Here is a 113,817-nt window from a genome sequence, read left to right as displayed (position 1 = left end):
TCCCGGGCGCCGGAGCGACGGACGAGCCCCTGCCGGGCCGCCCGGGCCCCGGCGGTACGGGCCACGGGCCGGGGCGCCCCCTGCCCGTACACCCCGGGCACCGGTCCGTCTCCGTGTCCGTACGGTCCGGTGCTCGTACGCCTCCGGTGTCCGTACTGTCCGTACGCCCCCGGTGTCCGTACGCCCCCGGGTGCGCCCGCCGGTACGCCCCCGGGCCCCGGGCCCACCCGGAGCGCCCCGGGACGGCCGGTGCGGGGTGCGCCGGGCCCCGCCGTCGCCAGGCGCCGGGTTACCTCCCGGTAGAGGTGACGTTTACGACCCGGGGGTACACGATGGGGGCGGCGCGACCGTACTGGTGACACCCCGAACAACGCCCCGGTGAGGACCCGGGGCACCTCCCGTAAGGCACCACCGAACAGCGAAGGAACAGCGTGGCTTCCGGATCCGATCGCAACCCGATCATCATTGGCGGCCTTCCCAGCCAGGTCCCGGATTTCGATCCCGAGGAGACCCAGGAGTGGCTCGACTCGCTCGACGCCGCCGTGGACCAGCGGGGCCGTGAGCGGGCCCGCTATCTGATGCTCCGCCTCATCGAGCGCGCCCGCGAGAAGCGTGTGGCCGTGCCCGAGATGCGCAGTACGGACTACGTCAACACCATCGCCACCAAGGACGAGCCGTTCTTCCCGGGCAATGAGGAGATCGAGCGCAAGATCCTCAACGCCACCCGCTGGAACGCCGCCGTGATGGTCTCGCGCGCCCAGCGCCCCGGCATCGGCGTCGGCGGCCACATCGCCACCTTCGCCTCCTCGGCGTCCCTCTACGACGTGGGCTTCAACCACTTCTTCCGGGGCAAGGACGACGGCGACGGCGGCGACCAGATCTTCTTCCAGGGCCATGCCTCGCCCGGCATCTACGCCCGCGCCTTTCTGCTCGACCGGCTCAGCGAGGCGCAGCTCGACGCCTTCCGCCAGGAGAAGTCGAAGTCCCCGAACGGTCTGTCGTCCTACCCGCACCCCCGGCTGATGCCGGACTTCTGGGAGTTCCCGACCGTCTCCATGGGCCTCGGTCCGCTCGGCGCCATCTACCAGGCGCGGATGAACCGCTACCTGGAGGCGCGGGGCATCGCGGACACCTCGAACTCCCATGTCTGGGCCTACCTCGGCGACGGCGAGATGGACGAGCCGGAGTCGCTCGGCCAGCTCTCCATCGCCGCGCGCGAGGGCCTGGACAATCTGACCTTCGTGGTCAACTGCAACCTCCAGCGGCTCGACGGCCCGGTGCGCGGCAACGGCAAGATCATCCAGGAGCTGGAGTCGCAGTTCCGGGGCGCCGGCTGGAATGTGATCAAGCTGGTCTGGGACCGCACCTGGGACCCGCTGCTCGCGCAGGACCGGGACGGGCTGCTGGTCAACCGGCTGAACACCACGCCGGACGGGCAGTTCCAGACGTACGCCACGGAGACCGGCGCGTACATCAGGGACCACTTCTTCGGCGACGACCAGCGGCTGCGGGCCATGGTCGAGAACATGTCCGACCAGCAGATCCAGCACCTCGGGCGCGGCGGCCACGACCACCGGAAGGTGTACGCGGCGTACGCGGCGGCCAAGGCGCACAAGGGCCAGCCGACGGTCATCCTGGCGCAGACGGTCAAGGGCTGGACGCTCGGCCCGAACTTCGAGGGCCGCAACGCCACCCACCAGATGAAGAAGCTGACGGTCGACGACCTGAAGCACTTCCGGGACCGGCTGCACCTGCCGATCGCCGACAAGGAGCTGGAGGGCGGCGCCCCGCCGTACTACCACCCGGGGCGCGACTCCGAGGAGATCCAGTACATGCACGACCGCCGCAAGGCGCTGGGCGGCTATGTGCCGACCCGGGTCGTGCGCGCGAAGCCGCTGGCGCTGCCGGAGGAGAAGACCTACGCGGCGGTGAAGAAGGGCTCGGGACAGCAGTCGATCGCCACCACCATGGCGTTCGTCCGGCTGCTCAAGGACCTGATGCGGGACAAGGAGATCGGCAAGCGGTTCGTGCTGATCGCGCCGGACGAGTACCGCACCTTCGGCATGGACTCGTTCTTCCCGAGCGCCAAGATCTACAACCCGCTGGGCCAGCAGTACGAGGCGGTCGACCGGGAGCTGCTGCTCGCCTACAAGGAGTCCCCGACCGGCCAGATGCTGCACGACGGCATCTCGGAGGCCGGCTGCACCGCCTCGCTGATCGCGGCGGGCTCGGCGTACGCCACCCACGGCGAGCCGCTGATCCCGGTGTACGTCTTCTACTCGATGTTCGGTTTCCAGCGGACCGGCGACCAGTTCTGGCAGATGGCCGACCAGCTCGCGCGCGGTTTCGTGCTGGGCGCGACCGCCGGGCGCACCACGCTGACCGGTGAGGGCCTCCAGCACGCGGACGGTCACTCCCAGCTGCTCGCCTCCACCAACCCGGGGTGTGTCGCCTACGACCCGGCGTACGGCTTCGAGATCGCGCACATCGTCAAGGACGGTCTGCGGCGGATGTACGGGGAGGAGGCGGAGGACGTCTTCTACTACCTGACCGTCTACAACGAGCCCATCCAGCACCCGGCCGAGCCGGAGAACGTGGACGCGGAGGGCATCGTCAAGGGCATCCACCTCTTCCGGAAGGGCGAGGCGGGACAGATCCCGGCCCAGATCATGGCGTCCGGTGTCGCGGTGCCGTGGGCGATCGAGGCCCAGCGGATCCTGGCCGAGGAGTGGAACGTCCGGGCGGACGTCTGGTCGGCCACCTCCTGGAACGAGCTGCGCCGCGAGGCGGTGGACGTGGACCGGCACAACCTGCTCCACCCGGAGGAGGAGCAGCGCGTCCCGTACGTCACCCGGAAGCTCTCCGGCGCCGAGGGGCCGTTCGTGGCCGTCTCGGACTGGATGCGCGCGGTGCCGGACCAGATCTCCCGCTGGGTGCCGGGCCCGTACACCTCGCTGGGCGCGGACGGCTTCGGCTTCGCGGACACCCGGGGCGCGGCGCGGCGGTACTTCCACATCGACGCCCAGTCGATCGTGCTGGCGGTGCTGACCGAGCTGGCCCGGGACGGCAAGGTGGACCGCTCGGTGCTGAAGCAGGCGGTGGACCGCTACCAGCTGCTGGACGTCACGGCCGCCGAGCCGGGCGCCGCCGGCGGCGACGCCTGACGGTCCGCCCGACGGGCCGGACGAGCGCACGACGGTAACGGCAGTACGGCAGTACGGCAGTACGGCAGTACGGCAGTAACGGAGAGGTGCCCGGGACGGTGGACGTCCCGGGCACCTCTCCGTCTGTTTCTCTGTCTGTTCCGCTGCGCCTGGCCGTGTGCGGGGGCGGCGTGTCCGACTGTGCGCGGGTCTCAAGCCCCGTGCGTACGTCTCAAGGGGACGCGGGGCGGAGGACGGGGAGCCGCCGGGGTGCGGGCCCGGCGGGCGGCCCGTTCCAGAACGGTCGGGGGGCGCCGCCGGGCACCGGCGGCGTCTCGACGGTACCGGGGGTCGCGGCGTCCGGCCCGGTCCGCGACCACGTCCGGCCGCGTGAGCGGGGGCTCCTCCGCGACCGCGAGAGGTACCCGAATCCGTTCATGGAGCCCGGGTGCCCGGTGTCAGTTCTCCCACACCTTGAAGGCCCGCACCTGGTACGGGGATTGGGGCGCCCAGGTACCGCTGCCCGGGTATGTCTCGAACTCGCCGGTCTCCGCGCACTTCGCGGACTGGTAGGTGGTGACCGGCCGTCCGGTGCGGTTGGCGAGGGCCACGGCGGTGGTGCCGGCGGGGAGCGGGACGCAGCTCTCGATGTCGAGTCCGGCCAGCTCATGAGTGCCCCGGGTGCCCTTGAAGTCCGCCTGCGGCCAGAGGCACAGCTGCCCGGTGGCGCAGTCCCCCAGGCGGGGCGCGGCGGCGGGTCGGACGGCCCCGGCCGGGGTCGCGCCGTTCCCGGCGGCCGGGGCGGTGGCGCCGGTGGCGGAGAGGACGGTGAGCAGGCCGAGCAGGGCGAACGCCCGGGCCGTACGCGGACGGCGGGACATACCCGGTCGGCGGGCCGTACGGAAGGACCGGGACGTACGGAAGGACATGGAAACCCCCTGGTGGTCGGTGCTGGGTGCGCCTGGTCATCGGCACGGGCCGGCGACGGCCGGGGCGGACGGCCGGTTCGGCGGCGCGTCGCCGGGCGGCCGTCGCCGGTCCCGCTGCCCGCACCCTGTCGTCCGGCCGGGCGGCGGGGAAGAGGGCCCGGCGGGGAACACCCGGATAGGTGGCGTGATCGCGGCGGTGCCGGAAACGCCCGGGCATCACCCGTTCTCCGTACGGCTCCGACCCCGGTCCCCCCGGGGCTCCCGTACGGCCTCCGCCCCGTTCTCCGTACGGCTCCGGTGCCGCTCCCGGCACGCCGAAGGCCCCGGCAGCGGGTGCTGCCGGGGCCCGGGGGTTCACCCGAAGGTGGGAGGCCTGCGGGCCGGGAGGTCAGATGTGCCCGACCCCCGCGCCGGCCTCCGCGTTGACGCCCCGCTTGGTGAGCAGGGCCACCAGCGCGGCGACCACGGCCACTCCGCCCGCGACGGCGAAGACCACGACCAGGCCCGACATGAAGGTGTCGTGGATGACCCGGCCGATCACGGCGGTCAGCTCCGGGGTCATGCCCGGCGCCTTGGCCAGTTCCTCCGGCACGGTGCCGAACTCGGCGGCCTGCTCCAGCCGGGGGTCCGGCGGGACCGGGATGCCGGCGGCCTTCCAGTTGCCGGCGAACTCGGACTGGACCTTGGCCGACATCACCGCGCCCAGCACCGCCGTGCCGAGCGCGCCGCCGACCTGCATCGCGGCCTGCTGGAGCCCGCCGGCCACTCCGGAGAGCTCCAGCGGCGCGTTGCCGACGATGACCTCGGTGGCGCCGACCATGACGGGGGCGAGGCCGAAGCCGAGCAGGGCGAACCAGAGCGACATGGCGAGGGTGGAGGTGTTCTCGGTGAGGCCGAGCAGGCCGAACATCGCGGTCGCGGTGCAGACCATGCCGCCCACCAGCGGCACCCGGGGTCCGACCTTGGTGATCAGGAAGCCGGCCAGCGGCGAGGAGACGATCATCATCCCGGTCAGCGGCAACAGGTGCAGTCCGCTGTCGACCGGGCTCAGCCCCCGGACGCCCTGGAGGTAGAAGGTCACGAAGAACAGCCCGCCCATGAAGGCGAAGGCCATGAGCACCATGAGGACCGTGCCCGCCGAGAGCGGGACGGAGCGGAACATGCCCAGGGGGATGAGCGGTTCGCGGGCCCTGGTCTCCCAGAAGGCGAAGAGCGCGAAGAGCACCAGCGCGCCGCCGATGAAGGCCCAGGTGCTGACGGAGTCGAAACCCCAGGAGTCACCGGCCTTGATGATGCCCCAGACCAGTGCGGCCATGGCGGTCGAGAGCAGCGCGATGCCGGGGAAATCGAAGGAGCGCGGGGCGTTGGCGGCCCGGTGGTCCAGGAGGATCAACAGACCGAAGACCAGGGCGATCGCGCCGACCGGCACATTGATGAAGAACACCGACTGCCAGCTGGCGTGCTCCACCAGCACCCCGCCGAGGATCGGGCCGCCGGCCGTGGAGGCGCCGATCACCATGCCCCAGATGCCGATCGCCATGTTCAGCCGCTCGGCCGGGAAGGTGGCGCGGAGCAGACCGAGCGCGGCGGGCATCAGCAGGGCGCCGAACAGGCCCTGGAGCACCCGGAAGGTGACGACCAGGCTGATGGAGCCGGAGAAGCCGATGATCGCGGAGGCGGCGGCGAAGCCGGTGACCCCGATGAGAAAGGTCTGGCGGTGGCCGAACCGGTCACCGAGCTTGCCCGCCGTGATCAGCGCGACGGCCAGCGCCAGCAGATAGCCGTTGGTGATCCACTGGACGTCCGCGAGCGAGGCGCCCAGGTCCTTCTGGATGGCGGGGTTGGCGATGGCCACGATCGTGCTGTCGAGCGCGACCATCATCACGCCGATGGCCACGGCGAAGAGGGTCAGCCAGGGATGGCCGCGCAGCCCGGTGGCGGGTGCGGGCCCGGCGTCGCCACCCGAGGACGCCTCTTTGATGGTGGTCTGACTAGTCATACTGTGAGGCTAGTGTCAGCCACTGACACTTGACAAAGGAATACGGCGGCCGCGACTTGTCTCGTCGCTCACATCCACCGCCTCCGCCGGTACCCTGAACAGGCAAAAGGGCCGGTGGAAGGCCCGGCGCGGACGACGGCGGACGAGTCGGGCGGGCCGAGCGGGCCGGCCGAACAACACACACAAGACAGACGGGCCGGACCGGCCGAACAAGACGGACGGACAGGCCGGACCGGATGAACGAGACGGACAGACCGGACCGGATGGACGAGACGGACGGGCCGGGCCGGGCCGGATGAACGAGACGGACGAAGGGACGCCCAGGACGTGACGGTTGAGCGGCCGGCCGCCGGGGGCCTGCGCGAGCGCAAGAAACGACGCACCCGCGACGCCCTGCTGCGCGCCGCCCTGGAGCTCTTCGCGACCCAGGGGTACGAACGGACGACGGTCGACGAGATCGCCGCGGCCGTCGATGTCTCGCAGCGCACCTTCTTCCGGTACTACGCGAGCAAGGAGGAGGCCGCCTTCGCCGTCCAGGACATGGTGGAGGCGCACTTCATGGCCGCGCTGCGGACCCGCCCGGCCGGGGAGACGCCGTTCGACGCCCTGCGCCGCGCGGTGTTCACCGTCTGGGACACCATCGGCGAGACCGTGACGGAGCTGGTCCCGGTCGAGCTGTATCTGCGGACCTTCCAGGTGATCGAGACCACGCCGTCGCTGCTCGCCGCCCATCTCCGCCGCTCCATCGGGATGGAGGAGGAGATGGCCCGGCTGATCGCCGCCCGTGAGGGGGTGGACGTGGACGCCGACCCCCGCCCCCGGGTCGCCGTGGCCGCCTTCGGCGGGGTGATGCGGATCACCGGCCAGCTCTGGGGACGGGACGGGGACTGGTCGATGGAGGCGATGCGCGGCCTCATGGAGACCTATCTCGGCCAGCTGGCCCCGGCCCTGGCCGGCGACTGGGCCGCCCGGCCCTGAGCCCCGGCACCCGCCCCGGGCGCCCGCCCGCGGCACCCTCGGACCCGGCGCCGACCGCCCCCGCGCCCGGCAGCCCCGGCGCCCGGCCGTCGGACCGCCCGGCCCCGGCGCCCGCCTGTCACGACCCCGGTCCACCCCGGATCTGACGGTACGCCACGCCTCCGACATGCGTACGGAGGGTGACGAAGCCCTGGCCCCTTCCCCTCATTCCCGTGATTACGCGTGATACCGGTCACGGATTTCGCGGTGGCCCCCGGGTGTCTCCTAGGGTGTCCGGCAGTGACTTCCTCCGGCCCCACCCCCACGCTCACCGTCTGGCGCACCCTGCTCGCTCTCGCGGTCGTCTTCGTGCTCCTCTCCACCACCGGCTGGACCACGCTGCGGCATCATCGCGGGCCGGACGGGGTGCGGGAGGCCGCGCTCGCCGCCTGGGCGCACGGCACGATAGGGGGCAGAGCGCTTCCCGACCCGGCCTCCCCGCCGGCCGCGACGGCGGCGTTCTTCCGGTCGCTGACCCCCCGGGAGCGCGGCCGGCTGGCCGCCCGCTACCCGCTCGTCGTCGGCAACCTCGACGGAGCACCGGTCACGCTCCGCTACCGGGCCAACCGCCTCGCGCTGGGCGACGCGCTCACGGCGGAGCGGGCCAGGATGGCCGGCGGGCGGCTGTCGCCGGACGGCCGGCAGGAGGCGCTGCGCCGCAGCCACCGGTTCACCGCCCTGATGCGCGACGACCGGCAGATCCTGGCGTTCGACCCGGAGGGCAAGGGCAGGGTGGCCGAGGTCATCGGCGATCTGGACCGGGCCCAGCGGGTCTCGGTGATCGTGCCGGGTGTCGACACCAATCTGCTCACCTTCCAGCGGTCCGCCCGCAAGTACACCGCGCCCGTCGGCATGGCCCAGTCGCTGTACGCCGCCGAGCGCGGTGCCGCGCCCGCGACCCGTACCGCCGTCATCGCCTGGGCCGACTACACCGCCCCGTCCGGGATCGGCGTGGACGCGGCGGCCGGGCGGCTGGCCGGGGACGGCTCGGTGCGGCTGCTCGGCCTGGTGCGGGCGCTGCCGGGCGACTCCCGGGTCTCGCTCTTCTGCCACAGCTACGGCTCCGTGGTCTGCGGGGTCGCCGCGCGGAACCTGCCCGGCCGGGTGGGGGACGTGGCGGTGGCGGGCAGCCCCGGGATGCGGGCCGAGACCGTCGCCGGCCTGCGCACCGGGGCCCGGGTCTGGGCGATGCGGGACGCCGACGACTGGATCGCGGACGTGCCCTATCTGGAGGTCGGTGGACTCGGGCACGGGGCCGATCCGGTCACCCCCGAGTTCGGCGCCCGGCTGTTGTCGGCGGACGGCGCGGTCGGGCACGCCGGGTACTTCGAACCGGGGACGGAGAGCCTGCGCAACTTCGCCGGAATAGGTGTCGGCGCCTACCGCGACCTGAGCTGCGCGAACGGCGCCCGGGACGGCTGCCGCGGCGGAATCTCCGGCACGGAACGGGTCTGACGCGCGTAGAGATCCGTCCCGGGGCGGCCGATCCGGCAACTCTCCGGCCGGTGTTCGGGGCTCTGCGAGGGGCGACGCCGGGGCCACCGGCGCATACGATGAGGCGCATGGGTGATGTGCTGGCCGGAATTCATGCCACCTGGGAGTTCACACCGGACGCCGTGCTCATCCGCTTCGAACGGGGGATACGCGCGCCCAGGCTGTACCAGACGCTGCGCGAACGACGGGTTCCCTACGAGGCGTTGACGTCGGTGAACCTGGCCCCGGGAAGACGCGGCACGGTGGTGCTGCACGCGGTGCCGCGCGCGGGCGCCGATCCGTTGATGGAGGCCGCCGCGGGGCAGCTCAAGGAGGGCAGCGACCCGTACCGGCTGGTGCTCCCGGCCGACCGGGAGACGCTCGCCGAGTACTACGCCGACGAACTGCGCGCCCTGCTGGGGCCGGAGACCGGGGAGCCCGCCGACAGCTTCCTGGTCGAGCCGCCCGGGGGGCCGCTGCACTTCAAGGCGTACGACGGAAAGGCGTCGTTCGAGGACGGCCGGGTCTCCTTCCGCTGGTTCTGGACCGGTGCCTCCTCGGCCAAGTGGAAGGCGGGCGACCAGTCGTTCGCGGTGCGGGAGCTGAGCGGCGTCGAATGGCGCTCGCCCGATGTCTTCGACGGCTATCTGCGGCTGCTGCCCCGGGCCCGGGACGGCGAGCCCCGCCCGGCCCAGCCGGACCAGGACCCGGCGTCGGTGGTCTTCGGCCTCGGCTACGGGCCGGTGCACGAGTCCCTGCCGTTCGCCGCCGCCGTGCTGGCGGCCGTACGGAACGGGGGCGGGGCGCCGGTGCCGGTCGCCGTGCCGGTGGGCGCGGGGCGGCGGGACCCGGCGGACATCGCGGACCGCATCCGGCACCTGGGCGAACTGCACCAGGCGGGGCTGGTCACGGACGAGGAGTTCACCGCCAAGAAGGCCGAGCTGCTGGCCGAGTTGTGACGGCGGGCGGCCGGGTTGGGACCCGTCCGGGATTGGACCCCGTACCGGACTCGGCCCCGTACCGGGACTCGGCGCCGTACCGGACTCCGGGCCGGGGTGTGTCCCGGTGGCCCGCCCGGTGCGGGGTCATACCCCGGTACGGGGCGGGCCCCCGGGGCCGTACCGGGGTATGACGCGCCGGGGCGTCCAGGCTGCCTACGCTGGCCGGATCATGAGTACCGCACCCCCCGTACCGCCCCCGCCGTGGCAGCGGCTGCTCGACTCGGCACGGGAGTCGCTCCGTGCCCTGGGCGACGCCGTCACCTCCCCCACCCCGGGCGAACCGCCGTTCACCCGCGCGGAATCACGCTGGCTGCGGGGACTCCCCTACGCTGTCGCCGCCGTCCTGGTCGCCGCGCTGCTCCCGGTCACCGTCACCGTGCTCGCCCAGGACTACCGGGTCAACGGGGGGATCGCCGGGGCGCTGGCGACCGCCCAGACCGCGCCGCTGCTGCTCGCCGTGGCCCGGCCGCTGCAGGCGTGGTGGATCGTGCTGACCGGCCATGTGGCGGGCGCGGTGGTGCTGCTCGGCGCCGACGGGGTGGCCGGCCGGTCCTGGCCGTGGACCCCGATGGCGGTGGTCGGCTATCTGGCCCTGATGATCGCGGTCGGGCTGCGTGAGCCGCGCCGTACGCTGCTGGGCGTCTGGCTGGTCACCGGCGCCTTCGGCTTCGCCTTCGAGCTGGTCTCCCCGGCGCGCGGCGACGGGATCGGCACGCTGCTCTTCGTGCTGTGCGGCATGGTGCTGCTGGTCAGCGGCGCCCTGCGGGAACGCCGGGAGGCCCAGCGGCGGCTGGCGGAGCAGGAGACCATCAGCGAGGCGGAACGGGCCCGCCGCACCCTGCTGGAGGAACGGGCGCGCATCGCCCGGGAGTTGCACGATGTGGTGGCGCACCACATGTCGGTGATCACCGTGCAGGCGGACTCGGCGCCGTACCGGATTCCGGGGCTGCCGGAGGCGGCGTGCGAGGAGTTCACCACCATCGCCGCCTCGGCGCGCGAGTCGCTGGCCGAGATGCGGCGGCTGCTCTCGGTGCTGCGCAGCGAGGGCAGCGAGGGCGAACGGGGCCCACAGCCCGGACTCGACCGGCTTCAGCAGCTGGTGGAGGCCACCGTACGGGCGGGGGTGCCGGCCGAGCTGTCGCTGCCGGCCGGGCTCGGCGCCGTCGCCTCGGCGGTGGACCTCTCGGCGTACCGGATCACGCAGGAGGCGCTGGCCAATGTGGTGCGGCACGCGCCGGGCGCGCCGACCCGGGTCTCGGTGACGGCGGCCGGCGGGCGGCTGACCGTGCTGGTGGTCAACGGCCCGCCCACCGAGCCGGTCTCGCCGCTGGAGACCTCCGGCACGGGCCACGGCCTGGTCGGGATGCGGGAGCGCGTACGGTTGACCGGCGGCACCCTGGACGCCGGACCGCTGCCGGACGGCGGCTTCCGGATCGCCGCCCGGCTGCCGCTGGGCGAGCCGCCGGACTCCCCCGGCACCGACCCGGCCCCCGCCCGGGAAAAGAAGCCCGGCCCCGGCCCCGCCGTCCGGAAGACCCCCGATCCCGCCTTCGACAAGAAGTCCGACCCCGCCCCGGAGGACCCCGCGTGACGATCCGCGTGATCATCGTCGACGACCAGGCCATGGTGCGCGCGGGGTTCGCCGCGCTGCTCTCGGCGCAGCCGGACATCGACGTGGTGGGCGAGGCCGCCGACGGCCGGGCCGGGGTGGCGGTGAGCCGCTCCACCCATCCGGACGTGGTGCTGATGGACGTACGGATGCCGGAGCTGGACGGTCTGGCGGCGGCGCGGGAGCTGCTCACCCCGCCCAGGGGGGTCGAGCACCGCCCCAAGGTGCTGATGCTGACCACCTTCGACGTGGACGACTACGTGTACGAGGCGCTGCGCGCCGGGGCGTCCGGCTTTCTGCTGAAGGACGCGCCGCCGGCCGATCTGATCGCGGCGGTACGGGTGGTGGCGGCCGGCGAGGCGCTGCTCGCCCCGTCGGTGACCCGGCGGCTGATCGCCGACTTCGCCGCCTCCCGGCCGGCCCTCCGCCGCGACCGCTCGCCGCGCCTCAACGGGCTGACGCCCCGGGAGACCGAGGTGCTCGAACTGATCGCCCGGGGCCTGTCCAACCAGGAGATCGCCCGCCACCTGGTGCTGGCCGAGCAGACGGTGAAGACCCACATCGGCCGGGTGCTGGCCAAGCTGGACCTGCGCGACCGGGCGCAGGCGGTGGTCTTCGCGTACGAGTCGGGGCTGGTCACCCCGGGCGAGGCGGCCTAGCACCACGCCGGTTCCGAGTGGCGCCCCGACCGGGCCGCCGCCCGGGACCGGTTCTGGCCCTCCCCCTCCCCCTACCCCGGTACGACCTCCGGGTTGGCTCCCCGGTGTGACGCCCGGCGGGGCGTCCGCTCCCTACCTTCCTGCCCTCCGCACCGAACGAGGCAGGAAGAGGGAGGGCGTCGATGCGCCGCAGCGTCCGTCACAACCGTTACCGGAGGACCCTGGTGGCCGCCGCGCTGGCGACCACGGTGGTGACCGGGACCGCCGGCTGGGCCACCGGAAGCGCCCAGCGGCCGGTGACCGGCCCGCCGCCGGGGACGGCCGGGTGGCGGGCGGACCGGTCGCTGGGCCGGGAGCTGCCCGACCCGGAGACCACCTCGCCCGCCCGGGTGGCGGCGTTCTTCCGGGGCCTGACGCCCGCTCAGCGGGAGGCGCTGGTACGCCGCCACCCGGGGGTCACCGGCAATCTGGACGGCGTCCCGGTGGAGCTGCGCTACCGGGCCAACGAGTTGGCGGTCCGGCGCGACGCCCGGTACGCCCGGCTGGCCGGCCGGCAGTTGCTGGCCTTCGATCCGCGCGGCCGGGGCCAGGTGGCGGAGGTCTTCGGGGACCTGGCGCGCAGCCGGAGCGTGGCCGTGGTGGTGCCGGGCTCGGACATCGACGCGGGCAGTTACGACCGGGCCCGCGACCCCTATGGCACCCCCGCCGGCATGGCCGCCGGGCTGCGCGCCGCCACCCGGGGCGCCACCGCCGTGATCGCCTGGGCCGGCTACACCACCCCGGTCGGCGTCGGAGTGGACGCGGCGACCGGCCGGCTGGCCGAGGCGGGCGCGGAGCGGCTGACCCGGTTCACCGACGGGTTGGCCACCACCGGGGCTCCCGCGCCGGCCGTGTTCTGCCACAGCTACGGCTCGGTGGTCTGCGGGCTGGCCGCGCACCGGCTGAAGGCCAAGGACCTGGTGGTGTTCGGCTCGCCCGGGATGCGCGCGGACAACGCCGCGGGGCTCGGCACCGGCGCCCGGGTCTGGGCGGCCAAGGACCCGGCCGACTGGATCGGCAAGGTGCCGAACGTCTCGCTCCTCGGGCTCGGCCACGGCACCGATCCGGCCTCCGAGGAGTTCGGCGCCCGCCGGGTGCCGGCCGAGGACGCCCCGGGCCACACCGGCTACTTCGCCCCGGGCACCCGCTCGCTCCGCGCCTTCGCCGCCATCGCGGCCCTTCCGGCGGGGGCCGGCCGATGAGCGCCCGGGCCAGGACCCCGGAGACCGGCGGCCGGCCGGTGAGCGCCGCCGGCACCGGCGGAAGGTCGACGGGCGCCCGGGAGGGGGCCCGCGTGTCCGGTGTCGCCGCGCTGGTGCGCCGGATCGAGACCGGCACACCGGCCCACCGGGACCGGGCGGTGGACGGGCTGCGGGCCCTGGCGCTGCTCGCCGTGCCGGCCGGCCACTGGCTGCTCGGCGGCCTCACCCTCGACCCGGCCGGCGGTCTGCACAACGCCAGCCCGCTCACCGCCTTCGGCTACTTCGTGCCGGTGAGCTGGGTGCTCCAGATGCTGGGCGTCTTCTTCCTGGTCGGCGGGTACGCCTCGGTGCTCTCCTACCGCCGCCGCCCCGGCACCACCGGCGGCTGGCTGCGCGGCCGGCTCGCCCGGCTGGGCCGACCGGTGCTGGGGGTGGCCGCCGTCTGGGCGCTGCTCGTCCCCCTGCTGTCGGCCCTCGGGGTGCCCCGGGCCACCCTGCGCACCGGGGCGACGCTGGTGGTGCAGCCGCTCTGGTTCGTCGGGGTCTACGCGGTGGTCACCGCGCTCACCCCGTACTGCGTCCGGGCCGCCCGGCTGCTCGGCGGCTGGGCGGCGGCCCCGCTGCTCGGCGCGGTCGCGGTGGTGGACTTCCTGCGCTACGGGCCGTACGCGGACGGGCTGCCGTCCTGGCTGGGGCTGCTGACGATCCTGCCCGGCTGGCTCTTCGCGTACCAGCTGGGGGTCTCCTGGGGCGAGGGCCGGATCGGCCGGCGGGGTGCCTGGCTGCTGCTGGCGGGTGGTACGGCGCTGTTCGCGGCGCTGCTGCTGGGCTGCGGCTATCCGGCCTCGATGGTCGGCGTCCCCGGCGAGGCGCGCACCAACTCGCACCCGCCGTCGCTGCTGGTCCTGGCGCTGGCGGCGGCGCAGAGCGGGGCGGCGATCCTGCTGCACGGCCGGATCGGGGCGCTGCTGCGGCGGCCGGGGCGCTGGGCGCCGGTGGTGGTGGTCAATCTGTCCGCGATGACGATTCTCTGCTGGCACCAGACGGCGATGCTGGCGGCCGCGGTGCCGGTCTCGCTCACCGCCGGGTCGGTGCCCGGGCTGACCACCGCCCCGGACACCCTCGGCTGGATCGCCGCCCGGGTGGCCTGGCTGCCGCTCTTCGCCGGGCTGCTGGCGCTGATCGCCCGGTACGCCCGGGGCTTCGAGTCCCCGTGGACCCGCACCGGCCCGACCCTCCGGACGGCCGCCGCCCTGCTCGCGGCCGGCTTCGGCGCCTTCGCCCTGGACCTGGCGTGAGCCCTGCCGCCCGGGCCCGGACGGCGGGGCGCCGACCCGGGGCCCGGAGGCGCGGGGGCGGGGCGCCGGAACCGCTCCCGGCACCCCGTCCCCGTACGCCTGAGGTACGGCCGTACGGCTCCGGGTACGGCAGTACGGCAGTACGGCTCCGGCTCAGACGTCCCGGGCGGCCGAGGTGGAGGACATGTCCGGGTAGCGGTCGCCCGCCACCCGGGCGGCGATCGGCTCCAGCTCCGCCAGTTCCCCGGCGGTGAGGGTGATCCGGGTCGCCGCCGTGTTCTCCAGCAGCCGGGAGCGCTTGCGGGTGCCCGGGATCGGGACGACCGGCAGGCCGTGCGCCTCCGCCCGCTGCTGCACCCAGGCCAGCGCGATCTGCGCCAGGGTGGCGTCATGGGCCTCGGCGATCTTCCGTACCGGCTCCAGCAGTGCGGCGTTGGCCCGGGCGTTGTCGCCGGAGAAGCGCGGCTGGTGCTTGCGGAAGTCGCTGCTCGACAGGTCCCGGGCCGCGTCCGCGAAGGCGCCGGTCAGGAAGCCCCGGCCGAGCGGCGAGTAGGGCACGAAGGCGACGCCCAGCTCGGCCGCCGCGCCCACCGCGCTGCGCTCCACGTCCCGGGAGAAGAGCGACCACTCGGACTGGAGGGCGGCGATCGGGTGCACCTGATGCGCCTCGCGCAGCTCGGGCCCGGTCACCTCGCTCAGCCCCAGGTGCCGCACCTTGCCCTCGCGGACCAGTTCGGCCATGGCGCCGACCGAGTCGGCCAGCGGGATCGCCGGGTCGCGGCGGTGCATGTAGTAGAGGTCGATGGTCTCGACGCCGAGCCGCCGGAGGCTGCCCTCCACGGCCGACTTGATGTAGGCGGGCTCGTTGCGGATCCGGCGGGTGGTGTCGTCGACGCGCTCGATGGCGAACTTGGTCGCCAGGGTGATCTCGTCCCGGTGCGCGGCGACGAACGGCGCGAGGAACCGCTCGTTGGCCCCGTTGCCGTACATGTCGGCGGTGTCGATCAGGGTGACGCCCGCCTCCAGCGCCGCGTCCAGGGTGTCCCGGGCCGCCGCCTCGTCGGTGTCCCCGTAGAACTCGCTGATGCCCATGGCCCCGAAGCCCTGGACGCCGACCGGCGGGCCGTCGCTGCCGAGGCGTACGGTGGCGATCTTCCCGGCGTTCCGGGCGTTCTGGGTGTTCTGGGTGTGCTCGTCGCTCATGCGGTGGTCAGTCCCTCTCCGGCGCCCCGAGGGCGCATCCGTAGTAGTCGATCTTGCGGTCCAGTACGGCGAGCGTGTCCTGGAGCTCCGCGATCCGGTCGCGTACGTTCCGGCGGGTGTCCTCCAGCAGGGCGCGCCGCTCCTCGAAGGTGCCGGCGCCCGCCCGCGCCAGCTCGGCGTACCGCACCATGTCGGCCACCGGCATCCCGGTCAGCCGCAGCTTGCCGACGAAGGTGAGCCAGTCCAGGTCGCGGTTGGTGAACCGGCGCTGGCCGGTGTGCGAGCGGTCCACGTGCGGCATCAGGCCGATCCGCTCGTACCAGCGCAGGGTGTGGGCGCTCAGTCCGGTCCAGGCGGCCACCTCGCTGATGGTGTAACGGTCCTGGCCGTCCGGGCGCGGGGGCGGGGGCGGTTCGGCGCAGAGGTCCGTACGCCGGGTCGGAGCAAAGGGGGGCACGGTCGCCGTGATGTCCGCCGTCATGACCTCCACGCTAGAACCTTGGAGCGCACTCCAGGCAAGCGGAAATCGGGGTGCGCCGTCCGGGGGATAGGCTCGGCCCATGCAGAGCCTCGCGACGATCGACAACTGGCCGGTGCCGCACGCGGCGGCGGCCGTGGTGCGCGCGGACGGCACCGTGGCGGGGGCGCACGGCCCGACCGGGCGGCCGTTCCCGCTGGCCTCCGTGACCAAGCCGCTGGCCGCGTACGCCGCGCTGATCGCGTACGAGGAGGGGGCGGTCGAGCTGGACGAGCCGGCCGGTCCGGAGGGCTCGACCGTACGGCATCTGCTGGCGCACACCTCGGGCCTGGCCTTCGACGAGCACCGGGCGACGGCCGGGCCGGGCACCCGGCGGCTCTACTCCAACGCCGGGTTCGAGGTGCTGGGCGACCACATCGCCAAGGCCACCGACATCCCGTTCGGCGAGTATCTGCGCCAGGCGGTGCTGGAGCCGCTGGGCATGACCGCCACCTCGCTGACCGGTTCGCCCGCCAAGGACGCCGTCTCGACCGTGGACGACCTGGCGCGCTTCGCCGCCGAGGTGCAGGCGCCCCGGCTGCTGGACCCGCGCACGGTGCTGGAGGCCATGTCGGTGGTGCACCCGGGGCTGAGCGGGGTGCTGCCCGGCTACGGCCACCGCAAGCCCAACGACTGGGGCCTCGGCTTCGAGATCCGGGACGGCAAGTCCCCGCACTGGACCGGCACCGGCTCCTCGCCGCGTACCTTCGGCCACTTCGGGCAGTCGGGGACGTTCCTCTGGATCGACCCGGACGCGGGCGCGGCCTGTGTGGCGCTCACCGACCGGGCCTTCGGGCCGTGGGCGATCGAGGCCTGGCCGCCCTTCACCGACGCGGTCCTGGCCGAGTTGCGGGGCTGAGCTCGCGGTCCCGGCCGAGTGCATCGTCCTACGGGCGGTGCCCCCGCCCGCTTACCCGGGCGGCCCGGTGAGCCGGCCGGCCGAGCGGGGTCCGGCACAGGCCGGGCGGCCGGACCCTGGCCCGGTGCGCGCGGCCGGGCCCGGGACCGGCGCCGCTCAGTCGAGGACCGCCGTGGCCTCCACCTCCACCAGGTGCTCGGGCACGTCCAGCGCCGCCACGCCCAGCAGGGTGGCCGGCGGGACCGGGGTGACGCCCAGCCGCTCCGCCGCCCGGGCGATGCCCGCCAGCAGGACGGGCATCTGGTCGGGGGTCCAGTCCACGACATGGACGTTGAGCTTGGCCACGTCCGCGAAGGAGGCCCCGGCCGCGGCCAGCGCGGTGGCGACATTGAGGTAGCACCGCTCGACCTGCGCGGCCAGGTCGCCCACGCCGACCGGGTTCCCCCCGGCGTCCACGGCGACCTGTCCGGCGACGAAGACCAGCTTCGATCCCGACGCGACCGACACCTGCCGGTAGACGTCGACGACGGGCAGTCCTTCGGGATTCAGCAGGGTGATGGCCATGGGTGACGCCTCCTCGTCCGGAGCGCCGCCCGGGGACGGGCAGCCGTGCTCCGGCGCCCGCCGGGGCGGACGCCCGTCGGTCTCTTGTGGTTACTGGGGAACCGTAAGAGACCTGCCGCTGACCTGGAAGAACGCACTTTTGAGTGACTCGGTCACCCCAAGGTGACCGAGCACTCCGACGGCCCGGCTCGGCTACCCGGCCGCGTCCATCGCCCAGACCAGCGCCTCGGCCGGCGCGGGGGCGGTCAGGCGCAGGCCCGTCTCACCGGTGAGGCGGGCCGCGTCGCCGGGGGCCAGGGCGTGCCCGGCCAGTTCGGCCCGGCCGCGCACCAGCTGGAGGTGGACGAAGGGGGCAGCCGGCAGCGGGACCGGGGCGCCGGGGGCCGGGCGGAGGACGTGCAGGACGGCGCCGGCGGCGGGCACCGGGAAGGGCGTCCCGTCCGGAAGCCCGCGCACCACCGCGTACGACGGTTCACCGCCGGGGGCCAGGGGCGCCAGCCACATCTGCGCGAAGACCAGCGGGGCGGCGCCGTCGTTGCGCTCCGCGTGCCGCACCCCGCCGGCCGCGCTGAGGTGCTGGACGTCCCCGGGGCGGACCACGGTGGAGCGGCCGGTGGAGTCGCGGTGGGTCAGCTCGCCCGAGATCACCCAGGTGACGATCTCGGTGTGGCTGTGCGGGTGCTCGTCGAATCCGGCGCCGGGCGCGAGCCGTTCCTCGTTGCAGGCGATCAGCGCCCCGAAGCGGAGGTTGTCGGGGTCGTAGTGCGGCCCGAAGGAGAACCCGTGCCGGGTGGTGATGCCGGCCGCCGGGTCACCGCCCGGGTAGCGGTCGCCGGAACGCCGTACGGAAATCACACCGCCCACCCTAACCAGCCCACGGAACCGCCCAGGGTCTCGCCGGGTCCCGCCGGAGGCGCCCCGGCCGCCGGCCCCGCCCTCGTCCGGAAGCCCCGCACCCCCGGCGCTCCCCGCTCTTCCCTGTCGTTCCCTGCCGGTTCCCCGCTGTCCCCGCCGTTCCCTGCCAATCCCCGCTCTTCCCCGCCGGTCCTGCCGTTCCCCACCGCTCCTGCCGTCCCCGGCGTTCCCGGCGTCCCCGGCGTCCCCGGCGTTCCCGCAGGGTACGGAGGGGTGCGGAACCGGGACGGAGAGGCCCGGTGGGGCGGGGCGCCGTCCCGATGAGGCAGTCTTGTTCCCGTGCCTGAACCCGCAGCGAACGACGCCCACTCCCATGCCGCCACCCTGAAGCGCCTGGAACAGTCATCGGGGCGGCTCGCGGCGAGCGCCATCGCCCGCATGGACGAGACGCTGCCCTGGTACCGGGCGATGCCCCCGGAGAACCGTTCCTGGATCGGTCTGGTGGCCCAGGCGGGCATCGCCGCGTTCACCGAGTGGTTCCGCCACCCGGAGACCCCGCAGGCGATCTCCACCGATGTCTTCGGCACCGCGCCCCGGGAGCTGACCCGGGCGATCACCCTGCGGCAGACCGTGGAGATGGTGCGGACCACCATCGAGGTCATGGAGTCGGCCATTGAGGAGGTGGCCGCCCCCGGCGACGAGGCGGTGCTCCGCGAGGCGCTGCTGGTGTACGCGCGGGAGATCGCCTTCGCCACCGCCCAGGTGTACGCGCAGGCGGCCGAGGCGCGCGGCGCCTGGGACGCCCGGCTGGAGTCGCTGGTGGTCAACGCGGTGCTCTCCGGCGAGGCGGACGAGGGCGCCGTCTCCCGGGCCGCCGCGCTCGGCTGGAACTCCCCCGACCATGTCTGCGTCATCCTGGGCACCGCGCCGGACGGCGACAGCGAGCTGACCGTGGAGGCGATCCGCCGGGCGGCCCGGGGCGCCAAGCTCCAGGTGCTCACCGGGGTGCTGGGCAGCCGGCTGGTGGTGATCGCGGGCGGCCGGGACAATCCGCTCCAGGTGGCGAAGGCGCTGATCGGCCCGTTCGCGGCGGGTCCGGTGGTGGCCGGCCCGGTGGTGCCGGACCTGCTGGCGGCGACCCGCTCCGCGCAGGCGGCGGCGGCCGGGCTGAAGGCCTGCTCGGCGTGGCAGGACGCGCCCCGGCCGGTCCTGGCGGACGATCTGCTGCCGGAGCGGGCCATCGCCTCCGATCCGGCCGCGCGCGAGCAGTTGGTGGAGGAGATCTACAGACCGCTGGAGGAGGTCGGTTCCGCGCTGCTGGAGACGCTGAGCGTCTATCTGGAACAGGCCAGCAGCCTGGAGGGCGCGGCCCGGATGCTTTTTGTGCATCCCAACACCGTGCGCTACCGGCTTCGACGTGTGACCGACGTCACCGGATGGTCGCCCTCCGACGTGCGCTCGGCGTTCACTCTGCGGATCGCGCTCATCCTGGGGCGCCTGGCCGACGCGGACGCCCAGCCGTAGGCTTTTGTCGGACATCAACAATTCCCCCGGCGGTTCTTCGTCCCTGTCCTCACGGGCGTCCCGAGCCGTCCACAAGAGAGAGTGTGAGGGTGCTCGTACTCGTCGCTCCCGGCCAAGGCGCTCAGACGCCCGGCTTCCTGACCCCCTGGCTCGACCTTCCCGGCGCCGCCGAGCGCGTCGCCGCCTGGTCCGAGGCCATCGGTCTCGACCTCGCCCACTACGGCACACACGCGGACGCCGACGCCATCCGTGACACGGCGGTGGCCCAGCCGCTGCTGGTCGCGGCCGGACTGCTCGCCGCGTCCGCGCTCGGAGACGTCACCCCCGGCGCGGTGGCCGGTCACAGCGTCGGCGAGTTCACCGCCGCCGCGTTCGCCGGCGTCCTGGACGACACCGCCGCCCTCCGGCTCGTACGGGCCCGGGGCCTGGCGATGGCCGAGGCCGCCGCCGTCACCGGCACCGGGATGTCGGCGCTGCTCGGCGGCGACCCCGAGGTGACCGTCCCGCACCTGGAGAAGCTCGGTCTGACCGCCGCCAATGTGAACGGCGCCGGACAGATCGTCGCGGCCGGGACCCTGGAGCAGCTCGCCGCGCTGGCGGACGACAAGCCCGAGGGCGTGCGCCGGGTGGTGCCGCTGAAGGTGGCCGGGGCGTTCCACACCCACCACATGGCGCCCGCCGTCGACGCGCTCCGCCGGGCCGCCGACGGCCTGGCGCCGGCCGATCCGGCCGTGCCGTACGTCTCCAACAAGGACGGCGCCGTCGTCACCTCGGGCGCCGAGGTCGTCGCCCGGCTGGTGGGCCAGGTGGCCAGCCCGGTCCGCTGGGACCTGTGCATGGAAACGTTCCAGCGGCTCGGCGCGACCGCGCTGGTGGAGGTGTGCCCCGGCGGCACCCTGACCGGCATCGCCAAGCGCGCCCTGCCGGGTGTGCGCACGGTCGCCCTGAAGACCCCCGACGACCTGGACGCGGCCCGCGCCCTGATCGCCGAGACCGCCGCGTCCGCCGCCGGGACCGCCTCGTCCGCCGCCGATGCCGCCGGCACCGCCCCGTCCGCCGCCGACGCGGCCGGCGCCCGCTGACAAGGAGCCGCAGCGCATGTCGAAGATCAAGCCCAGCCAGGGTGCCCCGTACGCCCGCATCATGGGCGTCGGCGGCTACCGCCCCACCCGGGTCGTGCCCAATGACGTGATCCTGGAGAAGATCGACTCCTCCGACGAGTGGATCCGCACCCGCTCCGGGATCGCCACCCGGCACTGGGCCTCCCCGGAGGAGACCGTCACGGCCATGTCGGTCGAGGCGGCGGGCAAGGCCATCGCGGACGCCGGGATCACCCCGGCGCACATCGGCGCGGTCGTCGTCTCCACCGTCTCGCACTTCAAGCAGACCCCGGCCGTCGCCACCGAGATCGCGGACAAGCTGGGCGCCGGCAAGCCGGCCGCGTTCGACATCTCGGCGGGCTGCGCGGGCTTCGGCTACGGACTGACGCTCGCCAAGGGCATGGTCGTGGAGGGCTCCGCCGAGTATGTGCTGGTCATCGGCGTGGAGCGGCTGAGCGACCTCACCGACCTGGAGGACCGGGCCACCGCCTTCCTCTTCGGTGACGGCGCCGGCGCGGTCGTCGTGGGCCCCGCCGAGGAGCCGGCCATCGGCCCGACCGTCTGGGGCTCCGAGGGCGACAAGTCCGAGACCATCAAGCAGACCGTGCCGTGGACCGACTACCGGGACGGCACCGTCGAGAAGTTCCCCGCCATCACCCAGGAGGGCCAGGCGGTGTTCCGCTGGGCCGTCTTCGAGATGGCGAAGGTCGCCCAGCAGGCCCTGGACGCCGCCGGCGTCGACGTGGCCGACCTGGACGTCTTCATCCCGCACCAGGCGAACATGCGGATCATCGACTCGATGGTGAAGACGCTGAAGCTCCCCGAGCACGTCACGGTCGCCCGGGACGTGGAGACCACCGGCAACACCTCGGCCGCCTCGATTCCGCTCGCCATGGAGCGGCTGCTGGCGACCGGTCAGGCGAAGAGCGGTGACACCGCGCTCGTCATCGGCTTCGGGGCGGGTCTCGCGTACGCCGCCACGGTCGTTACCCTCCCCTAGTGCGCCGTACGGTCCCACCGGACGGACGCCACCTCATCCTCTGAGCGGGGCCGCGGGCACTGTCCCCGGCACCGCCTCCGAGAAACACCTTTCGAGAAACACACGAAGGAGCGCCACATGGCCGCCACGCAGGAAGAAATCGTCGCGGGTCTCGCGGAGATCGTGAACGAGATCGCCGGTATCCCGGTCGAGGACGTCCAGCTGGACAAGTCCTTCACCGACGACCTGGACGTCGACTCGCTCTCCATGGTCGAGGTCGTCGTCGCCGCCGAGGAGCGCTTCGACGTCAAGATCCCCGACGAGGACGTCAAGAACCTCAAGACCGTCGGCGACGCCGTCGACTACATCGCCAAGCACCAGGGCTGAGCCGGCGCGCGCCGGACCTGGTGCGAACCACCAGGTCCGCGTGCGGATCGCCAGGTCCGCGGACGGATCACCGGTCCGCGTGCGGCCCCGGGACCGTGACCGGACCACCAGGTCCGCGTACGGGACACCGGGTCCGCGTGCGGCCCCCGGGTTCCGGCCGGGATCGCCGCCCGGCGGTGGCGCCGCAGTCCGTATACCTCATACACGTGGAGAAAGAATTCCTGTGAACTCGACCAATCGCACCGTGGTCGTCACCGGTATCGGAGCGACCACACCGCTGGGCGGCGACGCCGCCACGACCTGGGAGGGTCTGCTGGCGGGCCGCTCGGGCGCCAGGCGCCTGGAGGACGAGCGCTTCGCCGAGCTGCCCGTGCGGATCGCGGCCACGGCGGCCGTGGACCCGCTCGACGTGCTGCCCCGGCCGCTCGCCCGCAAGCTGGACCGCTCGGCGCAGTTCGCCGTGATCGCGGCCCGTGAGGCGTGGGCGGACGCGGGTTACTCCGGTCCGGCCGGTGAGGACGAGGCCGTCGCCCCGGAGCGCCTCGGTTCGGTCATCGCCTCCGGCATCGGCGGTGTGATCACCCTGCTCGACCAGTACGACGTGCTCAAGGAGAAGGGCGCCCGCCGCGTCTCCCCGCACACCGTGCCCATGCTCATGCCCAACAGCCCCTCCGCCAACGTCGGCCTGGAGGTCAACGCGCGGGCGGGCGTGCACACCCCGGTCTCGGCCTGCGCCTCCGGCGCCGAGGCGATCGGCTACGCGGTCGAGATGATCCGTACCGGCCGCGCCGACGTGGTGGTGGCCGGCGGCACCGAGGCGGCGATCCACCCGCTGCCGGTGGTGGCGTTCGCCAACATGATGGCGATGTCCAAGAACAACGACGAGCCCGAGAAGGCGTCGCGCCCGTACGACAAGGGCCGGGACGGCTTCGTGCTGGGCGAGGGCGCCGGTGTCGTGGTGCTGGAGTCGGCCGAGCACGCCGCCGCGCGGGGCGCCCGGGTCTACTGCGAGGTGCTGGGCCAGGGCCTGTCGGCCGACAGCCACCACATCGCGCAGCCCGAGCCGACCGGCCGGGGCATCGCCGCCGCGCTCCAGAACCTGCTGGACTCCACGGACCTCAAGCCGTCCGAGGTGGCCCACCTCAACGCCCACGCCACGTCCACCCCGCAGGGTGATGTCGCCGAGGTGAAGGCGCTGCGCAAGGTGCTCGGGGACGACCTGGACCATGTGGCGATCTCCGCCACCAAGTCGATGACGGGTCATCTGCTGGGCGGCGCGGGCGGTGTCGAGACCGTGGCCACGGTCCTGGCGCTGCACCACCGTACGGCCCCGCCGACCATCAACGTCACCGAGCTGGACGAGGAGGTCGACGCGGACGTGGTCCGCGACGAGCCGCGCGCGCTGCCCGAGGGCACGATCGCCGCGATCAACAACTCGTTCGGCTTCGGCGGCCACAACGTGGTGCTGGCCTTCCGCACCGTCTGAGGCACCCGAGCGGTCGGGAACCCGCCGGTCCGGTCCCTCCGGGCCCGCCGTACGGCCGCGGCCGGTCACCCTCCCGGTGGCCGGCCGCCGCGCTTCTCCGGCGGCGGCTGCTCCGTGGCCTCTTTCCGGCCGTTTCGCCGTCGTACGGGTACGGGCCCGCCTCCGCACCGGGAGGCGGGCCCGTACGCGTACCGCGGGACGGTCGGCCGGCGGCGGGACGGCCGGACGACGGATGACCGGACGACGGACGACCGGACAAACGGGTGACCGATGACCGGACGACCGGATGTTCGGGCGACCGGATGACCTGGTGACGATCAGACGACCTGGTGCAGCCAGCGGACCGGGGCGCCCTCGCCCGCGTACCGGAAGGGCTCCAGTTCGTCGTCCCAGGGCTTGCCCAGCAGGGTGGCGACCTCGGTGGCCAGATCGGTCTCGCCGCGCGCGGACCGGGCCAGCGCGGCACGCAGCCGGTCCTCGGGAATCAGGATGTCGCCGTGGATCCCGGTGACGGCGTGATAGATGCCGAGCGCGGGGGTGGCGCTGTACCGCTCGCCCTCGGCGGCGGCGGACGGCTCGGCGGTGACCTCGAAGCGGAGCATCTCCCAGCCCCGGAGCGCGGAGGCCAGTTTGGAGGCGGTGCCCGACTGCGCCTGCCAGGAGAACTCGGCTCTCCAGGTGCCCGGCGAGGCCGGTTGCCTGATCCAGTCCAGCTGGACCCGCACCCCGAGCACTCCCGCCACCGCCCATTCGACGTGCGGGCACAGCGCGCGCGGGGCTGAGTGTACGTACAGGACTCCACGTGTCGTCACCGGACCTCCAGTGTGGGACGAGGTTCGCCTTGTCCAGCGGCCTCAGTAAACAGCATCGGGAGTGAAACTCCACAAAAGGGACAGCATGTGACGTGATGTAATTTACCGGAGCCGACCGGCGCGGGCGCCTCTGGTTCGACGGGGAAAAGCTACCGTGCGCACGGGTGCTTGGGATGACGTACGGTCTGCCCGGGTGACCTCGACACCAAGCTTTCACCCGCGAGGACGCCTTGACCGTCACGATTCCGGGAAAGAGTCACCCCTTGCCTCGCCTCCGCGACCTTCCCACCCGCATATGCCGCCGCCCGGGCCCCGTCCCGGGCCGGGTCCGGACCCGGTTCCGGGCCACCGCCGTCCGCCCGGCGGTGGCCGCGCTGCTCTGCGGAACGGTGCTCGCGGGGTGCGCCGGGCCACCCGAACGGGGGCCGGAGCGGGACCGGTCGGCGTCCTCCGCCCCGTCCCCGGTCCCCGATCCGCTCTGGGACCGCAGCCCGTCCTCGCTCGCCGCCGTGGGTGACTCGATCACCCGGGGTTACGACGCCTGCGGGCTGCTGGCGGACTGCCCGGAGGTCTCCTGGGCCACCGGCAGCGACCCGGCGGTGGACAGCCTGGCGGTACGGCTCCTCGGCGCGAAGGGCGCGGCCGCGCGCAGCTGGAACCTGGCCCGGTCGGGGGCGCGGATGGCGGAGCTGCCCGCCCAGATGGAGCGGGCAGCGGCCCGGAAGCCGGCGCTGGTGACGGTCATGGCGGGCGCCAACGACGCCTGCCGGAGCAGTACGGCGGCGATGACCCCGGTGGCGGAGTTCCGGACCGGGTTCGCGGAGGCGCTGCGACGGCTGCGGGCGACGGCGCCGACCGCCCAGGTGTACGTGGCGAGCGTGCCGGACCTGAAGCGGCTGTGGTCCGAGGGCCGGGAGAATCCGGTCGGCAAGCAGGTCTGGAAGCTGGGCCTGTGCGCCTCCATGCTGGGCGACGCCGACGACCTGGGCCCCGCCGCCGAGCGCCGGCGGGCCCTGGTGGACGCGCGGGTGCGGGCGTACAACGCGGCGCTGCGGGAGGTCTGCGCGGCGGACGAGCGGTGCCGGTACGACGACGGGGCGGTGTTCGCCTACCGGTTCACCGGCGAGCAGCTGAGCCCCTGGGACTGGTTCCATCCCGGGCGGGACGGCCAGGGCCGGCTGGCGGCGCTCGCCCACCGGATCGTGACGGACGCCAGGCCGGCCCCGCCGGGTCGGCGCTGAGCGGTCCCGCCGGGCGGGACGGGAAGCTCCGGGGCAGTGGTCAGGTACCGCCCCGGAGCGGCTGATGAGGGCCGGGGCGCCGGTCGGCCGGCTCCGGCCGCCGGCCCGCTCCCTCCGCACGTTACCCGATGAACGGCTGGTACTCATAAGGCAGTTCGGGGCGCTCCGGAGTGGGCCGGGGACGGCGATCCGGTGGCGGTGGACGGCGGCATGGTGGCGGCCGGGGGGCCGCGCCGGAATACTGCGGGCACCCGACGGAAGGATCACCTCCTGTGTCACCCATGCCACGGATACCTCGCCCGTCTCACCCGACTCGCACGTCCCGGACGCCCCGGGCGCGTCTCGGCGTGTTCATCGGCTCTCTCGCCGCCCTGACCGCCCTGGGCGCCGCGCCGCCGGGAGCCGCCGCCGTACCGTCCGGTGCCGGTGGGCCCGTCGCCGTACCGTCCGGTGCCGGCGGGCCCGTCGCCTCCGGTCCCGCCGCGTCCGGCGCCCGGGAGGCCGGTGCCGGTGTCACCGCGCCCACCGTGGAGGAGGCCCGGCTCGACCGGGCTGCGCCCCAGGAGATCCTGCGGCGCGGCGGCTTCGACTCGGCCGGGCCCGGGCTCGCCGCCGCGCTGGCCGGGGCGCGGTCGTACGCCGCCGCCGAGCGGGCCGTCACCCGTCAGGGATCCGCGCTCTGGCGCCGGGCCGTGGACCGGGTGCAGGGGCGGGGGCCCGCGGCCCGCGCGGGCGACCTCAGCCGGGACGACGACCGGCCGCTCTACTGGGCCCGGCTGGCGATGACCCGGGAACTGCGTGCCTGGCAGCCCCGGTTCGCCCTCTCCGACCCGGACCGGGCCCGGCTGCTCGACCGGCTCGAGGTCACCTCCCGGGGCCAAAACACCGTCCGCTACCCGGCCGGCCGGGGCGTGAAGCGGGTGCTGCTGACCGGCTTCGACCCGTTCACGCTCGACCGTGACGTCCGGATCAGCAATCCCTCGGGCGCCGCCGCGCTGGCGCTGGACGGCACCCTGATCCGGACCGCCGACGGGGGCCGGGCCCGGGTGGAGACCGTCGTCTTCCCGGTGCGCTGGCAGGACTTCGCGGACGGCACGGTGGAGCGCACGCTCCGCCCGCACCTGCCGCAGGTGGACCTGTTCACCACGGTGAGCCAGGGCCGGGTGGGCCGCTTCGACGTGGAGCGCACCAACGGCGCCTGGCGGGGCGGCTTCGGGGACAACCTGAACGTCTCCGAGACCGGCCTCGTGCCGGTGACGGACCCGGGCTCGCAGCCGCAGTGGACGCGTACCACCCTGCCGTCCGCCCGGATCACGGCGGCGGACACCGGCCCCTTCCCGGTGTACGACAACACCACGGTGACCGAGATCCCGGCGGGCGGTACGGCTCCGGTGACCCGGCCGGACGGGCCCACGCCCGGCTCGGCGGCCCGGGCGGGCGGCGGCGGGGACTACCTCTCCAACGAGATCGCCTACCGCGCCACCCTGCTGCGGGACCGGCTGGGTCTGACCGGGCTGCCGGGCGGCCATCTGCACACCCCGGTGCTCCAGTTCGGCCCCGGGAACACCGATCCCGGCGGCGCGGTGACCGACCCGTCCTTCCTCCGGGACCGCGCGGCGATCACCGCCCAGGTGCGGTCCGTCGTCGCGGTGGCGGCGGCCCGCCGCTGAAGCCCGCGCCCGCCCCGCGAGCCGTACGGGGCGGGCGCGGGGAACCCGTACAGGGACGGGGTCCGGGGGCCCGTACAGGGGGCGGGGCCCCCGGAACGGACGCGTCCGGAGTGTCCCGTACGGCCCGGCCTCGTTCACGCGGTGTCGGAACCCCGTCACACACGACTGGAGCCCCCATGTCTCCGCACCGCATGACCCGCCGCCGGCGGATCGCCGTCGCCGCGATGGCCGCCGCCGGTCTGCTGGCCCTCTCCGCCACCGAGGCGAGCGCCGCCCCGGCATCCGCTCCCCTGTCCGTCACCGACGACCCGCTGGGCGCGGCCGTCGACCCGCTGGGCACGGCCGCCGGCGTCCTGTACACCTTCGGCGAGCCGGTGGGCCAGGTCGTCGGCACGGCGGCCCTGCTGCTCTGGTCGACCATCAGCCAGGCCTCGGAGGACGCCAGCGCGACGGCCACCGCCGCACCCGCCACCCCCTAGCCGGCCGTACGGGCGGGGCGAGGGCCGGAGCCCCCGGTCAGCGGGGCAGATCCTCGCCCCACCCCGGCCCGGGCGCCGGAGTCGTACCCGCCCCGGGCGCCCCGGACCCGGTGTCCGGGGTCTTCCCTGGTCCGGCGTCCGCCGGGTCCGCGCCCGCCCGGTCCAGGTCGCGGACGAGCAGGGTGGCACCCGCCACCGCGCCCGGCATCAGGAAGACAGCGACGAACGGCACCAGGAAGGCCAGGGCCAGCGGGACGCCGAAGCCCAGCGCCAGCATCCGCCGGCTCCGCAGCAGGGCGAGCCGCTCCTTGAACTCCACGTCCCGGCGCTGGAGCGCCACCGCCGTCAGCTCCTCGGCCAGGAAGAAGCCGGAGACGCAGAAGCCGAGCACCGGCACCACGGTCTGCCCGACCACCGGCAGAAAACCGAGCGCGAAGAGCAGCACCCCGTAGAGCGCCACCCGCAGCAGCACCCGGACGCTGTCCCGGGCCGAGACCCACAGCTCCCGCCAGAGCGGCAGCCCCGACTCGGGCACCGCGCCGCCCTCGCTCCGGTCGACCGCCTCGGAGAGTGACTCGTAGAAGGGCTGGCCGATCAGCAGGGTGACGGCGGTGAAGGTGACGACCGCCAGGAACAGGCCGAGGACGAAGAGCAGGGCGGTGAGGAAGCCCCGGAAGGCGCCCAGCCAGGGCGAGGACCAGTCGTCGGCGAACGGCGTCGCCCAGCCGGCCAGGTCGTCCGCCCCGTACGCCAGCCCCACCAGGGCGCCCGCGTACAGCACCAGGGTGATCAGCCCGGGCAGCAGCCCGATCCCCAGCTGACGGCCGTGCCGGCCCACCCACCGCTGGCCCTTCAGCAGATACCCGAACCCCGCCCCGAAATCGCGCATGGGGGCACCTTATCGGCCGTGTACACGGCAAAGGCGGTCCCGGCCGACCGCGTCCGTCGGCTCCGGTCCGGGGAATATCCCCGGTCCGCCGCCGTGCTGGACTGATCACTACAAGATCATCCATGCGACGGGGAGAGTGCGGTCATGGCGGAACAGCGGACGGCCGGGACGGCGGGCGCGGCCGGGGCAGTCGGGGCGACTGAGGCAGTGGGCGCGGCGGGGGACGGGCGGCGGCGGGTGCGGGGCACCGTGGCCGCGGGCTTCGAGGCGGTACGGGAGGAGTTCGCCGCCGTGGTGCGGGAGGAGCGCCCGGACTACGCGGGCCAGCTCGCCGCGTATGTCCGGGGCCGGAAGGTGGTCGATCTGTGGGCGGGCCCGGCGACCGGCCCCGACACGCTGTTCGCCGTCTACTCCTCCACCAAGGGCGCCGCCCATCTGGCCGTGGCGCTGCTGGTCCAGGAACGGGCGCTGGAGCTGGACCGCCCGGTGGCCGGCTACTGGCCCGAGTTCGCGGCGCGCGGCAAGGGTGCGATCACCCTGCGGCAGTTGCTGGCCCACCAGGCCGGAGTGGTGGGCGTGGACGGCGGGTTCACGCCCGCGGAGCTGGCCGATGACCGGGCGGTCGCCGCGCGGCTGGCGGACCAGCGACCGTTCTGGCGGCCGGGCGCCGGCTTCGGTTACCACGCCTTCGTGATCGGTGCCCTCACCGGCGAGGTGGTGTTCCGGGTGACAGGCCGGACGCTCCAGGAGGTGTACGAGGAGCGGATCCGGGCCCCGTACGGCCTCGACTTCTTCCTGGGGCTGCCCGAGGAGCACGAGCCGCGCTACCGGTCGGTGCTGCCGATGGAGCCGACCCCGGAGCAGCGGGCCGAGCTGGCGGCGGTCCCGGACGGTCCGGCGACCCTGGCCGCGATCACCTACAACCGGAACGCGGTACCGCCCACCGACATCGAGGCACTGCTCAACTCCCGTGCGGTGCGCGCCCGGGGCTCGGCCTCGTTCGGCGGGGTGGCCTCGGCGCGCGGGCTCGCCGGGCTGTACGCGGCGGCGACCGGGGTGCTCGGCGACCGGGAGGCGCTGCTGCGACCGGAGACGGCCGCCGAGTTCGCGCAGCCGCACTCGATCGGTCCGGACCTGGTCCACGGCGAGCAGGACGTGTTCGCGCTCGGCTTCCGGAGCAGCTCGCACGACTACCCCTGGCTGGGCGCCGGCTCGTTCGGGCACGGCGGCGCGGCGGGGTCGCAGGCGCTGGCCGACCCCCGGGCGGGGCTGGCGTACGGCTACACCCGCCGCCGGTACGCCTACCCGGGCGGCGCGGCGCCGGAGAACGAGCGGCTGCTGCGGGCGGTGCACTCGGCGGCGCTCGCGGGCTGACCCCGCCTGCCCGGCGGCCTGAGGGCCTCGCGAGGAAGGCGGGGAGGGCGCACCGGGCGCCCGGAGGGCGCAGGCGCCCGGTGCGCACGACGGGCCGAGGGGCCGCACCCCGGAGTACGGGATGCGGCCCCTCGGCCGTATGTGGCGGAGGCCGGTCGGTGCCGGAGGCCCGGGTGCGGCCTTCGGCCCTGCGTGCCGGGGACCGGAGGACCGGTCGTACCGGGCGCCGGGCGGTCGTACGGGCCGGGCGCCGGGCCGACCGGGCACACGACAGGCGTGCGGCCCGGTCAACCGGGCGGCGGTCAGGCCGTACGTGGCACGTGCCGGGCGTGCGACCCGGCCGGCCGGGCGGCGGTCAGGCCGTCGGGGCGGCCAGCTCGACCGTGATGTTCCCCCGGGTCGCCCGGGAGTACGGGCAGACCTGGTGGGCCTTCTCGATCAGCTCCCGGGCGGTGGCGGGGTCGACGTTCGGGAGCTTGGCGGAGATGCGGACGAGGAGGCCGAAGCCCTCGTCGTTCTTGCCTATCCCGACCTCGGCGGTGACCGTCGAGCCGGTGATGTCGGCGTTCTCCTGGCGGGCGACCACGGCGAGCGCGCCCTGGAAGCAGGCGCTGTAGCCGGCCGCGAAGAGCTGCTCGGGGTTGGTCCCGGCACCGGAACCGCCCATCTCCTTCGGCGGGTTGACGACGACATCGAGCCTGCCGTCGTCCGTGGCGACCCGGCCGTCCCGGCCGTTCTCGGCGGTGGCGACGGCGGTGTAGAGGACATCGGACTGCTGGATGGACATGGAGTGCTGCCTCCTCGGTGGCGCCGCGACTCGCGCCCGTGATCGCGGCGGACTGGGGCGAGCCTAGCGGCGCCCCGCCCGCCGGCCCACCCCCTGCTCCGGTCCGCAGGCCGCTCCGGCACCTCACACTCCGGTCCGCCGGCCGCCCGGTCACCCGTTGACCGCCGGTTACTCGCCGGCCGCGCCGTCGAGCGAGACGAGCATCTTTCCGGTGTTGTCGCCGCGCAGCAGGCCGAGGAAGGCGTCCACGCCGCGCTCCACGCCCTCCACCACGGTCTCCTGGTACTTCAGCTCGCCGGACCGCAGCCAGCCGGACACCTCGCGGACGAACTCCGGCCGGAGCGCGTTGTGGTCGGCGACCAGCATGCCCTGGAGCCGCAGCCGCTTGCCGATGACCAGCGCCAGATTGCGCGGGGCGGGGGTCGGCTCGGTGGCGTTGTACTGGGCGATCATGCCGCAGATGGTGGCGCGGCCATGGACGTTGAAGGAGGAGATCGCGGCCTCCAGGTGGTCGCCGCCGACGTTGTCGAAGTAGACGTCGATGCCGTCCGGCGCCGCCTCCTTCAGCTGCTCGGCGACCGGGCCCTTCTTGTAGTTGAAGGCGGCGTCGAAGCCGTACTCCTCGGTGAGCAGCCGGACCTTCTCGTCGGAGCCCGCCGAGCCGATGACCCGGGAGGCGCCCCGGAGCCGGGCCATCTGGCCGACCTGGCTGCCGACCGCGCCGGCCGCGCCGGAGACGAAGACGGCGTCGCCCTCCTTGAAGGAGGCGACCTCGAAGAGCCCGGCGTAGGCGGTGAGCCCCGGCATCCCGAGGACGCCGAGGTACGTGGTGAGCGGGGCGACCGACGAGTCCACCTTGGCGGCATGGGCGGCCTCCACCTCGGCGTACTCCCGCCAGCCGAGCCGGTGCAGCACCTCGTCACCGACGGCGAAGCCCTCGGCGTTGGAGGCGACCACCTCACCGACCGCGCCGCCGTCCATGGGCCGGTCGAGCTCGAACGGGGGAGCGTAGGACTTGACGTCGTTCATCCGGCCGCGCATGTACGGGTCGACCGAGAAGTACCGGTTGCGGACGAGGATCCGGCCCTCGCCCGGCTCCGCCACCGGCACCTCGCGCAGGGCGAAGTCCTCGGGCTTCGGCCAGCCCTGCGGACGGGCGATCAGGTGCCACTCCCGGGCGGACTGGGGAAGAGCGGACATGGTGCGGGCCTCCTCGGCGTAGGAACGGGCGTCCGGCAGCTCCCGGGGTACCCGCGGCACACCGGACACATGCGTCGGACGCTCATGTGATGCAGGACGCAGAATATTCAGCATCTGTAAGTTCAGCGTCTGCAACCACCATGCAGCTGGATATTTCATGATGTCAAGCAACTGGGTACCCTGGTGCCATGTCGTCTTCAGCGGGCCCGGGCCCGTCCCCGCGCAGCAGGCGCGCCGATCCGCTCACCCGCGAGGTGATCGCGCTCATCGGCGATGTGGTGGTCCGCTACCACCAGGAGTACGAGGAGGCCGCCGCCCGGCACTCCCTGACCGGCGCCCAGGCCCGGGTGCTGGGGCTGCTGGCGCTGGACCCGCTGCCCATGCGGCGGCTGGCCGGGGCGCTGCGCTGCGAGCCGTCGAACGTCACCGGGATCGTGGACCGGCTGGAGGCCCGGGGCCTGGTGGAGCGCCGCCCGGACCCGGGCGACCGCCGGGTGAAGCTGGCGGCCGTGACCGACGAGGGCCGGGCCACCGCCGCCCGGCTGCGGGAGGCGCTGGACTTCGCCCGTGAGCCGCTGGCCACCCTCTCGGACGCCGACCGGACCACCCTGCGGGACCTGCTGCGGCGGATGCTGGGCGCGGAGCTCTGACCCGCCCGGTCCGGTGTCCCCCTGCTGTGCGCCGTCCCGGTACGCCACCCCGGGACGCGGTCCGGTAGGCCGTTCCCGTACGCCGACCCGCCGCGCCGTCCCCGCGGACCACCCCTCAGAGGCACATCCAGAGGAACCAGTCGCAGGTCTCGGACGGGGCGGGTTCCGGCGCCGGCCGGCCGGGGGGCGAGGAGGCGGCCGGGGGCGTGGTGGGCCGGGTGGGGGCGTCCTCGTCGCCGGGCGCGCCGGGTCCGCCGGGCGTGCCCGGGCCGCCGGAGTCGCCGGGGGCCGGCGCCTCCGGGTCCGGCCGGGCGTCCGTGGGGCGCGGGGCCGGGGCGGAGAGCCCGCCGCCCGGCCGGTCGCCGGGGGGCCCGTCCGCCGGGCCGCCCCCGGGACCGTCCGGTGCCGCGCCCGGTCCGTCCGCCGCGTCGCTCGGCCCGGCACCGGCGGAGGCGCCGTCATCGGGGCCGCTCCCGTCCTCCGGGCGCTCCCCCGCCGGGACGCGGGAGGTGATGGCGATCGGCCGGTCCACCGGGGCGGGCACGGCCGCCCGGTCCAGATCGGCCGTGGGCTCGGGGGCCGGTCCGGGCGGGGCGGCGTCCTCCTGCTGTACGGCGACGGCCGCACCGTCCTCGCCCGGGTGCTCCCACGCCAGCTCGGCCAGGCCCAGCAGCCCGGCCGCCAGGACCAGCGCGGCCACCCCGGTGACCGCCCGGCGGCCCCGGCGGCTGCGGGCGCGGCGACCGGACGACCGGGACGCACCCCGCCGGGCGGCCGCCCGACCGGTGCCCCTGCCGGGCCGGGCCGGCTCGGCGCCCCGGCCCAGCGGCCGGTCCAGCTCGTAGACCGGATGCCGGTCGTCCGGCCGGTCGCCCGGTTCACGGGCCGGATGCCGGTCCGGCTCGTGGGCGGAGTGCCGGCGGTCCTCATGGGCCGGGTGCCGGTGGTCCGGCCGGTCCGGTACGCCGGGGCCGCCGGGTCCCCGGGGGCCGGGCTCGGAGCCGTACGACCGCACGGAATCCACGGGGCTCGCCGGGCTCACGAGGCTCGTCGGGCCGGGCTCGGGCACCGGTCCGTACGGGTGCGGGGCACCCTGGCGCAGCACCTCGGCGGGCGTACCGCAGCCGGCGCAGGCGAGGGCTCCGTTGAGGTGCCGCCGGCACCGGTGGCAGTAGTCCATGGCGCCCGAAGAGTATGCGGCCCTGTGACTCCTGGGACAGATGTGGCTGTGGAGATCTTGTGTGAACCGCCGTCCGGCTCGGCGCGCCCGCTCGCACCCGCCTCCTCAGGACCGGACCCGGCGCGCCCGCGCGCGCCGGGCGGTGGTGCACCCGGACGGGACCCGGTGCGCCCGCTCGTACCGGGCAGCAGGACAGGATGTCCCCCATGAACGCCGTACCGCCACCCCCCGGCCGGTCCGCCGGCGGGCCCCCGGCGCCCTTCGGGGTGCGTGACTTCCAGCTGGTGCTGCTGCGCCGGATGGCCGACTTCCAGCCCGGACTGGTCGAGGACGCCCGCCGGGAGCTCGATGCCCCGCTCGCGGAGATGCGCGAGGCCAACCGCCGCTGGCAGGCGATGGTCCGCTCGCCGCGCGGGCGCGGTGCCCTGGCCCGGTACCGCTCGGTGCTGGGCGAGCCCGAGTCCCGTACCCCCCGGACCATCGGCGATCTGGAGTGCGACGCGCTGCTGTGGCCCGTACCGCTCTGGCCCGACCTGCGCTTCGAGGTGCTGGCCGGGCCCGGCGGCGCGGTCTGGAACGAGTGGCTGGTCCGGGCGCCCGGGGCGGCCGGACCCGCGCTGCGGACGGCGGCCGATCTGCGCCCCTGGGCCTGCACCGTGGACGAGGTCGCCCGCGCCTTTCCGCCCGCCCGGCCACTGGAGGGCAGTGCGCCCACCCGCCGGCGGCTCGCCTTCACCCCGCCCGGCGAGGAGCCCCGGGTGGCGGAGTTCACCTGGGGACTCCTCCAGCGCCTGGACTGACGGGGCATCAGGCTCCTAGCACGGCAGGGGCCGTTCCGCCCGGTGCGGCACGCCCGGCGGGACGCTGTCACCCCGACGCCTCCCGGGTCACCCCGACCGGCTCAGCCCAGCGCGCGGGGCGCGGACACCGCCCGGACGATGCGAAGCACGTATCGCTCTCGGGAGGACCGCACCGTGACCGTCAGTCTCGACCAGTTGCGCCGCTGCCATGTCGCCGTCGACCTGGGCGCCGCCAGGACCCGGGTGTTCATCAAGGGGTCCGGCCTCGTCGTGGACGAGCCGAGCGTCGTCGCCGTCAATACGCGTACCGGCTCGCTCATCGCCGTCGGGGAGTTCGCGGAGAAGATGACCGGCCGCACCCCCGAATACATCCGGGTGGCGCGCCCGGTGACCGGCGGCACCGTCGTCGACGTGGAGCTGGCCCAGCGGATGCTGCGCGGCCTGCTCGGCGAGAAGCTCCGCCGCCAGCTGCGCCGCAAGCCGCTGCTGCGGGCCGCCGCCTGCACCCCGCACGACAGCGACCCGCTGGCGCAGCGCGCCACCGTGGAGACCATGGTCGGGCTCGGCGCCCGCCGGGTGGAGCTGGTGGACACGCTGATCGCGGCGGCCGTGGGCTGCGGGCTGCCGGTGGAGCAGCCGACCGCGTCCATGATCATGGTCTGCGGCGCCGCCACCACCCAGATCGCGGTGCTCTCGCTGGGCTCCATCGTGACCGCCGAGCGCATTCCGGTGGGCGGCAACGCCATCGACCACGCGGTCATCCAGTACCTCCGCCACCAGCACGAGCTGATGCTGCCGAGCCAGGCGGTACGGCCGCTCCAGCTGGCCCTGCACGGGACGGGCCTGGAGCCGACCGGGCCGACCGCCACCGAGATCCACGGCCGGGACGTGGCGACCGGGCTGGCGCGTTCGGTGCTGGTGGACACCGCCGCCATCCGCCAGGCCATCCACACCCCGCTCACCGCCGTGCTCGACGGCATCGGCAAGGTGCTGCGCGACTGCCCGCCCGACCTGGTGGCCGATCTGGCCGACGGCGGCATCACCATGGTCGGCGGCTTCGCCCGGCTGCCCGGCCTGGACCAGCTGCTGCGGAACGCCACCACGATGCCGGTGCGGATCGCGGAACGGCCGGAGTACTGCGCCGTGCTGGGGCTCGGCGAGATGCTGGAGGGCCACGTCCAGCCGCTGACGCTGAACCCGCTGGCCGAGGCGGAGTAGCGGCCCCGGAGGGCCGTTCACCGGAGGCGGTTCCCAGGGCGGGCCGGTGCGCGGTCGGCCCGGGGACTCCGGCGGCCCGGTGCGCGACCGGCCGGGCGTGCAGGGGCGTGCCGGGCGTGCCACACCTGCCAGGCGTGCCGGACGTCTCCGGACGTGATCGACGTCCTTGTATCCCCCACGGGGAGTACGGAAAGAATGGCGGGGCCCGGCGTCACGGCGTCCGGGCCCCGCACGGTTCCGTGCGGCGGCGACGCGCTTCGAGGAGGACCACGAGTGAGCTCCCTCTTTCCGGCCCTGGCGGCCGGATCCGACCGGCCCGCGCTGACCTTCGGCGCGTACACCCTGACCCACCGCGAACTGCGTGACGCGGCGGCCGGTCTGGCGGGCCGGCTGGACGGGGCCGGGCGGGTGGCGGTCTGGGCGACGCCCTCGCCGCACACGGCGGTCGCGGTGGTGGCCGCGCTGCTCGCGGGCGTGCCCGCCGTACCGCTCAACCCGAGGACCGGGGAACGGGAGCTGGCGCACATCCTCGGGGACAGCGCCCCCGGGCTGCTGCTCGCCGCCCCGGACGCCGAACTCCCCGCCGCCCTGGCCGCCCTGCCCCGGGTGGACGTGCCGCTGCGCGGCAGCCCGGCGGTGGAGCTGCCGGCGGAACCGGACGGCGAGGCGCCCGCCCTGGTCGTCTACACCTCGGGCACCACCGGGCCGCCGAAGGGCGCGGTGCTGCCCCGCCGGGCGATCGCCGCCTCGCTGGACGCGCTGGCGGACGCCTGGGAGTGGACCGAGCGGGACGTGCTGGTGCACGCGCTGCCGCTGTTCCATGTGCACGGGCTGATCCTGGGCGTGCTGGGCCCGCTGCGGCGCGGCGGGAGCCTGCGCCATCTGGGGCGGTTCTCCCCCGAGGCGGTGGCCGGGGCGCTGGCGGACGGCGGGACGATGCTGTTCGGGGTGCCCACGATGTACCACCGGCTGGCGGACGCCACCGAGAGCGACCCGGCGGTGGTACGGGCGCTCTCCGACGCCCGGCTGCTGGTCTCCGGCTCGGCCGCGCTGCCGCTGCACGACCACGCCAGGATCGCGGCCCGGACCGGGCGGCGGGTGGTGGAGCGGTACGGGATGACCGAGACGCTCATGATCGCCGGCGTCCGGACGGACGACCCGGACCCGCGCCCCGGCACGGTCGGGAGGCCGCTGGCCGGGGTGGACCTCCGGCTGGTGGAGGAGGACGGCTCCGAGCTGACCGCCCGGGACGGCGAGAGCGCCGGGGAGGCCGTCGGGGAGATCCAGGTGCGCGGCCCGGCCCTGTTCACCGGCTATCTCAACCGGCCGGACGCCACCGCCGCCGCCTTCGACGGCCCCTGGTTCCGTACCGGCGACATGGCGGTACGGGAGGAGGACGGGGCCGTACGGCTGGTGGGCCGGAAGGCGACCGACCTGATCAAGAGCGGTGGCTACAAGATCGGCGCCGGGGAGATCGAGAACGTCCTGCTGGAGCACCCGGGGGTGCGGGAGGCGGCGGTGACCGGGGAGCCCGACCCGGACCTGGGCGAGCGGATCGTGGCCTGGGTCGTTCCGGCCGACCCGGCCGACCCGCCGGGCGAGGCGGAGCTGGCCGGTCAGGTGGCGGACCAACTGGCCCCGCACAAGCGACCCCGGAGCGTCCGGTACCTCGACGCCCTGCCCCGGAACGACATGGGCAAGGTCATGAAGCGCGCGCTCGGTGACCCAGGCGGCACCGGTGGTCCTGCCGGGCCCGGCGGCACTGGCGGGCCCGGTGCCCTTGCCGGTCCCGGCGGTCCCGGCGATCTCAGGGGCCCCGGCGGCACTGGCGACCTCAGGGACCCCGGCGATCTCGGTGGTCCCGGCGACCTCGGCGGTCCCGGTGTCTGAGCCGGACCGCCTCCCGGCCCGTACCGTACTGGCCCTGGTGGCCGACGACTTCACCGAGCACCGGCCGCCCGAGCGGACCACCGCGCCGGACGGTCCGCTCGGCTGGACCGGGTACGACACGGCCCGGGCCCGCGCCGCCGAACGCACCGGGGAGACCGAGTCGGTGGTGTACGGCACCGCTCGGATCGGCGAACTGCCGTGCGTGGTGGTGGCGTTCGAGTTCGGCTTTCTGGGCGGTTCGCTGGGCGAGCGGACCGGCGACCGGCTGGAGGCCGCCTTCGGCCTGGCCAGGTCCCGGCGGCTGCCGCTGGTCTCGCTGGTGGCGACCGGGGGCAGCCGGATGCAGGAGGGCATGGTGGCGCTCACCCAGCTCCAGCGGGTGGCGCGCGGTTCGGTGCTGCTGCGGGAGGCGGGCCTGCCGCATCTCGCGGTGCTGCGCGACCCGGCGACCGGCGGCGGCTGGGCCACCCTGGGCGCGGGCGCCGATGTGATCCTGGCGCTGCCCGGGGCGCAGGTGGGCTTCGCCGGCTCCCGGGTACGGCCGCCGGACGCCGACCCGGCCGCGTACACGGCGGAGGGCCAGCTGGCGGCCGGTCACATCGACGCGGTGGTACGGCCCGGGGAGCTGCGCGCGACCCTGGCCCGCTGGGTGGCCGCGCTGTCGGGGCCGGGCGGGCGCATGCCGGGGGACGGCCTTACCGGCGGGTCCGTCGTGTCCGGCGGGTCCGGGTCCGGCCCGGCGCCCGCGCCGGTGCCGGAGGGACTCTCGGCCGAGCCCCCGGCGGCCACCGGCTGGGCGGCGGTGGAGCGGGCCCGGAGCGCCGGGCGCCCGCGCGCGCAGGCGTATCTGGACCGGTACTTCGCCCACCGGCTGCCGCTCTCCGGCGACCGCTGCGGGGGCGTGGACCCGGGGCTGCTGTGCGGGATCGGGGTGCGCCCCGGTACGGGACCGGAGGCCGGGCGGGCGGTGGTGTACGCCGCGCAGTGCGGTACGGCGACCCGGCCGGCCGGGTACCGCACGGCGGCCCGGGTGATCCGGCTGGCCGACCGGCTGGGGCTGCCGGTGCTGACCCTCATCGACACCCCGGGCGCCGCCAACGACGCGACGGCCGAGCGGGCGGGCGCGGGCGCGGCGATCGCGGAGGTGTTCGCGGCCGTGGCGGGCGCGCGGGTGCCGGTGACCAGTCTGCTGATCGGCGAGGGCGGCTCGGGCGGGGCGCTGGCGCTGGCCGCCCCTGGCAACACCTGGACCACCCGGGACGCCTACTTCTCGGTGATCGCCCCGGAACTGGCGGCCGCCATCCTCAAGCGGCCGCAGGACCAGGTCGCCCGGACCGCCGGCCAACTGCGGCTGCGCCCGCAGGACCTGGTCGGGCTCGGCGTCGTACGCGGCATCGTCTGACGCCCGGGCTGCCCGAGCGTCCGTCCGAGATCTCCGGTCGCGACCACGAACGCTCCCGAAGCGCTCCGGAGCGGACCTGACCGGGCACGGCCGGCCGGGCCGGGACCGATGAGTTCTGCCGGGCCGGGAGGTCTGCCCTTCGACCCGGAAGGACACGAAACGACACGGAACGACCCGGAACGACGCGGAACGACCCGGCCCGAACCGAGGAGCACCTGATGTTGTACATGATCCAGATCAATGTGGAAGCCGACGGCTGGGACGGTGTCATGGCGGGCTATGACGAGGACGACACGAAGGCGATGTTCGCCCACATGGGGGCGCTGAACGACGAGCTGACCGCGGCGGGCGAGATGGTCGAGGCCCGTGGGCTCGGCGGGCCCGGCCTGGCGAAGACCGTACGGGCGAGCGCGGAGGGAGCGCCGCGGGTCACGGACGGGCCCTCGCTCAAGGGCGGGATCCTCGCCGGGTACTGGGTCGTCGACGTCGCGAGCGAGGAGCGGGCGATCGAGATCGCCGCACGGGCTTCGGCGTGTCCCGGGCCGGGCGGGACGCCGTGCAACGATCCCGTCGAGATCCACGCGATCCCCGCCGACCCCACCGCCTGACCCCCGCACGCCACCGGAGGGTCGCGGGGCCGGCCCTCACCGGCCGCGACCATCCGGGGCTTCGGCGGCCACCCCCACGCCGGAAGGCGCTCCGGCAGGCGCTCCGGCAGGCCGAGGGGCCCGAAGCGATCGTCCTGAAGCGGCTTGGAGGAGCTCGGGCGTCACCGTGATCGTCGGCCTTCCGGGCGAAGCTCCCCCTCCGGAAGCGTGAGCCGTTCCGAACCGCCGCCACCATGACGCCTTTTCCGGACGGCGTCTTCCGCCCCCATGCGTCACCCTGCGGCCCTGACCTGCACTTCCGAGGTGCCCCGACAGGCTCTGACGCCCGGACCCCCGGTGCATGGGCCGTCCGGCGACCGGGCGGGTGCGGCGGATCCGGAGCGCCCGGGCCCGGCTCACTCCGCTCCGGCGGCGCACTCCCCCGGTCCCTGCCCGGGCCCAGGGCGCCCGACCGCCGGGGCGGGCCCGTCCGTGGATTCCGGCCCGAGTCCCGGCGCGGACTCCGGCCCGTCCGCCGTCCCGGTGCCGGCCCGGTCCAGGGCGGCGGTGAGCCGGTCGAGCCGGCCGCGCAGCTCCCGTACCTCGTCCAGCGACAGCCCGGTGGCGGCGGCGATCCGCCGGGGCACCCCGAGCGCCCGCTCCCGCAGCTCCGCCCCGGCGGCGGTGGGCCGGACGGTGACCGAGCGCTCGTCCTCCGGGTCGCGCCGCCGTTCCACCTGCCCGGCCGCCTCCAGTCGCTTGAGCAGCGGCGAGAGGGTGCCGGAGTCGAGCCGCAGCCGCTCCCCGATCCGCTTGACCGGCAGTTCGCCGTGCTCCCAGAGCACCAGCATCACCAGGTACTGCGGATAGGTGAGGCCCAGGTCCTTGAGGGCAGTGCGATACACCCCGTTGAAGGCGCGGGCGGCGGCGTGCAGCGAGAAGCAGATCTGGTGGTCGAGACGGAGGAAGTCCTCGTCCCGCACGGTCCCGGACAGGTCCATGGCGTCCATGGGGCCAGATTACCGCCACACCCGGAGGCCAATTAAGTTGCACACAACTCAATCGCGCGCTACTAATGGAGACACGCACCGTCGCACCGGTTCGCCGGACCGCCAACGAAGGGACAAGAGGCATGGACGCCCTGTACACCGCCGTCGCCACCGCCAACGGACGCGAGGGCCGTGCCGTCAGCTCCGACGGCACCCTCGACCTGCCCCTCGGCTTCCCGAAGTCCATGGGCGGAAACGGCGAGGGCACCAACCCGGAGCAGCTCTTCGCCGCCGGTTACGCCGCCTGCTTCGCCAGCGCGCTGGGCGCCGTCGGCCGCCAGGAGAAGATCGACGTCAAGGACGCCTCGGTCACCGCCGAGGTGAGCATCGGCAAGGACGCCGGCGACGGCGGCTTCGCGCTCTCGGTCGCGCTGCGGGTGGAGCTGCCGGACCACCTCCAGGGCGAGGCGGGCCAGGCGCTGCTGGAGAAGGCGCACGCGTTCTGCCCGTACTCGAAGGCCACCCGCGGCAACATCCCGGTGGAACTGGTCGTCGAGTAGTCTCCGCCGCCCCGACGCCGGACGCGCGAGGGCCCCGGTGCTCCCCCCTCGGAGCACCGGGGCCCTCGTTCATGGCGCCCGGCCGGCAGCGCCGGACGCCCGTCACCGCCCGGCACGCACCGCCGGGCGTCCGCCACCGGACCCGTCACCGTCCGGTCGGCGGCCCGCCCCACCGGGCCGCTCCCGGCAGGGCCGTCTCATCAGCCCTCAACAGCTCAGCCCCCATCAGCCCGTTCCGTCGGGCCTGTTCCCGCAGGGCCGCGCTGTCGGCCCCGGCTCACCAGTGGCTGGCCAGGTGGTCCCGGTACCAGCCGGCCGAGGAGTCGAGCCGGGCCAGGACCCCGGGGCCGGGCTCGCAGCCCGCCGCCCGCCAGATCCGGTCGTCCCGGTACCAGTTGTCCTGGGCCAGCAGGGCGAGCTGGCGTTCGCTCGGGCCGCCCCGGGTCGCCGCCAGCCGGGCGAGGCACTCCGGCCAGTCCAGGTCCCGGTCCGGCACCGGGGGCAGCACCCCCACGTCGACCAGCCGGTCCAGCAGGTCGCCGACGCGTACCGGCTCGGGGTGACTGGCGTGGTAGACACCGGGCGCCACCGGCTCCGGCGACACCGCCAGCGCCGCGATCAGCCGGGCCAGATCCTTCACCTCGACCACCGAGAGACGCGCCTTCCCGCCGTCCCAGCGCCCGGGCACCCGCGCCAGCAGCTCCGCGACGACCGGGACGACCCAGCGGTCCCCGCCGCCGAGCACCAGGCCAGGCCGCAGCACCACGGCACCCGCGTCGAGGGCGTACCGCTCACCGGCCAGCCGGGTGCGGCTCGCCGGTGAGACCGGTTGCGGGACGAGCCCGGCCGGATCCGCGCCCCGGTGCGGGCCCGGGCCGTGCACGGCGGCGGTGGAGAGGTGGACGATCCGCCCGACCCCGTGCCGTACCGCGTCGGCCATCAGCGCCTCGGTGCCGGTCACATTGACCGCCGCGCAGCTCTCCTCGTCGCCGCCGATCCGGCTGGCCAGATGGACCAGCGCGGTCGCGTCCCGGCAGACGTCGCGCAGGGTGTCCGGAGTCGCGAGGTCCGCCACCACCCACTCGCCGCCGGCCTCACTCCACCACTCGGGTGCGGGACTGCGCCCCACTCCGCGCAGCACGAGCGGCGCCCCGGCGGCCCGCGCCCGCGCCAGGGCGGCCGCCGCCCGTCCGCCGATGAAGCCGGTGACCCCGGTGAGCACGATCCGCCGTGTGTCCTGCCGGCTCATCCGCGCACCGCCTCCGGCAGATCGGCAGCGGCGCCGGCCCCGGCGCCGGTACCGGCAGACGCATCGGCGCGGGCATCGGCACCGGCATCGGCACCGGTGGACGCGTCGGCGGGAGCTCCCCCGGAGGTGGAGGGATCGACCGGAACGTCCGGCACGGCCGAGGCATCCGAGACAGCCGGCACAGCCGGCACAGCCGGCACATCGAGGTCTGCGAGAACGACCCGGGAGAGCCCCTCGGGGGTCGCGATACCCGGCAGCAGATAACGCCAGAGCCCCACGATCCGGCGCGGAAGGTCGGCCCGCCCGGAGGTCATCTGGGACAGTATCTGCGTCCCGGTGAAGGCCCCCACCAGGGTCTGGGCGAACTCCTCGGCGTCCACATCGGGGCGCACATCACCCTGTTCGGCCGCGAGTTGAAGCTCCAGCCGGAACCGCTCGGCCCACCAGCCGTAGATCGAATTGTCCTCGTGGACGGGACCGCTCGGGTCCACCGCGAGCCGCACCCCCGCCCGCAGCAGCACATTGGTGCGCAGCTCCTCGGCGAGCATCAGGGTCACCTCGACCAGTTGCCGGAGCCCCGCGGGGTGATCCGGCAGTGACACATCAGCGGCCTGTTCAAGCATCACCGCCCGGGCCAGCTCGGCCTTGGACGCGAAGTGGAAGTACATGGCGCCCTGGGTGACCCCCGCCTTGGCGAGGATCCGGGCGATGCCCGCCCCCTCGTAACCGGTCTCGTCGAAGACCTCGGCGGCCGCCCGGAGGATCGCTTCCCGTGTCCGGACCGCCCGCTCCTGCCTCGGCCTCACCACCATGCACACCACCCGTCTCGACATCAAACAGAACGGTCTCTATGTTATTGCTGGTACCACTCAAGCGCCACTCCGGCGTAACCGAGCCCCACGGGGAAAGGGAAGCCATGCTCGCAGCCGCACACCGCCCACTCGCCGCTCCGGAATCCGCGGCCGGGGCCGTGACACCACGGCTGGTGCACAAGTCGGATCCGGGTGAGGTCTATCTCGTGCGGTGGCGGCGGACCGCCCCCGACTCCTTCCGGATATCCGCTCGTTGGCCCCGGAGCCACCCCTTCTACCGGATGGCGCCGGAAGCCGACCCGCTGCTGCTCTGCGAGACGATCCGCCAGACGTTTCCGCTGCTCTGCCACGCCGCCTACGAGGTGCCGGTCGGGCATCAGCTGATCTGGGAGCGCTTCTCCTACCGGTTCGAGCCGCCGGCGCCGGGGGTGCCCGCCTCCGAGAGCCCGGAGCTCGAACTCCATGTGGACTGCCACGACCTGGTGCGCCGGGGCGCCCTGACCGTCGCCCTGTCGATGCGCTTTCTGATCACCCGCGGCGGCCGGCCGTTCGCCCGGGCCGAGACCCGGTTCACCGTCCAGTCGCCGGCCGTCTACCGCCGGCTGCGCGGCGCCCGGGGCGATGCCGCCCGGGTCATGGCGGCCGCACCGCCCGCCCCGGCGCCGCTGCCGCACCGGGTCACCGGGCGCACCCGCCCCCGGGACGTGGTGCTCGCCCCGGCCGGCCGGGAGACGGCCACCGGAGCCGGGCCCGCCGGCTGGCTGCTGCGGGTGGACCCGGCCCACCCGGTGCTCTTCGACCACCCCGTGGACCATGTGCCCGGCATGCTGCTGCTGGAGGCCGCCCACCAGTGCGCCCAGCGCTCGGCCGGCGGATCCGCCGTGATCCTGGGCCTGGAGTGCGTCTTCTCCCGGTACGTCGAGCTGGACGCGCCCTGCCTGATCACCGCGGGCCCGGCCACCCCCGACGACGCCCCCGCTCTCGCCGTGGCGGCCGTACAGAGCGGTGAGACCCGGTTCACGGCGACCGTGACCCACACCCTTCCGGCCCCGCCCGCCACCCACCGCGGAGCCGCCTGACCGCCGGCCCCCGCCGCCCCTGACCGGGCGGTGCCGCCGGCGCCGCGGTCGCCGTGCCGGGGGGCACGGCGGCCGCCCCCGTCCCGCCGCACCCTCGCGGCCGGGCGCCCCCTCCGCGTGCCACGGAGGCCCCCCGCATCCCGAACGAGCCGGCCCCCGCCCCCCCCCGCCGCCACGCACGCGAACCGGCCGTCCCCCACACGCCCATCACCACACGACGTCAGGAGCCACCGTGATCAGGACCCTCACCACCCCGTCGGCCCTTGCCAGCGAACCCACCTGGGAGTGAGCGCCCCAGTCGTCCCCCCTCACCACTCCCCGGCCCACCCGCCCCCGCGAGGCACGCTCCGCCGGCGGGGCGGGTGACTGGTGTTCGCCACCCTGGCGCGCTGTCTGGACGGCTCCCCCGCGCGGTCCGACGCGGGGGCGACCGGCGTTCGCGCGAGGACGCATCACGGCGGGGTCGCCGTGATGCGCCGCCGGGTGCCGTGGGAGCGGGCGTGGAGGAAGGTCCTCGGCGGGGCCGGGTGCGGCGGGGACCGGTACGGAGGTGCTGCCGGCGGCGGCCGGCGGGCCGCGCAGGGTGGACACCCTGCTGGTGACCGCCGCCCGGCTGCCGTGAAGGGCCGCGTGAAGGACGGCCGGAGGGCCGGTGCGGCTGGAGGGCCGGTGCGGCTGGAGCAGAAACGGTTCTGCTCGATCGACTGCTGGTGGGGCGGGTGGGACTCGAACCCACGACCGACGGATTATGAGTCCGCTGCTCTAACCGGCTGAGCTACCGCCCCCTACGGCGCGTCGCGCACACATGTACGCGCCGTCTGCCGCAGCATAGCCGCTCATACGATCTCCTGCTCCGTATGGTCGGCTGCTCATGCCCAGGAGGACGGCGCCGTCGCCTGCGCGGTTCCCGGGGTGGCCGGAAATCACCGGGAGTTTCACTCCGGGGGGAGGCGGAAGGGCCCGGAAACGCGAAGAGGGCCCGCCGAGGGGCCCTCTTCCGTATCGCTCCCCCGGCTGGACTCGAACCAGCAACCCTCCGGTTAACAGCCGAATGCTCTGCCAATTGAGCTACAGGGGATCGCGCTCCCCCGACTGGACTCGAACCAGTAACCTGCCGGTTAACAGCCGGCTGCTCTGCCAATTGAGCTACAGGGGATTGCTGCGGTGCATCGAACGTACCCACCCCGGGCGTCCCGGGCGGCGCTCGCTCGCTGCGACACATACATTAGCGCAAGCAGGGGGGTGCTCCGCCAATCGGTGTCCTGTGATCGTCCCGGCCGCCGGCCATCGGGTGATCTGCGGCCATCCCGGGTAGGCGGCGAGCACCGACGCCTACGGGAAGGGTGGCAGCCATGCGGTACAAGGTCACGTTCGTCGCCGGTCTCGCGCTGGGGTACGTCTTCGGTACCCGGGCCGGACGGGAGCGGTACGAGCAGCTGCGCAAATCCGCGCGCCAGGTCTCGCACAACCCCGCCGTGCGGAACGCCGCGGAGTCCGCGAGCCAGACCGGCCGGGAGGTGGCGGGCAAGGCGTTCCAGGTGGTGAGCGACCGGGTCGGCGACCGGATGCCGGACTCGGTCGCGGAGCGGGTGCGGTCGCTGCGGGAGCGCGCCCAGGGCGGTGAGGACGACTGGGGGACGACCAACACCTGACGGGCCCGGGCCCCGCTGAATCCCCGCTCCCCGGTGCCCCCGGGCGGACACCGGGGGCGGCACCGGCGGGGCGACGGCGTGCGGCAGAATCCTCACCATGGGGATAGTCGCCGGGTTGGACAGTTCGTCGGGTTTCACACGCGTCGTGGTCTGCGACGCGGACACGGGTGCGGTGCTGCGGCAGGGCTACGCTCCGCACCCCGTCGAACCGAAGGCCGTGGAGGTCGACCCCGAGGCATGGCTGCTGTCGCTCGGTGAGGCGGCGTCCGGCGGCCTCCTGGAGGGCGTCGAGGCGATCGGGGTCTCCGCCCAGCAGCACGGTCTGGTGCCGCTGGACGCCGGGGGCACCCTGGTGCGCCCGGCGCTGGTCGGCAACGACAAGCGGGCCCAGGTGGCGGCGGCCGATCTGATCGAGGCGCTGGGCGGCCGGCAGGCGTGGGCGGACGCGGTCGGTGCCGTACCGCAGGCGTCCATGCCGGTGGCGAAGCTGCGCTGGCTGGCCAGGACCGAGCCGGAGGCGGCCGCCCGGGTCGCGCTGCTGCTCCAGCCGCACGACTGGCTGGTCTGGCAGCTGCTGGGCCGGCCGGTGCGCCGGACCACCGACCGGGGCGCCGCGTCCAGCACCGGCTACTGGTCGGCGGCGACCGGTTCGTACCGCCCGGACCTGGTGGAACTGGCGCTCGGGCGCCAGGCGGCGCTGCCCGAGGTGCTCGGCCCCGCCGAGGCGGCCGGGACCACGCCGGAGGGCCTGCTGATCTCGGCCGGCACCGGCGAGACCATGGCGGCGGCCTTCGGGCTGGGCATCGGGATCGGGGACGCGGTGGTCTCGCTCGGCGCCTCGGGCTCGGTGATGGCCGTGCACCACGAGACGCCGGCCGACCCCCGGGGCCTGGTCACCGCCTACGCGGACGCCACCGGGATGCATCTGCCGGTGGTGCATGTCACCAACGCGGTCCGGGCGCTGCGCGGCACCGCCGAGATGCTGGGCCTGGACGGCCTCGACGAGCTGTCGGCGCTGGCGCTGAAGTCCACCCCGGGCTCCTCGGGGCTGGTGCTGCTCCCCTATCTGGAGGGCGAGCGCACGCCCCGGCTGCCGCACACCGCCGGGACGCTCCAGGGGCTGCGGCGGGAGTCGATGAAGCCCGAGCACCTGGCGCGGGCCGCCTTCGAGGGGATGCTCTGCTCGCTCGCCGACGCGATGGACGTGCTGCGCGGCCGGGGGGTGGCGGTGCGGCGGGTGTTCCTGCTGGGCGCCGCCGCCGGACTGCCCGCCGTGCAGGCGATCGCGCCCGCGCTCTTCGGGGCGCAGGTGGTCGTCCCGCAGCCGGCCGACTACGCGGCGCTCGGCGCGGCCCGGCAGGCCGCCTGGGCGCTCGGGGTCAACCGGGGTGCCCTGTCGCCGGGGGCCCCGCCCGCCTGGCAGGGCGCGGCCGCGCAGATCTTCGAGCCGGGCGACGAGCTGGCGATGGGCCAGGCGGTCCGGCAGCAGTACGGTGCCACCCGCGACCAGCTGCACCCGGGGGCGTTCGGCGAGCGGTGACGCGAGCGGTGACCGGCCGCCCCCGGGGCGTACGCGCGGGACCGGCCCCGGGGACGTACGCGCGGGAGGGCCCCGGGACCTACGGGCGGGACCGGCCCGGGGACGTACGCGCGGGAGGGCCCGAGGACGTACGGCGCACCGGCCCGGGGGCGTACGCGCGGGGACCGGCCCGGGGACGTACGTACGGGGGAAGGCACCCGGCGCGGCCGGTCGAAACGGGTCGTAACAAGGTGGCCGGGAGAGCGATAGTGGGGCTGTGCTCAGACGAACTCTCCGAACCCATCTGGCGCCCTACAAACGGCCCATAGCCCTTCTGGTCCTGCTGCAACTGCTCCAGACCTCCGCCACCCTCTATCTGCCGACCCTCAACGCGGACATCATCGACAACGGTGTGGTCGCCGGGGACACCGGTTACATCCTGCGCTTCGGCTCCCTGATGATCGGCATCTCGCTGGTGCAGGTGGTCTGCAACATCGGCGCCGTCTACTTCGGCGCCCGTACCGCCGCCGCGCTCGGCCGGGACCTGCGGGCGGCGGTCTTCGAGCGGGTGCAGTCGTTCTCCGCCCGGGAGGTCGGGCAGTTCGGCGCCCCCTCGCTGATCACCCGGACCACCAATGACGTCCAGCAGATCCAGATGCTGGTGCTGATGGCGTTCACGCTGATGGTGTCCGCGCCGATCATGTGCGTGGGCGGCATCGCCATGGCGCTGGCGCTGGACGTGCCGCTGTCGGCGGTGCTGCTCGCGGTGGTGCCGGTGCTGGGCATCGCCGTCCTGCTGATCATCCGGCGGATGCGGCCGCTGTTCCGGACCATGCAGTCCCGGCTGGACGGGGTGAACCGGGTGCTCCGGGAGCAGATCACCGGCAACCGGGTCATCCGGGCGTTCGTCCGGGACGAGTACGAGCGCGGGCGGTTCCGTACCGCCAACACCGAGCTGACCGATGTCTCGCTCTCCACCGGCCGGCTGATGGCGCTGATGTTCCCGGTGGTGATGACCGTGGTGAACGTCTCCAGTGTGGCCGTGGTGTGGTTCGGCGCCCACCGGATCGACTCCGGCGCCATGGAGATCGGGGCGCTCACCGCCTTCCTCGCCTATCTGATGCAGATAGTGATGGCGGTGATGATGGCCACCTTCATGTTCATGATGGTGCCGCGCGCCGAGGTCTGCGCCGAGCGGATCGAGGAGGTGCTCGCCACCCGCTCCAGCGTCGTCCCGCCGGCCGCCCCGGTGCGCGAGCTGTCCCGGCACGGCGAGCTGGAGGTGCGCGGCGCGGACTTCCGCTACCCGGGCGCCGAGGAACCGGTGCTGCGCGGGGTGGACCTGGTGGCCCGGCCCGGTGAGACCACCGCGATCATCGGCTCCACCGGCAGCGGCAAGTCGACCCTGCTCGGCCTGGTCCCCCGGCTCTTCGACGTGACCGGCGGCCAGGTGCTGGTCGACGGCGCGGACGTCCGGGAGCTGGACCCGGAGCTGCTGTCCCGGACGGTCGGTCTGGTGCCGCAGAAGCCGTACCTCTTCTCCGGCACGGTCGCCACCAATCTGCGGTACGGCCGTCCCGACGCCACCGACGAGGAACTGTGGCAGGCGCTGGAGACGGCGCAGGCGGCCGACTTCGTACGGGAGCTGGAGCACGGTCTGCACGCGCCGATCGCGCAGGGCGGCACCAATGTCTCCGGCGGGCAGCGGCAGCGGCTGGCCATCGCCCGGGCGCTGGTGCGGCGCCCGGAGGTCTATCTCTTCGACGACTCGTTCTCGGCGCTCGACTACGCAACCGACGCCCGGCTGCGGGCCGCGCTGGCCCGGGAGACCGCCGGGGCGACCGTGGTCATCGTGGCCCAGCGGGTCTCCACCATCCGCGACGCCGACCGGATCGTGGTGCTGGACGAGGGCCGGGTCGTGGGCACCGGCCGGCACACCGAGCTGATGGCGGAGAACGAGACGTACCGGGAGATCGTGCTCTCCCAGCTGACGGAAGCGGAGGCTGCCTGATGGCGGCGGGACGGATGATGGCGGCCGGCGGCGGTCCCGACCAGCGGTCGATGGACTTCAAGGGGTCCGCCAGGCGGCTGCTGCGCCAGCTGGCTCCGGAGAAGGCCACGCTCTGGGTGATGATCGCCACCGGTCTGCTGAGCGTCGGCTTCTCGGTGGTCGGCCCGAAGATCCTCGGCCGGGCCACCGACCTGGTGTTCGCCGGCGTCGTCGGCCACCGGATCCCCGGGGGCGTCAGCAAGGAACAGGCGCTCGCCGGGCTGCGGCAGCGCGGTGACCACGGGCTGGCGGACATGCTCTCCGGGGTGGACTTCACCCCCGGCCGGGGCATCGACTTCGGCGCGGTCGGCGGGGTGCTGCTGATGGCGCTGGCGGTCTATCTGGTGGCCGGCGGACTGATGCTGATCTCCACCCGGATGGCGACCAGGGCGATCAACCGGACCGTCTCCCGGCTCCGCGAGGAGGTGCAGGCGAAGCTCTCCCGGCTGCCGCTGTCGTACTTCGACCGGGCCAAGCGCGGCGAGGTGCTGAGCCGGGCCACCAACGACCTGGACAACCTCGCGCAGAACATGCAGCAGACCATGGGTCAGCTGATCAACTCGCTCTTCACCATCCTCGGCGTGCTGGCGATGATGTTCTGGATCTCGCCGCTGCTGGCGCTGGTCGCGCTGGTGACCGTGCCGGTCTCGGTGCTGGTCGCGACCCGGATCGGCAAGCGGTCGCAGCCGCACTTCGTGGAGCAGTGGAAGTCCACCGGCCGGCTGAGCGCCCATGTGGAGGAGATGTACACCGGGCACGCCCTGGTGAAGGTGTTCGGCCGGCAGCGGGAGGCCGCCGAGGACTTCCACGAGCAGAACGAGGCGCTGCGCCGGGCCGCGTTCAAGGCGCAGTTCAACAGCGGGATCATGCAGCCGCTGATGCTCTTCGTCTCCAACATCAACTATGTGCTGGTGGCGGTGGTCGGCGGGCTGCGGGTGGCGTCCGGCAACCTCTCCATCGGTGATGTGCAGGCGTTCGTCCAGTACTCCCGGCAGTTCTCCATGCCGCTGACCCAGGTCGCCTCGATGGCCAATCTGGTGCAGTCCGGGGTGGCCTCGGCCGAGCGGGTCTTCGAGCTGCTCGACGCGGAGGAGCAGGAGCCGGACGCGCCCGCGAGCCGCGAGCGCCGGACCCCGGCGACCGGGCGGATCACCCTGGAGAAGGTGTCCTTCCGCTACGAGCCGGACCGGCCGCTCATCGAGGAGCTGTCGCTCGCGGTGGAGCCCGGCCAGACGGTGGCGATCGTCGGACCGACCGGTGCGGGCAAGACCACGCTGGTCAACCTGCTGATGCGGTTCTACGAGGTGACCGGCGGCCGGATCCTGCTGGACGGCACCGATGTGACCGAGCTCTCCCGGGACGAGCTGCGCTCCGGGATCGGCATGGTCCTCCAGGACACCTGGCTGTTCGGCGGCACCATCGCGGAGAACATCGCGTACGGCGCGAGCCGCGAGGTGACCCGGGAGGAGGTCGAGGAGGCCGCCCGCGCCGCCCACGCCGACCGGTTCATCCGCACCCTGCCGGAGGGCTACGACACCGTCATCGACGACGAGGGCTCCGGGGTCAGCGCGGGCGAGAAGCAGCTGATCACCATCGCCCGCGCCTTCCTCTCCGACCCGGTGATCCTGGTGCTGGACGAGGCGACCAGCTCGGTGGACACCCGCACCGAGGTGCTGATCCAGCAGGCGATGGCCCGGCTCGCGCACGGCCGTACGTCCTTTGTGATCGCCCACCGGCTCTCCACCATCCGGGACGCCGATGTGATCCTGGTCATGGAGAACGGATCCATCGTGGAGCAGGGCAGCCACGCCGAGCTGCTGGCGTCCGACGGCGCCTACGCCCGGCTGTACGCGGCCCAGTTCGCGCAGGCGGTGGCGGAGGTCGACTGATCCGCGCGGGGAGTGCGTGGCAGTGCCGGAGGGGGCGACCGGGTGGCCGGCCGCCCCCTTCGGCGGTTGGGTACGGGGCCTCCACCGGGGCCGGTGACCAGGGCCTTCGCCGGGTGGGCGGGGGCCACGCCTCCGGTCGCGCCTCCGGTCACGTCTCCGTCGCGAGCAGCTCGGCCAGGCGGTCGGCGAACTCGTTGATCCGGTCGAGCAGTTCGCCGCCCCGGGCCATCCGGAAGCCGTGCCGGCGGCCCCAGAACGCGGCTTGGACGGCGTGCAGCTGGGCCCAGCGCCGGACGCGTACGCGATCGAGCCCGGCCGTCTCCGCGAAGACGTCCAGCACCCGGTGGGCGGCCCGGCGCAGCTCGTGCGCGCCGCTCAGTCCGAGGAAGGCCGGCGCGCGCGACTTGAGCAGGGTGCCCGCGTCGTACGCCGGGTCGCCCGCGTACCCCTTGGGGTCGACGGCCAGCCAGGGCTCGCGGTCGGCACGCAGGATGTTCCGGGCGTGCAGGTCGCCGTGGACCAGCACGTCCGGCTGGTCGCGGCCCAGCTCCCGGAGGGTCGCCGCGGCGGCGTCCACGGCGTACGGCGCCATGGTGTGGGCCAGTTCCCCGGCGTCGGCGCGCAGTTGCTCCTCCCAGGCGCCGGCCCGGTCCCGCAGCCGGGGCAGTTCCGGTGGCGCGGGGACGGCCAGCCGGCGGCTGATCCGCGCCGCGACGGTGACCAGTTCGTCGCCGTCCGCCGCCTCCGCCAGGGTGACGGGGTGGGCCCGTTCGAGCAGCATCGCGTACTGCGCGTCGTCGCGCTCGTACAGCAGTACGGCTCCCTGGCCGGCCCACGCGGCGAAGGCGTCCGGCTCATGGACGTTGCCCGGGTGCGGAAAGGACACCTTCAGTACGGCGGTCCCCGCCCCCCGGCGGCGTACCGGGACGATGACGCCGACGCCGCCGTGCAGCACCTCACCGTCCGGCAGGCAGTTCCAGCGGTCCAGCAACTCCCCCAGCTCCCGGGGCAGCCGGGCGAGCCAGGCGGCTCCGGGGTCCCCCTCGCGGTCGATCGTGCTCCGCGCGAACGTGTCCGGTACGGCGATCATGCGGGCACCCTAGCCCGGGCGCTCCGGGCGGCGGCCGGATCCGGACGGGGTCGCCCGGGTCCGGGCGGGGTCAGTCGAGGTAGCCGCGGAGCTGGTCGGCGTAGGCGTGGTCGCGGAGGCGGCCGAGGGTCTTGGACTCGATCTGGCGGATGCGCTCCCGGGTGACGCCGAATATGTGCCCGATCTCCTCCAGGGTGCGCGGCCGCCCGTCCTCCAGGCCGTACCGGAGCTGGACCACCTTGCGCTCCCGTTCGCCCAGGGTGGAGAGCACCGCCTCCAGGTGCTGGCGCAGCAGCAGGAAGGCGGCCGACTCCACGGGCGAGGTGGCGTCGCCGTCCTCGATCAGGTCCCCGAGCGCCACGTCGTCCTCCTCGCCGACCGGAGTGTGCAGCGAGACCGGCTCCTGGGCGAGCCGCAGCACCTCCCCCACCCGCTCGGGCGACAGGTCGAGCTGGGCGCCGACCTCCTCGGCGGTGGGCTCGTGGCCGCGCTCCTGGAGCATCCGGCGCTGCACCCGGACGACCCGGTTGATCAGCTCCACCACATGGACCGGGACCCGGATGGTGCGCGCCTGGTCCGCGAGGGCGCGGGACATGGCCTGCCGGATCCACCAGGTGGCGTACGTGGAGAACTTGTAGCCCCGGGTGTAGTCGAACTTCTCCACCGCCCTGATCAGCCCGAGGTTTCCCTCCTGGACCAGGTCGAGCATGGTCAGCCCGCGTCCCACGTACCGCTTGGCGACCGAGACGACCAGCCGCAGATTGGCCTCGATCAGCCGGCGCTTGGCCATCCGGCCCATGACGACCAGCCGGTCCAGGTCGTGGGCGAGCCGGGAGTCCGGGTCGGGGGTGGCGGACAGCCGCTCCTCGGCGAAGAGTCCGGCCTCCACCCGCCGGGCCAGCTCGACCTCCTCGGCGGCGGTCAGCAGCGGGATGCGGCCGATCTCGCGGAGGTACTGGCGGAAGAGGTCGGAGGTGGGCCCGCTCCCCGTCTCGGGCGCCCGCACGGGCGGCGGGTCGGCGGGGAGGCCGTCGGGGAGGAGGTCGCCCGCCTTCCCGCCGGGGGTGGCGGGGGCGGTGGGGCCGGTGGCGGGGGCGGGGACGCCGGTGGCGGTGCCGGGGACGGCGGCACCGGTGGCGATGTCCCCGGGGCCGTCGCCGTCGGCGGGCTCGCCGGGATCTCCGGGATCTCCGGGATCTCCGGCGGGGGCTCCGGTGCCTTCGGCGGGGCCGGGCCCCGTACCGGAACCGGGTCCGGCGCCGGGCCCGCCGGCCGGCCCGGGCTCCCCGGCGGCCGGGGTGCCGGGGGTGTCGCCGGCCGCCGGGGCGGGGCGGCACGGCGGGCGGTCCGGACGGTCCGGTACGGCGAGGGGGGCGGGCGCGGGGACGGCGGCGGTGTCGGGCACGGTCCGGGTCTGCACGAGCGCGACCTCCAGGGTGAGCGCTGCCGGTTCGGGGCGCCCGGCGGCGGGACGGCGGCGCCCCGGCCGTCGTGCTCCGTCCCGTGCGCGGCGCACGAAGTCCGCGCGCGAGCGGCGGCCACCGCCGTAGGACCGGCCGCGCGGTCGGGCACCGCACCCAGTGTGGGGCACGACGAGCGGCGCCCACGAGGGGCGTGCGGCCACTTTTTGAGACCGGCGGACTACAGCGCGTCGGCGCCGTTGTTGCGCAGCGACTGGCCGTACTGCTGAAGCACCCACAGCTCGTTCTGCACCGCCGCCAGCTGCTGCGGGTCGCCGTTCGCGCCGAGCCGGGCCAGCGCCCCCTGCACCTCGCCGATCCGGCGGTCCACCGCGCGCAGCCGGACCTGGACCAGCTGGACACCGGCGTACGCCTCGTCCACCACCCGGGCGTGGATCGCCTCCACCGCCAGCTCGGTGACGAGCGCCCGCACGGTGTCGTCCGGGGCCTCCTCCCGCACTCGCGCCAGATAGTCGGCGCTGCCGTCCACCCCCTGCTCGGCGCCGCCGGCCGAGGCGATGGTCTCGCGCACCGCCGCGTAGGGCGGGGCGGTGAACTCGTCGGCGCCGTACGCGTCGAAGGCCGGCGACACCAGCGCCGGGTACTGGAGCGCCAGCTTCAGCAGCTCGCGCTCGGTGCGGTGGGCGGGGCTGCGCAGATGGAGCGCGGGCCCGGAGGCGCCGGGGGGCCGCGCCGGGGACGGCGGGGCGGCCGGGTGGCGGGGGCCGGGGGCCGGGGCGGCGCCGCGCCCGCCGCGGTCCCGGGCCCAGCGGGCGAGCTGGGCGACCCGCTTGACCACGAACTGGGTGTCCAGGATGCCGAGCATCCCGGCGAGCTCGACCGCCACCTCGTGCTGGGCGCCGATGTTCTTGATCCGGGCCACCACCGGGGCGGCCTCGTCCAGCGCGGCGGCGCGGCCGGCCGGGGTGTCCAGGTCGTAGCGGGAGACGATCTGGCGGAGCGCGAACTCGAAGAGCGGGACGCGGGGTTCGGCCAGCTCGGCCACCGCCTCGTCGCCCTTGGCGAGCCGCAGGTCGCAGGGGTCCATGCCGTCCGGGGCGACGGCGATGTACGTCTCGGCGGCGAACTTCTGGTCGTCCTCGAAGGCCCGCAGCGCGGCCTTCTGCCCGGCCGCGTCCCCGTCGAAGGTGAAGATCACCCGGGCCGAGCCGTTGTCCATCAGCAGCCGGCGGAGGATCTTGATGTGCTCGCCGCCGAAGGCCGTGCCGCAGGTGGCGATGGCGGTGGTCACCCCGGCGAGATGGCAGGCCATCACGTCGGTGTATCCCTCGACCACCACTGCCCGGCTGGACTTGGCGATCTCCTTCTTGGCCAGGTCGATGCCGTAGAGCACCTGGGACTTCCGGTAGACCGGGGTCTCCGGGGTGTTCAGGTACTTCGGCCCGTTGTCGTCCTCGCGGAGCTTGCGGGCGCCGAAGCCGACCACCTCGCCGCCGACGTCCCGGATCGGCCACATCAGCCGGCCCCGGAAGCGGTCGATGGGCTTGCCACCCCGGCTCTCCTGGGAGAGCCCGGAGACGATCAGCTCCTTGTCGGTGAAGCCCTTGCCGCGCAGGAAGCGGGTGAGGTGGTCCCAGCCAGCCGGGCTGTAGCCGACGCCGAAGTGCCGGGCGGCGGCCTCGTCGAAGCCGCGCTCGGCCAGGAACTGCCGGCCGATCTGGGCCTCGGGCCCGTCCAGCTGCTCGGCGTAGAACTGGGCGGCGGCCTTGTGCGCCTCGATCAGCCGGATGCGCTCACCGCGCTGGTGACCGGGGTTGTAGCCGCCCTCCTCGTACCGCAGGGTGATGCCCGCCTTGGCGGCGAGGCGCTCGACCGTCTCGGAGAAGGTGAGGTGGTCGATCTTCATCACGAAGGCGATGGTGTCCCCGCCCTCCTGGCAGCCGAAGCAGTGGAAGAGACCCTTGCTGGGACTGACCTGGAAGGAGGGGGACTTCTCGTCGTGGAAGGGGCAGAGGCCCTTGAGGTTGCCGCCGCCGGCGTTCCGCAGCTGGAGGTATTCGGATACGACGGCGTCGATCGGGACCGCGTCCCGGACCGCCTTCACGTCGTCATCGTTGATCCTGCCAGCCACGGAGGAATTCTACGCACCCGCGGCTGCGCCGAGGCGGGCCGCCGTCACCCGGCCGCCACGTCCTTCGCCCGGTCTCCGCGGCCCGTCGCCCGGCCGCCGTGTCCCCCGTCCGGGGGCTACGCCCGGGGCAGGACGGTGTCGAGCGGGGTGCCGGGGTCGGCGAGGGCCTCGGGGTCCACCGGCTCGCCGGACCGGATCAGCGCCTGCACGGTGTCTGTGACGTCCCACACATTGGCGTTCATCCCGGCGAGCACCCGCCGGTCCTTCAGCCAGAAGGCGATGAACTCCCGCCGGGCCACGTCCCCGCGCAGCACCACCTGGTCGTACGAGCCGGGCGGCGCCCAGCCCGAGTACTCCAGACCCAGGTCGTACTGGTCGGAGAAGAAGTACGGGACCCGGTCGTAGGAGACCTCCCGGCCGAGCATGGCGCGGGCGGCTGCCGGGCCGCCGTTCAGGGCGTTGGCCCAGTGCTCGACCCGCAGCCGGGTGCGGAAGAGCGGGTGGAGGGCGGCGGCCACGTCCCCGGCGGCGTAGACGTCCGGGTCGGAGGTGCGGAGCGAGGCGTCCACCGCGATGCCGCCGCCGTGCTCCCGGTCGACCAGGGCGAGGCCGGCGGACTCCGCCAGCGCGGTGCGCGGGGCGGCGCCGACGGCGGCGAGCACGGCGTGCGCCGGGTGCTCCTCGCCGTCGTCGGTACGGGCGGCCAGCACCATGCCGTCCTGGCCGGTGATCCCGGTGAGCCGGGCGCCGAAGTGGAAGCGGACGCCGTGGCGGGCGTGCAGATCGGTGAAGACCTGGCCCAGCTCGGGGCCGACCACCTGGTGGAGCGGGGTGGGCGCGGGCTCCACGACGGTGACCTCGGCGCCGTACCCCCGCGCGGCGGCGGCGACCTCCAGGCCGATCCAGCCGGCCCCGGCGATCACCAGATGGCCGTTGTCCCGGCCGAGGGCGGCCAGCACGCCCTGGAGGCGGTCGGCGTGGGCGAGCCGGCGCAGATGGTGGACGCCGGCCAGCTCGGTGCCGGGGATCTCCAGCCGGCGCGGCTCGGCACCGGTGGCGAGGAGCAGCTTGTCGTACTGGATGGTGGTGCCATCGCCCAGGGTGACGGTCTTGCGGGACCGGTCCACGGCGGTGACCGGCTGGCCGAGGTGCAGCTCGATGTCGGAGCGCGCGTACCACGCGGGCTCGTGGACGAAGACGCTCTCGCGCTCGGCCTTGCCGGTCAGGTACCCCTTGGAGAGCGGGGGGCGTTCATAGGGGTGGTCGCGTTCGTCACCGATGAGGATCACCCGGCCGCTGAAGCCCTCGGCGCGGAGGGTCTCCGCCGCCCTGGCACCGGCCAGTCCCCCGCCGACGATGACGAAGGTCTGATCTGCGTCGACCACTTGTTGCCTCCTCTGGTTCGCGGGACGGTCCACGCTACGGGTTCCGGGGCGGGCCGTCAGGCGTGCGTGCGGTCGGTGGCGGGGCGCCGGCCGGTGGACATGCGGCCGGCGGCGGACCGCCGGCCGGACGGGCGCTCGTTCCGTGGCGGGCCGCCGGCCCGCCGGGCCGCGCGGTCGGTGATGGGCCGCGCCGGTGATGGGCCGCGCGGTCAGTGGCGGGCCGTCAGGCGGGCGTGCAGGGAGCGCGCCGAGGCGTCGGTGAGCGAGGCGATCTGGTCCACGATCACCCGCTTGCGGGCCCGGTCGTCCGGCGCCGCGTCGAAGAGGGCGCGGAACTGCGGGTCCAGCCCCTCGGGCGCCCGGCGGGTGAGCGCCTCCGCCAGCCCGGCCAGCACCACCCGCTGGTCGGCCCGGAGGACCTCCTGCTCGGCGCGCTGCATCACATACCGGTCGGCCACCGCCTTGAGCACCGCGCACTCGTGGCGGGCCTCGCGCGGGACGACCAGCTCGGCGGCGTACCGGGTGAGGCGGCCGGGCCCGTACGCGCTCCGGGTCGCGGTCTCGGCGGCGGTGCAGAACCGGCCGATCAGCTCGCTGGTGGCGTCCTTCAGCCGGGCCTGGGCGACGGCGGTGCCGTCGTAGCCGTGCGGCCACCACTCCTGGCCGACCAGCCGGTCGAGCGCCTCGGCCAGCTCCGCCGGGTCGGTGTCGGCGGGGACGTACCGGCCGACGGCGACGTCCCAGATGGCGGTGCGCTCGGTGTCGGAGAGCAGCATGTTGGGGTCGATGTGCCCGGCGTGCAGCCCGTCCTCGAAGTCGTGGACCGAGTACGCCACGTCGTCGGACCAGTCCATCACCTGGGCCTCGAAGCACTTCCGCAGGCCGGGCGCGCCGGACCTGACCCACTCGAAGACCGGCAGGTCGTCCTCGTAGACGCCGAACTTCGGGGACGCCGGGTCGGTGGGGTGACCGCCGCGCGGCCAGGGGTACTTGGTGGCGGCGTCCAGGGCGGCGCGGCTGAGGTTGAGCCCGACGCTGACCGGCTCCCCGGTGCCGGACCGGTCGGTGAACCGCTTGGGCTCGATCCGGGTGAGCAGCCGCAGCGACTGGGCGTTGCCCTCGAAGCCGCCGCAGTCGGCCGCGAACTCGTTGAGCGCCTGTTCGCCGTTGTGGCCGAACGGCGGGTGGCCCAGGTCGTGGGCGAGGCAGGCCGCCTCCACCAGGTCCGGGTCGCAGCCGAGCGCGGCGCCGAGCTCCCGGCCGACCTGGGCGCACTCCAGGGAGTGGGTGAGCCGGGTGCGGGGGCTGGCGTCCCAGACCGAGCTGCGCGAACCGGGCGTGACCACCTGGGTCTTGCCGGCGAGCCGGCGCAGCGCGGCCGAGTGCAGCACCCGGGCCCGGTCGCGCTGGAAGGCGGTACGGCCCGGGCGCTTGTCGGGCTCGACGACATAGCGCTCGGTGGCGGCGGCGTCATAGGCGGCGGGGTCGTGCGACAGGGCGGCGTGCGCCGGGCCGCCGGACTCGGCGGGCTCGGTGACTTCGGTGGATCCGGTGGATTCGTGCGCCGGCCGGACGGGCCCGGGGGACTCGTACGTCCCCCCGCCGGCGGGGGCCGCTCCGGGGGCCGTCCGCCGGTGGGTGGTCGCGGGGGTGGTCGTGCCGGGGGGCCGGTGGGCCGGGGGCCGGGGGGTGCCGTGCTGCTCGCCGTTCATGGTCACCACTATCCGCCACCGGACCGACAGCGGGTGCGCGGAGTGGGGCGGAGCAGGGCGGAGTGGGGATGGAGCAGGGGGGAGCAGGGCGGAACGATGGATTCCGGACGGGCCCCGTCCCCCTGCCCGGGCGGTGTGGGGCCCGCCGGGGCAGGGGGACGGGGGGTTCAGCGGGCCGGGGAGCGCGCGGCGGCGGGGCGATGGCGCCGGGCGCCCCGGGGGGCGGGCCGGTGGATCCGGTCCAGCTGGAGGCCGAGCTGCGCGGTGATCCCGGCGAGCAGTTCGGCGGTGCTGGGGAAGGCGTCGTACGCCTCGGGGGCTCCGGCGGCGTACCTCTCCGTGCCCTCGCCGTCGTACGCCCCCGGGGCCCCGGCCGCCGACGGGGACGGCGGCCGGTCGCGGGGCGGTACCGGTGCGGTCATGGGCCCAGCGTGCCGGACGGAGGTTGCGCGGCTGTTGCGCCGGGGTGACGTACGGTCACCCGCTGTCCGGAACGGGAGTGGGTGAGCTTCAGGCCCGGGACGGGGCGCGGAGTTCCGGGACGAGGACGGCTCAGGGGGCGGCCCAGATCCGGAGGGGGCCGACCGCCGTGAAGCCGTGGTGGAGGGCGTCCGCCAGGTCCTCGCCGTGCTCGTACCCGACCACCGGCAGCTCCGGCCGGCGGTCCGCGAGGGCGGCCAGGCAGCCGGTCCGGGAACCGGCGGGTCCGAAGAGATTGGAGACGCCCAGCACCCCGGCCGCCTCGCTCACCACGGCCCCCGCCATCACCCCGCCGCCGTCCGGGTCATGGCCGGCCAGCACCGTGGTCGCCGGGTCGGCCAGCAGGGCGGGGCGGAAGAGACCGGCCGGGGCGCCGCCGTTCCAGGCACGTTCCCAGGCGGCCAGCTCCCCGGGCGTACGGACCTCCCGCCAGCGGGCCCCGACCGGACCGGGCTGCGGCGGCCCGGCGGGGCGGTGGAGCCAGCTCGCCGTGAAGAGCGGCCGGAAGCCGTACGGCGTCAGGTCCAGCGTCCCGAAGGAGTCCTTCACCGAACAGCCGGGCGCGCTCCGGTCGACCCCCGCCAGCACCTCGTCGGCCGTGGCGTCCGGGTCGAGGGTGACGGCGTCCGGATAGTAGGGCGGGGTGCGGACCGGATGGGTCCAGACCCGGGCGCCGAAGGTGCCGCCGGGCAGCCCGTGCGAGCGGCAGAGGGCGTCGCACCACTCCGCGTTGTTGCGGACGGCGGCCCGCGCTTCCCCGCGCACCGGTTCCGTACCTGCCACTTCCGTACGCGCCACTTCCGTCCGTACCGCTGCCGTGAGTACCTGAGTCGCCCGTGCCTGGTGCGGCCGTGTCCGATCCACCCGGCGGACGGTACGGCCGGGACCCGCGCACCGCATCCGTTTTACGCGCTCCGCTCCCGTGCTCGCCTTGACGCTCCCCTCGCTCGCCCTGGCGCGTTTCCCGGGCCGGGTGAACCGGCCGGGCCGTTCCGGCGTCGGACAGGACGGAGCCCCGGGCACGGAGCGGGGCGAACGGGTGGGACGACGGAGGTTCATGATGCGACGCCGGCAGCGGACCGGGAGCCGGCGACGGCAGAGACGGCTGGTGCGGGGGGCGGTGCTCGGCTGCGTACTGGCACTGGCGCCGGCGACCTGGACGCACGCGGTGGCCGGCGACCGGCTCCGGAGCGGCACGGACGTGCCCGTGTCGGACGTGGCGGTGGTCTTCGGCGCCGGGCTGTGGAAGGGGCGGCCGACGCCCTATCTGGCGCACCGGCTGGACGCGGCGGCCGGGCTCTACCGGGCGGGCCGGGTGCGGGTGGTGCTGGTCACCGGCGACAACAGCCGGACCGAGTACGACGAGCCGGAGGCCATGCGGACGTACCTCACCGAGCACGGGGTGCCGGACGACCGGATCGTCCTGGATCACGCGGGTTTCGACACCTGGGACTCCTGCGCCCGGGCCAAGCGGATCTTCGGCGTGGACCGGGCGGTGCTGGTCACCCAGGGCTTCCACATCCACCGGGCGGTGGCGCTCTGCCGGGCGGCCGGGGTGGACGCGTACGGGGTCGGGGTGGAGGAGCCGCACGACTCGGTCTGGTACTACGGCACCACCCGCGAGCTGGCCGCGTCCGGCAAGGCGGCGCTGGACGCGGTGTTCCGGCCCGATCCGCGCTTCCTCGGCCGCCGGGAGCCGGGGGTGACCGAGGCGCTGGCCGCGGCGGGGACACCGGCGGGCTGAGCCGGTGGCCGCGGCTCGTGAGGACGGCGACCCGTGTCACGGCAGCGGCGGCTCGGGAGCGCCCGGCCGGTTCAGCCAGTCGCCGCCCGCGATGGCGGCACCCAGCCGGACCGCCGGGGCGGCCAGGTACACCCAGGCCCGGACGGCCGACCCGTCCCGCGCCCGGCGCACCTCCCGGGCCCGCCGCTCGTACAGATTGAGCGGGTGCCCCGGGGCGGTGAACCGCTCCAGCCGGTCGAGTACGGAGAGGAGGGCGCCGTACTCGCCGGGCGCGGCCCACACCAGCTCGCCCCGCACCTCGCCCGCGCCCCCGGCCAGAAAGGGGTAGCCGGGGCCCTCGTGGAGCACGGCCCCCGGCAGCCGGGCCGGCTCCTCCCCCGCCGTCCGGCCGCGCAGAAACCGGTCGTGGTTGTCCTGCCCGGGGCGGAGCGTGCCGTACACGAAGAACGGCAGCTCCCCGGCCCCGGAGGCCGGGACGGGCAGCCCCGGGACGGACGGATCCGGGGCGGACGGATCCGGGGCGGACGGATCCGGGGCGGACGGATCCGGAACGGGGGGCGGCTCCGGGGCGGGGGTGGTCACGGCTGCTCCTCCTGATCGCTGCGCTGCCCACCGTGCGGCTCCGCGTACCGCGTGGTCTCGCGTACCGCGCGGCCCGGTGAGGCCCGGTGAGGCCCGGTGAGGCCCACGGCAGGCCGCCGCCCTCGCTCAGCCGGTGTAGGGGCGGGCGGCCCTGGCCTCGCGCAGGGCCCGGGCCCACCAGGCGAGCTGGTCGAGCATGGCCTTGGCGGCGGCGTCGGGCGCGGCGGGGTCCCGGTGGCGGCCGGTCTCGTCGAAGTGGCCGTGGGCGTTGTGGAAGCTGACGGTGTCCCGGACGGTCGTGGCGTGCAGCTCGGCGAAGACCTGGCGCAGATGTTCCACGGCGCGCAGGCCGCCGGAGATGCCGCCGTACGAGACGAAGCCCACGGGCTTGGCCTGCCACTCGGTGAAGTGCCAGTCGATGAGGTTCTTGAGGGACGCGGGATAGGAGTGGTTGTACTCCGGGGTGAGGACGACGAAGGCGTCGGCCCCGGCCAGTACCGGGCTGACGCGGGCGAGTTCGGCGGTGACGGCGGGCGACGGCCGGCCGGTCAGCGCGGTGGGCAGGTCGAGCTCGGCCACGTCGACCACCTCGACGGCGAAGTCGGGGTGGAGGGCGGTGTGGGCGAGGAGCCAGTCCCTGATCACGGGGCCGAACCGGCCCGCCCGGTTGCTGCCGAGGACGACGACGAGCTTGAGCGGGAGCCGGGTGGCGGCGGGGTTCCCCGCCGGTGTGGTGAGTTCCATGCGAGAAGCCTCGTACCTCGACAATGGTTGAGGTCAAGCCCTGCTCCGGAGAGCGGCCCGCTCCCCTCTCACTCGTTCGGCTCCGGGCCGGTCGCCGGGTTCGCCGTACCGCGCTGACCTGCGGTGACAGGCCCGGGTTCCGATGGGCCGCCGGGGCCGGGCGGCCGGGCTCGGGGTGCGGGGCGGCGGACGGGGCCCTTACCTGGGACAGCAGAACCAGGATTCCGACGGAAGCGCCCGCCCGGAGGCCCCATGCGCACCCCGACCCGCCTGCTGACCGGTACCGCCCTGACGGCCGCCGCCCTGGCCGCCCTCGCCGCACCGGCCGCGGGCGCCGAAGGCGCGGCCGGCCCGGACACCCGGTCGGCCGCCACCGGCCGGCTCCCGGGGGCGGCCGGCGCCACGACGGCCTGCGGCCCGGCCGGGCCGGCGGCGGCCGAACGGACCGCGGCGGGACGGCGGCTGAGCACCGTGGCCTGCCGGGAGGCGCTCGGCGAGAAGCCCGGGGCGGTGTCCCGGGCCGTACCCGGTGCCGCCGGGGACGACAGCGGGACGAGTGCCGGTTCGGAGCTCGGCGCGGATGCCGACCCGGGGCCCGGGGCGGATGCCGGGGTGGAGCCGTACGGGCCGGAGGGCGGCGGGGAGGACCCGTACGGGCCGGAGGAGTCGGCGGGGGCGGACCGGCTGGGCGGACCGGACGGTTCCACCGGCCCGGTCGGCCCCGGCACGGACGGCCCGGTCGGCCCCGCGAAGGAAGGCCACGAGACCGGGACCGGGGCCGGCCACGAGACCGGGACGGGCCCGGCGGGCGGGCACTCCACCGGCCCCGGGGGCGGGCACGAGCCGGAGACCGGCGCCGACACCGGTGGCGGCTCCGACGCCGGGCGGCCGGCGGGCGGGCGGCTGCCCTCCGGGTACGTCGGCACCGGTGCGGGCGGCAGTCTGGCGCCCGACACCACCCAGATCGCGGCGGGATTCGCGGTGCTGGCCGCGTCCGCCGCCGGCGGGGTACGGCTCCTGCGCCGCCGGGCGAGCGGCGCGCAGGGCAGCTGAGACGGGGTCCGTCCCCGTCCCGCCGAACGCTCCCCGCCCGTGCCGCGTGTGTCCCGAGACCGCGGCGCGGGTGGGGAGCACCAATTCCCCGGATCGTGAAAGGCGTGGGCAGCGGTGACCGACCCCGAGCTGAGGCGCCGGGCCTGGAGCCTGGCGGCGGCCGCCTGCGTCGGTGTCTGGCTGGTCCAGCAGGGCGTCCGGGCCCCGGAGCCCCCGGCCCCGGCGGCGGCCCAGGCACTGACCGCCCGGCCGGCCCCGCCCGCCGGAACCGCCGTGGCACCGCTGCCCCCGTCGGCCCCGGTACGGATCCGGGTGCCGGACATCGGCGTGGACGCCCCGGTGGTCGGGCTGGGCCTCAACCGGGACGGCAGCCTCGGCGTACCGCCCGCCGGGCACGCGGACGCGGCCGGCTGGTTCACGGACGGCACCCCGCCGGGGGCCCGGGGCACCGCCATCATGGCCGGCCATGTGGACAGCGCCGAGGGCCCGGCCGTCTTCTACCGGCTGGGCGCCCTGACCAAGGGCCGGCGCGTGGAGGTGACCCGCCGGGACGGCCGGACCGCCGTCTTCACCGTGCACGCGGTCGAGGTGTACCAGGGCCGCCCCTTCCCCGACCGCCAGGTCTACGGCCCCGCCCCGCGCCCCGAACTCCGCCTCATCACCTGCGGCGGCGGCTACGACCCGGCCCACGGCTACCGCGGCAACGTCGTCGCCTACGCCCACCTCACCGCCACCCGCGCCTGATCCGGGCCACCGAGGCCCCTCCCGCGTCCGGCCGTGTCCGGGCTCAGAATTCGACCGACCCCCGGCGGGCGTGGCGGCGGCGGGTGGGGCGGGGGCGGGTGCCGCCGTGCAGCAGGGCGGCGCCGAGCGGGGTCAGGGTGTGCAGCACCGAGCTGCCCTGGCGCAGGGTGACCACCAGGCCGGCGTCCCGCAGTACGCCCGCGTGCTGGCTGGCGGAGGCGAGCGACACCCCGGCCCGGCGGGCCAGTTCACTGGTCGTACCGCCCTGGCCTATGGCCTCCAGGACGGCGGAGCGGGTGTGGCCGACCAGCCGGCCCAGCGAGGAGGCGCCGCCCGGGCCGCCGGGCTCACCGGCCGCCGGGGCCTCCGCGTGGGTCACCGGGTAGACGAGGACCGGCGGCAGCTCCGGGTCCCGCAGCACCACCGGGGTGCAGCGGCAGAAGTACGAGGGCTGGAGCAGCAACCCGCGCCCGTCGAGGCGGAGTTCGCGGTCGACCGGGTAGTCCGCCTCCAGCACCGGCGCGCGCCACCGCAGCATCGGCGGCAGCGAGGCCAGCAGTTCGTCGGCGCCGCCGTCCAGCAGGGCCCGGCCCCGGACCGCGCGGTCCGCCTCCACCCGCCCCTGTATGTGGCTCCAGTGCGGCTCGACCGCCGCCCGGTGATAGGCGCGCAGCGCCCCGAGGAGCCGGCCGAACGGCTCCGGGCGCCCCTCCGGCAGATCCCGGGCCCAGCCGGGCAGCGGGGCGGCGCCGGGGCGCGAGGCGGCCAGCAGGGCGAGTTCGCCGTGGATACGGGCCGGCGGAGTCTCCCGGATCGCCTCAAGACCTGCCTCCAGACCGTGCAGCCCCCGAGCCGGGGTCAGGAAGTCCGGAAAATAACCGCGCGCCGGGACCAGCGCCCCGAGCAGCCGCGTTTCACCGTTCAGCCGGCTCCGCGTTTCGGCACGCCATTCCCCGAAGAGGGGGGCGCCGCGCCGGTCCCGCAACCGGTGAAAGCTGAGAATCGTTTCCCACAACGCATCCGGCCGGGCGGCCATCCGGACCCCGGCGAGATCCGCTCCGGTGAAATGAATCCTGAGCACTGAACCCCCACTGTTGCATCCGCAATCACCCCCCACGGACGAGTATGCATGCCATCACAGCACGTCACCACGGCATTTCAGCCACAGTTGAAACGCATCGCGGCAACCGGGGGCGAACCGAAAAGCTGTACGCCGTCGGGCAGGAAACCTTCGGGACCGAGGTGACGTGTCAGAAGACCGTGGGGGGCTTCGCACGTCCGGCGGCGGAACCGAAAGGTTGCGGCTCTCTTGTCCGGCAGGGGTAATGGGGCGCGGTCGGCGGGTGGGGATCCGGTGGCCGCGCTCCGCCCGTTCCGGGTCCGCGTGTGACGGCCGTCACGTACCGTCCGATCGGTATGCCGGAGGGAATTCCCCCGGGGCTCGTCCGGCGGCAAGGTGACCTTAAAGGTCCGCTCTTCAACAGCCGGGAATTCAACCGGCCGCCACCCAACAGGAACTCACATTTGCCCTCGCAGTCGCGCGCCGCAAGGGGACGAAGGTCCCGTTGGTCCGGACCGAACGCCCCGGGAGGTCCCGGGGATCCCCCTTCTGGTCCGGACCACCGCCGGGCCACCGCCGGACCCGCACCGGCCCCTCGCCGGACTCTTGCCGGATGTCGGCCGCGGCCGGGTGGGCGCGGGTGTGCGGGTACGGCCACGGACAGGTACCCGTTCCCGGCCGCCGGACCCCGCGCCACCGGGCGCGTACGGTCCGGGTTCGCGCGGTGAGGGGCGCGTACGGTCACGGGCTCCAGCGCCGCCGGGCGCGTACGGTCACGGGCCTCCGCGCCGCGAGGGCCCCGCACACGGGCCGGCGCGTACAGCCTCGGAGGGCCCCCGCACACGGCCGGGCGCGTACGTCCCCGGGACGGCCGCGTACGAGCGCGTGCGGGCACGCGGCGGGCACGCGGCGGGGCGGGGCACCTCCGCACAAGGTGCCCCGCCCCGTCTTGCGTCCCGGAGCCGCCGTCCGCCGGTGAGGGTCGGTGTGTGGCCGGCGGCGGCTCCGGTGGTCGGCGCCCGGGCCGGCGACCGGCCCGGGCGACCGCACCGAGGGTGTCAGCGGCTGTCGCTGCCGCTCGACTGCGCCGCCGCGCGGCCCGCCTCCAGGCGCGCCACCGGGATCCGGAACGGCGAGCAGGAGACGTAGTCCAGGCCCACCTCGTGGAAGAAGTGCACCGACTCCGGGTCGCCGCCGTGCTCGCCGCAGACGCCCAGCTTCAGATCGGGCCGGGTGGCGCGGCCGGCCTCCACGGCGTTCCGGACCAGCGAGCCGACGCCGTCCTTGTCGATGGTCTCGAAGGGCGAGACCCCGAAGATGCCCTTCTCCAGGTACGCGGTGAAGAAGCTGGCCTCCACGTCGTCCCGGGAGAAGCCCCAGACGGTCTGGGTCAGGTCGTTGGTGCCGAACGAGAAGAACTGGGCGGCCTCCGCGATCTGACCGGCGGTCAGCGCGGCCCGGGGCAGCTCGATCATGGTGCCGAGCGCCAGCTTCAGCTCGACGCCGGTCTGCCGCCGCACCTCCGCGATGACCTGCTCGGCCTCCTCGCGGACGATCTCCAGCTCCTGGACCGTGCCGACCAGCGGGATCATGATCTCGGCGCGCGGGTCGCCCTTGGCCTCGATGCGGTGGGCGGCGGCCTCCGCGATGGCCCGCACCTGCATGGTGAACAGACCGGGGATGACCAGGCCGAGACGGACACCGCGCAGGCCCAGCATCGGGTTCTGCTCGTGCAGCCGGTGCACGGCCTGGAGCAGGCGGAGGTCGTTCTCGTTGTGGTCCTTGCGGGCCTCCGCGAGCGCCACCCGCACCGACAGCTCGGTGATGTCGGGCAGGAACTCGTGGAGCGGCGGGTCGAGCAGCCGTACGGTGACGGGCAGCCCGTCCATCGCCTCGAAGAGCTCGATGAAGTCGGCCCGCTGGAGCGGCAGCAGCTCCTCCAGCGCCTCGGCGCGCTCCTCCTCGTGGTCGGCGAGGATCAGCTTCTCGACCATGGAGCGGCGCTCGCCGAGGAACATGTGCTCGGTGCGGCAGAGCCCGATGCCCTGGGCGCCGAACCGGCGGGCGCGCAGCGCGTCCTCGGCGTTGTCGGCGTTGGCCCGCACCCGCAGCCGGCGGCGGCGGTCGGCGTAGGCCATGATCCGGTGCACGGCGGCGACCAGTTCGTCGGCGTCGTCGGCGCCGGCGTGCATCCGGCCCTCGAAGTACTCGACCACTGGGGAGGGCACGACCGGCACCTCGCCCAGGTACACCTTGCCGGAGGAGCCGTCGATGGAGACGACGTCGCCCTCCTCGACCACCTGGCCGCCCGGCAGGGTCATCCGGCGGCGCTTGGTGTCGACCTCCAGCTCCTCGGCGCCGCAGACACAGGTCTTGCCCATGCCCCGGGCCACCACGGCGGCGTGCGAGGTCTTGCCGCCGCGCGAGGTGAGGATGCCCTCGGCGGCGATCATGCCGTCCAGGTCGTCGGGGTTGGTCTCACGGCGGATCAGGATGACCTTCTCGCCGGAGCGGGACCACTTGACGGCGGTGTACGAGTCGAAGACGGCCTTGCCGACGGCGGCACCCGGCGAGGCGGCGATGCCCCGGCCGATCTGCTCCACCGCCGCCTTCTCGTCGAAGCGGGGGAACATCAGCTGGGCGAGCTGGGCGCCGTTGACCCGCTGGAGCGCCTCGGCCTCGTCGATCAGGCCCTGGTCCACCAGCTGGGTGGCGATCCGGAAGGCGGCACCCGCGGTGCGCTTGCCGACCCGGGTCTGGAGCATCCAGAGCTTGCCGCGCTCGATGGTGAACTCGATGTCGCAGAGATCCTTGTAGTGGTTCTCCAGCGTCTCCATGATCTGCATCAGCTGGTCGTACGACTTCTTGTCGATCGACTCCAGCTCGGCCAGCGCCACGGTGTTGCGGATACCGGCGACGACGTCCTCGCCCTGGGCGTTCTGGAGGTAGTCGCCGTAGACGCCCTGGTGGCCGGAGGCGGGGTCGCGGGTGAAGGCGACACCGGTGCCGGAGTCGGGGCCCAGGTTGCCGAAGACCATGGAGCAGACGTTGACGGCGGTGCCGAGGTCGTGCGGGATGCGCTCCTGGCGGCGGTAGAGCTTGGCGCGGTCGCCGTTCCAGGAGTCGAAGACGGCCTTGATCGCCAGGTCCATCTGCTCGCGCGGGTCCTGCGGGAAGTCGCGGCCGGCCTCGGTCTTGACGATCTTCTTGAAGTGCTTGACCAGCTTCTTGAGGTCGCCGGCCTCCAGGTCGGTGTCGACCGTGACCTTCTTGGCCTCCTTGGCCTCCTCCAGCGCCTCCTCGAAGAGGTCGCCGTCGACGCCGAGCACGGTCTTGCCGAACATCTGGATGAGGCGGCGGTACGAGTCCCAGGCGAACCGCTCGTCGCCCGCCTGCTGGGCGAGACCGGTCACCGAGGCGTCGGAGAGCCCGATGTTGAGGACGGTGTCCATCATGCCGGGCATGGAGAACTTGGCGCCGGAGCGTACGGAGACGAGCAGCGGGTCGTCGGCCTGGCCGAGCTTCTTGCCCATCCGGCCCTCCAGGGCCTCCAGGTGGGCGCTCACCTCGTCGCGCAGGGCGGTCGGCTCGTGGCCGCTGTCCAGGTAGACCTTGCACGCCTCGGTGGTGATCGTGAAGCCGGGGGGGACGGGGAGACCCAGGTTGGTCATCTCCGCGAGGTTGGCACCCTTGCCACCGAGCAGGTCCTTGAGGTCCTTGTTGCCCTCGGTGAAGTCGTACACGAACTTCTGATCTTTGTTTTCCGACACGGGTCTCGACTCCTGGAGGACTCGGTGGCTGCCCTGACGGCGAGGAACATACCCAGATCGAAGGTGTCTGGGTACGTCTACTTACCCGTCATTCGGCCGTAACCACTCGTCCGCCAGTGGATCGCAGGTGACCTCAGAATCAGTGGCTCCGGATCAGCCCGTTCATCCTCCGAATGGGGCTTGACCGAATGGTGAGGGTAGTCGCTCAAATGAGCGGACTGTTGAGCACTTGAGTTCAAGAAGTGAACGAACAAAGGGTGGCACCCAGTGCCACCCTTTGAGAGTTACAGCCATCCGAGAGGTGTCATGAAGTCGCTCATCTGAGCGCAACCCCGATCAGGGGTGGCGAGAATCACGCTACCCGACGGCTGATTTCCCGGCATCTCCCGGCGTCCGGACCGGCATCAGACCGGCATCGGGACCAGCGGGGGCGCCGGTCCTGACGACCGGTCGGAGTGCCGGTGCCGGGCCGGTCGAAGCAGCGTGCTCCGACCGGCCGGAGCGCTGGGCCCGAACCAGTCGCCACCGCCCCGGCGGCCCGGCCGTGTCCGGAGCCGCCCGAAGACGCCCGGACGGCCCCAGAACGACCCCGGAGACGCCCGGACGGCGCCAGAACGCCCCCCGGACGCGTTCGGACGGGCCCCGCCGTCCTCAGCCCCCCGAGGTGTCCAGCTCGGCGTCGGCGCCGATCCCGGCGCAGTCGTACGGGTCCCGCAGCCAGCCGTCCGGAAGGACCACCCGGTTGTTGCCCGAGGTCCGGCCGCGCGGCCCGTCGGCGCCGTCCGGCCACGGCTGGTCCAGGTCCAGTTCGTCCAGCCCTCCGCGCAGCTCGGCCAGCGAGGAGGTGACGGCCAGCCGCTTGCGCATCTCCGAGCCGACCGCGAAGCCCTTCAGGTACCAGGCGACATGCTTCCGGAAGTCCACGACACCGCGTGCCTCGTCGCCCAGCCACTCCCCCAGCAGCGTGGCATGCCGGACCATCGTTGCCGCCACTTCACGAAGGCCGGGTGCCGCCGGACCACCGGTGCCCTCGAAGGCGGCCACCAGGTCGCCGAAGAGCCAGGGCCGGCCCAGGCAGCCGCGCCCGACCACGACCCCGTCGCAGCCGGTCTCGCGCATCATCCGCAGCGCGTCCCCGGCCGACCAGATGTCCCCGTTGCCCAGCACCGGGATCTCCGGGACGTGCTCCTTGAGCCGGGCGATGGCGTCCCAGTCGGCCGTACCGCCGTAGTGCTGGGCAGCCGTCCGGCCGTGCAGGGCGATCGCCGTGACGCCCTCCTCCACCGCGATCCGGCCGGCGTCCAGGAAGGTGAGGTGGTCGTCGTCGATGCCCTTGCGCATCTTCATGGTGACCGGCAGGTCCCCGGCGTTGGTCACCGCCTCGTGCAGGATCGCCCGCAGCAGCGGCCGCTTGTAGGGCAGCGCCGAGCCGCCGCCCTTGCGGGTCACCTTGGGGACCGGGCAGCCGAAGTTCAGGTCGATGTGGTCGGCCAGGTCCTCGTCCACGATCATGCGGACGGCCTTGCCGACGGTGACCGGGTCCACCCCGTACAGCTGGATCGAGCGCGGGGTCTCGGTCGCGTCGAAGTGGATCAGCTGCATGGTCTTCTCATTGCGTTCGACCAGCGCCCGGGTGGTGATCATCTCGCTGACGAACAGCCCCTTGCCGCCGCTGAACTCGCGGCAGAGCGTACGGAACGGGGCATTGGTGATACCGGCCATCGGGGCGAGCACCACCGGCGGGGTCACGGTGTGCGGTCCGATCGTCAGCGGCGCCGGGGGCGCGACGGGGGCGGGAGGGGTGAACGCGGTCATGCGCCCCATTGTCCCGTACCCGGCGCGGGGGCCCGAGCGGCCGGTTCCGTACCCGCCGCCGGGCCCCGCGCGGCCGGTTCCGGGGGCTCCCGTGGGCCCCGGAGTCCTGTGGACCCGGGGCAGGTAGTTAGTTAGGCGTACTTTGGATCGGGGCGTAGCGTGGGAGACATGCCCGATCTCTCACCGCGCCGGCGGCTGCTCGTCCTGGCGATCTGCTGTATGAGCCTGCTGATCGTCAGCCTGGACAACACCGTGCTCAATGTCGCCCTGCCCTCGATGCGCCGGGAGTTCGGCGCCTCGGTCTCCGGGATGCAGTGGACCATCGACGGCTACACGGTGGTGCTCGCCTCGCTGCTGATGCTGGCCGGCTCCACCGCCGACCGGATCGGCCGCCGCCGGGTCTTCATGGCCGGTCTGGTGCTCTTCACCGTCGGCTCGGTGCTCTGTTCGCTGGCGCCCAGCCTGGAGGCGCTGGTCGGCTTCCGGATGGTGCAGGCGGTCGGCGGCTCGATGCTCAACCCGGTCGCCATGTCGATCATCACCAACACCTTCACCGACCCGCGCGAGCGTGCCCGGGCCATCGGCGCCTGGGGCGGGGTGGTCGGCATCTCGATGGCGGCCGGTCCGCTGGTCGGCGGGGTGCTGACCGAGACGGTCGGCTGGCGCTCCATCTTCTGGATCAATCTGCCGGTGGGCCTCGCCGCGCTGCTGCTCACCTGGGCGTACGTCCCCGAGTCCCGGGCCCCGCGCGCCCGGCGCTTCGACCCGGTGGGCCAGCTCCTGGTGATGGCGCTGCTGGGCTGTCTGACGTACACGATCATCGAGCTGCCGGACGCCGGCTGGACCTCGCCGGTGACCCTGGGCTTCGGTACGGCGGCGGTGCTGGCGCTCGCCGGACTGCTCGGCTATGAGCCGCGCCGCCGGGAACCCCTCATCGACCTGCGGTTCTTCCGCAGCGCCCCCTTCAGCGGGGCGGTGGTGGTGGCGATCTGCGCCTTCGCCGCGCTCTCCGGCTTCCTGTTCGTCAACACCCTCTACCTCCAGGACGTCCGGGGCTTCTCCGCCCTGCACGCGGGGCTCTACATGCTGCCCATGGCGGCGCTCACCCTGGTCTGCGCGCCGCTCTCCGGGCGGCTGGTGGGCGCCCGGGGACCCCGGCTGCCGCTGCTGCTCGCGGGGGTGACGATGACCGCGAGCGGGGTGCTGTTCGCGGCGCTGGCGGCGGAGACCGCCACCCCGCTGCTCTTCACCGGGTATGTGCTCTTCGGTTTCGGCTTCGGCATGGTCAACGCGCCGATCACCAACACCGCCGTCTCGGGCATGCCCCGCTCCCAGGCGGGCGTGGCGGCGGCGGTGGCTTCCACCAGCCGGCAGATCGGCCAGACGCTGGGCGTGGCGGTGGTCGGCGCGGTGCTGGCGGCCGGGGTCTCGCCCGCCGCGCACACCGAGGGGTTCGCGGCGGCGAGCCGGGCGGCCTGGTGGGTGATCACCGGCTGCGGGCTCTGTGTGCTGCTGGTCTCCGCGCTGACCAGCGGCGCCTGGGCGCGCGGCACCGCCGAACGGACGGCCCGGCGGCTGTCCGCCCTCGACGAGGACCGGCCGGCCGCACCGGTGGGCGGCTGACCCCTTTCCGAGCCTGCCGCATGACCCCTTCCGAGCCTGCCGCATCGCGATTCCACCGGTCTTACGTACTGTCCGCCGGTCTTGCGTACTGTCCGCCGGTCTTATGTACTGTCCGCCGGTCTTACGTGCCGTCCGCCGCCCTCGATACCGCGCTCCGTGACGTTGCCGGGGATCGTTCAGCCATTCTCCGGCCGATCGCCCTGTCACATCCGGCCTCATTCCGGCCCGAGCGAAGGCGACCGCAGCCGCGGGGCCGGTCGCGGCCATCGGTCCGAGCGGCCACCGCACCGAATACCGCACCCGCCGCGCCGGTGAACCACCTCATGAAAACGCGCCCACCATCACGACGTGCCTCTCCTCGCCTTCAGGCGGGATACCGCTGACCACACAGCGGCCCCCATGCACACCATGACCAACAGCGACAGGACGACAGAGGCCGGATTGACCCAAGCCGGGACGAGGTCGTAGTGGGCATTGCACATGGTGTGCATGGGAAGCCACCACCGCTCCTCCGATTGCCTCATCAGTGCGTCCCGGTACGCAACGTCAAAGGGCTGACCAGCGGCTTCGCACGCCTCAGCGATATCAAGACCACTGGCGAAGACGGCCACGAAGCGCGCGGCCCCCAGCAGCAACGCGGAAATGACGGCCAGGGAAAGCCACGCCACCGGGCCCAATCGACGCATTGACGACTCCTTCTCCGTGGGTGAGACCAGGCGCGTGGGGGGACTGCGAAAGCAGACGAACCTTACCCGTACAGATGACCGAACGATCTGGCCCGAGCCCGGGGCCAGGACCGGGACGAGAGAACGGAAAGCCTCGGATCGGCATCAGCCGATACGAAAGGCCCGTCGAATCCCGGCCCGCCCACAGCCGGCCAGTTGTCCGTCGCAGTACTCGGAACCCCGGCGACAAAGCGAGAGAACGAGCAGCGCGAGAACGAACGGCAAGAGTGAACAGCCGTCGGCGGAACTCACGCGGAATCTCGCCGGGCATGCCTCATCGCAGCGCCCATACAGCCGGCCAGTCCGGTCCGCGCGCTCCGAGAAAGCACTTCCTTGCCCCGTGCAGCCGGGTTTCAGCGGGTGGCCGCTCCGGTGACGGAATCGGGACCGGCCCCTCCGGTCGCGGGCCCGGGTCCGGCCGCTGCGGCCACGGGTCCGGCCGCCGGGGACGGGGGGAGGTCGCGGAGTCGTTCCAGGGCGGCCCGGGAGGGCTCGTCCGCCGGCACGTAGGTCACCAGCCGGGGACCGGCGGCCGGGCCGAGCCAGAGGCTGGTGTGCTCCAGGTGCAGCAGACCCACGTGCGGGCTGCGGATGTACTTGGTGCGGTCGCCCTGCGCGATGACCTCGTGGCGGGCCCAGATCTCGCGGAACTCCGGCGACACCGCCTCCAGCCGCTCCAGCATCCGCTTCCACTTGGGCTCGGCCAGGTGCCCGGCCATGGCGGCCCGGAAGCGGGCGACCAGGCGCCGGTTGGAGCCCTCCAGGTCCACCACGGCGGCCCGCCACTCCTGGTTGGTGAAGGCCAGCCAGACGCAGTTGCGGTCCTCGGGCGGGATCGCGTCCAGGTCGCAGAGGAGCCGGGCGTAGGCGCGGTTGTAGGCGAGGATGTCGTACCGGCTGCTCTGCACACAGGCGGGCACCGGCTCCAGTTGGTCCAGCAGCCGGCGGAGCGCCGGGGTCACCGTGGGGCAGGGACCGCCGGGCGCGGGGTCGGTGGCTCCCGCGAGCGCGAAGAGATGGGCCCGCTCGCTCGCGTCCAGCAGCAGCGCCCGCGCCAGCGCGTCCAGCACCTCCGGGGAGACCTGGATGTCCCGGGCCTGTTCGATCCAGGTGTACCAGGTGACCCCGACGGCGGAGAGCTGGGCGACCTCCTCGCGGCGCAGCCCGGGCGTCCGCCGGCGCCGTCCGCGCACCAGGCCGACCTGCTCGGGGGTGATCCGCTCCCGCCGGCTGCGCAGGAACGCCGCGAGCTCATGGCGGCGCACGTCGCCGCCGGACCGGGCCGTCCGGGTCTCCGCGCGGGAGGACGCCGGGGCCCCCGCGGCGGTGCGGTCGGGCACGGCGGGCAGGGTGGTGGCGGAGGTCATGACCCCAGCTTGCCGGAGCCGGCTGCCGGTTACCAGGTAGCGCGGGTACCAGGATGAGAGGACTCTGGTACCAGGCTCCGGATCGGCGGAGTGTCGGGGTGTGCGAACTTCGACCTCGGCATCCATGCCTCCGGCTTCCCCGACCGCCCTGTCACCTCCGGCCCTCTCCTCCCCTTCATCCGTCCCGTCGCTCCCGTCCCCCTCGTCTTCCCCTTCCTCCTCTGTCACCTCCGCTGCTGTCACGGTCCCGTCCGGCGCCATGGACTCCCGGAAGAACCGGGTGGGCCATGGGCGGCCGGTGCTCGGGCCGGTCGGGCTCTTCACCGTGCTGCTCGGCGCGGCGCTGCCGCTGATCGACTTCTTCATCGTCAATGTCGCCCTGCCCACCATCGAGCAGGACCTGGCGGCCGGGGCCGCCGTACTGGAACTGGTGGTCACCGGCTACGGCGTGGCCTACGCGGTGCTGCTGGTGCTGGGCGGCCGGCTCGGTGACCTGTTCGGGCGGCGCCGGCTGTTCCTGGCCGGGATGGCCGCCTTCGGGGTCACCTCGCTCGCCTGCGGACTGGCTCCCGACGCCTGGACGCTGGTGGGCGCCCGGGTGGCCCAGGGCGCGGCGGCGGCGCTGATGCTGCCGCAGGTGCTGGCCACCATCCAGGCCACCACCTCCGGGCCGCGCCGGGCCCGTGCGCTGAGCCTCTACGGAGCGACGGCCGGCCTGTCGATGGTGGCCGGGCAGGTGCTGGGCGGGGTGCTGCTCGCGGCGGACGTGGCCGGCACCGGCTGGCGGGCGATCTTCCTGGTCAATGTGCCGGTCGCGCTGGCCGGGCTGGTGCTGGGCGCCCGGACCGTGCCGGACACCCGGGCCGAGCGCCCGGCCCCGGTGGACGTACCGGGCACGCTGCTGCTGGGCGTGGCGCTGGTGACCCTGCTGGCCCCGCTCACCGAGGGCAGGGCGACCGGCTGGCCGCTCTGGACCTGGCTGGCACTGGCCGCCTTCCCGTTCGCCGCGGGGGCGTTCTGGTGGGTGGAGCGCCGGGCGGACCGGCGGGGCGGGGTGCCGCTGGTGCCGCCGAGCCTGCTGCGGCTGGTGACCCTGCGGCGCGGGCTGGTGCTGACCGTGCCGTTCTCGATCGGCGTCGGCGGCTTTCTGTTCGTCGTCGCGGTGGCGCTCCAGCAGGGCCTGGGCATGGGCGCCCTGGCGGCGGGCGGCGCGATGGTGCCGATGGCACTGGCCTTCTTCGCCGCCTCGCTGGCCGGGCCCCGGCTGATACGGCGGTACGGCAGCCGGGTCGTGGCGGCCGGCGCCCTGACGCAGGGGCTGGGCCTCCTGCTGCTGATGCTGACGGTACGGGGCCGCTGGCCCGAGCTGGGGGCAGCGGAGCTGCTGCCGGCGCTGGCGCTGACGGGCCTGGGTCAGGGCTTCCAGTTGCCGGTGGTGATCCGGATCGTGCTGTCCGAGGTGCCGGCCGACCGGGCCGGGGTGGGCAGCGGGGTGCTGGTGACCACCCAGCAGGCGGCGCTGGCGCTCGGGGTGGCGACGCTCGGTTCGCTCTTCCTGGGGCTGTCGGCCACGGCCGGACTGCGGGACGCGCTGGTCGTCACCCTGGCGACGCAGCTGGGCCTGGTCGTCCTGACGGTGCTGCTCGGTCTGCGGCTGCCCCGCTCGGTGGGGTGACCCTTCGGGGCGGACCGGAAGAGTCGGAAGACCGGAAGAGGCAAGCACGGGAGGGCCCGGGGCCGCGCGACGGCGGTCCCGGGCCCTCCCGTGTGCCGGGTCCTGAATGCCGCCGCCCCGGCGTGGTTCGCGGCCGGGGCGGCGGCACGGTCAGTCCTGCGGGGCTGCGTCTCCTGCGGCTCCGGCGGTCGCGGCGGGGGCGGTCGTGGCGCCCGCCTCTCCGGACGCGGCCGGGGCGCTGCCCGGCTGGTCGGCGCTGACGTTCCGCTCGCGCATCCTGCGCAGCAGCTCCTGCTTCTGGTCGGCGGCGGCCCGGCGGTCGGCGGTGCCCGCCGCACCCCGGCCCTGCCGGTCGGCCCGGGACAGCTTTCCGCGCTGTCCGCCGACGCCGAGCAGGTTGTTGCGGCTCTTGGCCATGGGGGTCCCTCCCGTGGAGGTGAGAAGAAGTGGTCGGTCGACTGGCTGCGAAAGCGGTGGACGCCGGGCGCCCACCGCGCGCTCTCACTCGTACAGGGGGAGAGAAGACATGGGACGACGCTAGCCCCGGAGCCGGGCCGACCGCACGGCATTTTCGCCCGCCCGGCGCCCTGCCCTGCCCTCCCCTTCCCGTTCCTCCCCTCCCCATCTCTTCTCCCCCTTCTTCTCCCCCTTCTTCTCCCGCTCCGTCGCCGCTTCCGTCCCCGCTCCGTCCCCGCTCCGCCACTCGACCGTCAAAAATTAAATGACAGATATTGAAATCTGTCATTCGTCATGCCAAGCTGGAGAGGACCCCCACCATGGCCGCATGGCCGATCCCCACCCCTCACCCCTCCCCCTCTCCTGGAGTTCTCCGTGACCACCGTCTCCCTCCCCACCCGCGTACTCGGTGCCGGCGGCCCCCGGGTGTCCGCCCTCGGGCTCGGCTGCATGGGCATGTCCGCCCTGTACGGCGAGGCCGACCGGGCCGAGTCGATCGCCACCGTGCACGCCGCCCTGGACGCCGGCGTGACCCTGCTGGACACCGGCGACTTCTACGGCATGGGCCACAACGAGCTGCTGATCAACGAGGCGTTGCGCACCGCCCCAGCGGCCGCCCGCGAACAGGCGCTGACCAGCGTCAAGTTCGGCGCTCTGCGGACCGTCGAAGGCGCCTTCAACGGCGTCGACGGCCGGTCGGCGGCGGTGAAGAACTTCGCCGCGTACTCGCTCCAGCGCCTGGGCACCGACCACATCGACATCTACCGGATCGCCCGGCTCGACCCGGACGTGCCGGTCGAGGAGACCGTCGGCGCCATCGCGGAGCTGGTCCAGGCCGGGCACGTACGCCACATCGGCCTCTCCGAGGTCGGCGCCGAGACGCTGCGCCGGGCCGCCGCCACGGCCCCGATCTCCGACCTCCAGATCGAGTACTCGCTCATCACCCGGGGCATGGAGGCGGAGATCCTGCCCACCGCCCGGGAACTGGGCATCGGCGTCACCGCGTACGGAGTGCTCTCGCGCGGGCTCATCAGCGGTCACTTCGCCCCCGACCGCGCGCTGGCCCCGGGCGACTTCCGGTCCCTGAGCCCGCGCTTCCAGGGCGACAACCTCCGGCACAACCTGGCGCTGGTCGAGGAGCTGCGGCGGATCGCGGCGGCCAAGGGTGTCACGGTGGCCCAGATCGCCATCGCCTGGGTGCTCTCCCGGGGCGAGGACATCGTGCCGCTGATCGGCGCCCGGCGGCGGGACCGGCTGACGGAGGCGCTGGGCGCCCTGGACATCACGCTGGACGCCGGTGAACTGGCCGCGATCGAGCGGGCCGTACCGGCGGACGCGGCGGCGGGCGACCGCTACCCGGCCGACCAGATGGCGCACCTGGACAGCGAGCGCTGACCGCGCACCCGGCCGGGCCGGGATGACGGAGGGGCGGTGTACGGTCACCGATGGCCGGACCCACCCCCAGCCCCGCCGCCCCACCCGCAGAAAGGCCCGCCGCCATGGCCACGGACCGCCTCACGCCCGACCGCATCCTTGAGGCCACCGAGGACGTGCTGCGCCGGTACGGCCCGGCGAAGGCCACCGTCACCGATGTGGCCCGCGCCCTGGGCGTCAGCCACGGCAGCGTCTACCGCCACTTCCGCACCAAGCAGGCGCTCCGGGAGGCGGTGATCCAGCGCTGGCTCGGCCGTACCGAGGAGGTGCTCGCCGGGGTCGCGGAGGGGCCCGGGGGCGCCGGGCCGCAGAAGCTGGAGCGGTGGCTCCGTACCCTCTTCGCGGCCAAGCGCCACAAGGCGGGCGACGATCCCGAGCTGTTCGCCACCTACTCCGTGCTGCTCGGCGAGGACGGCAGTCAGGTGGTGGAGGAGCATCTGCACGTCCTGACCGAGCAGCTCCGGCGGATCATCGAGGAGGGCATCCGGGCGGGCCAATTCGCGGAGATCCACGGCGGGACGGCGGCGCGGGCGGTCTTCGACGCGACCCGGCGCTTCCACGACCCGGTCTTCGCACCGGCCTGGAGCCACCCGGGGATCGAGCCGGAGTTCGAGGGCGTGCTCGCCCTCCTGCTGCGCGGCCTCCGCGCCTAGGGACCCGGGGTCCGTCGTTCCCGGACCGTACGGCCGCGGCGACCCGCCTGCTTCAGGTCACGGCGCCTCACCGGCCTCCGTCACGGCGCCTCACCGGCTACGGCCGTCCCGACCCGGCCGGCCACGCGGCCCGGGGCCACCGCACCGGGCCCGTACCGGAGGCCCCGATCCGGCCCCCGGGCCCGTAGCGGCGCACACGACCCGCAGGACCACGCACGCCGGAGCCCCCGGCCCCGTACCGAGAAGTACGGGGCCGGGGGCTCCGGAGCGCCGGGGCCGCGCGGGCGGCCGTCCGGGGGCCGCGCGGGCGGCCACCCGGTGCGGCCTGGCCACCCGGTGCGGCCGCGCGGGGCGGCGGGTGTCAGCAGCCGAGCAGGCGGCTGCCCAGGTAGCCCTGGATCTGGTCGAGCGAGACGCGCTCCTGCTTCATGGTGTCGCGCTCGCGGACCGTCACCGCGTTGTCCTCAAGGGTGTCGAAGTCGACCGTGACGCAGAACGGGGTGCCGATCTCGTCCTGGCGGCGGTAGCGGCGGCCGATGGCGCCGGCGTCGTCGAACTCGATGTTCCAGTTCTTGCGCAGGTCGGTCGCGAGGCCCTTGGCCTTCGGGGACAGCTGCGGGTTGCGGGAGAGCGGCAGCACCGCGGCCTTGACCGGCGCCAGACGCGGGTCGAGGCGCATCACGGCGCGCTTCTCCATGACGCCCTTGGCGTTGGGGGCCTCGTCCTCGCTGTAGGCGTCGAGGAGGAAGGCGAGCATCGCGCGGCCGACACCGGCGGCGGGCTCGATGACGTACGGCGTCCAGCGCTCCCCGGCCTCCTGGTCGAAGTACGACAGGTCGGTGCCGGACGCCTTGGCGTGCGCGGAGAGGTCGTAGTCGGTGCGGTTGGCGACACCCTCCAGCTCGCCCCACTCGCTGCCGCCGAACTGGAAGCGGTACTCGATGTCGGCGGTGCGCTTGGAGTAGTGGGAGAGCTTCTCCTGCGGGTGCTCGTACCAGCGCATGTTCTCCTCACGGAGACCCAGGTCGCGGTACCAGTTCCAGCGCTGCTCCATCCAGTACTCCTGCCACTCCTCGTCCTCGCCCGGCTTGACGAAGAACTCCATCTCCATCTGCTCGAACTCGCGGGTGCGGAAGATGAAGTTGCCCGGAGTGATCTCGTTCCGGAAGGACTTGCCCATCTGCGCGATGCCGAACGGCGGCTTCTTGCGCGAAGTCTGCTGCACCTGGCCGAAGTTGGTGAAGATGCCCTGGGCGGTCTCGGGGCGCAGGTAGGCGACCGAGCCGGAGTCCTGGGTCGGGCCGAGGTGGGTGGAGAGCAGGCCGGAGAACTGCTTGGGCGCGGTGAAGGTGCCCTTGTTGCCGCAGTTGGGGCAGTTGAGGTCGGTGAGGCCGTTCTCGGGGAGCTTGCCGTGCTTCTCCTCGTACGCCTCCTCCAGGTGGTCGGCGCGGAAGCGCTTGTGGCAGGAGGTGCACTCGGTGAGCGGGTCGGTGAAGGTGGCGACGTGGCCGGACGCCTCCCAGACCTCGGAGGCCAGAATCACCGACGAGTCGATGCCGACCACGTCCTCGCGCGAGGTGACCATGTAGCGCCACCACTGGCGCTTGAGGTTCTCCTTCAGCTCGACACCCAGCGGCCCGTAGTCCCAGGCGGCACGCTGTCCGCCGTAGATCTCGCTGCACGGGTAGACGAAGCCACGGCGCTTGCTCAGGTTGACGATGGTGTCGATCTTGTCGGCGGCCACGGTGCTCTCTTCATTACGACGACGATAGGAACAGGGGGCGCGGAGCGCCTCGCTGAGGCGGACGGTCAGGCGATGCGCGTACGCAGGCGACTCATGCGAATGCTTCAGATTACCGGCGCGCGCACCCCTCCGATCAAATCGGTGGCCGACGGGACCCCTTACTCCGTTTGTTGACAATCGTTTCCAATTTTGTTGAAAATGAGTGTCATGAACGTACGACGCCTCATACCCACCGCCGCCGCTGGAGCCGTGGCCCTCTCCCTGGTCACCCTGACCGCCTGCTCGGGCTCCTCGGGCGGCGCGGACACCAGCGACGGCAGGCTGGACGTGGTGGCGTCGTTCTACCCGATGCAGTTCCTCGCCGAGCGGATCGGCGGCGAGCACGTACGCGTCGACACCCTCACCAAGCCGGGCGTCGAGCCGCACGACCTGGAGCTCAAGCCGCGCCAGGTGGGCGCCCTGTCGGACGCGGACCTCATCCTCTACCTCAAGGGCCTCCAGCCCGCCGTGGACGACGCCATCGCGCAGGCGGGCGTGAAGAACACGGTGGACGCCGCCTCCCTCACCGCCCTGGAGAAGCACGGCACCGAGACCGGCGGCCACGAGCACGGTGAGCACAGCGACGAGCCCGGGCACGCCGACGAGGGCGACCAGGACGGGGCGCACGAGGGCCACGACCACGCGCACGAGGGCGAGGGCGGCACCGACCCGCACATCTGGCTGGATCCGGTGAAGTACACCGAGGTCGCCAAGGGCGTCGGGAGCGCCATGGCCAAGGCCGACCCGGAGCACGCCGCGGACTACCGGAAGAACACCGACGCGCTGGTGAAGCAGCTCACCGCGCTGAACGGCCGATACCAGCAGGGCCTGAAGAACACCGCCACCCGGACCTTCATCACCACCCACGCCGCCTTCGGCTACCTGGCGGAGCGGTACGGCCTGGAGCAGGAGGGTATCTCGGGAGTGGACCCCGAGTCGGAGCCGAGCCCGGCCCGGATCAAGCAGCTCCAGACCATCGCCCGCGAGGACAAGGTCGGCACCGTCTTCTTCGAGACCCTGGCGAGCGACAAGACCGCGAAGACCCTGGCCCGGGACACCGGGCTGCGGACGGACGTGCTGGACCCGCTGGAGGGCATCACGGACCGCTCCCGGGGCACCGACTACCTGACGGTGATGGACGCGAACCTCACCGCCCTGCGGAAGGCCCTCGGCGCCCGGTGACCCCGCCCGGCGGCCACCCGCCCGCCTCCTCGAAGCCCGACCGGCCCGCGAAGCCCGCGGGGCCCGTGGAGCCCGCAGGGCCCGCGGCCCCCGCACCCGACCCGCACGCCCCGCGTTCCCCGCACCCACCGGAGGTCCAGCCCATGGAGCCCGTCATATCCCTCCGCGGGGCCACCGCGGCCCTCGGCTCCCGCCCCGTGCTGCGGGGCATCGACCTCACCGTGCGCCGCGGCGAGGTGGTCGCCCTGCTCGGCGCCAACGGCTCGGGCAAGTCCACCGCCGTCCGGTCGGTGATCGGCCGGGTGCCGCTGACCGGCGGCTCGGTGGAGCTGTTCGGCACCGAGCTGAAGCGGTTCCGTTCCTGGGCCAGGATCGGCTACGTCCCCCAGCGGACCACCGCCGCCAGCGGGGTGCCCGCCACCGTCCGCGAGGTGGTCGCCGCCGGGCGGCTCTCCCGGGCCCGGCTCGGCCGGCTCTCCCGGGCCGACAAGGCGGCCGTGACCCGCGCCATCGAGCTGGTCGGGCTCGCGGACCGGACCGGGGACGCCGTGGGCGCCCTCTCCGGCGGCCAGCACCAGCGGGTGCTGATCGCCCGGGCGCTCGCCGCCGAACCCGAGCTGCTGATCATGGACGAGCCGATGGCCGGGGTGGACCTGGCCAGCCAGGGCATCCTCGCCGACACCCTGCGCGCCCAGGTGGCGGCCGGCGCCACCGTGCTGCTGGTGCTGCACGAGCTGGGCCCGCTGGAGCCGCTGATCGACCGGGCGGTGGTGCTCCGCGACGGCTGCGTCACCCACGACGGGCCGCCCCCGAAGGCCGTCGGCCAGCACGCGCTGCCCGGCCACGACCACGTACATCCGCACGCGGCCGACGAGCCGCTCCGCACGGGACTGCTGACCTGACCATGGAATTCCTCACCGAACCCTTCATGCAGCGGGCGCTGCTCGCCGCCGTGCTGGTCGGCATCACCGCGCCGGCCGTCGGGATCTACCTGGTGCAGCGCCGGCAGGCGCTGATGGGCGACGGCATCGGCCATGTCGCCATGACCGGGGTGGGCCTCGGCTTCCTGATGTCCGCCAACCCGGTGTGGATGGCCACGCTCGTCACGGTCCTGGGCGCGGTCGCCATGGAACTGATCCGGATGTACGGGAAGACCCGCGGCGACATCGCCCTGGCGCTGCTCTTCTACGGCGGCATGGCGGGCGGCGTGATGCTGATCAACCTCTCGCCGACCGGCTCCAACGCCAATCTGGTGAGCTATCTCTTCGGCTCGCTCTCCACCGTCTCGGACGAGGACATCACCGCCATCTCGCTGCTGGCCGCCTTCGCGGTGCTGGTCACCGTGGGGCTGCGGCGGCAGCTCTTCGCGATCAGCCAGGACGAGGAGTTCGCCCGGGTCACCGGACTGCCGGTGCGCACCCTGAACCTGCTGGTCGCGATCACCGCCGCCGTCACCGTGACGGTCGCCATGCGGGTGGTGGGGCTGCTGCTGGTCAGCGCGCTGATGGTGGTGCCGGTGGCGGCGGCCCAGCAGCTGACCCGGAGCTTCCGGGCCACCTTCGTGCTGGCCGTGCTGATCGGCACCGGGGTGACACTGGCGGGCACCATCACGACGTACTACCAGGACGTGCCGCCGGGGGCCACCATCGTGCTGCTGGCCATCGCGGTGTTCATCGCCCTCACCGCCCTCGCCGCGCCCCTGGCCCGCCGGCGGGCCCGCGCGGCCGAGACCGCCCCGGCGGCGGAGTGCGCCGCCGACGGAACGGCGCGGGCGGACGACGTACGGGTCTGACGACGGCGTACGGCTCCGGGGACGGCGTACGGCTCCGGCTCCGGCTCCGGCTCCGGCTCCGGGGACGGCGTACGGGTCTGATCACGGGCGTACGGCTCCGGGGACGGCGTCCCGGCCTGGCGCGGCCCCCGCAGGGCGTGCGGGCCGGGGGGTACGGCTCGGGCGACGGCGCCCGGCCCGGTGCGCGGGAGCTCCGGGCCGCCGTGTCCGGAACCGGGCGGGGGGACCGCCCGGCGGGGGCGGCCTGGCAGAATGGGCCGACGGATCCATGAGCGGGCGAGGACAAGGAGGCAGCTGTGGCCACGGCTGGACCCCCCGGCGTACGCGGCCGGTCGACCCGGCAGCGCGCGGCCGTGTCGGCGGCGCTGAACGAGGTGGACGAGTTCCGCAGCGCGCAGGAGCTGCACGACATGCTCAAGCACCGCGGCGACTCGGTCGGCCTGACGACGGTCTACCGCACCCTCCAGTCGCTGGCGGACGCCGGCGAGGTGGACGTGCTGCGGACCAACGACGGCGAGGCGGTGTACCGCCGCTGCTCCACCGGTGAGCACCATCACCATCTGGTGTGCCGCGGCTGCGGCAAGGCCGTGGAGGTGGAGGGCCCGGCGGTCGAGCAGTGGGCCGAGACGATCGCGGCGGAGCACGCGTTCGTCAATGTGGCGCACACCGTGGAGATCTTCGGCACCTGCGCCGACTGCGCCGCCGCGGCGAAGGACGCCTGACCGCCGACCCCGGTCCACCCGAGGTTCATCGGAACGAAGCAGAGCAGCACGCACAGACGCGAACGGCCCGTACCCCCGCCCGGCACACGCCGCAGGGGTACGGGCCGTTCGGCGTCCGGGCGTCCCGGCTCAGCTCCCGGCGTTCCCGTTCCCCGGGGTGCCGCCGGCCGGCCCCGGCACCAGCAGGTCGTGCGGGCCGCCGGCGCCACCGGCGCGCTTCTCGTGCTTCTCCAGCGCGGCCAGCTCCTCGTTGGGAATCGCCCCGCCGAAGCGCCGGTCCCGGGAGGCGTACTCCAGACAGGCCCGCCACAGGTCGCGGCGGTCGAAGTCCGGCCACAGCACGTCCTGGAAGACCATCTCCGCGTAGCTGCTCTGCCAGATCAGGTAGTTGGAGGTGCGCTGCTCGCCGCTGGGCCGCAGGAAGAGGTCCACGTCCGGCATGTCCGGGTAGTACAGGTACTTCTGGAACGTCTTCTCATTGACCTTCGACGGGTCCAGCCGGCCGGCCGCGACCTCGCGGGCGATCGCCTGCGCGGCGTCCGCGATCTCGGCGCGCCCGCCGTAGTTGACGCAGAAGTACAGCGTCATCCGGTCGTTTCCGGTGGTCTGCTCCTGGGCGATCTGGAGCTCCTGGACGACCGACTTCCACATCTTGGGCATCCGGCCCACCCAGCGGATCCGGATGCCCAGCTCGTCCATCTCGTCGCGGCGGCGGCGGATCACGTCCCGGTTGAAGTTCATCAGGAAGCGCACCTCCTCCGGCGAACGCTTCCAGTTCTCGGTGGAGAAGGCGTAGAGCGACAGGTTCTTGACGCCCATCTCCAGACAGCCCTTCAGGACGTCGAGCACGACGCCCTCGCCGACCTTGTGGCCCTCGGTGCGCGGCAGTCCGCGATCCTTGGCCCAGCGGCCGTTGCCGTCCATCACACAGGCCACATGGTTCGGCACGAGCTCGGCCGGGATACGCGGCGGGCGGGCGCCGGACGGGTGCGGCTCGGGGTCCTTGTACTCACGGCGGGACCGGCCCAGGATTCCGCGTCGTGCCATGCGGTTCACCACTCCTACTTCGCTTGAGCTCTTGAGCTTGCTGGCCTGCTACGTCTTTTCCACGTACCGGAGCGAACGCAGTCCGCGCTCCAGATGCCAGTGCAGATACGCGGACACCAGCCCGCTGCCCTCCCGGACGTGGCGCGGCTCGCACGCGTCCGCCGCCGGCCAGTCGCCGGTCAGCAGCGCGCTGAGCAGCCGGACGGCCTCCGGAGAGGGTACGACGCTTCCGGGCACCCGGCAGTCACCGCACACCACTCCGCCGGAGGCGACGGAGAAGAACCGATTCGGTCCGTGGATGCCGCAGCGGGCGCAGTCCTCGAACGAGGGCGCGTAGCCGTTGACCGCCAGCGAGCGCAGCAGAAAGGCGTCGAGGATCAGGTGCGGGGCGTGCTCGCCCCGGGCCAGGGTGCGCAGTCCGCCGACGAGCAGCAGATACTGCTGGACCGCCGGTTCGCCCTCGTGGTCGGTGAATCGCTCGGCGGTCTCCAGCATGGCGGTGCCCGCGGTGTACCGGGCGTAGTCGGTGACGATCGTGCCGCCGTACGGGGCGATGGTCTCGCTCTGGGTGCAGAGCGGCAGTCCGCGCCCGATCAGCTCGCCGCCGCGCGCGAAGAACTGCACGTCCACATGGGAGAACGGTTCCAGCCGGGCGCCGAACTTGGACTTGGTGCGCCGCACCCCGCGCGCGACGGCGCGCACCCGGCCGTGGCCCCGGGTGAGGAAGGTGATGATGCGATCCGCTTCACCCAGCTTCTGGGTGCGCAGCACGATGCCGTCGTCGCGGAACAGGGTCATGCGCCCCATTCTCGCGTACGCGCCCGGGGGCCCGGCCCATGACCCGTGCCCCGCGTCCCGCGCTCCCGGTGCCGCCGGGCCTCACCGCAGCCGGCGGCCGCTCCGGCGGCGCTCCTCCCCCGCGAAGGCGGCGTCGTGGCGCAGCGCCCGGGCGAGGACGACGCCCAGGACGATCAGGACGACGCCGGCCCAGGTGGCGGCGGCGTCGAAGGCGAGCACGACGATGCCGAGCGGGATCAGCACCCCGACCACGGGCGCGAGCAGAGCGCGTACCGGAGGCTCCTCGCCGCCGCCCCGGCGGGCGCGGAGGACCTCGCGGTACCACTCGGTGAAGCGCAGCGCCAGGATGATCGCCACGATCTGGATGATCCAGCCGGTCCAGAGGTTGTGCGGGTTGCGCAGCACCAGATCGCCGTAGGCCCCGGCGATCGCCGCGACCAGGAAGGCGAGGCCCCAGACTCCGGTGATCACATAGTTGGCGCGCAGAAAGGCGGGAGCGTGCCAGTGGGCCGGGTCGGTGCTCTCCCGGGCGTACTGGAGGGTGAAGGGCAGCCGGACGGCCATCGAGCCGAAGGCGATCAGCGTCAGTGCGATGTTCGACACCTCACCTGCGTACGTCTCCAGCCAGGCGTGGGTGCCGGCCGAGGCGAAGACCCCGATCACCGCCAGGGCGGCGAAGAAGACCACGTCGGAGACCTCGAGGATCTTCCAGGTGCCGCCGTGGTCCCGGATCCGTCCGGCGACGACCAGCAGCACCGCGAGGGCGAGGGCGAGGCCGACCGACAGTTCGTACCGCCCCGGGCCGACGAGCAGCGAGAAGACGATCCACGGGGACATCCCCACGACGGGGCTGTCCAGGAACCGGGCGGCCCGGCCGGCCGGCGCGGTGCTCGCGGTGGTGGCATGCATGGCGGATGATCCCTTCGGCTGCCCCGGTGCCGGTACCGTCTCCCCCGCCCCCCTCTCCCGTTCGGCTCCCTTCAGCGTGGCGCGCCCGCGCGCCGCACGCGAACGCGAGCCGGGCGGGGGCGGGAGGAACCCCGGGCGGGGACAGCGGTGACGTCTGGGGAAACGGCGGGGAGCGCCGGAAAACGACAGGGAACGCCGGGGAACGCCGGGGAACGCCGAGAAAACAGACCTCATAAGTGGGACTTATGAGGTCATAGGTGGGGGGCGGCTACCAAACTGAGGGTGGCCTTACTTAAGGTTCTCTGGAGCACACCGCTCACTCTGCTGTACCCAGTGCACTCGCTGCACCCCGTCGCTCGAAGGGAACTGTCATGCCCCGCCCTCTGCGGGTCGCGATCGTCGGTGCCGGCCCCGCCGGGATCTACGCCGCCGACGCGCTGCTGAAGTCCGAGGCCGCCACCGACCCCGGTGTCTCGATCGACCTCTTCGAGCGGATGCCGGCCCCGTTCGGGCTCATCCGGTACGGCGTCGCCCCCGACCACCCGCGGATCAAGGGCATCATCACCGCGCTCCACCAGGTGCTCGACAAGCCCCAGATCAGGCTGTTCGGCAACGTCGACTACCCGACCGACCTCTCGCTGGACGAGCTCCGCGACTTCTACGACGCGGTGATCTTCTCGACCGGCGCCGAGGCCGACCGGGCGCTGGACATACCCGGCATCGAGCTGGACGGCTCGTACGGCGCCGCGAGCTTCGTCTCCTGGTACGACGGCCACCCGGACGTGCCGCGCACCTGGCCGCTGGAGGCCGAGAAGGTCGCGGTCCTGGGCGTCGGCAACGTGGCGCTCGACGTGGCCCGCATCCTGGCCAAGACCGCCGACGAGCTGCTGCCCACCGAGATCCCGCCGAACGTCCACGAGGGCCTGGCCAAGAACAAGGCGCTGGAGGTCCACGTCTTCGGGCGGCGCGGCCCCGCGCAGGCCAAGTTCAGCCCCATGGAGCTGCGCGAGCTGGACCACTCGCCCAACATCGAGGTCATCGTCAACCCCGAGGACATCGACTACGACGAGGGCTCCACGGTCGCCCGCCGCGCCAACAAGCAGATCCACATGGTGGCGCAGACCCTGGAGAACTGGGCGATCCGGGACGTCGGTGACCGGCCGCACAAGCTCTTCCTGCACTTCTTCGAGTCGCCCGCCGAGATCGTCGGCGACGAGAACGGCAAGGTCGTCGGGCTGCGCACCGAGCGCACCGAGCTGGACGGCACCGGGAACGTCAAGGGCACCGGCGAGTTCACCACCTGGGACATCGGCGCCGTCTACCGCGCGGTCGGCTACCTCTCCGAGGAGCTGCCCAAGCTGCCGTGGGACGCCACCAGCGGCACCGTTCCGCACGAGGCGGGCCGGGTCGTCGAGGGCGGCGAGCACCTCCGGTCCACCTATGTCACCGGCTGGATCAAGCGCGGTCCGGTCGGCCTGATCGGCCACACCAAGGGCGACGCCAACGAGACGGTGGCCTGCCTGCTGGAGGACCACCGCGAGGGCCGGCTGCACGCCCCGCAGGCCCCCGGCGAGGACGCCATCGTGCGGCACCTCGAAGCGCGGGGCGTGGCGTACACCACCTGGGACGGCTGGTACCGGCTGGACGCCGCCGAGCGGGCGCTCGGGGAGCCGCACGGCCGTGAGCGGATCAAGATCGTGGAGCGCGAGGCCATGGTCAAGGCCAGCCTCGAAGCCGCCGAAGCCGCCGAGAAGGCCGTGGAGGCAGTCGAGGCCGCGGAGGCCGCCGAGCGGCCCTGAGCCGCCGCGTCCGGGGGCCGGGGTCCGGAAGCCGAACCGTCGGAGTCCGGGCCCGCACCGGGCCCCGGAGGCTCACCGGGCCATGGGCCACCGGGCCACCGGGCCGCCGGGCTCAGAACGGCGCCCGGGCCGATTCCAGGAGCCGTACGGTCTCCTCGGAGCAGAGCCGCAGCGCGTTGCCGACGGTCGCCAGCACCTCCCGCTCGGCGGGGGTGTAGGCGCCGTCGGCCAGCGCGATCCGGGCGCCCTGGAGCAGGACCGACTCCCGCCCGGCCGGGGCGAGATGCGGGGTGAGCGGCTCCAGTGCCTCGTGCAGCTCGATGGCGAGCGAGGCCCCGGCGGCGCCCGCCCCGGCGTGCGGGTCCACCGAGCCGGGGAACCGCCCGGTGTCCGCCTCCAGGGCGGCGATCAACGCGATCAGCCCCTCGGCCGTACAGTCCTCGTACCCGGCGGCCCGGACCGCCGACACGGCGCTGTCCACCGCCGTCCGGGAGCCGGTGCCGCCCGCCGCGAGGACGGCCAGCGCGACGGTGTGCACCGCGTCCCGAAGCATCCCGGCGAAGCGCGCGGTGGTGGGGTGGTCGAGCACCTCGGGGGCGAAGTGGTCGTGGCAGGCGGCGCATTCGACCACCGGTCCGGCCGGTCCGCGCGCCAGCAGCGGAACACCGAAAAGAGTGAAGCGCCGCCGGCCCGTACGACGCTGGTAGTTGCGGTCGCCGCCGCAGCCGGGGCAGAAGAACTCACCGTCCCCGACGGTGGTCCATGAGGTGTGCGTCGCCCAGATTCGCGGTTTTCGGCCGCATGAGACCCCTGACAGTCGTGCTGACAGCACGTAGCACCTCCGTAACGCCCCGGCCACTCTGCCGCGTTGGCGTGATGTTAGCCACATCGGTGAGGTGGCGTCAGCACTCCCGGAGGAAAGAAGACCGGACCTGGCCGAACCCCGCCCCCCGGGTCCGGCGGGCGACCGCCGGACCCGGCACGCGCCCCGTCGGGGTCCCCGGCACGACACCGCCTAGCCCGCCATGGCGAGCTCGGCCGCCGGCCGGGCTCGGCCCCCGCTCAGGCGCGGCACGAGGTTACGTTCGGCCCGCCCGGCACAGAGCCACGCTCAGCCCCGGCGCGGGGCCGCGCTCGGTCCACACGGCACGGCGCCACGCTCAGCCCCGGCCGGCACAGCACCACGTTCAGCCCCGGCCCGGCTCGGCCCCCGCTCAGGCGCGCCGCAGGGCCCCGCTCAGCCCGCCCGGCACAGGGCCACGCTCGGCCCCGGCGCGGGGCCACACCGGCCCGGTCCGGCGCCGGGCGGTGCTCGGCCGGCGCCGGCGCGGGGTCACGTCCGGGTTGGCCGAGCGCGGCCTCAGCGGCCCGCGCGGTTCACGGCGGAGACGACCGCCTTCAGCGAGGCGCGGGTGGTGTTGGCGTCGATGCCGATGCCCCACAGCACCCGGCCGTCGATGGCGCACTCGATGTAGGAGGCGGCCTGCGCGGAGGCGCCCTCGCTCATGGTGTGCTCCTGGTAGTCCAGCAGCCGGGCGTCCACGCCCACCGAGTTCAGCGCGTCGAAGAAGGCGGAGATCGGACCGTTGCCGGAACCGGTCAGCACCGTCTCGGTCCCGTCCACCACGGCCTCGACGGTCAGCGTGTCGGTGCCGTCGGTGTCGGTCGTGGTCTGGCCGGAACGCAGCTGGATCCGGCCCCAGCGCGGCGCGCCCTCGGCGCCGGGCAGGTACTCGTCCTGGAAGACGGACCAGATGGCCGCCGGGGTGACCTCGCCGCCCTCGGCGTCGGTCTTGGCCTGGATGATCCGGGAGAACTCGATCTGCATCCGGCGCGGCAGGTCCAGCTTGTGGTCGTTCTTCAGGACGTACGCGACACCGCCCTTGCCGGACTGCGAGTTGACCCGGATGACCGCCTCGTAGGAGCGGCCCACGTCCTTGGGGTCGATGGGCAGGTACGGCACCGCCCACTCCACCTCGTCCACCGTCCGGCCCGCCGCCGCGGCGGCGGCCTCCAGCGCGTCGAAGCCCTTCTTGATGGCGTCCTGGTGGGAGCCGGAGAAGGCGGTGTAGACCAGGTCGCCCGCGTAGGGGTGGCGCGGGTGGACCTCCATCTGGTTGCAGTACTCGCTGGTCCGGCGGATCTCGTCGATCTGCGAGAAGTCGATCTGCGGGTCCACGCCCTGGCTGAACAGGTTCATCCCTAGGGTCACCAGGTCCACGTTGCCGGTCCGCTCGCCCTGGCCGAACAGGCAGCCCTCGACCCGGTCGGCGCCGGCCATCACGGCCAGCTCGGCCGCCGCCACCGCCGTGCCCCGGTCGTTGTGCGGATGGGCCGACAGACAGACGAACTCCCGGCGGGACAGGTGGCGGGACATCCACTCGAACCGGTCGGCGTGCGTGGAGGGCGTCGAACGCTCCACGGTGGCGGGCAGGTTGAGGATGATCTCGCGGCCGGCCTCGGGCTGCCAGACGTCCATCACGCCCTCGCAGACCTCCAGGGCGAAGTCCAGCTCGGTGTCGGTGAAGATCTCCGGGCTGTACTGGTAGCCGAAGACCGTCTCGTCGCCCAGCAGCTTCTCGGCGTACTCCATCACCAGCCGGGTGCCGTCCACCGCGATCTGCCGCACCTGCTCGCGGGTGCCCCGGAAGACCACCCGGCGGAAGACCGGCGCGGTGGCGTTGTACAGATGGACGGTGGCCCGGTGGGCGCCGCGCAGCGACTCCACGGTCCGCTCGATCAGCTCCTCGCGCGCCTGGGTCAGCACGGAGATGGTCACGTCCTCGGGGATCGCGCCCTCTTCGATGATGGAGCGGACGAAGGCGAAGTCGGTCTCGCCGGAGGACGGGAAGCCGACCTCGATCTCCTTGTAGCCCATGCGCACCAGCAGGTCGAACATCTCCCGCTTGCGGGCCGGCGACATGGGGTCGATCAGCGCCTGGTTGCCGTCCCGCAGGTCGGTGGAGAGCCAGCGCGGGGCCTCGGTGATCCGCCGGTCGGGCCAGGTGCGGCCGGGCAGCTCCACCGCCTCGTACGGGCCGTACTTGTGGATCGGCATCCCGGACGGCCGCTGGGCGCGGGTGGCACGGGTGACGGGCGTCGGACGGCCTACGGACGGGATCGCGGGCTCGGTCATGACGGAGGCTCCTCGGGTCTCTGCGGTCCTGCTGTCTGGTTGTCCCGGCTGAGGGGGACGGACGGCCGACTGAGATCGAAGCAGCACCAGACTCCGCGGTGAGGGGGTCGGCCTACGACTACAGGCCCTCGCCGCGGCAGCTAAGGAGAAGCAGCCCGAAACGCATGATGCGTGGCAGCCTAGCCGAGGACCGGGCCGAGCGGAGGTGCCGTTCCAGTATGCGGGATCGCCCGGACTCAACCCTCGAATCGGACGGAATCACTCCTTTTCAGCAATCTCCGCCGCGAGTAGTGACATGACCGTCACGGCTTGCCACATTGCCGGGTATGGCTCGTTCTCATCCTTCCCGCCCCGCCCCGCCGTCCGCTCACCGCGCGCACGGCCCGCAGGGGCCCGCCCGGCCGGTCTTCTGCCCGATCGTCCCGCCGCACCTCCTCGAACGGCTGGCCGGGGCCGACCGCCCGGCGGCGGCCGAGGCGGCCCGCCGCACCCTGGTCGCCGACGCCGCCCACCGCACCCGGCGCCGGCTCACCGCCGTGCCCGCGCCCACCCCCGCCGAGGGCCCGCCGCCGCGCCGCACGGTGTACGACGCCCAGCACGGCACCGCGCTGCCCGGCCGGAAGGTGCGGGGCGAGGGCGAGGAGCCGGTGGCCGACGCCTCCGTCAACCGCGCCTACGCCGGTCTGGGCGCCACCTCCGACCTGCTGCTGGACGTCTTCGGGCGCGACTCGCTCGACGGCGCCGGGCTGCCGCTCGACGCCACGGTCCACTACGACCGGGAGTACGCCAACGCCTTCTGGGACGGCGAGCGGATGGTGTTCGGCGACGGGGACGGCGAGATCTTCCTGGACTTCACCGTCCCGGTGGACGTCATCGGCCACGAGCTGGCGCACGGCGTCACCCAGTACACGGCCAACCTGGAGTACTACGGCCAGTCCGGGGCGCTCAACGAGTCGATGTCCGACGTCATCGGCTCGCTGGTCAAGCAGCGGGTGCTCGGCCAGGACGCCGGCGCGGCGGACTGGCTCATCGGCGCCGGGCTGCTGGGCCCGGACGTGACCGGCCAGGCGCTGCGCTCGATGAAGGCGCCGGGGACCGCGTACGACGACGACGTGCTCGGCAAGGATCCGCAGCCCGCCACCATGGACGACTACGTCCGCACCAGCGCGGACAACGGCGGGGTGCACATCAACTCCGGCATCCCCAACCACGCCTTCTATCTCTTCGCCACCGCCCTGGGCGGCCCGGCCTGGGAGCGGGCAGGCAAGGTCTGGTACGACGTGCTGACCGGCGGTGAGCTGGCCGGGGACGCCCGGTTCGGGGACTTCGCCCGGCTGACCGTGGCCGCCGTCCGGGAGCGGTTCGGCTCGGACGGGCCCGAGTCCGAGGCGCTGGCCAAGGCGTGGTCGACGGTCGGCGTGGCGACGCGGTAGACAGGTCCCATGCGTATTCGGGTGCGGCGCACGGGCGGGTTCGCGGGGATCGAGCGGGTGGCGGAGGTGGACACCTCCTGCCTCCCGGCAGCCGAGGCGGACGCCTGGCGGGAGCTGGCCGGGGCCGCGCTCGCCGGGCCCCCGGCGGAGCCGTCCGCCGGGGTGCCGGACGGCTTCGCGTACGAGATCACCGCGGACGGCCGTACGATCCGGGCCGCCGACCCCCGGCTCACCGACGCCCAGCGGGAGCTGGTGACCCGGGTGCTGAAGGAAGGCGCCTGAGCGCGGCCCCCCGGTCCCGGGAGGAACCGGCCGCCGATGCTCCACCGCCAGGGGCCGGGCGGTCGGCCGGCGCGCGGCCCGGTACCGGGCGGTCGGGTCCCGGGCGGCCCCGCGCCGGGCCTCGGTGGGCCGGCGGGACCGTGGGCCAGTGAGCCGGTGGGACCGTGAGCCGGTGGGCTGGTGGGCTCGTGGGCCAGTGAGCCCGTGGGCTCAGAAACCGAGCTTGCGGAGCTGCTTCGGGTCGCGCTGCCAGTCCTTGGCCACCTTGACGTGCAGGTCCAGGAAGACCGGGGTGCCGAGCAGGGCCTCGATCTGGCGGCGGGACTTGGTCCCGACCTCCTTCAGCCGGCTGCCCTTGGGGCCGATGATGATCCCCTTCTGGCTGGGGCGCTCGATGTAGACATTGGCGTGGATGTCCAGCAGCGGCTTGTCGGCCGGGCGGTTCTCCCGGGGCAGCATCTCCTCGACCACCACCGCGATGGAGTGCGGCAGCTCGTCCCGTACGCCCTCCAGCGCGGCCTCCCGGATCAGCTCGGCCACCATGACCTGCTCCGGCTCGTCGGTGAGGTCGCCCTCCGGGTAGAGCGGCGGGCTCTCCGGGAGGAGCGGGACCAGCAGGTCGGCCACCAGCTCCACCTGCTTGCCGCCGACCGCCGAGACCGGCACGATCTGCTGCCACTCGAAGCCCAGCTCCTGCGCGAGCCGGTCCACGGCGATGAGCTGCTCGGCCAGGGTCTTGGAGTCGACCAGGTCGGTCTTGGTGATGACCGCGATCTTCGGGGTCTTCCTGATCTCGGCCAGTTCCTTGACGATGTACCGGTCGCCGGGGCCGAGCTTCTCGTTGGCCGGCAGGCAGAAGCCGATCACGTCGACCTCGGCCCAGGTGGTGCGCACCACGTCGTTGAGCCGCTCGCCGAGCAGGGTGCGCGGCTTGTGCAGCCCGGGGGTGTCGACCAGCACCAGCTGGGCGTCCGGGCGGTGCACGATGCCGCGCACGGTGTGCCGGGTGGTCTGCGGCCGGTTGGAGGTGATGGCCACCTTCTGGCCGACCAGAGCGTTCGTGAGGGTGGACTTGCCCGCGTTGGGGCGGCCGACGAAACAGGCGAAGCCGGCCCGGTGGACGGCTTCGGGATCTTCAACACGAGCGCTCATGGGAGCCATTCTCCCCGATGCGCGCGCCCCCGACGCACCACGGGGCGCCCCTCGGCCCCCGGGAGCACCCCGGGGTACCCCCGGAGGGGCCCCGCCGGACCGGGCGGGGTCCCCGGAGAGGCCCGCCTGGCCCGGCGCCCCGGACGCGCCGGACCGGCCCGCTCGGCCCCGCGCCCGGACGATCCGGATCAGCCCACCGCCGGCTCGCCGTCAGCCCGCCGTCACCCGGCCGCGCAGCTCGCCGTCGGGACCGGCCAGCAGCACCGGGGTCTCCGGGCCGCCGAGGTCCCGTACCGCCGCCCGGTCGGCGTCCGAGGGCCCGGCCGCGTCGGTGACCACGGCGGCGGCCTCCAGCGAGGCGGCGCCGCTGGCCACCGCCATGGCGACGGCCGTCTGGAGGGCGCTGAGCCGCAGCGAATCCAGGGTCACGGTCCCGGCGACATAGGTGCGGCCGGTCTCGTCCCGTACGGCGGCGCCCTCGGCCACCCCGTTGCGGGCCCGGGCGCTGCGGGCCAGGGTGATGATCTTGCGGTCCTCGGGCCCGAGGCCGGTGCCCGGATCGGTGCTCTGCGTCATGGCCCCGAGCATAGGCCGGGCCCGGTGCCGCCTTCCCGGCCCGCCCCGAAGACGTGCGGGTTCTCCGGAGCCGTACGGGACCCCCGGAGACGTACGGGACCCCCGGCGGCAGGCGGGTCGCCCGCGGCCGGACAGGACCCCGGCCGGCCGCGTACGAGCCGCCCGCGGCCGTACGGGCCCCCGCAGCCGGACGGAATCCCGGCCGCGTACGGAGCCCCGGGGCACCCGGGGCCCCCCGAGCTCACCCCGCCACCGGGTACAGCGCCTCGCGGCGGCCCTCCGGGGTGGCCGGCCACTCCAGCTCGGGGCGGTCCGGTGACCTTCTCCATGATGTCGACCGTCGTCTTCGTGCTGACCCTCTACCTCCAGGAGACGCTGGGCCTCTCCGCCTTCCGGACCGGCCTGGTCCTCGGCGTCCAGGGCGCCCTGGACGTGGTGGCCGGTTCCCTGGTCACCCGGCTGATCGGCCGCTTCGGCGCCCGCCGGGTCCTGGTCCCCGGGCTGGCCGGCCAGGGGCTGCTGACCGCCGCGCTCCTCGGCATCGGCACCGGCATCGGCGCCCCGCTGGCGACGGCCGGCGTCACGCTGGCGAGCATGTGCCATCTGGGCGCCATCGTCGCGTACGGCCTGGCGGTGACCTCGGGCGTCCCGGACGAGGAACAGGGCCTGGCCACCGGCCTGGTGACCACGACCCAGCAGGTCGGCATCACCATCGGCATCCCGCTCCTCGGCACCCTCGCCACGGCGGGCCCCGACCTCTACACCGGAGTCCGCACCGTCCTCGCGGTCGACGCCGCCCTCGTCCTGGTGGCCACCCTGTTCATCGCCCTGGGTCTCCGCGCCCGCCGGGGCGGCCACTGAGCGTGCCCCGCCGGGCGCGCGGGCCGCGCGGGTACGACGTGCTTGATCAATTTCATTCCATGGAATTCACGGCATACGGATGACGCAGATCCGCTTGGAATTAAAGATTCCGTTTGAGATGTCTCAGGATGTTTAATTCCGGGCGGAGTTGCGAAAGAATCTTCTGGACGAGCGCTTGCCCCCGTGTGATACTGAATCAGCCGCAGCGGGGGGCGCTTGAGCGGCGATCGGGGGGTTCCACCTTTTTCTTCCGCATGCCGGTCCGGCATGTCGGCACGGCTGCGCCGCATCCGCGCGCATCCGCACATCCATGAGCCCTCGCACAGCGGCATGCGCCATATGTCCGCAGTTCCGCACTCAAGGGCATTGGATTCCAGTGATAGCGGAAGAAATCTACGATCTGGTACTGGATGATCTCTTCATCCGGGTCGATCAGCTGGCACCGGGAAATTCCGTACTACTCAAGCTGGAGGGCCTCAATCCGGCGGGCTCGGTGAAGCTCAAGACGGCCGTCGCGCTGGTGGCGCGGGCCGAGGAGACGGGCCGGGCCTTTCCGCGCACCCGGCTCATCGAGTCGACCTCCGGAAATCTCGGGGTGGCCCTCGCCATGGTCTGCGCGGCCAAGGGATACCCCCTGACCTGCGTGACGGACCCCAACGCCAACGCCCCGTCCGTGCGCCTCATGAAGGCGCTGGGGGCGGAGGTCGTGGTCATCGACGTCCGCGACGGGAACGGCGGCTATCTCCAGTCCCGCATCAACTACATCCACGAGCGCCTGGCGCGCGAGCCCGACACGTACTGGCTGAACCAGTACGCGAACCCGGCCGGCCCGCGGGCGCACCACGACCGCACCGGCCGCTCGATCTTCGAGGAGATCGGCCATGTCGACTACGTCTTCATCGGCGCCGGGACCACCGGCACGCTGATGGGCTGCGCGGAGTTCTTCCGCAGGCACAGCCCGGCCACCCGGATCGTCGCCGTCGACGCGGTCGGATCCGTCACCTTCGGAGGTCCGCCGGGCCGGCGGCACATTCCGGGGCTCGGCACCAGCAGACGACCGGAAATCCTCGACGCGGGGAAGGTCGACGAGGTGGTGCTGGTGCCCGAGGCGGACGCCGTGGAGATGTGCCGGTCGCTGGCCGAGAGCCGGGGTCTGCTGCTCGGCGGATCGAGCGGGACGGTGCTGTCGGCGGTCAAGGGAATGGCCGGGGAATTCCCGCCGGGAAGCGTCGTGGTGGCCCTTTCCCCGGATTCCGGGGACCGCTATCTGGAGACGGTCTACGACGACTCCTGGGTGGCCGCCCGCTGGCCGTGGCTCGTCTACGAGGAATTCCCGGAGATCTCCCGGGCCGGTGCCTGAGCGACCCGGGCCCGCCGAGCTGTTCCCTCCGAGCTGTTCGAGCGGCCCGAGCCGTCCGGGCGGCCCCGAGCGGCCCGAGCAGCCCGTGCAGCCCGAAAGAGAGGTGTACTTCTGTGTTCCATTTCGATGTGGTGGCCGGCGGGACCGTACGTGAGGTACTGAACGGCGACCGGGCCGAGGTCCTCGCCCTGGTGAGCCGGACCTACCGCGACCACGAGGCCGGCGAGAGCGTCAACCCGGACAGCTATTTCCTCCGGTTCCCCGAGAAGCCCGACTCGCGCATCATCGCGCTGCCCGCCTATCTCGGCGGCGGCGTCCGGCTCGCGGGCATCAAGTGGATCGCCGGCTTCCCGCGCAACACCGAGGCGGGGCTGCCCCGGGCCTCGGCCGTGCTCATCCTCAACGACTACGAGACCGGCTATCCGATCGCCTGTCTGGAGGCCGCGAACATCAGCGCCGCCCGCACCGCCGCGTCGGCCGCGGTCGCGGCGACCGCGCTGCGCCCGGCCGGTTTCGCGGGCACCCGGGTCGCGATCGTCGGCGGCGGGGTCATCGCCCGGAACATCACCGACTATCTCGCGGCCGCCGGCTGCGCGCCGGACGCGTACCTGGTGCACGATCTGCACGAGGAGTCCGGCCAGGCCCTCGTGGCCCACCTCCGGGACACCCAGGGGCGTCCGGCGTCGTTCACCGCCGATCTGGGCACCGCGCTGGAGGCGGAGACCGTCGTCTTCGCCACGACGGCGCCGGCACCCTATGTCACCAGGCCGTTCGAGCCCGGCCAGCTGGTGCTGAACATCTCCCTGCGGGACCTGGCCCCCGAGGTGGTGCTCGCGGCGGACAACATTCTGGACGACGTGGACCACTGCCTGAAGGCGAACACCTCGCCGCACCTGGCCGAACAGCTCACCGGCTCACGGGAGTTCGTGACCGGCACGCTCGCCGGGGTGCTGAACGGCGAGGTGACTCCCGGTGGCGAACGGCCGGTGATCTTCTCGCCGTTCGGGCTCGGGGTGCTCGACCTGGCGGTCGGCGCGTTCGTGCTGGAGCGGGCCCGGGCCGCCGGCGCCACCCTCGCGGTGCCCGACTTCTTCGGGGAGACCCGCCGATGGTGACCACCGGACGCCCCGTCACCCTCGCGATCGTGGGAGCCGGATCGCGCGGCCTCGGCATCGTCGAGCGGCTCATCGGCCACTGCCTGGCCGCCCCCTTCCCGGTCACCGTCCATCTGGTGGACCCGAAGCCGCTCGGGCCCGGCTTCCACCGCCCGGACCAGCCGGACCATCTGCTGCTGAACACGGTCTGCGCGCAGGTCACCGCCTTCGCGGACGAGCGGATGGTGGACGGCCCGGTGGGCGTGCGCGGCCCCTCGCTCCACGAGTGGTGCCAGGCACGGCGGTTGCGGGTCGGGGCCGACGGATACACCGTCCGAGCGGGGGCCGGACGGGAGATCCAGCCGAGCGACTTCCTGCCGCGCAGGCTGCTCAGCGAGTATCTGACCTGGGCCGCCGAGCGCATCGTCGCCGGGGCGCCCCCGGGCTTCGAGCTGGTCCGGCACGCCGCGACGGCCACCGACATCCGGCCCGCGGGCGGGCGCGCGACCGGAGCCGGAGCCGGGAACGGGGCCGGAGCCGGAGCCGGAGCCGGAGCCGGGAACGGTGAGGGAAGCGGGGACGACGGCGGGGAGGTCGTCGTCCTGGACGACGGCACCCGGGTGGCGGCCGACGCGGTCTTCGTCACGGTCGGGCACCAGGCGCTGCACCTGCCCGACGACCCGGCCGGCGCGGGGGCCGGGCCGGGGCTCATCGGCCGCCCCTACCCGCTCCCGGAGGCCCTGGACACCATCGCGCCGGGCGACACCGTGGCCGTGCTCGGCATGGGGCTCACCGCCATGGACGTGATCGCCAGTCTGACGCTCGGGCGCGGCGGGCGGCACGAGCCGGGCCCGGACGGTGAGTTGCGGTACGTGCCCGGTGGCCGGGAGCCACGGATCGTGCTGGCCAACCGGTCCGGGCTGCCCTCCCGCAGCCGCCCGCACCTCAACCCCGGGCGCGTCCGCCACGCGCCGCTCGTCCTGACGCCGGACCTGTTCCGGGCGCTGCGCCGGGCACGCGAGGGCGGCCGGCTCCGGTTCGCCACCGACGTCCTGCCGTTGATCGAGACCGAGATGGAACTGGCCTACCACCGGGCGCTGCTGGCCCGGCGGACCGGCGACCCGGTGACGGCGGGCGCCGAACTGGCCCGCCGGGTGGCGGAGCTGGGCAGCGAACGGACCCTGGCCGCCGCCCGCGCCGAGCACGGGCCCTGGCCGCTGCGCGGGGTGCTGACCGAGCGGCTCACCGACCGCCCGTGGCGGGACACCGGCGAGTACGCCGGGTGGTACGCCGCCCAGGTCCGCGCGGATCTCGCCGAGGCCCGCGCGGGGCTGGGCGCCAGCCCGGTCAAGGAGGCCCTGGAGGTGCTGCGCGACCACCGCGAGGCGCTCCGGTCCGTCATCGACCCGCCGGGGGTGGACGACGCCTCGCTGGAGTACTTCTTCGGGGAGTTCACCCCGGCGGTCAACCGTCTGGTGATCGGCCCGCAGCTGGACCGCTCGGCGGAGCTGCTGTCGCTGCTGGCGGCCGGGGTGCTCCGGCTCGGCCCCGGCCCCCGCCCCGAGGTCGTCGCCCCCGCCGGGCCGGGTCCCTGGCGACTGGTGTCCACCTGTCTGGCGCGGCCCGAGACGGTGGAGGTGGACCACGTCGTACGGGCCCACCTCGCCGAACCGGACCCGGGCCGGCTCCCCGCCTCGCTGCTCGGCCGGCTGGTCGCGGCGGGCCGCGTCACCACCCTGGCCGGGTCCGGCCGCCGGGTGCCCGGGCTGCGGGTCACCCGGGCGGGACAGGGCGTAGGGCCCGGCGGGGAGGTCCGGCGCACCCTGTTCTTCCTCGGCCCGCACACTGAGGGGTCCAGCTACTACAACCACTACGTCCCCTCGCCCGGCGCACCGTCCCGCGCGCTCCGGGACGCCGAACTGGCCCTCCGTACCGCGCTGTCCGACCTGGCCATCCCCTTCGGCCCGTCCGACCGGGCCGACCGGGCCGCCATGCCTGTCCTGACCGACCTGACCGACCTGTCCGGCCTGTCCGGTACGCCCACACCCACCCTGTCCGCCCGCACCGTGAGGACCTCATGACCAATCGCGACACCTACAGTCCCTGGACCCGGGAGTACCGCACCGAGACCCGCGCCGCGCAGGGCGACGGCTGGCGGTGCCCGACGACCGGGGCCGTTCCGCCACCCGTGAGCCTGGGCGCCACCTTCGCCCGGGACGACCAGTACCGCTCCCCCGCCGGGATCGCGTACCTCCGCGACCAGGGCTCCCCGGGCTACGAGCAGCTGGAGGGCGTGGTGGCCGGCCTGGAGGGCGGCTCGGACGCGCTGGTGTTCTCCTCCGGCCTGGCCGCCGCCACCGCGGTCTTCCAGGTCCTGCCGGCCGGGGCCCGCGTGGTGGTGCCGGAGACCATGTACTTCGGACTCACCAAGTGGCTGCTGGAGTTCGGCGGGGAGCGCGGTCTGGAGGTCGTACGCGTCCCCATGGACGACCTGGACGCGGTGGCCGGGGCGGTGGGCGCCGCGCCGACCGCGCTGGTGTGGGCGGAGTCCCCGGCCAACCCGACCTGGCTGGTGACCGACCTGGCGGCCTGCGCCGAGGTCGCGCACCGGGCCGGGGCCCTGTTCGCGGTGGACAACACCGTCCCGACCCCGGTGCACACCCGGCCCTTCGAGCTCGGCGCCGATCTGGTCATGCACTCCGGTACGAAGTACCTCAACGGCCACAATGACGTGGTGGCCGGGCTGCTGGTGGCCCGGCCCGAACCGAGCGAGCGGCACCAGGAGTTCTGGGAGCGGCTGCGGCTGCACCGCCGTCTGACCGGCCCGATCCCCGGGCCCTGGGAGGCGTATCTGCTGCTGCGCGGCATCCGTACGCTCTTCCCGCGCATGCGGCAGATCTCCGCCACCGCCCTGACCCTGGCCGAGCACTTCCAGGGCCATCCGCTGATCAGCAAGGTCGCCTACCCGGGCCTGCCGGGCGACCCCGGGCACGAGATCGCCTCCCGGCAGATGACCGGCGGCTACAGCGGGATGCTCTCGCTGCACGTGGCCGGTGACTGGCAGCGCTCGCTGCGCGCCGCCGAGCACTGCGAACTGTTCATCCGGGCAACCTCCTTGGGCGGTGTGGAAAGTCTGATAGAACACCGCTACACCTTCGAGGGACCTGACAGCACTTCACCCAAGGACATGCTCCGCCTGTCCATCGGTCTTGAGGACCCGGCCGACCTCGTGGCCGATCTGGAAGAGGCACTGGAGCGCGCCGCTAAGGACGTGCCTTGAGCTCTGACACCGGCAAGACCAGTCCCCTGACCGGCGGCTCCGGCACCGCGCCCGGCGCCCCGTCCGGCACGCCCGGCGGCTCCCCGCCCGACGCCGCGCCCGGCACGGCCACCGTCTCCGCCCCCACCACCGCTCCCGCTCCCGCCGGTCCGCCGGTGGGGGCGGGGCAGCCCCCGGGCCGGCGGGGCCTGCTGGCCGACCTCTCCCTGTCCGCCGTCGTCGCCGGGTTCGTGGCCGTCGTGGTCTCGTACTCCGGGCCGCTGGTCATCGTGCTCGCCGCCGCCTCGGCCGGGCATCTCGACACGGCGCAGACCAGCTCCTGGATCTGGGCCATCTCCATCGGCAGCGGCCTGACCTGCGTCGGGCTCAGCCTGCGCACCAGGATGCCGGTCATCACCGCCTGGTCGACCCCCGGCGCCGCCCTCCTGGTCACCAGCCTGGGCGCCTATTCGTACGCGGAGGCCATCGGGGCGTTCGTGGTCACCGGGGTGGTGATCGCCCTGGTCGGGCTGACCGGGGTGTTCGGCCGGCTGATGCGGCAGGTGCCCACGGCGGTGGTCTCCGCCATGCTCGCGGGCATCCTCTTCACCTTCGGCGTCGGCGCCTTCGCCTCGCTGAAGTCCGCGCCCTGGATCGCCGGGGCCGTGCTCACCGCCTATCTGCTCGGCAAGCGGTGGCTGCCCCGGTACGCGGTGCTGATCGCGCTCGCGGCGGGCGTGCTGGCGAGCGCCGCCACCTCGCGCCTGGACATCCAGCTGCACGGGGTCGAGCTGGCCCGCCCGGTCCTCACCGCGCCCGCGTTCTCGGTCGCCTCGCTCATCGGGATCGCGGTGCCGATGATCCTGGCGACCCTGGCCTCGCAGAACGCGCCCGGCATGGCCGTGCTCACCGCCTCCGGCTACCGGCCGGACGACCGGCTGCTGATCGGCTCGACCGGGGTGGTCTCCACGGTCCTCGCGCCGTTCGGCTCCCACGCCGTCAACCTGGCGGCGATCACGGCGGCGATCTGCACCGGCCCCGAGGCCCACCGGGACCCGGAGCGCCGCTATGTCGCGGGGGTCGCCTGCGGGGCGTTCTATCTGCTGGTCGGCGCCTTCGGCACCACGCTGGTGGTGCTCTTCGCGGGCCTGCCGAAGGAGTTGGTGGCCGCCGTCGCCGGCACCGCCCTGTTCGGCGCGCTGGCCGGCGGGCTGAGCGGCGCGGTCAAGGAGGAGCGGGACCGTGAGCCCGCCCTGATCACCTTCCTGGCCACCGCCTCCGGCGTCACCCTCTTCGGCATCGGCTCCGCCTTCTGGGGCCTGGTCTTCGGCGTCACCGCCCACCTCGTCCTCACCCGCCGCCGCACCCCGCGCACCACCGGCTGAGCCCCGCCCCGCGCGCCGCGGGGTGGGTCCCGGCCGTGGGACAGCCCGGTCCCGGCTAGGCGACCGTGAGGACGATCTTGCCCTGGATGTGGCCCCGGGCGGCGCGTTCGTGGGCTGCCCGGGCTTTCGCGAGCGGGAAGGTGCTGTCGATCGCGACGCGGACCGTGCCGGTGTCGAGCAGGCGCCCCGTTTCCGCGAGTTGGGCGCCGTTCGAGCGGACCTGGGTGCCGGAGACCGTGACGCCCAGGGCCGCCGTCTCCTGGTCGTCGTACGCGCCGAAGAAGACGGGGAACAGGGCGCCGCCGCGCTTGAGGGTGCGGAGGAAGCGGCTGCTCCGGGGGCCGCCGACGGCGTCGAGGACGAGGTCGGCGTCGTGGACGAGTTCCTCGGGGCGGCTCCTGGTGTAGTCGATGAACCGGTCGGCGCCGAGTTCGCGCAGGAACGGTTCATGGGCGCCGGATGCCACGGCGACGACCCGGGCGCCCCGCCATGTCGCCAGTTGCAGCGCGAAGTGGCCCACGCCGCCCGCGGCGCCGTTGACGAGCACCGTCGTGCCGGGGCCGAGGGGCACCGGGCGGTGCCGTGCCGCCTGGAAGGGCGACGGGTGGTCGTGTCCGACCTCGATCAGGAACTGCCAGGCCGTCAGCAGGGACATGGGCGCCCCGGCGGCGTGCACATGGTCGATGCCGGCCGGCTTGAGCGCGAGGTCCGAGGCGGGCGCGGCCACGTACTCGGCGTACGCGCTGCCGTCGAAGCTGGGGAAGCGCAGGAGGCCGAAGACCTCGTCACCGGCGGAGAAGCCCGTCACGTCCGGGGCGACGGCCTCGACGACGCCCGACACGTCCGTTCCGGGGATCACCGGCAGGTCGAACGCCGGCCGCGTCTCCGGAGGCAGGTTGTCCAGCCCGTCGCGCAGGTACCAGTCCGGCGGGTTGACGCCGACCGCGTGGACGCGGACGAGCACCTCGCCCGGTCCCGGCTCGGGGACCGGCACCTCGTCGTCGCGCAGGACCTCGGGGCCGCCGTGCTCGTGCAGCCGGATCGCCCTCATGGTGGGAGGCGTGGGAGTGGGCATGGGTCTCTCCTGTCGGCGTCGAGCCTGTCGGGGTCGTACCTGACGGTGTCGCGCCCGTCGGCATCGTGCCGGTGGGCGTCGTGCCTGTGGGCGTCATGCCGGTCGGTGTCGCGGGATATGCTTATCCGGACCACTGATCCGAATATATGGACCACTGATCCGGATAGTCAAGAGGACCCATGCGAGCCGACGCCAGGAAGAACCGCGACCACCTGCTCGCGACAGCGGGCGCCGCCGTCACCGAACAGGGCGCCGACGTGTCCCTGCGCGACATCGCGCGCCGGGCGGGGGTCGGGCTCGCGACGCTCCTGCGGCACTTCCCGACCCGCGAGGCGCTGCTCGAAGCCCTGCTCCGGACGAGCTTCGAGGAACTGACGGCGAAGGCGGACGAGCTGGAGACGTCGAGTTCGCCCGAGGACGCCCTCGTCTCATGGCTGCGCGACTGCACCGCGTGGACGACCGAGTACCGGGGTGTGACCGTGCTGATGGCCGCCGCCATCGAGGACACCGAGTCCGCGCTGCACGCCTCGTGCGTCACCCTGCGCGCGGCCGGCGCCCGGCTCCTCGACCGCGCCCAGGACGCGGGCAGGGCCCGGACCGACATCGACGGCACCGATCTGTTCGCGCTGGTGGCGGCGCTCGCCTGGCTCGGTGATCAGCCCTCGCTCGCGCCACGCGCCGACCACCTCTTCGGTGTCGTCGCGAGCGCGGTCCTGACCGGCGCGGTGAGCGGAGAGGCCGAGGTCAGCGACGCGGGATGAGGCGGTTCTCGTGGGCGTAGACCACGGCCTGGACACGGTCGCGGAGTCCGAGCTTCTGGAGGACTCGCCCCAGATGGGACTTCACGGTCGCCTCCGCGAGGTACAGGGCGGCCGCGATCTCGCTGTTGGACAGGCCGCGGCCCACCTGGACGAGCACCTCGTGCTCACGGGCGCTGAGCCGGGCCAGCCGTTCGTCGCGGACGGCGCCGCCGCCGTCGGGCAGGTGGGGGCGGAACCGCTCCAGCAGGCGGCGGGTGATCCGGGGGGAGACCACCGCGTCGCCCGCGGCCACGCCGCGTATCGCGGCCAGCAGTTCCTCGGGCCGGGTGTTCTTCAGCAGGAAGCCCGAGGCCCCGGCGCCGAGCCCGGCGAAGGCGTACGCGTCCAGGTCGAAGGTGGTGAGGATCAGCACCCTGCTGTGCGGGGAGGCCCGGACGATCTCCCGGGTCGCCTCGATGCCGTCGGTCCCGGGCATCCGGACGTCCATGAGAACGACATCGGGGCGCAGTTCCCGGGCGAGGCGCACGGCCTCGGCGCCGTCGGCGGCCTCACCGACCGGTGCCATGTCGGGCTGGGCCTCCAGGACCGTGCCGAAGGCCATCCGGAGCAGCGCCTCGTCGTCGGCGATCAGGACGCGGATCGTCATGCGGACGCCGCCTCCCCGCCGCCGTCGAGGAAGAGGCGGGTACGGACGCCCCAGCCGCCGCCCGGAAGCGGTCCGGCCTCCAGCTTCCCCCCGTAGGCGGCCGCGCGCTCGCGCATGCCGGCGATGCCGTGACCGGGGCCGGGGCCGTGACCGGGCGGTGTGGCACTGGGGCGCGGCGGGCGGGGGCCGGTGTCGGTGACGTCCACGGTGACGGTCCCGGCCGTGCACCGTATCCGGACCTCCGCGCGGGTGCCGGCGGGCGTGTGCTTGAGGGTGTTGGTCAGGGCTTCCTGCACCAGGCGGTAGACGGTCAGTTGGGCGGTGGCGGGCAGCTGGGTGTGGCCGCCCAGGATCTCGACGCGGGTCGGCAGACCGGCGGCGCACAGCTGGTCCGCGAGGGCCTCCAGTTGCGCGATGCCGGGCAACGGGTGGCGCTCCGCGTCCGGTTCGCCGGCCCGCAGGACGCCCAGCGAGCGCCGCATGTCGGTCAGGGCCTGCCGGCCCGTCTCGGAGATCTGGAGCATCGCGGCGGTGGCCCGGTCGGGCGACCGGTGCCGCGCGTAGACGGCGGCGTCGGTGAGCGCGACCATGACGGACAGATTGTGGGTGACGATGTCGTGCATCTCCCGGGTGATACGGGTCCGTTCCTCGGCGGCGGCCAGCCGCGCCCGCTGGTCCCGCTGCTGCTCCAGGCGCGCGGCCCGTTCCTCCAGGGCCGCGAGGCAGACACGGGTGGTCCGCGCGTTCACCCCCAAGGCGGTGGCGGCGACGACCATCGCGGTCAGCCCGACGAAGGGGATCAGGAAGGCACCCCCCGTCGTCCAGCGCAGGCAGGCGAGCGCGGCCCCGGCCTCCACGACGGCGGCGGCGACCAGCGCGCCGCGCCGGCCCGAGTGCGCGGCCACCGTGTAAAGCGCCACCAGCACGGCGAGGCCCGCCGGGAGCGGGACGCCCAGCAGCCACTGGACGCAGGCCGCGGCCGTCACGGCGCCGAACACCGCGCGCGGGGCCCGGCGCCGCCACACCAGGGGCAGCGCGAGGGCGGCGGTGAGGGCCACGGCCACCGGGAACTCCCCCGGCGCGCGCGGGGTCAGGACGGTGAGCAGCAGCAGTCCCGGCAGCAGCGCGTCCGCCACCAGCGGCGGCAGCCGGAGGCGCCGGGCCCGGGGCAGGGGCCGGGCGGCTCGCACCGGCCACGCGGCTCGCACCAACCACACCGCTCGCACCGGCCAGACCGCTCGCGCCGCTCGCGCGGGGGCCGCCTCGGTCATCACACGTCCCTGTCGGTTCGGCGTCGTGGCGGCCCCGGCCGGGACCACCACCGCGTACGGCCGGAACCGGGGCGGGTACGAACCCGCGCCCCGCGGCTCCCCGGTGGGTACGGCGGCCCTGTCACGGTAGGCCGGGGGCCCGCGAAGCGCATGAGCCCACCGGCTGGAAGCGCGTGCGACCGGCGTCTGACGGCACCGCGCCGGAGTACGACCACAGGAGGAGGCCCGCTGCCGTCCACGGTCGTAAAGCGGCCGGTCGGCCGGGGTGTTCGGGTGCGCCGCCGGTCGCACGCGCCGGAGACCCGGGGCCGACGCGGCGGCGCGTGTCCCGCGCCGAGGATGGCCGGGTGACCGAGATCATCGCGGGGCTGTACATGTCCCCTCCGGAACTGCTCGCCCTGCTGGCTGCCGTCGCGCTGGTGGCGGCGCGCTGGCTTCCCTCCGCCGCCCGGCCTGCTGTCACGCTCGCGGCGGCGGCGGCGCTCCTGCTGTCCGTGATCGTGCTGAGTGTGACGGGAATCCGCTGGCAGCTGCTGCCGGTGCTGGCGGGTGCCGCCGTCGCGCTGCCGTTCGCGCTCGCTCCCCTGCTGCGGCGCCGTACCGGCCGGCCGGCGCGACGGGCCCGGTGGTGGCTGGCGCTCCCGGGGTCGGTGGCCTGCGCCGGCCTGATCGCCACGGGCCCGGTGGCCGCCTGGGCCTTCCCCGTACCCGACTTCCCCGAGCCGTCGGGGCGTTACGCGGTCGGCACCCGGGTGGTGCAGTGGACCGACCCACGCCGCGCCGAGAGCTTCACCGCCGATCCGCACGACCGGCGCACGGTGGTGGTCCAGCTCTGGTATCCCGCGCGGAAGAGCCCCGACGGCGTACGGCGGGCCCAGTACCTCGGGCGCACCGAGCAGGAGGCACGCACCGTCTCCGAGGCGCTCGCCCGGCAGGTCGGCCTGCCCGGCTTCCTGGTCGACGGGGTCCCGCGCGCCCGCTCCCGTGCGGCCGTCGACGCCCCGGTGGCCGACGGGGGCGAGCGGTTCCCGGTGGTGCTGTTCTCCCCCGGGTCGGGCGGAGTGCGCACCCAGAACACCGCCTGGGCTGAGGAGTTGGCGAGCCACGGCTATGTGGTGGCCGCCCTGGACCACCCGTACGACTCCGCCGCCGTCGTCCTCGCCGACGGCCGGACGGTCCACGGCGAGACCGCCTCCACCGGGGACCGGGACGAGGACGACGAGCTGGCGGCCGACTGGACGGCGGTCCGGGCCGCCGACCTCGGCTTCGTCCTCACCCAGTTGGAACGGCCGGGCCGGGGCGGGATCACCGGCCCACCGGCCGGCCGTCTGGACACCGGCCGGGTCGCGGTCGCCGGCCACTCCATGGGCGGTGCCGCCGCTCTGCGAGCGGCCCGGCGGGACCGCCGGTTCGACGCCGTCATCGACCTGGACGGCTACCCGCACGGCCCCGCCTCCCCCGCTCTCCACCAGCCGGTGCTGGCGCTCACCCAGGCCATCACCCCGGCGACCGACCCGCGTTACCTGCCCCGCCTCACCGAGGCCCTCCGGCACAACACCGCGACGAGCTACCGGCTCACCGTCCCCGGCGCCGCGCACCTCACCTTCATGGACGGCCCCCTCTACCTGCCGCCCGTGCCCTCGATCACCGGCTCCCTGGGCCGCGCCGAGAGCCCGCGCCTCGTCGCCGCGACCACGCTCGCCTTCCTGGACGCCACCCTGCGGCACCGACCCGGCGACCTGACCGGTGCCCTGTCCGCCCACGGCGACCTCACCGTCCACCACCCGGGCGACCGGGGCTGAGCGGCTGGGGCCGGCGGGTCGGTGGAGGGAGGGGTGTACAGCCGGGAGATGGTGGGTAGGGAGGGGTGGTGCCTTCAGGGGTGCAGGGGTGCTGGTGACTCCGGGGGTGGCGGGGACTCTCCGGGGCTCCGGGGAGCGGCGGGGGTTCTCATGGCGCTCTTAGGCCGGCCTTATCTCGGCTTCACGAGGCGTCCCTAACGTGCCGCCATGTTCTTCACTTACCTGAGGCGCGAACTGCGCCGCCGCAGAAAGGCGGCCCTCGTCGTCGCCTCCGGGCTCGCGCTGGGGATCGCGCTGGTCATTGTGGTCAACTCCGTGTCGAGTGGCATGGGGAAGGCCCAGGACAAGATCCTCCAATCGCTCTACGGCCTGGGGACGGACATGACCGTCACCAAGGCCGCGTCGGAGAGCACCGGGAACGCGCAGCGGCCCCGCTTCCAGTTCGACGCGAAGGACAGCGACGGTTCCACGTCGCAGAGCAGCGACCGGGTCATGGTGCAGGGCTTCACCACCCTCGCCTCCACCACGGTCGGGAAGGTCTCGTCGCAGCAGGGTGTCTCCGAGGCCGTCGGCGGCCTGAGCCTGAACGTGGTGAAGGTCAGCGGGGAGTTCACCCGGGGCCGGTTCGAGCAGAACCAGAACTCCAGTGGCGGCGGCCGGGGCGGCTCCGGCCAGGGCGACGGCCGGCCGCAGGGCGAGGTCCGCGGCGGCGGCGCCAACTTCGACATCAACCAGTACACGGTCTTCGGCACCGACGTCACCAAGACGGCACTCGGCCCGCTCACGTCCTCGGAGATCACGAGCGGCCGCGGCTTCAAGACGACCGAGACCGACGCCAAGGTCGCCGTCGTGGACGCGGCCTACGCCAAGACGAAGAAGCTCAAGGTCGGCAGCACCGTCACCATCAAGGCCGTCGCATTCTCGGTGGTCGGCGTCGCCACCGCCAGCAGCGGTGATTCGGCGGCCAACCTGTATGTGCCGCTCCAGCAGGCGCAGACCCTGGCCGGCGAGAAGGACAAGGTCACCACGATCTATGTCAAGGCGACCGACTCGCAGCAGATCGACTCCGTCAAGCAGACCATCCAGAAGAATGTCTCCGGGACGACGGTGACCACCTCCGCCGACCTCGCGGAGACGGTCTCCGGGTCGCTGTCCACCGCCTCCGGTCTCGCCACCAGCGTCGGAAAGTGGCTGTCCATCGCCGTGCTGGTCGCGGCGTTCCTGGTGGCCGGGCTGCTCACCTCCTCCGCGGTCTCCCGACGGGTGCGCGAGTTCGGCACGCTCAAGGCGCTGGGCTGGAAGTCGGGCCGGGTCACCCGGCAGGTGATCGGTGAGGCCGTCGTCAACGGCCTGGTCGGCGGCGTCCTCGGCATCGCGCTCGGCCTCGCGGGGGCCTACGCGGTCACCGCGATCAGCCCCAGCCTCCAGGCCCAGATCGGCGGCTCGGGCGGCGGCATGGGTGGTCCCGGCGGTGGCGGCGGCTTCGGCGGTCCCGGCGGCGGGGGTGGCGGCGGCTTCGAAGGGGCGGGCCGGCAGACGGCGAAGTCCCTGGAGGTCGCGCTCACGGCACCGGTCAGTGTGACGACGATCCTCCTGGCGGTCGGCCTGGCGGTGGCCGGCGGCCTGATCGCGGGGGCGTTCGGCGGCTGGCGCGCCTCCCGCCTGCGCCCGGCGGACGCCCTGCGCCGAGTGGAGTAGCGGCGGGAGCGGACCTCGCCCGACACGCAGCACCCCGAAACACCAGGAGCCACCATGTACGTACTGAAAAACGTCACCAAGCGCTACACCCGGGGCAAGGCCACCGTGCACGCCCTCGACGGCATCGACCTCACCATCGGGGAGGGCGACCGGCTGGTCATCCAGGGCCCCACCGGCGGGGGCAAGTCGACGCTGCTCCAGATGCTCGGCGGCCTGGACCGTCCGAGCTCCGGCGAGATCCTGCTCGACGGCACCGACATCGCCAAGCTGCCCGAGGCCAGACTGACCAGGGTCCGCAGCGAGAACATCGGCTTCGTCTTCCAGTCCTTCAACCTGATTCCCACGCTCACCGCGCAGGAGAACGTGGAGACCGCGCTCGTGCCGCTCGGCCTGAAGGCGAAGGAGCGCCGCGAACGGGCCGCCGAGGCGCTCGCCTCGGTGGGTCTCGGGGAACGGCTCGGGCATCTGCCGTCCGAGATGTCCGGCGGCCAGCAGCAGCGCGTCGCCATCGCCCGCGCGCTGGTGAAGCACCCCAAGGTGCTGCTCGCGGACGAACCCACCGGCAACCTGGACGAGGGCATGCGCGACGAGATCATGGAGCTTCTCGAACGGACATGGAAGGAGCACGGGTTGACCTTCGTCATGGTCACCCACGACTCGTCCATCGCCAAGGCGGCCCCCCGGCTGGCGACCATCCGCAAGGGGAAGATCACCGTGACGGAGCGAGCCACCGTGTGAGCCCACCCCCGGCACCCCGACCGAGGCCCCGCCGCCCGGCTGCCGGCGCCTGAACGGACAGCCGGGGCCGGGGGGTCCCTCCGGGTGGGTCCGTGGTCACCGCCTGGAGAGAGGCAGTACGCGCGCCGGCTCCGGCCCCCTCGACAACCGGCTCCCGGGGCTTTGCCGAGGCACTGGCAGAACGTGCGGAGGCGACGCGCCGTGCCGAGCAGCTGCGCGCACGCGTCGTCGACAGCGCGCGGTACCAGGGGGGGGAGACACCCGCCGAGGACGCGGCTCAGCTGCCGGCCGAGGCCGGTGAGGTGCTGGACGCCCTGGAAACGCTGATCCGGCGGATCAACCGGACCAATGCCACCGTGGAGATGGGTCCGGACGGCACGCTCACCGATGCCCTGGCGCGCCGGGACGTCCTGCGGTCGCGTCACTCGGTGGTCACCGCGGCGGCGGACGCGGCGGCGGGCAAGGGTGAGGCGTGCCCGGCCGGCTTCCACGCGGGCACCGGCCACGCTCTGTGCTCCCTTCGCGCCCTCCGTGCACTCCAGCGCCATGGCAGCCGGGGCAGCGCCCGCGCGGGGTTGTCCCCTGACGGAATACTCGAATACCCGGCATCCGATGGGGGATGACCGGGTATTCGAGCGCTGCCTGGGGGCAGCGTGCCGCTGTCGACAGCAGACGGCTGACGCTTTCCCCGTGAGCTGTCCCTGCCGCGTGAACCACCCGGCAGGAAAGGATTCGGGACGGGCGGCGGTTACCTCCGGCTACGACTGCTGAAGGCGGGCTGATTCCCCACCTTGCCGATCAGCAGAGCGTAGGCGCCGGCCAGGACGAACGTGACCACGTACTGAGCCCACTCGACTTCGGACAGCAGCTTATTCGCCACCACCAGTACGATTGTCCACAGAATCGTCACAATGATTTTTGCCGCCATTGATGCACTCCCGAGTTACGCGAAGGACGACAGGCAGGCCGCAGATCCCGCGACGACAATCTTGGCGGCGATGTCCTTCGCCACATCCTTGCTGATGTACCTGCCGACGACGAAAGCGGCGGCACCACCGATACCGGCCTTGACGAGGCAGTTCTTGACCACACTGGTCATCTTGTTGTGCTGCAGAAGAGAGGCGCACGCGGTCTTGCTGTGGTAGACGGTGCACATCGACTTCTGCTCCTGGATCGGGTCGACCATCACCACGGCGGGAGCCTCGGTGACAGCCGGAACCCGCGTGGCGGCCGCAGCGTTCCCCACACCCGCCAGGAGAGTTCCGCCGAGGAGCGTAACAGAAAGTACGCCAGACGCAATACGTCGCATAATAAATTCCCCGTTCTATTGATCGTCTCGATGCTATATGTCCACTACAGGTAGGCGGAATGGTCAGAATCCGCTTACCCGGCCGACGGTCGCTCAGTAACTGTTCGCGGCCCGCTTTTACGACTCGGTGGCACATGCAATAGACAACATCATTCTTATTCCTTCTGCAACGCCGCCGATGTGAGAGGAACTTCACGGGCAGGTGATGGAACCAGCGCCGAAAGTGCCGCCGTTTTTATGGGTGCAAGTGAAGCTTGTTGCCCGTGGGTCCATATGCAAGAACTGGGCGCTATTGACCCTTTTGCGGGATTCTGGCCCCGGGGCCGGACAGGCCCCGCCCGGCTGCCGACCCTTGAACGGGCAGCCGGGCGGGGGGTCCCTCCGGGTGGGATCCGTGGTCACCACCGCGGAGGGGGTCGGTGGGCCCGCTGCCACCAGTGGCGGCGGGCGGGGGCCGGGGCG

Annotated in this window: 96 protein-coding genes, 3 tRNA genes and 1 pseudogene; 55 read left to right on the top strand and 45 right to left on the bottom strand. The window is 74.0% G+C overall.

The features are described from left to right. The first annotated feature begins 431 nt into the window (after positions 1 to 431). Complete coding sequence (gene aceE, locus NX801_RS21895) at positions 432 to 3,164, top strand: pyruvate dehydrogenase (acetyl-transferring), homodimeric type (protein WP_258789528.1); 2,733 nt, start codon at positions 432 to 434, stop codon at positions 3,162 to 3,164. A 437-nt stretch (positions 3,165 to 3,601) separates the two neighbouring features. On the opposite strand, the gene NX801_RS21890 is transcribed toward aceE, so the two are convergent. Both NX801_RS21890 and NX801_RS21885 read right to left on the bottom strand, forming a co-directional pair. Continuing rightward, positions 3,602 to 4,024 carry a peptidase inhibitor family I36 protein gene (locus NX801_RS21890; RefSeq protein WP_258789527.1) on the bottom strand — a complete coding sequence of 141 codons (423 nt, stop codon included), beginning with the start codon at positions 4,022 to 4,024 and terminating at the stop codon, positions 3,602 to 3,604. A 436-nt stretch (positions 4,025 to 4,460) separates the two neighbouring features. Further along, the gene (locus NX801_RS21885) at positions 4,461 to 6,071 is read right to left on the bottom strand and encodes an MFS transporter (RefSeq protein WP_258789526.1); all 1,611 of its coding nucleotides are present in this window, start codon (positions 6,069 to 6,071) and stop codon (positions 4,461 to 4,463) included. Positions 6,072 to 6,398: 327 nt separating this feature from the next. On the opposite strand from NX801_RS21885, the gene NX801_RS21880 reads away from it, so the two are divergent. The 7 genes from NX801_RS21880 (at position 6,399) to NX801_RS21850 (ending at position 14,369) form a co-directional block, all read left to right on the top strand. Then, entirely contained in the window at positions 6,399 to 7,049 is a 651-nt protein-coding gene (locus NX801_RS21880) for a TetR family transcriptional regulator (RefSeq protein WP_258789525.1), read from the top strand. A gap of 279 nt (positions 7,050 to 7,328) precedes the next feature. Next, on the top strand, positions 7,329 to 8,543 hold the full coding sequence (locus NX801_RS21875) for an alpha/beta hydrolase family protein (RefSeq protein ID WP_258789524.1): 1,215 nt from the start codon (positions 7,329 to 7,331) through the stop codon (positions 8,541 to 8,543). Between the two features lie 107 nt (positions 8,544 to 8,650). Beyond that, positions 8,651 to 9,520, top strand: a complete 870-nt coding sequence (locus tag NX801_RS21870; protein WP_258789523.1) for a DUF4429 domain-containing protein — start codon at positions 8,651 to 8,653, stop codon at positions 9,518 to 9,520. A 211-nt stretch (positions 9,521 to 9,731) separates the two neighbouring features. Continuing rightward, entirely contained in the window at positions 9,732 to 11,153 is a 1,422-nt protein-coding gene (locus NX801_RS21865; protein ID WP_258789522.1) for a sensor histidine kinase, read from the top strand. Continuing rightward, positions 11,150 to 11,830: a response regulator gene (locus NX801_RS21860; RefSeq protein WP_258789520.1), complete on the top strand. Its 681-nt coding sequence runs from the start codon at positions 11,150 to 11,152 to the stop codon at positions 11,828 to 11,830. The genes NX801_RS21865 and NX801_RS21860 overlap by 4 nt, the downstream gene beginning before the upstream one ends. 182 nt (positions 11,831 to 12,012) lie before the next feature. Continuing rightward, the gene (locus NX801_RS21855; protein ID WP_258789518.1) at positions 12,013 to 13,071 is read left to right on the top strand and encodes an alpha/beta hydrolase family protein; all 1,059 of its coding nucleotides are present in this window, start codon (positions 12,013 to 12,015) and stop codon (positions 13,069 to 13,071) included. 92 nt (positions 13,072 to 13,163) lie between these two features. Then, a complete protein-coding gene (locus tag NX801_RS21850; protein WP_258789516.1) occupies positions 13,164 to 14,369 on the top strand; it encodes an acyltransferase family protein in 1,206 nt (401 codons plus the stop codon). Between the two features lie 153 nt (positions 14,370 to 14,522). Here the strand turns inward: NX801_RS21850 and NX801_RS21845 are convergent, their stop codons facing one another. Beyond that, positions 14,523 to 15,572 carry an aldo/keto reductase gene (locus NX801_RS21845; protein ID WP_258789514.1) on the bottom strand — a complete coding sequence of 350 codons (1,050 nt, stop codon included), beginning with the start codon at positions 15,570 to 15,572 and terminating at the stop codon, positions 14,523 to 14,525. Between the two features lie 7 nt (positions 15,573 to 15,579). Beyond that, on the bottom strand, positions 15,580 to 16,053 hold the full coding sequence (locus NX801_RS21840; RefSeq protein WP_258789513.1) for a MerR family transcriptional regulator: 474 nt from the start codon (positions 16,051 to 16,053) through the stop codon (positions 15,580 to 15,582). 79 nt (positions 16,054 to 16,132) lie between these two features. Between NX801_RS21840 and NX801_RS21835 the strand changes: the two genes are divergently transcribed. Beyond that, a complete protein-coding gene (locus NX801_RS21835) occupies positions 16,133 to 16,948 on the top strand; it encodes a serine hydrolase domain-containing protein (protein WP_258789512.1) in 816 nt (271 codons plus the stop codon). A gap of 156 nt (positions 16,949 to 17,104) precedes the next feature. On the opposite strand, the gene NX801_RS21830 is transcribed toward NX801_RS21835, so the two are convergent. Continuing rightward, complete coding sequence (locus tag NX801_RS21830) at positions 17,105 to 17,512, bottom strand: RidA family protein (RefSeq protein WP_258789511.1); 408 nt, start codon at positions 17,510 to 17,512, stop codon at positions 17,105 to 17,107. A 192-nt stretch (positions 17,513 to 17,704) separates the two neighbouring features. Next, positions 17,705 to 18,364, bottom strand: coding sequence for a pirin family protein (locus tag NX801_RS21825; RefSeq protein WP_258789560.1), 660 nt, complete (start codon positions 18,362 to 18,364; stop codon positions 17,705 to 17,707). 342 nt (positions 18,365 to 18,706) lie between these two features. Here NX801_RS21825 and NX801_RS21820 point away from each other — a divergent pair, with 342 nt between their 5' ends. The 5 genes from NX801_RS21820 to fabF all read left to right on the top strand — a co-directional run bounded on the left by NX801_RS21820 (position 18,707) and on the right by fabF (position 23,843). Further along, a complete protein-coding gene (locus NX801_RS21820; RefSeq protein WP_258789510.1) occupies positions 18,707 to 19,891 on the top strand; it encodes a PucR family transcriptional regulator in 1,185 nt (394 codons plus the stop codon). An 89-nt stretch (positions 19,892 to 19,980) separates the two neighbouring features. After that, a complete protein-coding gene (locus tag NX801_RS21815) occupies positions 19,981 to 20,973 on the top strand; it encodes an ACP S-malonyltransferase (RefSeq protein ID WP_258789509.1) in 993 nt (330 codons plus the stop codon). Between the two features lie 16 nt (positions 20,974 to 20,989). Continuing rightward, positions 20,990 to 21,991 (top strand): ketoacyl-ACP synthase III, encoded by a 1,002-nt coding sequence (locus NX801_RS21810; RefSeq protein WP_258789508.1) that lies wholly within the window; start codon positions 20,990 to 20,992, stop codon positions 21,989 to 21,991. 117 nt (positions 21,992 to 22,108) lie between these two features. After that, positions 22,109 to 22,357, top strand: coding sequence for an acyl carrier protein (locus tag NX801_RS21805; RefSeq protein WP_258789506.1), 249 nt, complete (start codon positions 22,109 to 22,111; stop codon positions 22,355 to 22,357). A 223-nt stretch (positions 22,358 to 22,580) separates the two neighbouring features. Beyond that, positions 22,581 to 23,843 (top strand): beta-ketoacyl-ACP synthase II, encoded by a 1,263-nt coding sequence (gene fabF / locus NX801_RS21800; protein WP_258789505.1) that lies wholly within the window; start codon positions 22,581 to 22,583, stop codon positions 23,841 to 23,843. 317 nt (positions 23,844 to 24,160) lie between these two features. On the opposite strand, the gene NX801_RS21795 is transcribed toward fabF, so the two are convergent. After that, on the bottom strand, positions 24,161 to 24,655 hold the full coding sequence (locus NX801_RS21795) for a DUF3145 domain-containing protein (protein WP_258789503.1): 495 nt from the start codon (positions 24,653 to 24,655) through the stop codon (positions 24,161 to 24,163). Between the two features lie 293 nt (positions 24,656 to 24,948). On the opposite strand from NX801_RS21795, the gene NX801_RS21790 reads away from it, so the two are divergent. From NX801_RS21790 to NX801_RS21780, 3 genes are all read left to right on the top strand, one after another. Further along, positions 24,949 to 25,896 (top strand): SGNH/GDSL hydrolase family protein, encoded by a 948-nt coding sequence (locus NX801_RS21790; protein WP_428986196.1) that lies wholly within the window; start codon positions 24,949 to 24,951, stop codon positions 25,894 to 25,896. Between the two features lie 281 nt (positions 25,897 to 26,177). Continuing rightward, a complete protein-coding gene (locus NX801_RS21785) occupies positions 26,178 to 27,566 on the top strand; it encodes a pyroglutamyl peptidase (RefSeq protein WP_428986195.1) in 1,389 nt (462 codons plus the stop codon). Between the two features lie 176 nt (positions 27,567 to 27,742). After that, positions 27,743 to 28,045 carry a hypothetical protein gene (locus NX801_RS21780; RefSeq protein WP_258789500.1) on the top strand — a complete coding sequence of 101 codons (303 nt, stop codon included), beginning with the start codon at positions 27,743 to 27,745 and terminating at the stop codon, positions 28,043 to 28,045. A 37-nt stretch (positions 28,046 to 28,082) separates the two neighbouring features. On the opposite strand, the gene NX801_RS21775 is transcribed toward NX801_RS21780, so the two are convergent. Beyond that, positions 28,083 to 28,934 carry an EI24 domain-containing protein gene (locus NX801_RS21775; RefSeq protein ID WP_258789499.1) on the bottom strand — a complete coding sequence of 284 codons (852 nt, stop codon included), beginning with the start codon at positions 28,932 to 28,934 and terminating at the stop codon, positions 28,083 to 28,085. A 144-nt stretch (positions 28,935 to 29,078) separates the two neighbouring features. On the opposite strand from NX801_RS21775, the gene NX801_RS21770 reads away from it, so the two are divergent. Beyond that, complete coding sequence (locus NX801_RS21770) at positions 29,079 to 30,308, top strand: serine hydrolase domain-containing protein (protein ID WP_258789498.1); 1,230 nt, start codon at positions 29,079 to 29,081, stop codon at positions 30,306 to 30,308. A 355-nt stretch (positions 30,309 to 30,663) separates the two neighbouring features. Here NX801_RS21770 and NX801_RS21765 read toward each other — a convergent pair whose 3' ends face one another. Together NX801_RS21765 and NX801_RS21760 are read right to left on the bottom strand one after the other, a co-directional pair. After that, positions 30,664 to 31,095 carry an organic hydroperoxide resistance protein gene (locus tag NX801_RS21765; RefSeq protein ID WP_258789497.1) on the bottom strand — a complete coding sequence of 144 codons (432 nt, stop codon included), beginning with the start codon at positions 31,093 to 31,095 and terminating at the stop codon, positions 30,664 to 30,666. 168 nt (positions 31,096 to 31,263) lie between these two features. Next, positions 31,264 to 32,295, bottom strand: a complete 1,032-nt coding sequence (locus NX801_RS21760; protein WP_258789559.1) for an NADP-dependent oxidoreductase — start codon at positions 32,293 to 32,295, stop codon at positions 31,264 to 31,266. A gap of 188 nt (positions 32,296 to 32,483) precedes the next feature. Between NX801_RS21760 and NX801_RS21755 the strand changes: the two genes are divergently transcribed. Next, positions 32,484 to 32,945, top strand: a complete 462-nt coding sequence (locus tag NX801_RS21755) for a MarR family winged helix-turn-helix transcriptional regulator (protein ID WP_258789496.1) — start codon at positions 32,484 to 32,486, stop codon at positions 32,943 to 32,945. A 115-nt stretch (positions 32,946 to 33,060) separates the two neighbouring features. Here NX801_RS21755 and NX801_RS30810 read toward each other — a convergent pair whose 3' ends face one another. After that, positions 33,061 to 34,125: an SCO2400 family protein gene (locus NX801_RS30810; protein ID WP_309505872.1), complete on the bottom strand. Its 1,065-nt coding sequence runs from the start codon at positions 34,123 to 34,125 to the stop codon at positions 33,061 to 33,063. 206 nt (positions 34,126 to 34,331) lie between these two features. Between NX801_RS30810 and NX801_RS21745 the strand changes: the two genes are divergently transcribed. From NX801_RS21745 to NX801_RS21725, 5 genes are all read left to right on the top strand, one after another. Beyond that, a complete protein-coding gene (locus NX801_RS21745) occupies positions 34,332 to 34,925 on the top strand; it encodes a hypothetical protein (RefSeq protein ID WP_258789495.1) in 594 nt (197 codons plus the stop codon). A 174-nt stretch (positions 34,926 to 35,099) separates the two neighbouring features. Next, positions 35,100 to 36,143 (top strand): rod shape-determining protein, encoded by a 1,044-nt coding sequence (locus tag NX801_RS21740; RefSeq protein WP_258789494.1) that lies wholly within the window; start codon positions 35,100 to 35,102, stop codon positions 36,141 to 36,143. A 273-nt stretch (positions 36,144 to 36,416) separates the two neighbouring features. Then, the gene (locus NX801_RS21735) at positions 36,417 to 38,033 is read left to right on the top strand and encodes an acyl-CoA synthetase (protein ID WP_258789493.1); all 1,617 of its coding nucleotides are present in this window, start codon (positions 36,417 to 36,419) and stop codon (positions 38,031 to 38,033) included. Beyond that, the gene (locus NX801_RS21730) at positions 38,026 to 39,435 is read left to right on the top strand and encodes a carboxyl transferase domain-containing protein (RefSeq protein WP_258789492.1); all 1,410 of its coding nucleotides are present in this window, start codon (positions 38,026 to 38,028) and stop codon (positions 39,433 to 39,435) included. The genes NX801_RS21735 and NX801_RS21730 overlap by 8 nt, the downstream gene beginning before the upstream one ends. 218 nt (positions 39,436 to 39,653) lie before the next feature. Beyond that, on the top strand, positions 39,654 to 40,043 hold the full coding sequence (locus NX801_RS21725; RefSeq protein ID WP_258789491.1) for a YciI family protein: 390 nt from the start codon (positions 39,654 to 39,656) through the stop codon (positions 40,041 to 40,043). Positions 40,044 to 40,438: 395 nt separating this feature from the next. Here the strand turns inward: NX801_RS21725 and NX801_RS21720 are convergent, their stop codons facing one another. Next, positions 40,439 to 41,023 carry a MarR family winged helix-turn-helix transcriptional regulator gene (locus tag NX801_RS21720; RefSeq protein WP_258789558.1) on the bottom strand — a complete coding sequence of 195 codons (585 nt, stop codon included), beginning with the start codon at positions 41,021 to 41,023 and terminating at the stop codon, positions 40,439 to 40,441. A 131-nt stretch (positions 41,024 to 41,154) separates the two neighbouring features. Here NX801_RS21720 and NX801_RS21715 point away from each other — a divergent pair, with 131 nt between their 5' ends. Next, on the top strand, positions 41,155 to 41,571 hold the full coding sequence (locus NX801_RS21715; RefSeq protein WP_258789490.1) for an organic hydroperoxide resistance protein: 417 nt from the start codon (positions 41,155 to 41,157) through the stop codon (positions 41,569 to 41,571). A 277-nt stretch (positions 41,572 to 41,848) separates the two neighbouring features. Here NX801_RS21715 and NX801_RS21710 read toward each other — a convergent pair whose 3' ends face one another. Both NX801_RS21710 and NX801_RS21705 read right to left on the bottom strand, forming a co-directional pair. Continuing rightward, entirely contained in the window at positions 41,849 to 42,820 is a 972-nt protein-coding gene (locus NX801_RS21710) for an NAD-dependent epimerase/dehydratase family protein (RefSeq protein ID WP_258789489.1), read from the bottom strand. Next, positions 42,817 to 43,632, bottom strand: a complete 816-nt coding sequence (locus NX801_RS21705; RefSeq protein WP_258789488.1) for a ScbR family autoregulator-binding transcription factor — start codon at positions 43,630 to 43,632, stop codon at positions 42,817 to 42,819. The genes NX801_RS21710 and NX801_RS21705 overlap by 4 nt, the downstream gene beginning before the upstream one ends. Before the next feature lie 38 nt (positions 43,633 to 43,670). Here NX801_RS21705 and NX801_RS21700 point away from each other — a divergent pair, with 38 nt between their 5' ends. Beyond that, on the top strand, positions 43,671 to 44,711 hold the full coding sequence (locus NX801_RS21700) for a ScbA/BarX family gamma-butyrolactone biosynthesis protein (RefSeq protein WP_309505871.1): 1,041 nt from the start codon (positions 43,671 to 43,673) through the stop codon (positions 44,709 to 44,711). Positions 44,712 to 45,419: 708 nt separating this feature from the next. On the opposite strand, the gene NX801_RS21695 is transcribed toward NX801_RS21700, so the two are convergent. The 3 genes from NX801_RS21695 to NX801_RS21685 form a co-directional block, all read right to left on the bottom strand. Next, positions 45,420 to 45,496: transfer RNA gene (locus NX801_RS21695), tRNA-Ile, on the bottom strand. Positions 45,497 to 45,716: 220 nt separating this feature from the next. Next, positions 45,717 to 45,789 (bottom strand) — tRNA-Asn (locus tag NX801_RS21690). A gap of 5 nt (positions 45,790 to 45,794) precedes the next feature. Further along, a tRNA-Asn gene (locus NX801_RS21685) sits at positions 45,795 to 45,867 on the bottom strand. 196 nt (positions 45,868 to 46,063) lie between these two features. Between NX801_RS21685 and NX801_RS21680 the strand changes: the two genes are divergently transcribed. The 4 genes from NX801_RS21680 to NX801_RS21665 all read left to right on the top strand — a co-directional run bounded on the left by NX801_RS21680 (position 46,064) and on the right by NX801_RS21665 (position 51,821). After that, positions 46,064 to 46,363: a YtxH domain-containing protein gene (locus NX801_RS21680; RefSeq protein WP_258789486.1), complete on the top strand. Its 300-nt coding sequence runs from the start codon at positions 46,064 to 46,066 to the stop codon at positions 46,361 to 46,363. Between the two features lie 97 nt (positions 46,364 to 46,460). Next, positions 46,461 to 47,903 (top strand): FGGY family carbohydrate kinase, encoded by a 1,443-nt coding sequence (locus tag NX801_RS21675; RefSeq protein WP_258789485.1) that lies wholly within the window; start codon positions 46,461 to 46,463, stop codon positions 47,901 to 47,903. A 256-nt stretch (positions 47,904 to 48,159) separates the two neighbouring features. Beyond that, a complete protein-coding gene (locus NX801_RS21670; RefSeq protein WP_258789484.1) occupies positions 48,160 to 49,893 on the top strand; it encodes an ABC transporter ATP-binding protein in 1,734 nt (577 codons plus the stop codon). After that, positions 49,893 to 51,821 (top strand): ABC transporter ATP-binding protein, encoded by a 1,929-nt coding sequence (locus tag NX801_RS21665; protein WP_258789483.1) that lies wholly within the window; start codon positions 49,893 to 49,895, stop codon positions 51,819 to 51,821. The genes NX801_RS21670 and NX801_RS21665 overlap by 1 nt, the downstream gene beginning before the upstream one ends. A 148-nt stretch (positions 51,822 to 51,969) precedes the next feature. On the opposite strand, the gene NX801_RS21660 is transcribed toward NX801_RS21665, so the two are convergent. From NX801_RS21660 to NX801_RS21630, 7 genes are all read right to left on the bottom strand, one after another. Beyond that, on the bottom strand, positions 51,970 to 52,911 hold the full coding sequence (locus NX801_RS21660; protein WP_258789482.1) for an aminoglycoside phosphotransferase family protein: 942 nt from the start codon (positions 52,909 to 52,911) through the stop codon (positions 51,970 to 51,972). 70 nt (positions 52,912 to 52,981) lie between these two features. Next, positions 52,982 to 54,331 carry an RNA polymerase sigma factor gene (locus NX801_RS21655; protein ID WP_309505870.1) on the bottom strand — a complete coding sequence of 450 codons (1,350 nt, stop codon included), beginning with the start codon at positions 54,329 to 54,331 and terminating at the stop codon, positions 52,982 to 52,984. Positions 54,332 to 54,552: 221 nt separating this feature from the next. Further along, positions 54,553 to 56,463 carry a DNA primase gene (gene dnaG / locus NX801_RS21650; RefSeq protein WP_258789479.1) on the bottom strand — a complete coding sequence of 637 codons (1,911 nt, stop codon included), beginning with the start codon at positions 56,461 to 56,463 and terminating at the stop codon, positions 54,553 to 54,555. A gap of 116 nt (positions 56,464 to 56,579) precedes the next feature. Next, a complete protein-coding gene (locus tag NX801_RS21645; protein ID WP_258789478.1) occupies positions 56,580 to 57,848 on the bottom strand; it encodes an NAD(P)/FAD-dependent oxidoreductase in 1,269 nt (422 codons plus the stop codon). A 209-nt stretch (positions 57,849 to 58,057) separates the two neighbouring features. After that, a complete protein-coding gene (locus tag NX801_RS21640) occupies positions 58,058 to 59,560 on the bottom strand; it encodes a deoxyguanosinetriphosphate triphosphohydrolase (RefSeq protein WP_258789477.1) in 1,503 nt (500 codons plus the stop codon). Positions 59,561 to 59,727: 167 nt separating this feature from the next. Next, positions 59,728 to 59,982: a hypothetical protein gene (locus tag NX801_RS21635; protein WP_258789476.1), complete on the bottom strand. Its 255-nt coding sequence runs from the start codon at positions 59,980 to 59,982 to the stop codon at positions 59,728 to 59,730. Positions 59,983 to 60,112: 130 nt separating this feature from the next. Then, positions 60,113 to 60,805, bottom strand: a complete 693-nt coding sequence (locus tag NX801_RS21630; RefSeq protein ID WP_258789475.1) for a hypothetical protein — start codon at positions 60,803 to 60,805, stop codon at positions 60,113 to 60,115. A gap of 292 nt (positions 60,806 to 61,097) precedes the next feature. On the opposite strand from NX801_RS21630, the gene NX801_RS21625 reads away from it, so the two are divergent. Continuing rightward, complete coding sequence (locus NX801_RS21625; RefSeq protein ID WP_258789474.1) at positions 61,098 to 61,784, top strand: SanA/YdcF family protein; 687 nt, start codon at positions 61,098 to 61,100, stop codon at positions 61,782 to 61,784. 36 nt (positions 61,785 to 61,820) lie between these two features. Here NX801_RS21625 and NX801_RS21620 read toward each other — a convergent pair whose 3' ends face one another. After that, positions 61,821 to 62,267, bottom strand: coding sequence for a gamma-glutamylcyclotransferase family protein (locus tag NX801_RS21620; RefSeq protein ID WP_258789557.1), 447 nt, complete (start codon positions 62,265 to 62,267; stop codon positions 61,821 to 61,823). Between the two features lie 225 nt (positions 62,268 to 62,492). Beyond that, entirely contained in the window at positions 62,493 to 63,110 is a 618-nt protein-coding gene (locus NX801_RS21615) for an NADPH-dependent FMN reductase (protein ID WP_258789473.1), read from the bottom strand. A gap of 252 nt (positions 63,111 to 63,362) precedes the next feature. Here NX801_RS21615 and NX801_RS21610 point away from each other — a divergent pair, with 252 nt between their 5' ends. Then, the gene (locus tag NX801_RS21610) at positions 63,363 to 64,163 is read left to right on the top strand and encodes a hypothetical protein (protein ID WP_258789472.1); all 801 of its coding nucleotides are present in this window, start codon (positions 63,363 to 63,365) and stop codon (positions 64,161 to 64,163) included. 114 nt (positions 64,164 to 64,277) lie between these two features. Then, the gene (locus tag NX801_RS21605; RefSeq protein WP_258789471.1) at positions 64,278 to 64,907 is read left to right on the top strand and encodes a class F sortase; all 630 of its coding nucleotides are present in this window, start codon (positions 64,278 to 64,280) and stop codon (positions 64,905 to 64,907) included. 43 nt (positions 64,908 to 64,950) lie between these two features. Here NX801_RS21605 and NX801_RS21600 read toward each other — a convergent pair whose 3' ends face one another. The 3 genes from NX801_RS21600 to dusB form a co-directional block, all read right to left on the bottom strand. Beyond that, positions 64,951 to 65,988, bottom strand: a complete 1,038-nt coding sequence (locus NX801_RS21600; RefSeq protein WP_258789470.1) for an ArsR/SmtB family transcription factor — start codon at positions 65,986 to 65,988, stop codon at positions 64,951 to 64,953. A 1,037-nt stretch (positions 65,989 to 67,025) separates the two neighbouring features. Continuing rightward, positions 67,026 to 69,737 (bottom strand): pyruvate, phosphate dikinase, encoded by a 2,712-nt coding sequence (gene ppdK, locus NX801_RS21595; protein ID WP_258789469.1) that lies wholly within the window; start codon positions 69,735 to 69,737, stop codon positions 67,026 to 67,028. A 651-nt stretch (positions 69,738 to 70,388) separates the two neighbouring features. Further along, positions 70,389 to 71,552, bottom strand: a complete 1,164-nt coding sequence (dusB, locus tag NX801_RS21590; protein ID WP_258789468.1) for a tRNA dihydrouridine synthase DusB — start codon at positions 71,550 to 71,552, stop codon at positions 70,389 to 70,391. A 168-nt stretch (positions 71,553 to 71,720) separates the two neighbouring features. Between dusB and NX801_RS21585 the strand changes: the two genes are divergently transcribed. Further along, entirely contained in the window at positions 71,721 to 73,175 is a 1,455-nt protein-coding gene (locus NX801_RS21585) for an MFS transporter (protein ID WP_258789467.1), read from the top strand. 341 nt (positions 73,176 to 73,516) lie between these two features. On the opposite strand, the gene NX801_RS21580 is transcribed toward NX801_RS21585, so the two are convergent. Both NX801_RS21580 and NX801_RS21575 read right to left on the bottom strand, forming a co-directional pair. Continuing rightward, the gene (locus tag NX801_RS21580; RefSeq protein WP_258789466.1) at positions 73,517 to 73,861 is read right to left on the bottom strand and encodes a hypothetical protein; all 345 of its coding nucleotides are present in this window, start codon (positions 73,859 to 73,861) and stop codon (positions 73,517 to 73,519) included. 392 nt (positions 73,862 to 74,253) lie between these two features. Continuing rightward, positions 74,254 to 75,267: an MmyB family transcriptional regulator gene (locus NX801_RS21575; protein WP_258789465.1), complete on the bottom strand. Its 1,014-nt coding sequence runs from the start codon at positions 75,265 to 75,267 to the stop codon at positions 74,254 to 74,256. 259 nt (positions 75,268 to 75,526) lie between these two features. Here NX801_RS21575 and NX801_RS21570 point away from each other — a divergent pair, with 259 nt between their 5' ends. Beyond that, positions 75,527 to 76,942, top strand: coding sequence for an MFS transporter (locus tag NX801_RS21570; RefSeq protein ID WP_258789464.1), 1,416 nt, complete (start codon positions 75,527 to 75,529; stop codon positions 76,940 to 76,942). Positions 76,943 to 77,092: 150 nt separating this feature from the next. Here NX801_RS21570 and NX801_RS21565 read toward each other — a convergent pair whose 3' ends face one another. Beyond that, complete coding sequence (locus NX801_RS21565; RefSeq protein ID WP_258789463.1) at positions 77,093 to 77,359, bottom strand: DUF6243 family protein; 267 nt, start codon at positions 77,357 to 77,359, stop codon at positions 77,093 to 77,095. Positions 77,360 to 77,773: 414 nt separating this feature from the next. On the opposite strand from NX801_RS21565, the gene NX801_RS21560 reads away from it, so the two are divergent. Next, positions 77,774 to 78,793 carry an aldo/keto reductase gene (locus NX801_RS21560; RefSeq protein WP_258789462.1) on the top strand — a complete coding sequence of 340 codons (1,020 nt, stop codon included), beginning with the start codon at positions 77,774 to 77,776 and terminating at the stop codon, positions 78,791 to 78,793. A gap of 104 nt (positions 78,794 to 78,897) precedes the next feature. After that, positions 78,898 to 79,485 carry a TetR/AcrR family transcriptional regulator gene (locus tag NX801_RS21555; protein WP_258789461.1) on the top strand — a complete coding sequence of 196 codons (588 nt, stop codon included), beginning with the start codon at positions 78,898 to 78,900 and terminating at the stop codon, positions 79,483 to 79,485. A gap of 361 nt (positions 79,486 to 79,846) precedes the next feature. On the opposite strand, the gene NX801_RS21550 is transcribed toward NX801_RS21555, so the two are convergent. Beyond that, a complete protein-coding gene (locus tag NX801_RS21550; protein ID WP_258789460.1) occupies positions 79,847 to 81,229 on the bottom strand; it encodes a glycine--tRNA ligase in 1,383 nt (460 codons plus the stop codon). A 207-nt stretch (positions 81,230 to 81,436) separates the two neighbouring features. On the opposite strand from NX801_RS21550, the gene NX801_RS21545 reads away from it, so the two are divergent. The 4 genes from NX801_RS21545 to NX801_RS21530 all read left to right on the top strand — a co-directional run bounded on the left by NX801_RS21545 (position 81,437) and on the right by NX801_RS21530 (position 84,964). Next, positions 81,437 to 82,450 carry a metal ABC transporter substrate-binding protein gene (locus NX801_RS21545; RefSeq protein ID WP_258789459.1) on the top strand — a complete coding sequence of 338 codons (1,014 nt, stop codon included), beginning with the start codon at positions 81,437 to 81,439 and terminating at the stop codon, positions 82,448 to 82,450. 143 nt (positions 82,451 to 82,593) lie between these two features. Then, complete coding sequence (locus NX801_RS21540; protein ID WP_258789458.1) at positions 82,594 to 83,352, top strand: metal ABC transporter ATP-binding protein; 759 nt, start codon at positions 82,594 to 82,596, stop codon at positions 83,350 to 83,352. After that, on the top strand, positions 83,349 to 84,242 hold the full coding sequence (locus tag NX801_RS21535) for a metal ABC transporter permease (RefSeq protein ID WP_258789556.1): 894 nt from the start codon (positions 83,349 to 83,351) through the stop codon (positions 84,240 to 84,242). The genes NX801_RS21540 and NX801_RS21535 overlap by 4 nt, the downstream gene beginning before the upstream one ends. A gap of 296 nt (positions 84,243 to 84,538) precedes the next feature. Next, entirely contained in the window at positions 84,539 to 84,964 is a 426-nt protein-coding gene (locus tag NX801_RS21530; RefSeq protein WP_258789457.1) for a Fur family transcriptional regulator, read from the top strand. Between the two features lie 129 nt (positions 84,965 to 85,093). Here NX801_RS21530 and NX801_RS21525 read toward each other — a convergent pair whose 3' ends face one another. The 3 genes from NX801_RS21525 to NX801_RS21515 all read right to left on the bottom strand — a co-directional run bounded on the left by NX801_RS21525 (position 85,094) and on the right by NX801_RS21515 (position 87,718). Further along, positions 85,094 to 86,011 carry an isoprenyl transferase gene (locus tag NX801_RS21525; RefSeq protein WP_258789456.1) on the bottom strand — a complete coding sequence of 306 codons (918 nt, stop codon included), beginning with the start codon at positions 86,009 to 86,011 and terminating at the stop codon, positions 85,094 to 85,096. Positions 86,012 to 86,059: 48 nt separating this feature from the next. After that, a complete protein-coding gene (gene recO / locus NX801_RS21520; RefSeq protein WP_258789455.1) occupies positions 86,060 to 86,809 on the bottom strand; it encodes a DNA repair protein RecO in 750 nt (249 codons plus the stop codon). A gap of 81 nt (positions 86,810 to 86,890) precedes the next feature. Next, positions 86,891 to 87,718, bottom strand: coding sequence for a hypothetical protein (locus NX801_RS21515; RefSeq protein WP_258789454.1), 828 nt, complete (start codon positions 87,716 to 87,718; stop codon positions 86,891 to 86,893). Between the two features lie 371 nt (positions 87,719 to 88,089). Between NX801_RS21515 and NX801_RS21510 the strand changes: the two genes are divergently transcribed. Beyond that, positions 88,090 to 89,517 (top strand): FAD-dependent oxidoreductase, encoded by a 1,428-nt coding sequence (locus NX801_RS21510; RefSeq protein ID WP_258789453.1) that lies wholly within the window; start codon positions 88,090 to 88,092, stop codon positions 89,515 to 89,517. A 112-nt stretch (positions 89,518 to 89,629) separates the two neighbouring features. On the opposite strand, the gene NX801_RS21505 is transcribed toward NX801_RS21510, so the two are convergent. Together NX801_RS21505 and leuA are read right to left on the bottom strand one after the other, a co-directional pair. Then, positions 89,630 to 90,349: a TerB family tellurite resistance protein gene (locus NX801_RS21505; protein WP_258789452.1), complete on the bottom strand. Its 720-nt coding sequence runs from the start codon at positions 90,347 to 90,349 to the stop codon at positions 89,630 to 89,632. Positions 90,350 to 90,877: 528 nt separating this feature from the next. Then, positions 90,878 to 92,653, bottom strand: coding sequence for a 2-isopropylmalate synthase (gene leuA, locus NX801_RS21500; RefSeq protein ID WP_258789451.1), 1,776 nt, complete (start codon positions 92,651 to 92,653; stop codon positions 90,878 to 90,880). Positions 92,654 to 92,979: 326 nt separating this feature from the next. Here leuA and NX801_RS21495 point away from each other — a divergent pair, with 326 nt between their 5' ends. Both NX801_RS21495 and NX801_RS21490 read left to right on the top strand, forming a co-directional pair. Continuing rightward, positions 92,980 to 94,086, top strand: coding sequence for a M4 family metallopeptidase (locus NX801_RS21495; RefSeq protein ID WP_258789450.1), 1,107 nt, complete (start codon positions 92,980 to 92,982; stop codon positions 94,084 to 94,086). Between the two features lie 9 nt (positions 94,087 to 94,095). Continuing rightward, positions 94,096 to 94,368 carry a protealysin inhibitor emfourin gene (locus NX801_RS21490; protein ID WP_258789449.1) on the top strand — a complete coding sequence of 91 codons (273 nt, stop codon included), beginning with the start codon at positions 94,096 to 94,098 and terminating at the stop codon, positions 94,366 to 94,368. 210 nt (positions 94,369 to 94,578) lie between these two features. Here NX801_RS21490 and era read toward each other — a convergent pair whose 3' ends face one another. Continuing rightward, complete coding sequence (era, locus tag NX801_RS21485; protein WP_258789448.1) at positions 94,579 to 95,520, bottom strand: GTPase Era; 942 nt, start codon at positions 95,518 to 95,520, stop codon at positions 94,579 to 94,581. 210 nt (positions 95,521 to 95,730) lie between these two features. Continuing rightward, on the bottom strand, positions 95,731 to 96,096 hold the full coding sequence (locus tag NX801_RS21480) for a cytidine/deoxycytidylate deaminase family protein (protein ID WP_258789447.1): 366 nt from the start codon (positions 96,094 to 96,096) through the stop codon (positions 95,731 to 95,733). Positions 96,097 to 96,402: 306 nt separating this feature from the next. Between NX801_RS21480 and NX801_RS21475 the strand changes: the two are divergent. The 6 genes and pseudogenes from NX801_RS21475 to NX801_RS21450 all read left to right on the top strand — a co-directional run. After that, positions 96,403 to 96,957, top strand: a pseudogene (locus NX801_RS21475) (MFS transporter); the annotation flags it as partial. A gap of 376 nt (positions 96,958 to 97,333) precedes the next feature. Further along, positions 97,334 to 98,317, top strand: a complete 984-nt coding sequence (sbnA, locus tag NX801_RS21470) for a 2,3-diaminopropionate biosynthesis protein SbnA (protein ID WP_258789446.1) — start codon at positions 97,334 to 97,336, stop codon at positions 98,315 to 98,317. A 113-nt stretch (positions 98,318 to 98,430) separates the two neighbouring features. Continuing rightward, on the top strand, positions 98,431 to 99,432 hold the full coding sequence (gene sbnB / locus NX801_RS21465; protein ID WP_258789445.1) for a 2,3-diaminopropionate biosynthesis protein SbnB: 1,002 nt from the start codon (positions 98,431 to 98,433) through the stop codon (positions 99,430 to 99,432). After that, positions 99,426 to 101,492 (top strand): FAD/NAD(P)-binding protein, encoded by a 2,067-nt coding sequence (locus NX801_RS21460; protein WP_258789444.1) that lies wholly within the window; start codon positions 99,426 to 99,428, stop codon positions 101,490 to 101,492. Before sbnB ends, NX801_RS21460 begins: the two co-directional genes overlap by 7 nt. Beyond that, positions 101,489 to 102,691, top strand: a complete 1,203-nt coding sequence (locus tag NX801_RS21455) for a trans-sulfuration enzyme family protein (RefSeq protein WP_258789443.1) — start codon at positions 101,489 to 101,491, stop codon at positions 102,689 to 102,691. Before NX801_RS21460 ends, NX801_RS21455 begins: the two co-directional genes overlap by 4 nt. Positions 102,692 to 102,846: 155 nt before the next feature. Beyond that, the gene (locus tag NX801_RS21450) at positions 102,847 to 104,055 is read left to right on the top strand and encodes a benzoate/H(+) symporter BenE family transporter (RefSeq protein ID WP_258789555.1); all 1,209 of its coding nucleotides are present in this window, start codon (positions 102,847 to 102,849) and stop codon (positions 104,053 to 104,055) included. A 55-nt stretch (positions 104,056 to 104,110) separates the two neighbouring features. Here the strand turns inward: NX801_RS21450 and NX801_RS21445 are convergent, their stop codons facing one another. Next, positions 104,111 to 105,130 (bottom strand): NADP-dependent oxidoreductase, encoded by a 1,020-nt coding sequence (locus NX801_RS21445; RefSeq protein ID WP_258789442.1) that lies wholly within the window; start codon positions 105,128 to 105,130, stop codon positions 104,111 to 104,113. A 179-nt stretch (positions 105,131 to 105,309) separates the two neighbouring features. On the opposite strand from NX801_RS21445, the gene NX801_RS21440 reads away from it, so the two are divergent. Then, the gene (locus tag NX801_RS21440) at positions 105,310 to 105,891 is read left to right on the top strand and encodes a TetR/AcrR family transcriptional regulator (RefSeq protein ID WP_258789441.1); all 582 of its coding nucleotides are present in this window, start codon (positions 105,310 to 105,312) and stop codon (positions 105,889 to 105,891) included. Here NX801_RS21440 and NX801_RS21435 read toward each other — a convergent pair. Beyond that, positions 105,875 to 106,537 carry a response regulator gene (locus NX801_RS21435; RefSeq protein ID WP_258789440.1) on the bottom strand — a complete coding sequence of 221 codons (663 nt, stop codon included), beginning with the start codon at positions 106,535 to 106,537 and terminating at the stop codon, positions 105,875 to 105,877. The two genes, NX801_RS21440 and NX801_RS21435, sit on opposite strands and share 17 nt — an antisense overlap. After that, positions 106,534 to 107,808 carry a sensor histidine kinase gene (locus NX801_RS21430; protein ID WP_258789439.1) on the bottom strand — a complete coding sequence of 425 codons (1,275 nt, stop codon included), beginning with the start codon at positions 107,806 to 107,808 and terminating at the stop codon, positions 106,534 to 106,536. The genes NX801_RS21435 and NX801_RS21430 overlap by 4 nt, the downstream gene beginning before the upstream one ends. Positions 107,809 to 108,155: 347 nt before the next feature. Between NX801_RS21430 and NX801_RS21425 the strand changes: the two genes are divergently transcribed. From NX801_RS21425 to NX801_RS21410, 4 genes are all read left to right on the top strand, one after another. Then, positions 108,156 to 109,610 carry an alpha/beta hydrolase family protein gene (locus tag NX801_RS21425; protein WP_428986192.1) on the top strand — a complete coding sequence of 485 codons (1,455 nt, stop codon included), beginning with the start codon at positions 108,156 to 108,158 and terminating at the stop codon, positions 109,608 to 109,610. Positions 109,611 to 109,817: 207 nt separating this feature from the next. Then, complete coding sequence (locus NX801_RS21420) at positions 109,818 to 111,308, top strand: ABC transporter permease (RefSeq protein WP_258789438.1); 1,491 nt, start codon at positions 109,818 to 109,820, stop codon at positions 111,306 to 111,308. A gap of 54 nt (positions 111,309 to 111,362) precedes the next feature. Next, a complete protein-coding gene (locus tag NX801_RS21415; protein WP_258789437.1) occupies positions 111,363 to 112,046 on the top strand; it encodes an ABC transporter ATP-binding protein in 684 nt (227 codons plus the stop codon). Positions 112,047 to 112,219: 173 nt separating this feature from the next. Beyond that, positions 112,220 to 112,669 (top strand): DIP1984 family protein, encoded by a 450-nt coding sequence (locus NX801_RS21410; protein WP_258789553.1) that lies wholly within the window; start codon positions 112,220 to 112,222, stop codon positions 112,667 to 112,669. Positions 112,670 to 112,794: 125 nt separating this feature from the next. Here the strand turns inward: NX801_RS21410 and NX801_RS21405 are convergent, their stop codons facing one another. Next, positions 112,795 to 112,929 (bottom strand): hypothetical protein, encoded by a 135-nt coding sequence (locus NX801_RS21405; protein ID WP_258789436.1) that lies wholly within the window; start codon positions 112,927 to 112,929, stop codon positions 112,795 to 112,797. 60 nt (positions 112,930 to 112,989) lie between these two features. Next, a complete protein-coding gene (locus NX801_RS21400) occupies positions 112,990 to 113,238 on the bottom strand; it encodes a hypothetical protein (protein WP_258789435.1) in 249 nt (82 codons plus the stop codon). Positions 113,239 to 113,817: the final 579 nt, after the last annotated feature.

The organism is Streptomyces pyxinae (assembly GCF_024756275.1).
GTDB classification, from domain to species: domain Bacteria; phylum Actinomycetota; class Actinomycetes; order Streptomycetales; family Streptomycetaceae; genus Streptomyces; species Streptomyces pyxinae.
Note: the sequence above shows the minus strand (reverse complement) of the source record. Positions and strands in the feature narration are given on the sequence as shown.

What these genes read in the sequence shown, in the direction of transcription:
- NX801_RS21890 (WP_258789527.1), bottom strand. Translation starts at nt 4,024, where the DNA reads ATGTCCCGCCGTCCGCGTACGGCCCGGGCGTTCGCCCTGCTCGGCCTG.
- NX801_RS21885 (WP_258789526.1), bottom strand. Translation starts at nt 6,071, where the DNA reads ATGACTAGTCAGACCACCATCAAAGAGGCGTCCTCGGGTGGCGACGCC.
- NX801_RS21870 (WP_258789523.1), top strand. Translation starts at nt 8,651, where the DNA reads ATGGGTGATGTGCTGGCCGGAATTCATGCCACCTGGGAGTTCACACCG.
- NX801_RS21865 (WP_258789522.1), top strand. Translation starts at nt 9,732, where the DNA reads ATGAGTACCGCACCCCCCGTACCGCCCCCGCCGTGGCAGCGGCTGCTC.
- NX801_RS21855 (WP_258789518.1), top strand. Translation starts at nt 12,013, where the DNA reads ATGCGCCGCAGCGTCCGTCACAACCGTTACCGGAGGACCCTGGTGGCC.
- NX801_RS21845 (WP_258789514.1), bottom strand. Translation starts at nt 15,572, where the DNA reads ATGAGCGACGAGCACACCCAGAACACCCAGAACGCCCGGAACGCCGGG.
- NX801_RS21840 (WP_258789513.1), bottom strand. Translation starts at nt 16,053, where the DNA reads ATGACGGCGGACATCACGGCGACCGTGCCCCCCTTTGCTCCGACCCGG.
- NX801_RS21835 (WP_258789512.1), top strand. Translation starts at nt 16,133, where the DNA reads ATGCAGAGCCTCGCGACGATCGACAACTGGCCGGTGCCGCACGCGGCG.
- NX801_RS21830 (WP_258789511.1), bottom strand. Translation starts at nt 17,512, where the DNA reads ATGGCCATCACCCTGCTGAATCCCGAAGGACTGCCCGTCGTCGACGTC.
- NX801_RS21810 (WP_258789508.1), top strand. Translation starts at nt 20,990, where the DNA reads ATGTCGAAGATCAAGCCCAGCCAGGGTGCCCCGTACGCCCGCATCATG.
- NX801_RS21805 (WP_258789506.1), top strand. Translation starts at nt 22,109, where the DNA reads ATGGCCGCCACGCAGGAAGAAATCGTCGCGGGTCTCGCGGAGATCGTG.
- NX801_RS21785 (WP_428986195.1), top strand. Translation starts at nt 26,178, where the DNA reads ATGCCACGGATACCTCGCCCGTCTCACCCGACTCGCACGTCCCGGACG.
- NX801_RS21780 (WP_258789500.1), top strand. Translation starts at nt 27,743, where the DNA reads ATGTCTCCGCACCGCATGACCCGCCGCCGGCGGATCGCCGTCGCCGCG.
- NX801_RS21775 (WP_258789499.1), bottom strand. Translation starts at nt 28,934, where the DNA reads ATGCGCGATTTCGGGGCGGGGTTCGGGTATCTGCTGAAGGGCCAGCGG.
- NX801_RS21770 (WP_258789498.1), top strand. Translation starts at nt 29,079, where the DNA reads ATGGCGGAACAGCGGACGGCCGGGACGGCGGGCGCGGCCGGGGCAGTC.
- NX801_RS21765 (WP_258789497.1), bottom strand. Translation starts at nt 31,095, where the DNA reads ATGTCCATCCAGCAGTCCGATGTCCTCTACACCGCCGTCGCCACCGCC.
- NX801_RS21760 (WP_258789559.1), bottom strand. Translation starts at nt 32,295, where the DNA reads ATGTCCGCTCTTCCCCAGTCCGCCCGGGAGTGGCACCTGATCGCCCGT.
- NX801_RS21755 (WP_258789496.1), top strand. Translation starts at nt 32,484, where the DNA reads ATGTCGTCTTCAGCGGGCCCGGGCCCGTCCCCGCGCAGCAGGCGCGCC.
- NX801_RS30810 (WP_309505872.1), bottom strand. Translation starts at nt 34,125, where the DNA reads ATGGACTACTGCCACCGGTGCCGGCGGCACCTCAACGGAGCCCTCGCC.
- NX801_RS21745 (WP_258789495.1), top strand. Translation starts at nt 34,332, where the DNA reads ATGAACGCCGTACCGCCACCCCCCGGCCGGTCCGCCGGCGGGCCCCCG.
- NX801_RS21725 (WP_258789491.1), top strand. Translation starts at nt 39,654, where the DNA reads ATGTTGTACATGATCCAGATCAATGTGGAAGCCGACGGCTGGGACGGT.
- NX801_RS21720 (WP_258789558.1), bottom strand. Translation starts at nt 41,023, where the DNA reads ATGGACCTGTCCGGGACCGTGCGGGACGAGGACTTCCTCCGTCTCGAC.
- NX801_RS21715 (WP_258789490.1), top strand. Translation starts at nt 41,155, where the DNA reads ATGGACGCCCTGTACACCGCCGTCGCCACCGCCAACGGACGCGAGGGC.
- NX801_RS21710 (WP_258789489.1), bottom strand. Translation starts at nt 42,820, where the DNA reads ATGAGCCGGCAGGACACACGGCGGATCGTGCTCACCGGGGTCACCGGC.
- NX801_RS21705 (WP_258789488.1), bottom strand. Translation starts at nt 43,632, where the DNA reads ATGGTGGTGAGGCCGAGGCAGGAGCGGGCGGTCCGGACACGGGAAGCG.
- NX801_RS21700 (WP_309505871.1), top strand. Translation starts at nt 43,671, where the DNA reads ATGTTATTGCTGGTACCACTCAAGCGCCACTCCGGCGTAACCGAGCCC.
- NX801_RS21680 (WP_258789486.1), top strand. Translation starts at nt 46,064, where the DNA reads ATGCGGTACAAGGTCACGTTCGTCGCCGGTCTCGCGCTGGGGTACGTC.
- NX801_RS21675 (WP_258789485.1), top strand. Translation starts at nt 46,461, where the DNA reads ATGGGGATAGTCGCCGGGTTGGACAGTTCGTCGGGTTTCACACGCGTC.
- NX801_RS21665 (WP_258789483.1), top strand. Translation starts at nt 49,893, where the DNA reads ATGGCGGCGGGACGGATGATGGCGGCCGGCGGCGGTCCCGACCAGCGG.
- NX801_RS21660 (WP_258789482.1), bottom strand. Translation starts at nt 52,911, where the DNA reads ATGATCGCCGTACCGGACACGTTCGCGCGGAGCACGATCGACCGCGAG.
- NX801_RS21640 (WP_258789477.1), bottom strand. Translation starts at nt 59,560, where the DNA reads ATGAACGGCGAGCAGCACGGCACCCCCCGGCCCCCGGCCCACCGGCCC.
- NX801_RS21635 (WP_258789476.1), bottom strand. Translation starts at nt 59,982, where the DNA reads ATGACCGCACCGGTACCGCCCCGCGACCGGCCGCCGTCCCCGTCGGCG.
- NX801_RS21625 (WP_258789474.1), top strand. Translation starts at nt 61,098, where the DNA reads ATGATGCGACGCCGGCAGCGGACCGGGAGCCGGCGACGGCAGAGACGG.
- NX801_RS21615 (WP_258789473.1), bottom strand. Translation starts at nt 63,110, where the DNA reads ATGGAACTCACCACACCGGCGGGGAACCCCGCCGCCACCCGGCTCCCG.
- NX801_RS21610 (WP_258789472.1), top strand. Translation starts at nt 63,363, where the DNA reads ATGCGCACCCCGACCCGCCTGCTGACCGGTACCGCCCTGACGGCCGCC.
- dusB (WP_258789468.1), bottom strand. Translation starts at nt 71,552, where the DNA reads ATGACCGCGTTCACCCCTCCCGCCCCCGTCGCGCCCCCGGCGCCGCTG.
- NX801_RS21585 (WP_258789467.1), top strand. Translation starts at nt 71,721, where the DNA reads ATGCCCGATCTCTCACCGCGCCGGCGGCTGCTCGTCCTGGCGATCTGC.
- NX801_RS21580 (WP_258789466.1), bottom strand. Translation starts at nt 73,861, where the DNA reads ATGCGTCGATTGGGCCCGGTGGCGTGGCTTTCCCTGGCCGTCATTTCC.
- NX801_RS21575 (WP_258789465.1), bottom strand. Translation starts at nt 75,267, where the DNA reads ATGACCTCCGCCACCACCCTGCCCGCCGTGCCCGACCGCACCGCCGCG.
- NX801_RS21570 (WP_258789464.1), top strand. Translation starts at nt 75,527, where the DNA reads ATGGACTCCCGGAAGAACCGGGTGGGCCATGGGCGGCCGGTGCTCGGG.
- NX801_RS21565 (WP_258789463.1), bottom strand. Translation starts at nt 77,359, where the DNA reads ATGGCCAAGAGCCGCAACAACCTGCTCGGCGTCGGCGGACAGCGCGGA.
- NX801_RS21555 (WP_258789461.1), top strand. Translation starts at nt 78,898, where the DNA reads ATGGCCACGGACCGCCTCACGCCCGACCGCATCCTTGAGGCCACCGAG.
- NX801_RS21545 (WP_258789459.1), top strand. Translation starts at nt 81,437, where the DNA reads ATGAACGTACGACGCCTCATACCCACCGCCGCCGCTGGAGCCGTGGCC.
- NX801_RS21540 (WP_258789458.1), top strand. Translation starts at nt 82,594, where the DNA reads ATGGAGCCCGTCATATCCCTCCGCGGGGCCACCGCGGCCCTCGGCTCC.
- NX801_RS21525 (WP_258789456.1), bottom strand. Translation starts at nt 86,011, where the DNA reads ATGGCACGACGCGGAATCCTGGGCCGGTCCCGCCGTGAGTACAAGGAC.
- recO (WP_258789455.1), bottom strand. Translation starts at nt 86,809, where the DNA reads ATGACCCTGTTCCGCGACGACGGCATCGTGCTGCGCACCCAGAAGCTG.
- NX801_RS21515 (WP_258789454.1), bottom strand. Translation starts at nt 87,718, where the DNA reads ATGCATGCCACCACCGCGAGCACCGCGCCGGCCGGCCGGGCCGCCCGG.
- NX801_RS21510 (WP_258789453.1), top strand. Translation starts at nt 88,090, where the DNA reads ATGCCCCGCCCTCTGCGGGTCGCGATCGTCGGTGCCGGCCCCGCCGGG.
- leuA (WP_258789451.1), bottom strand. Translation starts at nt 92,653, where the DNA reads ATGACCGAGCCCGCGATCCCGTCCGTAGGCCGTCCGACGCCCGTCACC.
- NX801_RS21495 (WP_258789450.1), top strand. Translation starts at nt 92,980, where the DNA reads ATGGCTCGTTCTCATCCTTCCCGCCCCGCCCCGCCGTCCGCTCACCGC.
- NX801_RS21490 (WP_258789449.1), top strand. Translation starts at nt 94,096, where the DNA reads ATGCGTATTCGGGTGCGGCGCACGGGCGGGTTCGCGGGGATCGAGCGG.
- era (WP_258789448.1), bottom strand. Translation starts at nt 95,520, where the DNA reads ATGAGCGCTCGTGTTGAAGATCCCGAAGCCGTCCACCGGGCCGGCTTC.
- NX801_RS21480 (WP_258789447.1), bottom strand. Translation starts at nt 96,096, where the DNA reads ATGACGCAGAGCACCGATCCGGGCACCGGCCTCGGGCCCGAGGACCGC.
- NX801_RS21460 (WP_258789444.1), top strand. Translation starts at nt 99,426, where the DNA reads ATGGTGACCACCGGACGCCCCGTCACCCTCGCGATCGTGGGAGCCGGA.
- NX801_RS21455 (WP_258789443.1), top strand. Translation starts at nt 101,489, where the DNA reads ATGACCAATCGCGACACCTACAGTCCCTGGACCCGGGAGTACCGCACC.
- NX801_RS21445 (WP_258789442.1), bottom strand. Translation starts at nt 105,130, where the DNA reads ATGCCCACTCCCACGCCTCCCACCATGAGGGCGATCCGGCTGCACGAG.
- NX801_RS21440 (WP_258789441.1), top strand. Translation starts at nt 105,310, where the DNA reads ATGCGAGCCGACGCCAGGAAGAACCGCGACCACCTGCTCGCGACAGCG.
- NX801_RS21435 (WP_258789440.1), bottom strand. Translation starts at nt 106,537, where the DNA reads ATGACGATCCGCGTCCTGATCGCCGACGACGAGGCGCTGCTCCGGATG.
- NX801_RS21430 (WP_258789439.1), bottom strand. Translation starts at nt 107,808, where the DNA reads ATGACCGAGGCGGCCCCCGCGCGAGCGGCGCGAGCGGTCTGGCCGGTG.
- NX801_RS21420 (WP_258789438.1), top strand. Translation starts at nt 109,818, where the DNA reads ATGTTCTTCACTTACCTGAGGCGCGAACTGCGCCGCCGCAGAAAGGCG.
- NX801_RS21415 (WP_258789437.1), top strand. Translation starts at nt 111,363, where the DNA reads ATGTACGTACTGAAAAACGTCACCAAGCGCTACACCCGGGGCAAGGCC.